Here is a 113727-nt window from a genome sequence, read left to right on the forward strand (position 1 = left end):
GTAAAATACGATCCCCGCGTCGACAAAGCGATTGAGCGGATAATTGAGATTGATCCCGATCTGGTGATTTCGACGGGCGACATGGTCGCGGGACAGCGCATTCCCAACTTGTCAGACAAACAGGTCAGGGAGATGTGGAAGGCGTTTCACGAGGCCGTATCAGATCCGATAGCGGGTGCCGGAATTCCATTTGCTGTCACGCCCGGAAACCACGACGCATCTGCCTATCGCGCGTTTGAGCGTGAAAGAAGAATTTATGCGAAGGAATGGACACCAAGAAAGCCAGATGTCGATTTCCTGGTTTCAGATGACTATCCTTTCTTCTACGCGTTTGAGATGCAGGGCGTAACGTTTGCATCTTTGGATGCTACGACCTTAGGGCCGCTATCCGGTGATCAGCAGGACCGACTTGTGGAACTGGGTGCAAATGGAAATCCGGTTGTCACTTTCAGTCACCTCCCACTTTGGCCCTTCGCGATCCAGCGAGAACGCGAAATCATTGGTGACCCAACACTTGAAAAAGTCTATCTGGAAAGCGGTGTCGTTCTGCATCTGTCAGGCCACCATCATGCCTTCTTCCCAGGCTGGAAAGACGGTGTGGCCTATGTTTCCCAAGCTTGTTTGGGGGGTGGCACGCGGCGGCTTATTGGCGATAGCGCCAGATCACCTCACAGCTTCACTCATGTTACGTTCCAGCCGAACGGAGAGTTTGGGATAGCGGTATATCGAGGGCCTGATTTCGAAAGGTCGGTAAACTTCAAGTCGCTCCCGAAAGAGATCAGATCCCCAAATGCGGTTTTGAAGCGCTTAGACCTTGTGAAATGACTAGAGGTTGAGTTTCAACTCAACTTTTTCAGGGACCAGATCGTTTACCATCTCTTCGATCCGGGCTTCTGAAAGTCCGCCCGAGGTAATGAAAAGCAAAGAAACGCGAGATTTGCCGGGAACGTGGTGTTTTCTGAGCAGCTTCCAACCAGCGTCTGCTGCCATGGCTTCGATAGCTCCGCTGACTTTCAGTGAATGCTCTTCGTCTGAAGCCTTGAGCGAAATTTCAACACCCTTGTTTCGCCCACCGAGCCAAATGAAACACCAACATACAACCGCCACCAGTGTGGCCATCAAGGGCAAGCCCAACCCTACTGCGAGCCCAAGCACGGTCACTATAATCATTTCCACCGTGTCGACCGGGTCATCCATATTTGATCGGAACCTCAACAGGGCTCCGATTCCAAATATGACAAAACCGATCATTGATCCGTGCTGTACGACCAGAAACCCAACCGCCATACCGACAAGCGCGTACAGGAAGAACAGTCGCGGCATGACGATGTCGCTGACACTTCTGCGGGCTCTCCGCCTCACAGGGTGATAGACGATCAGTCCAGTCAATATGACCGTTACGATGACGTCGAGAGTAAAAAAATACAGTTCCTGTTTGCCCCGAAACTGTATCCAACGTCGTTCGATAACAATTTCCGATCCCGAAGCCCCGGCCAGCATCGTCGCAGGGTCGACTTGTGACACCGCAGTACCCGGCAACAGCAGCATCAACAACACGGTCACAAATGTGAGGGTCGTATTCAACTTGTTTTCCTTCCTGCATACGCCAAAGGCTTACACTTCGCCAAAGGCACGTCATGCCCCATTCAATTCAATCGCAACAGGCGGGATCAGGTAAAGAGATTACAGTGCATTCTTCGGACATCGCATCCGGACTGTGATACGAACGCTGACACAGGGATGTGGTCCAAGCGCGAGAGAATTCAATGACAGAAAACAGAGTGTTTTCGTCAAAAGCTCAAATTTCATGGTGTTTCTGCAAACTTAGACGACTCGCTTTTGCGGCCAGCTTGGTTGCGGCAGCCTTCATGCCTTGGACCGATTTTGCCTGCGCCGAAAGTGCTGGTTTGGTTCTGGTCGATAAATTCAAGGTGGCAGACAAATCAGAGGGATTTTCAGAGCCTTCTGGTTTGGCAATGTCTAACGCTGAAGGCTTCTTGTGGTCTGTAAGTGATGCCGAACCTAAACTGCACCTACTCGGAGTCGACGGGGTATTAGAAAACTCTTTCAAGTTGCCAGCATTGGCAGGATCAGATTTGGAGGGTGTTGCATCTCGAAAAGATGGGTCTGTTTTGGTGCTTCAAGAAACTGACCGATCAATCCTAGTCGTTCACCCAACTGACCCCATTCAACTGACTAAAATACCTCTCGCATCTCTTAAAGGTTTCCCGACCGCCGCTGAATTACTCGTCGGCAACCCTTTGAACAAGGGACCCGAAGGCATCGCCGTTGACCCGGATTCCGGGCGGGTCTTCGTTGGCATTGAGGGAGAACCAAGGTTGTTGATGGTGTTATCGCCAGAGCTAGACGAAATTATTGAGATCATTCCTTTAGCCCGCGATGCAGGTTTTATCTCCGAGCGTGTAGATGATGATGAACTGGATTTGAGTGGCTTGGCATGGTCCCGGTACTCACGTTCTCTCTGGATTTTGAGTGACAAAGGCCGTCAGATCTTCGTCTACAATCCAGAATCCAAGTCAGTAAAGTCTATCAGTTTGACGTTCACAGTAGATGGAAAACAAAAAGAAGTTAAACATCCCGAAGGGATCGCTCTCGATGAGACGAGAGGGCTTCTCTATATTCTGACAGACGATGCCAAGAAATCGCGGCTTTATGTTTTTGAGCAGCCGGAGTTGTGAGGACTGTCCTACTAGCTCTCTACTTTAAATGCTAAAATAGCGGGGTTGTGTAATTGAGCGCCGTCGTATGTGCGGCGTATTAAGTAAATCTGCGCTCTGTTCGCTGTGTTTCTCAAAAACATCACCCATCAATACATTCGAGTAGCGTCAGGTTCACACATGCGAACCACATAATAGGATTGGACTTCAACATGCCAATCACCTTAAGGTTGTCAAAAATGCGCGTACTCAGCTCGGTTGTTTCTGCGATCATTTGCACTCTTGTGGCAACTGCATCAGTTCCAAAAAGTAGCATTGCCCAAACCTGGGACGTCGCATCCCGGCACTCTGTCAGCGGCGTAACCGTGTATGATTCTGATGAGTTGTTAACTTTTGCCGGTCAGTTGGCCTTTGATCGGTCAGGCCGCATCACAGCGGTGGAGGTCGCATCAACGATCACGCAGATCTACCGAGAAGACGGCTATTTTTTGGCTGAGGCCTGGCCTGGCCCCGATGGGCAGAGCATTGTTGTTGATGAAGGGCGTATTCAAACCATCGAAATTGAAGGCGTAGATACTCGCACGTTCCAAAGCTTAGAAAAGATCTTTCGCCCCCTCACTACCGCATATCCAATAACTCTCAAACGATTTGAGCGGGCGGTTATGCTAGCCGAGGACATACCCGATTTGGACGTATCGACCGAACTTGATTACCCGGATCAGGCTGGTGCTCGGCTGAGAGTCTTGGGAGAACCTCTGAGCAAACAAGCCGGTAGTGCGACACTAGACAATCCTCCGCGTGAGCTTGGAGAAGCGCTCAGTTTCTATGTCGTACAAGAATTTTATTCGACGCTGACCGTTGGGGATTTGCTGCGATTTGAGGGTTCAGGCAATTACAATTGGAACAAAGACGATGAACACTCATTATGGGGCGCTCTTACCTATCGCACGCCTCTTAACAGTAATGGTTTGTACGGTGAGATCTTCTACGGCAATGTAAACGCCAAGCGTGATATCTCTGGCGATTTCGCAAGAACTGATGTCGACGGGGAAAACTTCACCGTCGCATTGGGTTACCCCGTTATCCGCGATGTAGCCCGATATGGATACCTGCTGCTGGACTACCGTCTTTCAGAAGCGGATTCAGTCAGCGGAGGGGTTCCACTATCGAGTGACGCCAGTGTCGTTGGCCTCACTTACCTTTACGGCCAGAATTATCCAAAGGGGCAAGCGCTTGAAGCAGGGTTAACTCTGTCATTTGGTGACAATGACAACGACACGACCGACGCAAGCTTTGATGACGGGGACTCTTCGTTCTGGCATTTGAGGGGCGGCATTGGATACGAAAGCCCCCTACCGGGCTTATCGCCCAACACAGCTTGGCGGACAGAGATCTGGGGTCAGTATACATCAGACCGGCTACCCTCTGTCGAAGAGTACTTCCTTGGTGATCGTTATGCGTTGCGTGGATACCGCTTTGACGAAGTGGATGGTGACTCAGGGATTTCAGCAATCTTCGAAGTATCTCACTCCTATTTCCCAAGCTCGCAGAGCGTAAATCGTCTTACGCCCTTCGCTTTTCTCGACGTTGGTTACATCTCGAATAATGATCCCGCCAGTTTCGAAGTGGGAAGTGCTACACTGGCATCGACCGGGTTGGGGCTGGACATCGAGTTTAAGCGAAACTTATTCCTATCCGGATACGTTGGCGTCCCTTTGAGAGACGGTCCTCTGACCGACTCGGGCGACCCAGGCGCGTATCTTGCTCTGACAACAAGTTGGTGAGGATGTTATGAAACTGAACAGAATTGCGTTACTTACGACAGCTTGTTTGATTGCAGAACTGGCCGCTACACAGGTCGTTGCCGGCGGAAATCACTACGGGTGGTGCCGTGGCGTAGGGAATCCTCACCAGTCAAGCCAAGGCTGCGGGCAGGCCGGTGGGCAAGTAACAGGTAATCAAATTACCGGCCCAACTCAGCCGGTAGCAAATCAGTTGCCGCCTAAGGGAACGCAGCAAACGCCCACGTCCGTTACTGTTCCAGTCCTTGCGCCGGGCGCGATTCCGAACGCAATTCCCGGTCAGGTTCCTATCGCGACACCAATAGCGGTTCCCGGTCAGGTTCCCACGCCGGTAGTAGCGCCGACCCTAGCTCCGCCTTTGACTCCAAATGCGACTCCAAACCGGGTTCCGACAGCCGTTCCAAATCAGGTTCCGCCATTGGCTACCGGGCCTACCGCGGTGCCGCCGCAAGTTCCGACTGCAACTCCCAATCAAGTTCCGATAGCTATCCCTGGCCAGGTTCCGCCTCAACCTACCGGCCCAACAGCGGTGCCGCCAGTTGTGCCCACCGCGACACCAAACCAAATACCAGTCGCAGTTCCTGGTCAGGTCCCGCCTCAGCCCACCGGTCAAACTGCTGTGCCACCGCTCGTCCCGACTGCAACACCAAACCAAATTCCGGTCGCAGTGCCCGGCCGTGTTCCGCAACCCAGCGGTACTACGGCTGCACCAACGCTTGTGCCAACAGGAACCCCCAATCAGGTTCCCACGGCGGTTCCTGGCCAGGTTCCACAGTTGACACCAAAACCTACGGCAACTCACGTGGCCGTCCCAGGACATCCGAAACCACAAGGCGTCGTGACGATCATGCGTCCAAAGCCGAGGCCGACAACCGGTACTGTCCAACAACCTGGCACAACACAAGTGTCCCATCATTTAACCCACCAAATCAATGCGAAGAAACACGATCACGTCGCAGCAACACCCGGACGGCATGACCCGCACGACCTGCCGAGGTTCCGCAACGCGGCAGACAAGGAAGACTGGGAATGCGTTGCCAGCGGATTTGGACAGCGTCGGTATGATGCCGGGCGCGGCGTGTTGCTGAACAGCGGGGCACTACGACACCTTGGAAATGTGGATGCGATGGCTCGTGATGTACCAGCACGGCACCCGAAGCATTCCGGATGCATTATCTCGGTCAAACGAAAGCAGCGCTGAAGCTCGCTGGGTAGGTTTTGCTCGGACAATGAGATTAATCGACCAGTAGTTCGTCAATTGTCATCTGGTTAACTGGATTTCGTATTGCCCTTATCCTCTGGCGTTTACGTCGGCTGAAGTATCCCGATAATGCTCGGTACCTAAATTTACTTCAACTGGGCCAATAATCTAAAGTGCCGCACTTCCTCGCAGAGCCTCCGACCATCTGGGCCGGTCGGACCAGGCGGTGGTGGTGTCAGAAGGAATTTGGTTGAGGCGGGCAGGGCGGTTTCGTAGCCTCTGGCCATGCCCAAGTGTGATCCATTCCAATACTTTCATAGCAGCCCGGAAATTATCCGCTTTGCGGTCATGATGTACGTTCGTTTCCCTTTGTCGCTGCGGAATGTCGAAGATCTGCTGCACGAGCGCGGTATTGATGTAAGTCACGAGACGATCCGTTTCTGGTGGAACAGATTTGGTCCGATGTTCGCGTCAGAAATCCGGCGTCGGCGGGCGGAAAGACTGCGATCCGGGCGGCAATGGCAGTGGCATGTCGACGAGGTTTTCGTGAAGATCAACGGCGAACGTCACTACATGTGGCGCGCTGTTGATCACGAAGGCGAAGTTCTGGAAGCCGTGGTCACGAAACGTCGAAACAAGCGAGCCGCTCTGAAATTCCTCAGAAAATTGATGCGGCGCTACGGTCGGCCGGAAGTTCTGGTGACGGACCGCCTCCCTTTGTACCGTGCGGCGTTGCGGGAGGTTGGAGCGGCCGATCTGCAGCATACAGGCCGTTGGTTGAACAATCGGGTTGAGAATTCGCACCTGCCATTCCGACGAAGAGAACGGGCCATGCAGCGCTTCCGGCGCATGCGAAGTTTGCAGAAGTTCGCCGCCGTTCATTCCTCCGTTTACAACCATTTCAACCAGGAGCGCCACCTCTACACCCGCGAAAACTTCAAGCTGATCCGCAACGCCGCTCTTGCCGAGTGGCGTCAGCTCTGTTCCGCCTAAGTTCCCGTGGTTATTGGGAAACTGAGACTGGTTAGAATCTGTCTGACAGCACCGCCACCCAGTCCCGTCTTACTCCATTGATACTTTCTGTCCCGGATTTATGTAGAGATTTCAGTGGTTTACCATACCCGTTTTCTATCAGAGGCGATCTAGCAAGCACAACTAAGGCACGGTTCTGACGCCAGTCTCAGTTCCGTATTTTCGCGGGGTCGCTTCGGGCGGATTTTCCCTGGTCTTGTCAGAAGAACTTTGCTTGAACGGGGCAGGGCGGTTGCATAGCATTTAGGAATGACCAAACCTGCCTCCTTCAAATACTTCAAAACCAGCCCCGAAATCATCCGCCTGGCGGTGATGCTGTACATCCGAGTTGCACTCTCGCTTCGGAATGTCGAAGATCTCCTACATGAACGTGGGATCGATGTAAGCCATGAGACAGTCCGCTATTGGTGGAATAGGTTCGGCCCGATGTTCGCCGCTGAGATCAGACGGAAGCGTGTGCAGCAACTCCGAACCTTTTCAAAACGGAAGTGGCACGTGGACGAGGTCTTTGTGAAAGTGAATGGCAAACGGCATTATCTTTGGCGCGCTGTGGATGACGAAGGCGAGGTGCTGGAAGCGGTTGTAACGAAGCGCCGTAACAAAGCTGCAGCACTGAAATTTCTCAAGAAATTGATGAAGCGGCACGGCTGCGCCGAAGAGATCGTCACAGATCGCTTCGCTTCCTACAAGGCTGCCCTTAGAGATTTGGGTGCTCTCGAAAAACAACAGACGGGCAGGTGGCTAAACAACCGCGTCGAGAATTCGCACCTGCCGTTTCGACGACGCGAACGCGCGATGCAGCGTTTCAAGCGCATGCGAAGTCTACAGAAATTCGCCTCCGTCCATTCCTCCGTGTACAACCACTTCAACCAGGAAAGATCGCTAGCCAGCCGAGACTCCTTCAAGCAGACACGCACCGCCGCTCTTAGCGAGTGGCGTCAACTTTGTTCCGGATAGGTTCGCGGTTTTCGCGGCAAACTGAGACTGGTTAGAATCTGTCTGACAGCACCTCCGTGAATACGTTGACAGGTCGCAGCAGCGTGCATGTTTTCTACATTATTCTAAAGGACGAATCCGGGCGCCAGAATCACTGGTGAGAGAAAAGCTGCTTTCGTCGCCACCTCTATTATCGTCCATTTAAACGGCAGCCACTGCCAGAAATTGAACCTGGCGTGGCTGCCCCCACTACGTCAAGTTATCACCTGAACAACTTCCAGCAGTGTTCATAGCCTTGCCTGAAAAAAGGCTCGAACCTGCGGTCATACATGTCCGAGTGCCGCTCGTATGCCATGCTCATGCTCATATGTGCGTCACCGGTACCCTCATGGCATCCGTCGTCGTAATATGCCCGTTCGTTGGAGCCCGGCGTGGGAGCGTTTTCATGCGAGGGTCGCGAGGGCTTTTTTCGCGCATCGGCAGCAGCATTCCGATATCCTACATCGTAACCCTCGCGATAACAGTTTCCGCGCTCATTCCATTTTCTGGCAACCTTCCGACCATGGTGCATCGGGTCATATTCACGCAAATGAGAACCATCGCCCCGACCATCGCGAACGCCCTTTTCATAGGCATGCTGAAAGTCGGTTCCGCAGTTTGCGGCCAGAGCGTCTGCCGCTTGCATGACCCAAAAAGCTGTGCAGGAAACCAAAAAAACAGTGAGAGACTTCATTGCTCTTCCTCCTCATGCGACTGGTTAAAAAAAACCAGGACTGGAAAAACATTATACGCATTCGGGTTTTTGTCTATGTGCAAGGCAAGCTTTGAGGATACGATCCGCGTCGACCGGGGCAGCGAGTTCATCTCTCGCGACATGGACCTCCGGGCCTACCAGCGGTATCACGCTCGGCTTCTTGCTGCCGGGCAACCGCGCCCGCCATCGCCGTTGCTCAAGCACAGATACTGAAACCGGTTAATGGGAGAACGACAGCTTCGTCCGCACACCAGTCATCTGATAAAAAGCCTCAGATGACTGAGACGAGCCCAAGGCGGAAGTTCGTTCCGGAAGTTTCTTGCCCAGAAATAATTGATCCGCATTCTCGGGTCCGGCGGACTGCTATCGGCTCGCTCTGATGGCTACGCCCGGAAAGATATCCTCGACAAGTTGTCCTTCGGTCACGACAGGTTGCCCGTTGACGATAACATGCACAAAGCCTTCCGATGGCAGGCTGTTGGTTCCGGGCGTGTATCCTGCAACTCCCTTTACAGTGTCCGGGTCGAAGATCGTGATATCGGCAAATGCACCGGCTTGCAGTCGTCCGCGTTTGTGCATCTCCGGAGCAAATGGCTCCAGAAACTTCGCTTGTATGAAACCGGTCTTGGCGATGATTTGCGGCATTGTCAGACTGCCGTCGTCAATTGCTATCCGCAAATAGGCACCAAAAGTCCCAGCACTGCGCGGATGGCCGTTACCGACGCCGAAAGGGGCTGCAAAAGGCAGCGAGGCACCTGCGTCATCAACCAGTGGCATGCCGTCGCTTGCAATGATGATGTCGGGGTGAAGAACTGCAGCTAGCATGTCCTTTCGCATGATGTGCTCCATCAGAAAGAACCCATCGGGCCGTTCGCTGCGATACTTTTCAAAGGTCTCTTCCGTCAACGTTTCGCCGGTCTCGACCCAGATCAGATCGTCGTAATCCATGCCTGTGCGCTCCTGCCAGCCTTCGGCGAGAATTTCCGCTGCGATGAAACTTGATCCTCTGACGTAAGGAAACGCCTCTCCGAGAATATTGCCGCCGTTGCGGTTGGCCGCTTCGATGATATCCAGCGCCTGCTCCGTCGCGGACAAGGCGTTCGTGGGCACATGGTGCAGCAAAATCGGCACGTCATAGGCCATGCCGAGCGCCACAAACTCTTCCTGACCAAGCACGCCACTGGGCGAGATGATGCTCAGATATCTGGGATGCGTCGTGAGGAAGCTGCCCTCCGCAGCGGCAAGTTGCGCCATACGCGTGACACCCTCGCTTTGCGCATTCGGGTAGTACCCCACCATCACTCCGATGCCGATCCCCCCTTCTTCCACGCCCTGTCTCACCAGATCGTCAATCTGGTCCAGTTGCGCGTCGGTGGCCCGTTGGACAGCCCACAAGTTCCCCGTAGCGCCTGCTTTCTGAAGGGCGTGGGTCATCATCGGGCTGCCTTGCGCATCGATACCGTCCATCACCATCAGGCGTGCCGCGGCATGAGACACCGAAACACCGTAGTTGGACAGGGACACGCCAGCCTTGGCGGCGAAGTAGTCAGACACCGGCAACGCCCCCGCTTCGAGGTCCATTTGTGTGGTGCGGCCATCGAAAATCGAGACTTTCTCGCTATACCGGTCTTGCCCATGCGCATGCAGGTCGATGAAGCCCGGCGCTGCGATGAGGCCCGTTGCATCGATCACCGAAGCGCCGGTAATCGGCTCTGGTGTCACAATCGCGATTTCATCGCCGGTGATGCCAATATTTCTGACCTGATCAAGTGCGGTCTCGGGATCGACAACGCGCGCGCCTTCGATGACAAGGTCATAAGTTTGCGCATGGGCCAGACCGACCGACAACGACAGAACAGCGGCGGCAATAAAGTAGCGCATGCAGAGTACTCCCCAAATCGAACCAAGGTCTGTTTATCCGCTTCCGCAAAAAATGTGGATGAAAGAATGTAATGTCGGGTTCGTCCGCATAGCGGAACTCGGGGTGTTTTTCAAAAATGACCGCTTTCGACAGAAACAGACATTCAAGCCGACGAAATCGGGGCGACGTTGTGCGATGTCTGCTTTCACCGAGACCGGACGTCCAGCAAACTAGGGTCTATGTCCGAGTTGCGGACGAAGCGGGCATTGACGAGGCGCGCCCAAAACGATCCCTCTTGCTGTTCGCAAATATCAGGTGCCGGGCTTCAGCTTGTCCGAAATCCAGCGAAACTCGGGCGGCAGAACTGGCAGCTTGGTTGTCATCATCGGTTCCGGGGAGAGCTTGCGGGCGGCCGTCAAGCAAGCTTTGGCCATTTTTCCCATCTGCATTTCATTGAGGGCCATTGCGCGGAGTTTCAGGTGACCCGCTTCGTTCGGGCGCAGGTCAGAAGCCGCGGCAGCATCTTGGGCGGCTCCTTCGAAGTCTCCCGCGCAGAACCTTGCTACACCTCTCATGAACAGCCGGTAAGGCTGAAGCGGGTTCTGAGCGCCTCGTTCGATCAACCGGGAAAAGGCGGCATCGGCACCCTCGAAATCGGACTCTCGAAGGAGGATCTGCCCTCTGAGCTCGTAGTTCTCGAGATACGCCGGATTGATTTCTGCACTTCGCTTCAGATCAGCTCGGGCGCCTGGGACGTCGTCATCAACGGCAAGCCGGAAATACGCTCGGGTCCAGAACACGTAGTCACTCTGCGGCGACTGGATGACCGCCGTGTTAAGGTCCTCGGCATAGATTTGTCGTAGGTCTGCTGGCAGGTCTTGGTAGCGTGCTCCATGCAGCATGATCTGGGCTTCTACCCGCATGCAAAGCGATACCGCATCATACGGATTCAGTGAAATCGCACGTTCCATGAGAGCGAGACCATACGTCCAGCTCTCCATCGTCACTTTGTAGTATTCGTTGGCCGCCCGTGCCCTGAGTTCCGAGACACTCAAATCCTCGAGTGGGATTTCGACCAGGCGATCCCCGTCGAATGCATTGGTTTGCAGACGCAGATCACCCTCCGCCAGTTCGAGCACTTCGTCACAGAAGGCAAAGATATCCTCTGTCGGCGCCTCGTATGTTTGCGACCAGACAGGCCGGGCATCTGCCCGTGAGGTCAAGGTCACAGTCAACCGGCCCCTTCCCCCGGCTATGCGCAACCGTCCGCGCAAGTCATAAGTCGCCTTTTCCACGTTCTTGTCGGAAGCGTCGAATATCAACACGCCCTTGCGACGCGAGACACGAACGATCAACTGGTCGCGCAAGTCGCCGGCCACAGCACCAGTTTCTGGATCGATCGGAGCGAATTCGAAGGCCTGCACTGCGATTGAAGGAACATCGTCCAGCTTCCGTTTTAGACCGGGAGCCGGGCGCCACTGATACAGCCTGACCGGTTGCGAAATGTTCTTCAGGTTGAACGTGCCTGCGTCGCTAAGAAGCTTGGCGCGGTCGCTGGACAATTGCCGAAACAGATCTTCCGACACCATCACACCTCCCGGCGGTGCTTCAGTCTGGATACGCTGCGTAATATTCACACCGGCACCGTAGAAATCATCTTCATCTTCAACGATCTCACCCAGGTGACACCCGATCCTCAGCTTCAGTTTCCGGTGATCGTAAAGGTTCGTCTGCACCTGAATTGCGCTGTCTAGAGCCGCACTGATGGACGAAAAGGCGATGATCCAGCCATCGCCCATACGTTTGAGAATCTCGCCGCCGAAATCAGAAAGGACGGGCTCTAGCTGCTTGTTCTTCAGCTCACGAACCGCCTCGATCGCAGCGTCTTGATCGGCGCTCATCATTCGCGAGTATCCGACCATATCGACAAACATCAATGTCGTGATCCGTGAACGCATCCAGTTCCTCCGCCGTCCAGCCTAGCAAGAACGATCGGATCGGCAAACTGACAACATGTGGGGACGACTTCTTCGGATAGCTGACCTTGGTTTGATCATCGTCTACTTCCGCTATACGGACAAAGCAGAAATCGCTCCATCACTAAAATACTGCAGGTGGCTTAGCCAAAGGTCCCCAAGTCTCAGGGTCTGGTAGACCGACACTTGACCACGCTTCTTGCAAAACTCTGGAGTCTGAAGATCTTGTCCGCGGCAAATCATCCAAAATATCAAACCAAGGCATTTTGCTTTCTATTCCGGAGTGGACCGAGGGAGCAAAGTTTTCTGGTTGGTCGAGGCTCGAAGTATGCAGGACCAGATAGGCCGTTTCTCGTGGCTTCACGAGCTTATAAGTTAGGCTTGCCCCGCATTTGGCACAAAAGCCACGATTTGCTATCGGCGTAGTTGCGAAGTACCGAGGTTCCTCGGTGAGAAATCGAACAGCAGAAGCGGGAAAGGCCGCCCATGCATTAACTGCTGAGCCAGAAAATTTTCTGCAACAACTACAATGGCAATACCCTGTGCTTATGGCAGGCGCGTTTATTTCATATCGGACCAACCCACAGATGCAGCCACCAGTTATTAAGGTTTTGGCCAATTCATCTTCATCAAAATCCAGAAAACCTCCTTCTTTCCCGGGTTCTGAAATGGTCATGTAGACATGTATTGGACTATCAGTTCTCTTGAGTTTTTTGTGACCGCAATCCGCCAGCGGAAGATCTATCTTGCCAGCTATTTGCGCCATCACTTCCCCTGAAACCGCGATTCCGCCTGGTTCCGCTATTGCCTCAAGCCGTGCGGCAGTATTTACGCCCTCGCCGAGTATATCATCGCCGTGCACAACAACATCACCGAGCGAAACTCCGACGCGTAAAATGAGTGGGTCGTCACTATTCGATTGGCGTGCTTCGCGCGCGCACGCTCTTTGAATGTTGATTGCACAATTGACCGCCTCAAAGACACTCGAGAACTCAGCCAAAAAGCCATCGCCAGTAGACTTAAAAACACGACCGCGGTTTGCTTCCACCTGCATGCCGATGATTTCACGTTCTAGTCGAACCAACTTAGCTAATGTTCCGCTTTCATCTCGTGATACCAATCCCGCGAAACCGACTATATCGGTCGCCAGAATGGCCGCTAATTTGCGTTCCATCTCCGTTGCTCCGAGCCAACAATCTCCAATTTGTTCCTGCTTACTGTAGCATAAAATCGGTCGCATCGAGCTACGGTAGCTGAGGTGTTAATTTCCAGTTTTGAAAGACCGTTCAGGGCTCTCTGCCGCCTTGCGGCGATGCAACATGCAACGCAACCTCGAATCCGGAACCGGCCATTCACGGTCTGGGCTAGAATCACCCCGTCTACACAGTGTCGACGCCGGGAGCGGGAGGGACGGATTGAGGAAATCTCATGTCCAAAGTCCAACTTCCCGCTGTCAAACCGAAACGCCGCCCGTCGAACAAAGGGCGGCTTGTGGGCCAGAAACTCCCGCTGCTCCCAAAGCAGGTATGGGCGATTCGTGCCCGCCTCAAACTGGCGCGGAATCTCAGGGACCTCGCCCTGTTCAACCTCGCGATCGACAGCAAGTTGCGTGGCTGCGATCTCGTCCGGTTGAAGGTCGCCGAATTCGTGATTGGGGGCAGTGTCCGCGATCGTGTCTCTGTCATCCAAAGCAAGACACAACGACCAGTCCAGTTCGAGGTCTCTGAAAACACGCGTGAGTCCATCTGGAACTGGGTTCCGTCTCCCGAGATGGTCGGGGGTGTGTTTCTGTTTCCCAGCAGGATCCACGATCGACCGCATGTATCGACCCGGCAGTACGCGCGGCTTGTCCAGGACTGGGTGTCGGCGATCGGCTTGGACCCGAGCGGATACGGCACGCATTCGCTGAGGCGCGCCAAAGCCGCTCAAATCTATCGAAAGACCGGCAACCTTCGTGCGGTCCAGCTCCTGCTCGGACACACCAAAGTAGACAGCACGGTTCGATACCTTGGGGTCGAGCTCGAAGATGCGTTGGCAATCGCCGAGAAGATCGACATGTAAACGATCGGCGAACGGCATAAGATGCCGTTCGCTTTCCTAGACCGGACGGACAGCCAAGGCCCCGCCAACGACTGCTTCGAGCCCAAAACAGACATGGTCAAACCGCCCGAATAAAGACCCGTTACTTTATCTGCCTTTCTTCAATTCGCGAGCCGTCAATCAGATTGGCTGATGGAAAAAGAACCACCGTATCACCCGGCTCCAATCCACTTAGCACTTGAGCTTCGACACCATTGTTTTGGCCGATGTCCACCTTCTTTAGAACTGCGCGGCCGCCAGCATTGGCAAAGACGGCCCAATTCGCTTCCTGTCGAAACAGCGCAGCTGAAGGAACGATGGTGACGTCTTCTTGTTCCCAGACGACTATGCGGACTTCGATACGATATCCGTGTCCCAAAGTCCCTCGAACCTCGCTTGGACCGTCGAATTGTATCGTGGTTTCAACCCGCTGTTCCTCTACTCCCAGTGCTGAGTACTTCGTGTATCCATAGGGGTCAATCCGGCTAACTGAACCACTCAGATCGCCAAGGCCGCCCCAATTGGTGATAATTACACGATCCCCTTCGCTGACCTGCACCGCTTCTGACGACAAGAGTTCGGCCACTACTTCGAGGTCGCCTTCGATGTTTCCGATTTCCAATATCGGCTCACCAGCCGGGAGTGTTGTTTCACTTTTCTGGATAACTTTCAAAATAGTTCCGTCGATGGGTGCGCGCAGCGGAATACTGTAGGAGGGCGCCCCGCTATCCTCAAGCGCTTCGGCTAGACCTGCGTCATCAAATCCAATCAATCGCGCGCGCGCATTGGCCAGTTCTGCCTCTCGCATCGCGATTGCAGCCTGGACTGTATCGAGGTTGGCTTTAGCGATTCTGGCGGCCTGCTCGGACCTTTCCATCGTGACTTTGCTTGCTATGCCTTTAGCAACAAGCTTTTGTGTGCGCTCAAGTTCGCTTTGCGCGAAGTCGTCCGTAGCCAATGCCGCGTTTAAATCCGCGCGGGCAACCCTGAGCGCTGCTTCGGCGGCGCTGACCGCAGCAAGTGCTTGCTCGCGGGTACGTACATCCAGAGCCGATGGATTGGCCGGCGTCATGCGGGCAACGATCGTTTCACCACCGACGACACGGTCACCGGGCAGAACCGTAACACGTTGCAGTTCACCGGCAATAGGGGAAGAAACGACATAGGGTTCCTTAACCCTCGTTTTGCCTTCTTCGTTGATGGTAACAATCATATTGCCGCGTTCTACCGTCGCAGTATCGACCAGTATCGGGCGCGGCCAGAAAGCGGCAAGGAGAGTAACCGCAACCACAATCGCTGAAACAATTGTTAAGATCGACCGAGAGTACCTTTTTCGCGCGCTCACGAATGCTACTCCCTTGATTTGAGTGCCAGAACCAGATCCGACCGATCCACATTGCGTTTAACCAACCACCCTGAAAGCAATGCTGCAATGACCACAACCACAGTAGCTTGCCCAAAACTCCTGAAACTAAAGTAGGGGGGGATTTGGTACAGGTCCGTACTGAAACCTTGAGAGACCGCGATGGTCAAACCATAGCCTGCTAACGCCCCTAAAGGCAGCGCCAGCAACGTGACGACGGCCAATTCACCTAGCAAGACGAAGGCTACTTCTGTTCTTGTGAACCCCAAAACTCGCAGCGCTGCCAGATCCCGGACGCGTTCGGCTTGAGCGACACGAGCTGCATTGTATATTACACCAAACGTTATAACCCCGGCAATCAAGGCCATAATGTAGCGCATGGCGCCTGCTCCTTCGTCCATCACTTTCTGAAACGCACCTCTAGTATCAGATTTTAGCGCCACACCCGCCACCATTGGCATGTCCTTGAGCTGTTTGTAAGTCTCCTCCTCAAGATACTTGTCAGTTCGTATGAATGCTCCGGATACTCGATCCGGTTCGCGGAGAACACGGTTCAGTGCGGTTATCTCCATGTATGCCGGCGATCCCATGAGGCTTTCGGAAATGGCGACTACGGGCAGTTGCAACACAGGACGACGACCTTCGCGTACGTCAACGGAAAGCCAGTCACCCGCTCGGATGTCGAGAATTCTAGCGAGGCCTGATGAAAGAATGACACCATCCTGGCGCATCGGGATCGATCGTTCAGCACGGTCTATTGCGCGGTTCAACCTTGGAAATTCAGTCAATCCGGTAATCGCACCGCGATAGGAAAGACGACCGTGCTTAAAGATTGCGGGCACGATGCGAACAGGCTCAACTTCAATTACTCCTTCGATTGACTGTACGTCGAACAGGCTTTGGCGAGAAATGGGGTTGATAAAACTGACGGACACGTTGCTCCGATCCATGATATCGAAGGTCAGCTCAGCCATTCTGTCGAAACTTGCTAGAATTGATGCCATTGCTGCTGACAGAGCGATGCCGGCGCTGACGCCTGTTATCGCGCCTATCATTCGCACGGGCTGGCGCGTAAGCCGGCGCAACACCATTCGAGTTGGTTGGTCCAGATACCCGGCTAAGGCTTTTCCGATTTGCCCGCTTCTGCTGTAATCGGCTGGCGCCGCGGCCCGCATCGCCACTGCAGGTGTCAAGACAAATACCCTACGCAACACCACCATCCCCCCGACCGAAGATGTCAGAATACTCGCTAAAAATCCAAGCGTAACGCTCAGAGGTTCCAGTCGAAAAACTAAAAACGGGAATTTGTAATAAACGAGGTAGACATCTATCAGCGCGCGTCCGGCAACTATTCCCAATATTCCACCTACAATGGCTCCACCCCCAGCAATTATCAGGACCATTTTTAGATAGTGGCTTCCAACCTCCCAATTCGTGTAACCGAATGCTTTCATCAATCCGATTTCTTCCCTTTCAGAAGCCACCAAACGGGAAATGACAATGTAAAGAAGAAACGCAGCGACGGCCAAGAAGATCGGGGGGACTGTAGCAGACGTACGGCGCAAGCCGTCAATTTCTTCTAAAACAAACTTGTTCGAGGCAAGATCACTAAGCGGGAACGCGCCAAGTCCCCCGAACTTGTCCAAGACCCTATCGGTTGCACGAAGGATCGCAGGTGTTTCCGCTCCGCGGCTCAACGAAAAGAGGGCTTCGTTGAAAGCTCCGTTCAAGTCAAATGCCGCCTCCATAGCTGGACGACTGAGCCAAAGAACTGCAAATCGACTATCGTCAGGCACCATTTCTCCCGGCGCTGCGGCAAAAAGAAACTCAGGCGACATTGCAAGTCCGACGACCTCGAAGTTTCGCCGCGCCCCGTTCATGGTTGCAGAGATCTGATCTCCGGGTCTTAAGCCGTGAGCCTGCGCAAAGCTTTGCAAAACAATTATTTCATCAGGCCGCTCGCGAGAGAGGTGTCGACCATCGGTCAAATAGATCAAATTCAATTTGGCTTCGCCGATTTCGGGAAGCGAAATGGCCAGAGCGCGAATGGGCAGTTCTATATTCGGTAAGTCCACCAAAGCCTGCCCGACCACTCGGGTGTCGACCGATGAAACTCCAGGTAAATTCCGTAAGTCTTCGGCAATATGTTCTGGAGCTCCGACAACCGGCGCAAAAACGTCTGCAAGACGATATCTTTCGTAATACGCCGTACGGGTCTCATCCAAGCTGACAACCAATCCGGACTGCATGACTTGCATCAGGACGCCGAGTGCAACAACTAAACCGATCGCCGTAGCCTGACTTTTGATGTGCCACAGATCTCTAGCGAGCTTTTTTGCCATTGCAGACATTCTGCATCTACCACTCGATATCTTCTGGCGCGACTTTGGAGGTGTTTTGCGTAACTTCGATTACGGCGCCATCACCAAAGCGGATGACCCGGTCAGCCATGGCTGCCTGAGACGTCGCGTGGGTCACAATCAGAACAGTTGCACCCAGCCGCTCATTCACATCTTTCAGGACCTGTAAAACAGTCCTTCCCGTCTTACTGTCTAAGGCACCTGTTGGTTCATCGCAAAACAGCACGTCTGGCTGTTTCGCAACCGCACGTGCAATCGCGACGCGTTGTTGTTCGCCACCAGACAACTGGGCGGGGAAGTGATCAACGCGATCGGTCAATCCGACCAGCGCAAGCGCGTGATCAGGGTCCATTGGGTTTCGTGCGATCTCCGTGACAAGCTCAACATTCTCTCGAGCGGTTAGGCTAGGCATCAGATTATAGAATTGAAAAACAAACCCCACGTGATCTCTGCGATACCGGGTAAGTTCTTTGTCTGACATCAAAGTCAGATCTTGGTCGCGAAAGTGAATGCTGCCGTCGGACGCTCGATCTAGGCCTCCGAGAATGTTCAGCAAGGTCGATTTTCCGCTGCCTGAAGCGCCAAGTAGCACAACGATTTCTCGTTCCGGAATGTCCAGATTTACTCCGCGCAATGCGTGCACGGCCGCAGGCCCTTCGCCGTAGACTCGCTTTAGGTTTCTTATTGTATATGCATTCTTTTCCACGTCTGTAACGTAGCGCATTGTAGGTTTAAGGTACATTTGAAAGCGTTTCCGCTTGACACGGAAGGGAGTGCCGCTTCGAATTTCCAAAAAATGGAGACTCTGCTGTGTAATGGATACCATTTTTGGTATTCCACGACACCATAGCGGTTCGTGGCTGCATAGCTATGGCCAGCAGCGCCAATGTGCTGACTTTCAAAAAAAATGTAGCGGGGCGCAGGAAATTAGACCCCAACAGCCCTCGGCGGATAGTATTTGGCGTTACTCAGGTTGCCATCTACACGCGCCGGTAGCCTTGAATTAAGTCAATGATAACTTGTTCCGTTGAAGGCTTCGCCTAAGCCGTTGATTGCTGAATACAAGCGACCGGCAGTTTTGTTCGCAACTCGGACGTAGAGCATGATGCCATGAGCGTCTGCTGTCGGCGGGAAGCTGCTGTTTCCGCTGAAGATCGCGGTTCAGCGACTGCCAACGACCGCATTCAAATAGACCGGACGTTCATCGAAATCCGGGCTATGGCAGCAACGCGGGACTTAGCCGCCATTCGTTATGGCGCGCGAACGACGGCTTGTGTACTACGCGGGAAAATTCATACTGTCTTTGTATTGGCGAATGCCGCGCTCTTTTTGTAGGGGAATGCCCATGAAATTCGTTTTGTCGATGGCGGTTGTTCTATCTGCGATGCCTTTGTCGGCGTTATCACAGGATGATGGGCACAAGCATGGTGGTACACCGTACGCCGGTTTCGAGACACGTGAGATCAAAAGCCTATCCAATCAAGATATAGCTGAGCTTCGCCGGGGCGGCGGTTGGGGACTGGCTCTTCCTGCGGAGTTGAACGGCCTTCCTGGCCCCGCTCATCTGCTGGAGCTTCAAGAAGAGCTTGCGCTTTCAAATGATCAAGTTGCTGAAATTACGGCGTTGTTTGAAGAAATGAGAACCGAAGCCATCGCGGCAGGAGAAAAATTCATCGCTGCTGAAGCTGCGGTGAGCGCAGCTTTTGAAGACACCGAAGTTTCAGAAGATGAACTCGCAATTCTTTTGGCTAAAGCTGCTGAAGCCCAAGCCGCTTTGCGTATGGTTCATTTGTCGAGACATCTCGCGACACCAGCTCTTCTGAGCGATGATCAGATCCGAAGATATAGCGTACTGCGCGGCTACTCAGATGATCCATGCGCCAATGTCCCAGAAGGGCATGACCCAACCATGTGGCGACGCCACAACGGTTGCGATGGGTAGGCCGATCTTCGTTCGTCTTGCAGATACGGAACTCTGGGCCGACGGCCCTTGTTAGCTGGTTGGTCGAACTAAAGGATATTCAATCCGCCAATGACCGTATGCTTTGAAGGGCGTGGGTTTTGCTTACGTTCTAAGGATGGTCATTCTGTTTCTGACGACCGCGCCCACAAATTGATATCTTCTTCCGAACTGATTTCATCGATCTTTTTGAGCTCGTCAGCACTGAAGTCGAGATTATCGACGACGCGTGCGCAATCGACGATTTGTTCCGGCCGGGACGCACCAATAAGTGCGGTCGTTACACGCCCACTTCTGAGCACCCAGGCCAGGGCCATTTGCGCCAGAGTCTGCCCGCGTTCCTCGGCCATGTTGTTCAGAGCACGGACACTTGCCAGAGACCGCTCGTTGATCATGCCATCGAGCAATGACTTCCCTTGCGTGGCACGGCTACCACTCGGAATACCGGTTAGATACTTGGAAGTCAGAATGCCTTGTGCCAGCGGCGTGAATGCAATCGATCCTACCCCCAGGTCGTCCAGTGTATCGAGCAAACCGTCCCGCTCTACCCAACGGTTGAGCAGGTTGTAGGAAGGCTGATGAATCAAACAGGGCGTCCCAAGGTCGTTGAGAATTTTCACCGCCTCGCGCGTGCGTTGGGAGTTGTAGCTCGAGATGCCTGCGTAGAGCGCGCGACCCGACCGTACGATATAATCCAACGCGCCCATTGTTTCTTCGAGAGGGGTATCGGGGTCAAAGCGGTGGGAATAAAAGATGTCGACATAATCAAGCCCCATGCGCGCGAGTGATTGGTCACAGGACGCAATCATGTACTTGCGTGACCCCCATTCCCCATAGGGACCCGGCCACATGTCGTAGCCTGCTTTGGAGGAAATGATCAGTTCATCCCTGTAACCCGCGAAATCCGTTTTGAGGATCTCGCCAAATGCCTCTTCGGCTGAACCGGGTGGTGGACCGTAGTTGTTCGCCAGATCAAAGTGAGTGATCCCATGATCAAACGCGGTTCGACACATGGCGCGCTTGTTTTCGTGCGTCGAGTCCGCACCGAAATTATGCCACAGGCCTAGGCTGACAACCGGAAGCTTCACACCGGATCGCCCACATCGCCGATACACCATCCGCTCATAGCGGTTCAGCGCCGGGGTGTAAGGAATGGGTTTTGGCTTTGGCGGTCTTTGAGCTTTGGTCATGCGCACATAATCAATGGATTGTCGGGCCTGTCAAACGGATCACCTCCAGCAAGATCGACGCGACTCATTTTCGTCCTATTGGTTAGCCTTGCTCCACGTGTGAAAGATTCCACAATCCGATCATTCGCATTCATCGCCAACTCTCAAACGCAGCCAATGAATCCTATGGCGAACTACACTGCGGCGATGAGAAAAACACAGGGGAAGATTTTGAGGCGTGAACCGGAAATTGCCGGTCTGTCGCTTAGGGTCAGGACTCATAGCCAGTAAATGACGAGTGCTGCGAGGGCGATGGCTGACAGGAAGACCTTCGGGCATCTGTCGTATCGCATTGCGACACGCCGCCAATCCTTCAGCCTGCCGAACATGATCTCGATCCGGTTGCGCCTCTTGTAGCGGCGCTTGTCGTACTTGACAGGTTTCTGCCGCTGCTTCCGGCCAGGGATGCAGGCGCCTATCCCTTTGTCTTTCAACGCTTCCCGGAACCAGTCGGCATCATATCCGCGGTCCCCGGGCAGCCAGTCGACATCGGGTGGGCTGCTCAGCAATGCGCGTGCGCCGATGTAGTCGCTGACCTGACCGGCGGTGACGAACAGGTTGAGTGGACGTCCCCGGCTGTCGCAGATGGCATGCTACTTGGTGTTCATGCCGCCCTTGGTGCGGCCAATCAGGCGTCCACGCCCCCTTTTTTGACGCCCAAACTGGTCGCGGTAAGGTAGGCCTTCAGGTAGGTGGCGTCGATCATTATGGTCTTCTCTTCGCCGTGAGCGGCAGCCAGACCTGCCATCATCTGGGCGAAGATGCCTTTGTCGCTCCACCGCTTCCAACGGTTTTGGAGGGTCTTGTGTGGGCTATAGGCAGAAGGGGCATCGCGCCATCTCAACCCATTGCGATTAATGAAGATAATTTCACTCAACACGCGCCGGTCATCGACGCGGGGTTTGCCGTGGGACTTCGGAAAGAAGGGCTCGAGACGCGCCATCTGCGCGTCGGTAAGCCAGAAAAGATCAGACATGTTCACCGCTCGTTTTCGAGCCGTGAATCACGCTGCTGGACGAAAATCAATGGGTCCTGACCCTAGAGAAAAGTCTCCTATTTCGGCAGACAGTTTCACCTTGTCTCGGAGCCGCAGCCGGACCAGGCCCGTTGCCAGCAACCGGCACAGCTCGGCGCGGCGTTCGGTCGGGGCCATCCGGTCGGGCGGCAGCGGGTTGGACCCAAGTCGCGATGTGTTGATCGCGTTTCGCATGGGGCAACGCTACCCGCGCGCCCGTCGAAAACAATGCAGTTCAATGGTTTGCGGGGATTAAGCGGAGGGAGGCGGACGCATGCGTAACGACCGCCGCCGGATTTTGTGGTCTGGAAAGCCAAGGCGGGCCGCCTAGGTTCTGCTCATGCGCCTACTCACATTCATCCTGCTTCTCCTGCCCGCATCGCTTTTTGCCAACGACTGGGACGCCCTGGAACAACCCGGCGCGATTGCGATCATGCGGCATGCTCTCGCCCCCGGAACAGGCGATCCCGCCAATTTCGAACTTGGGAATTGCGAAACCCAGCGGAACCTTGACGCGCGCGGCCGCAACCAGGCCCGCGCGATCGGTGCGGCCTTTCGGGAGCGTGGGATAGAGTTTGACCGGGTGCTGACGAGCCAATGGTGCCGGACCCGCGAAACCGCCGAACTTCTCGATCTCGGGCCCGTGGTGGACGCGCCCGCGTTGAATTCGTTCTTTGGCAGATACGAGCGAAGAGACAGTCAGACCCGCGACTTGCGGGCCTTGTTACGGGAACAGGATGGCCGGGTGATGCTGGTGTCGCACCAGGTCAATATTTCTGCGCTCGCGGGGCAAGCAACGCGATCCGGTGAGGTCCTGATCATCCGGCAGCACGAGGGCGACATCGAGGTTTTGGGCAGCATCCTGTTGGATCCCTGACGGACCCTTCGCGCCTTCGTTACCTTGATCCGTTTCGACGCAGCCTATCATGGTCTGTTCATGACCAACCGGCGGCAGTACAACGACTATCCCCGGTTCACCGACTACGTCACGCGGATGCTTTACTTGCCCGGCGTGCGGGGAAACGGTGAACATGGATCACATCCTGCAGGGCCACTATTCGATTAAGGCGCTCAACCCCAATGGGATCGTGCCGAAGGCACCCGATCATATCGCGGGGCGGTGTCAGAGGGAATCTGGTTGAGCGGAGCAGGGCGGTCTAATAGCGTCTTGGGATGACGAAAGACGACCCATTCAAGTATTTCCCAACCAGCCGCGAGATCATCCGCCTGGCGGTCATGATGTACGTGCGTTTCCCGCTGTCGCTCCGCAATGTCGAGGATCTGCTGCACGAGCGCGGTATCGACATCAGTCACGAATCCGTCCGGTTCTGGTGGAACAGGTTCGGCCCGATGTTCGCTTCCGAGATCCGGAAACGTCGGATCGAAGGGATGAAATCGAGCCGTAGGCGTTGGCATCTCGACGAGATGTTCGTGAAGATCAATGGGGAGCGGCACTATCTTTGGCGGGCGGTCGATCACGAGGGCGAGGTGCTGGAAAGCTACGTCACAAAGACCCGGGACAAGAAGGCCGCATTGAAATTCCTCAAGAAAGCAATGCGTAAACATGGTCGGCCCAAGGTTATCGTGACCGACAAGCTCCGGTCCTACGGTGCCGTTCTGCAAGAACTCGGCGCTGACGAGCGGCAGGAGACGGCCCGCTGGGTGAATAACAGAGCTGAGAACTCGCACCTACCATTCCGACGACGAGAACGGGCAATGCAACGTTTCCGCCGGATGCGAAGCTTGCAGCTGTTCGTTTCCGTCCACGCCTCTGTCTGCAACCATTTCAATTCGGAGCGCAGCCTCTACTCAAGAGCCAACTTCAAGAAGAACCGCGCCGACGCTCTTACAGAGTGGCGTCAACTCGGCGCGGCATAAGGGACAACGATCCTGCCCTTGTAGAGACCAGTTCGAATCTGTCTGACAGCACCGAGGAAGGTTCTGTCGTAAACATAGGGCTCGCCGACGGGATCGAGTTCATAGAGACCTCGTGGTACGCGCAAAGGAAACGGGAAATTTTCAAACCCTCGCACAATTGGTGTCGGGTCTCGCGCCTAGGTCCGTCGTTCTTGGTCTTATTCAGCGTCAACCAGTGGGGAAAACAAGAGGAATCCAAGGGAAACAAGCCGCCCCCAAATCCTCAAGTTACTGCACATTACAGAGCCACACTAAAAACGGGCTTTTACACCAAAGACCGGACCATGCTGACTGACATCATAGGCAAACGGGCCTGTTGCCAGAGTCGTCGAGTAGTCCATACTGAAATAGCGGTAGCCGAAGAAGATAGACGTGCGGTGTGAAACGGCATGCAAAATTGACCCCTGTATTGGGGTTATAGGCGTCCAAAAGTGACCCCCCTGATATTTCTGTTCAGAAGCTTCCTCGACGGATTTGAGGGAGCGAGTTGGGGATGTTGGTTGTGGAGACGATTGCGAAGATCAGGCGGGCGTATTTTACCCAGGGAAAGTCGATCAAGCAGATCTGCCGTGAGCTTTGGGTTTCACGGAACACAGTTCGCAAGGTAGTGCGCTCCGGTGCGACGGAGTTCAGCTATGACCGGTCCGCGCAGCCCCGGCCCAAGATTGATCCCTGGCGGGCGGATCTGGATGAGATGCTGGCCGAAAATGCCCGACAGCCCAAACGTCAACGGCTGACCCTTGTCCGGATTTACGAAGAGTTGCGCAACCGAGGCTATGATGGCAGCTATGACGCAGTGCGGCGTTATGCGTCCAGTTGGTCACAAGCGACACGGGAAGCGTCCGCAGCGGCTTATGTGCCACTGAGCTTTGATCCGGGTGAGGCCTACCAATTCGACTGGAGCCATGAGCTCGTGATCCTCGATGGTGCCGCTGTCACGGTGAAGGTCGCGCATGTTCGCCTTTGTCGCAGCCGGATGCCATTTGTTCGGGCCTATCCGCGTGAAACGCAGGAGATGGTGTTCGACGCCCATGACAAGGCGTTCGCTTTCTTCGGTAGGGCGTGTGCTCGGGGCATCTATGACAACATGAAGACCGCGGTGGACGCGATCTTTGTCGGCAAAGACCGCGCCTACAATCGCCGGTTCCAGCAGATGTGCGGCCATTACCTGGTCGCGCCCGTCGCTTGCACCCCGGCATCCGGGTGGGAGAAGGGTCAGGTCGAGAACCAGGTGGGCGTGATCCGTCGGCGCTTCTTCGTGCCGCGTCCCAAGTTCAAATCCTATGCCGACCTGAATGCGTGGCTGGAAGATCGGTGCTTGGCCTATGCGAGGGCCAACAAGCACCCTGAGATGCGCGACAAGACCATCTGGGAGGTGTTCAAAGAGGAGCGTCCCAGCCTCGTTCCTTATGTCGGCCCGTTCGATGGATTCCACGCGGTTCCGGCCTCCGTCTCCAAGACCTGCCTCGTGCGGTTCGACAAGAACAGATACTCGGTCGATGCGCGAGCGGTCGGCCGACCTGTCGAGATCCGCGCCTATGCCGACCGGCTGGAATGCTGGCAGGATGGACGGATTGTCGGCCAACACGAGCGTACCTTCGGGCGCGACCACACAGTCTACGATCCCTTGCATTACATACCAGTTCTCGCCCGCAAGCCGGGGGCATTGCGCAATGGTGCACCGTTCAAGGAGTGGGACCTGCCGATTGCGATCCGCCGCGTGCGGCGCAAGCTCGAACGCCAGCCTGGCGGGGATCTGCAGATGGTCGATATCCTGAGTGCTGTGCTGACAGATGGGATCGAAGCGGTAGAGGCGGCCTGCGCCGAGGCGTTTTCGCACAACGTTCATTCCGCCGGTGTTGTTCTGAACATCCTGGCTCGACACCGCGAACCGCCACCGCCCCTGACAATTGCGACGCCAGATGCGTTGAAGCTGGCCAGCGAGCCAATTGCCGACTGCAACCGATATGACAGCTTGAGGAGACAGACAAATGGAACGATCAGACGTGATCGACGCGATGGGAAAGCTAAAGCGCTACGGAATGAGAGCCGCCTATGACGAGGTTCTGACCACCGCCGTCAAACGGCAGCACGAACCGCAGCAGATCATCGGTGACCTGCTGACCGCCGAGATCCGGGAGAAGCAGGCGCGGTCTGTCAAATACCAGATGACTATCGCCAAACTGCCCCTGGCAAAGGAACTGGAAGAGTTCGACTTCGAGACCGCCGAGGCGAACGAAACCCTGGTCCGCGACCTGGCCACCGGAGACTTCCTGGATCACCAGCGTAACCTCGTGTTGATCGGCGGCACCGGAACTGGCAAAACCCATCTCGCCGTCAGCATCGCCAGGGCGTGCATCCGGGCCGGGCGCCGGGGCCGGTTCTTCAACGTGGTCGATCTGGTGAACAAATTGGACGCTGAGGCCCGCGCAGAACGCCAGGGCCGAACCGCCGATCTGATCTCCCGGCTCGACTTCCTGATCTTGGATGAACTGGGCTATCTCCCCTTCGCCCAGACCGGTGGTCAGCTCCTGTTCCACCTCATCAGCAAGCTCTACGAACGCACCTCGATCATTGTCACAACAAACCTGGCATTCGGCGAATGGCCCAGTGTCTTCGGTGATGCCAAGATGACCACCGCGCTCCTCGACAGGCTCACGCACCATTGCGAGATCGTCGAAACCGGAAACGAAAGCTGGCGCTTCAAGAACCGCGCATAACGCCAATCCGAAACCCCGCAGGCCCGCCGCCGCTGCGTTAAATGGAGACTACGCAGCGCCGGGCCTGCTCATCACAAAAGGGGTCAAAATTGGATGCCGATAGGGGGTTAAGGTTCAATGCCGATTGACAGAAAGCCACGTTGAAATTTCTAAAAAAAAGCAATGCAAAAGCACGGTCGCCCCGAAGTGATCGTGACTGATGGGCTCAGGTCGTTTGGCGCTGCTCCAAGAGAGATTGGTGCGGAGCAGCGTCTGGAAACGGGGCGCTTGTTGAGCAACCGCGCTGAGAATTCGCGTCTGCCGTTTCGACGAAGAGAACGGGCGATGTTGCGTTTCAGGCGGATGCGCAGTTTAGAGAAATTCGCCGCCGTTCACGCCTCAGTTCTAAACTTGTTCAACTCAGAGCGCAGCCTGTCTTCTAGAACAAATTTCAATCTTAACAGCGCTGCCGCTATCGCAGAGTGGCGCGGTCTCTGCGCCGAATAAAGTGTAGGCATCCTGCCCTTTGTGAGACTGGTTCGCACTAGTCTGCCAGCACCGCCATGGCAGCTCGTTGAGGCCTTTGGGTTGTTTTGTCTAGTTAGAGAAATCCAGATCCAAAAAGCAATGCACTGGTGATCACCCCCAGGATCGGTACCACAAGAGGAACGCGAAAATGCTTGGGGGCCTCGTCCGGCTGCATCTTCAGCAGGATAAGCGAAATGTTGACGAGCACAAAGACGCCCAGAACGATCTGGGATGTGCGCTGTGCCAAAGTACCAATCGGTGTAGTTTGAGTCAGCAGAACGATGATCGCTACAACCAGCAAAGTAGCTACAACCGGTGTCTGCGTTGCCTTAGGGACTATCGCCAGAACCTTCGGCAAATGATCACGGTCTGCTAGTCCGTAGATCACCCGCGAGGCCATAATCATCTGGATCAGTACTCCATTGACTGTCGCCACAATCGCGACCGCGGAAAAGCCCTGTTTAATCACCTCGGGGGCGTTTGAAAACACAAGCGAGAGGGGTGCTGCGGATGTCGAGAGAACATCGATCGGAACAACAAGTAGAACCGTCATTGAGGTTCCCAGATACAACACCGTCGCCAGAACGAGGGTCAGTAAAATCGCTTTTGGGATGGTGCGCACGGGGTCTTTGACCTCTTCCGCAACATTGGCCATGTCTTCGAAGCCAACAAATGCAAAGAAGGCTAGAAGTGATGCCGCGAAAATGCCTCTCCACGCGTCGAGTTCAAGTGGCGGAAGCATCGAACTGATCCCGTATCCCTGCGGATCCTGAACCGACATGCCCCAGCCAATCACAAAGAGAAGGCCTGCGATCTCGATGATCGTGATGACAGCCGCAACAAAGACAGATTCAGTGATCCCCCAAAGCGCGATTAGACCCATGATCAGAACGACGCTGATGGTCAAAACAGGAATCGCAAAACCGGTCAAAGCATGAAGGTATGATGCTGCGCCAATTGCAACGGCAGAAGCGGAGATAACGCCCGAGGCTGCCACCGCAAACCCAACGAAAACCGCCATCCATCTTTTCTGAAATCCCGCCTCAACATAGGCTGCTTCACCTGCGCTGACAGGAAATCGAGTTGCGAGTTCTGCATAGGAAAGCGCGGTGAGTGATACGACGAGCGCGGCTACAACGAACGACAACGCCGCAAACGGTCCGGCAATGTCTGCTGTTGCACCGACTAATACGTAAATGCCCGCTCCGACCGTTACCCCAAGGCCATAAAGCGTGAGCAACGGGGTAGTAAGGGCCCGTCTGAGTTTCTGTTCGCTTGGATCAACAGAGCTCATAGGTGGTTTCCGCCAACTGCCCATTCCGAACGTCGTCAGTGGCGTCCTTCTCTTTTTATCTCGATTGGCGCAGCGGCTTAATCCTATGGTCAAAGCCGCACCGAATGCCTTGTGTCTCAACGTTTGGGCGCATTGGGCGCCAATCGACTAACTGGGGGCTCGCCATCACTCTTGCCGAACCCCCGTGGGTGGAACCTCCACTTCTTCAAAATTCCGTTCACCTTTGTGTTTACTTGGGGACAGGACGGTGAGCGTAGAATATGTTGAAACATTCGAATTTCACTATGCAATTCGTGTTGGTGCTTTGATCTATGTCAATCAACTCGCGGCGTCGGGTCTGCGAGGCTGAACGCAAACCAACTGACTTTTGTCGTCGGATTTAAAGGCAAAGCAAACATGCTAGGCGGTGTGAGACTTAGGGTGGAAAGCAATTCGTGATGTTCTGGAACCTGTTACCGGCCTTAGGCGGCATCGGCCTGTTCCTTGTCGGCATGCTGTTGATGACCGACGGTTTGAAGGCTTTGGCAGGGGCGAAATTGCGAGACGTTTTGGGCCGGTTCACGTCGACACCGTTTACCGGGGCCGTAACAGGCGCGGTCACGACAGCTGCAATCCAGTCTTCCAGTGCGACCACCGTTGCGGCCGTCGGGTTTGTCGCGTCTGGTCTGCTCACATTTCCCCAAGCGCTTGGGATCATATTTGGGGCCAATATCGGAACGACCATGACAGGTTGGCTCGTCGCGCTCTTGGGGTTCAGGCTAGACCTGGGACAAGTGATGTTGCCAGTTGTTTTTATTGGGGCTTTGCTGGCGCTTTCGGGAAGAAAAGCGGTTTTCGGCCTTGGGCTGGCGTTGGCCGGGTTCAGTTTGATTTTCATTGGTATCGAGCAGCTCAAGTCCGGGCTTGAGGCGTTTCGCGGCGTAGTGACACCTGCCGATTTTCCGCCAGATACACTGCTAGGCAGGCTGAAGCTTGTATTGATCGGCATCCTGATAACGATGGTGACGCAGTCTTCGAGCGCTGGCGTTGCGACAGCATTGGCTGCGTTGAGCGCTGGTGCAGTGAACTTCCCTCAAGCGGCGGCGCTCGTCATTGGAATGGACGTGGGGACAACTTTCACCGCTGTTCTAGCCACCTTTGGTGGGGGCACGATGGCTCGTCGAACCGGTTTTGCTCATGTGATCTACAACGTGATGACAGGAGTAATGGCATTTTTTTTGCTGGCGCCATTTACTTCGGTCTTTGTTAGCGGGGTGGGGGCAGGAAATTCTCTGACTGCGCTTGTCGCGTTCCATAGTTTCTTCAACGCCATAGGCGTGGCGCTGATCTTGCCCTTCGCCAAACCCTTTGCCAGATTTGTCGAGGCGCTCGTACCCGACCGAGGTGCTGAGTTAACGAGATCTCTGGATCCGCTTGTCCTTGGGACGCCGGAAATAGCTGTGGATGCAGCAAAAGCTGCAGTCGAACAAATTGTTAGGGCCGAAGTAGCGCACCTTCGGTTATGTATGGGGGCATCGCAGCCAAACGGAATCAACTTTGGGCGGGACAGCATTGAGACTGCTATATCCGAAGCGCGCTCGTATCTAGATAAGATAGAACTGTCCAGCAGGTCCGACGTAGAGTTGTCCAGCATCAAGGGTATGTACCATATCCTCGATCATCTTGATCGGTTGCTTTACCGGTGTAGCCAAGATGATCGGATAAGCGAGTTGCCGAAAGACCCGCGCTTGAAACGGCTTGCTTCAGTGGTGATTGCGGCGACTGATGGCTATTTGGAAATCGACAATCCAGCGCAGTGTGAAATCACGCTGAATCGCGTTCGCCGTTTTCTGCGACGACAGAGGAAACTTCGCAGAGACTTGCTCATCGCCGATGCTGCGACTGACAGTCTGCCGGACGACGTGGTCTGGGCTCGTTTGGATGCCCTCAGATGGTTACATCGCGTGTCTTATCACCTTTGGCGAATTCGTTGGCATTTGAACGCATTGGAAGGAGTGCCGTCTGGGCGCGAGGGTGGTAAGGTCAATGACGAAGTGGCGTAGTTGGAGGCCTGCCTGGATTAGATTGGGCGTGTGCTCAAACGCTATTCGACTGAAACGCCAATGTTCGTGCTGGTGCGGACAACATGAGCAAGGTCAAAGACGTTCCTTAGCTATACTGTTTAATGAGATCTTCATTAGTGGCAGCGATTTGGAGGAGAATATGCAGGATTATCGAGGGATTTTACTGGCACTGTTAGTCACCGGGCCTGCACTAGCACAGGAGGTCAGCGTCAGTGCGGGAAGTGATTTGTACCGGACGTATTGCTGGCAATGTCACGGTTTCGAAGCGACCGGAGACGGGCCAATGGCCGAAATGTTGGCTATTCGAACACCCGACCTTACCAAATTGGCGGGCGAAAACGACGGTGTGTTTCCGATAGTTCGCATAGCTGAACAGATTGATGGTCGTTCACAATTGCTCGCCCATGGGGGCGAAATGCCAATCTTTGGCGCGGTGTTTGAGACAGACCAAAAAATCGCGGTGGCTATACCTAATGGGCAATCTATGATGGTAGGCCTGCCGTTGGCGAATTTGCTCGCCTTTCTTGAATCGATCCAGTCTGAATAGTCACTGACCAATCTGCTCATCCGCGTCAGCCGTTCGTCTGATTGACATGAGAGTCAACGGCGGCCCCAACACCTCGAAGGCCACAGTACTGGCTAGAGTAAAGGCCATGATCAACGCGGCCCAATGCGGAAATTGCTCTCCGGCTACAAGGGCCATTCCTACCGCGACACCGGCCTGTGGTAACAAGGCGGTACCGTACCAGCGGGTTTGACGGCGAGGCAGGCCGCCCAGTATTGCTCCGCAGTAACCTCCGACAAGTCGGGCCACGGCACGCAAGAATAGGAAAAGAGCACCAGCCCAGCCCATCAAGCCGAAGGCTTCAATTTCCAACGTGGCGCCAGCCAACAGGAAGAACAGAATCATGAACGGCCACTGAATGTGCTCGATCTCATGAAAAGCATGGTCGTGATGGCGGGCAAGATTCCCGATAACTGCGCCCGCAACCATGCCTGCTACCAAGAAGGAAACCTCCAGCCAAAGCGCGAGGCCTGCTGTAAGAAAGACTATGCCCACTGCTTCTGCTTGCGTTGGCTCCCCCGGTTTCAAGCGGCCGGTCAGGTAAGCGGATGGCACGCCTAGTGCGCAACCCAGCAAAATAGCCCCTCCGAAATCCCACATCGCTGTGGTCGTGACAGTGGCCCAACCGTCCGAATGACCGGCCAGAACCAAGGCGATGCTGAAAACAATCAGACCCCAAGCGTCATCAATTGCGACAACGCCCTTTAATGTCTCGGTGAAGCTGTTGGACACCCCAGATTGTTTGATCACGTCTGTCATGGCGGCCGGAGCTGTAGCCGTAGCAATCGCCGCCAACACTAACGCCAACCCGAAGGGTACGCCGATTGCGGTCAGTCCAGCAGGCACAATAACAAGGGTTGCAACCACGATTGAAATCGAAATCGTCAGAATGGCTCGGCCATGCCGTACCAGGTTCTCGTATGTCAAAGATCCTCCCAGAAGGAACGCGACCATCGTCAAGGCCACAATCGATATCTCGTCGAACCACATTGCGACGTCGAGTGGGATCAACCCCATTCCGGCGTTCCCGGCGATCAGACCGAGGAAAAGTAAGGTTGTAACACGAGGAAAATGCTTGGCCCGGCCAAGTTGGTCGGCCGCCAATCCGGCAAGGAAGAGGATACCAAGGGTAATCAGAAAGCCGGCAATGTGCATAGAAAACCAAGCGTTAAGTTCTTGTCTAGACTACTCTAACTCCAACACTGCCCTCTAGGAACCGATGTCGGAGAGAATGTGAGTGCCCTGTCGCGGTCTAAGCCGAGAGTTCTAAAGATAAGCGTAATTGATCTGTATTAAGGCGAAAGCATGCCGCAGGTGGCACAATAGCTTATTCAGGAAATGAGGAGGAATTTTCGATGCCGAGAAAGAAATCTAGCACAAATAGCCCGACCTCGCTTGTGGATGTTTTCAAGCAAATGCAGCCGCCCATGTCTGGCAATCCGGCCTTCGGTGCCCAGATCGAACAGTTTTGGGACGCACAAGAAAAATTGCTCGAAGAAACAGAGGCCTTTGCACAGCATTGGTTCGAACGGCGTCATGAGGCGGTCCGGACGGCTCTAAAAGCTGCACGAAATGTGTCTTCCGCGAACCCGTCCGATCCCACCAAAGCCCTTCAGAGCATGGCGGAGTGGCAGCGCCATTCGGCGGAGCGGTTGGTTGCTGACATTCAGGAATGGTTCGAAACCGTGTCGCGTTGTGCATCTTATGTCGCTGAAACCGAAGCTGAAGCCGTTGAGAAAACAGTTGATGAGGTTGTAGCCGCTACAAAGAGCGCGGGGAAATCGTCAAAGTCTGAGCCTGTTTAGGTTTCCTGCTGCCGAGGAACCAAACTGGAATCACCGGAGCAGTAGGTAGGCGGTCAAATGTACAAGAATATCCTGATCCCGGTTGCTCTGGACCAAGAACACGACACACAAGCGTCGTTTGAAGCCGCGCGCCAATTGGCTGATGCGGACGCTGTATTCACCGTGATACACGTCCAAGAACCAATTCCGGCGTATGTAGCGTCTCAGATTCCCAGCGAAGTACTTGCCAATACGCGGCATGAAATCTTGGAAAACCTGCATCAAACTGCTTCTGAAATTCCAGGCGCGAAGGTTCGGCTCATCTCTGGTCACGCGGGTAGGGCTATTGTCGACTGCGCAAATGAGAGCGACGCGGATTGCATCATCTTGGCTTCGCACAAGCCTGGTTTTGAGGACGTTTTCTTAGGTTCCACTGCGTACAGAGTCGTGCATCACGCCAAGTGCTCGGTTCATGTAATTCGTTGAGCGGTCTTGTCAGAAGAACTTTGCTTGAGTGGGGCGGGGGTGTTGCGTAGCTTTTGCCCAGGACCAGATTTGCCTCCTTCGAATACTTTAAAACCAGTCCCGAGATCATCCACCTTGCAGTGATGCTGTACATTCGTTTCACGCTCTCGCTTCGGAATGTCGAAGATTTGTTGCACGAGCGAGGCATCGACGTGAGCCACGAAACTGTCCGGTATTGGTGGAACAGGTTTGGCCTTATGTTTGCTGCTGAGATCGGAAGAAAGCGTGTTCAGCAATTGAGAGCCTACACCAAATGGAAGTGGCACGTGGACGAGGTTTTCGTGAAGGTGAATGGCAAGCAACACTACCTCTGGCGGGCCGTTGATCATGAGGGCGAAGTGCTGGAAGCAATCGTTACCAAACGCCGAAACAAGGCTGCAGCACTGAAATTCCTCAAGAAATTGATGAAGCGGCACGGTTGCGCCGAGGAGGTCGTCACAGATCGATGCGCTTCCTACAAGGCTGCGTTCAGAGAAATGGGCGCGCTCGAAAAGCAACAGACGGGCAGGTGGATTAACAACCGCGTCGAGAATTCACACCTTCCTTTTCGACGGCGTGAACGCGCCATGCAACCTTTCAGGCGCATGCGAAGTTCACAGAAATTCGCCGCCGTCCACGCCTCAATTGACAACCTGTTCAATTTGGAAAGAAGCCTTCACCCACGACCCAATTTTAAACTCAACCGTGCCGCTGCTCTTTCTGAGTGGCGCAGTCTCGGCACGGCATAACGGGCAGTGTCGCTGTCGTTGTGGAGACTGGTTCGAATTCGTCTGGCAGCATCTTCAGACCGCCAGCACTCACTCAAAGGGCTGGAAGTGCTCGGCAAAGCGAGCAGCAACAACAACGGAGGCAAATGAAAATTGTGCCGAATTCGCATGTTTGAACCTAATTTTTCGTAAATCAACACTTTTTCCGCGCGTAGATTTCTCTACGCTCTCGTATGATAGACTTCTGGTTTTAAACAAAAAGGTAGTTGGGAACACCCATAGGTGCGAGTGTGTTCTCCTGAGCGGCGAAGCGATTTGAGGCTGCTTGGAAACGAAGAAAGGAGTGAAAAATGGGATTTGGTGAAGCCGTTAAAACGTGTTTCTCGAAATACTTCCAGTTCTCCGGTCGGGCTATACGCTCAGAATACTGGTGGTTCTTCTTGTTTGTGGTTCTCGTGAGTGCTGCTTTGGCTGTGTTGGATACGATCCTATTCGGGACCGACCCCGAAACAGGGCAGGGATCTCGGGTTCTGTCCTCTGTTTTCCAACTGGCCGTTCTCATACCTATGCTGGCCGCCGGTTGGAGAAGGCTGCATGATACAGGACGACCTGGCTGGTACTTGCTGCTGCCGATGGCGCTCAGCATTGCATCGCTATTTGTTATGCTGGGTGGGGTGGCGTTCTTCTCGGTATTGGAGCAAGGGACGGAAAACCCCGATGCATTGCGGGGACCCGCGGCAGTCTTGGGTGCGACCGGTATTGTTGTTGTCTCAATTCTTCAATTGGTTCTGTCCATCCTGATGATCTGGTGGCTGTCGCGACCTTCCCAAGAAGGCGCAAACGACTACGGCGAACCTGCTTCCTGATCTGGTTGCCCAGGTAACGGGCCGGATCCCTGCTGAATGACTGCGCGAAACGTAACACCATGGAGAGAAAAAATGAGGTTCAAAACGATTTCCATTGGAGCGTTGATGATGGCAATGGCGACCACAGCATCGGCGGAGTGGTCGTTCAACTCCGGGCCTAATCCCAATGCGTTTATTCAGACCGGAAACATGACGCTGGAGCTTCAGTGTGACCGTATCCGTTTTGCTCCGGCTGGATATGAAGACAGCCAGGACATTGTGCAGAAGCAAGGGCTTTCCATTCGGTTTTTGAAGAACGGCACCACCGAAGTTGGGGCATTCCAGGTTGGCGCAGAAAACGCGGCTTTGCAGATCGTAGACAACTATCCCGTCGAGGTCAGTTTCAAGAGTCAGCAGGACTACGGTTTTGTATTGGACCAGCTTGCAGCCAATGCATCGGTTAACCTGTCTATGATTGATCAAGATATCAGCTATGGAATCTTTGACTTGAAAGGTTCCGGTGCGGCAATTCGGTCCCTTCGTTCCGTGTGCGACTCAGATACTAGCCAGGGGGGTTCCTACGAAGCACCCGAAGGCATCGTCTATTGTGGTGGCGGAGCGATAAAACGCCAGATCGAATATGTAATTCTGGACAATCCGGAGGGGGAGTGGGACGCGCGAGTAACAGTAAACGGCGAGTCGATCAGAGCCATGACGGCCTACAGTTACTTCGGAAACTCTGTGCCGCCCGCCGGATTTGTCGTCGCCCTGCTTGGGGAGGACAGGTCCGAGTTTCTGATTTTTAACGAAGGCTCGGCAAACTGGCTGGAATATGGGGACTACAAGTATGATCAGTGCAATTGATACCTCCTTCCAACCAGCTTCCCAAATAGCGCGTCAGATGAAATGTTTGGTCGCCGGGATTGTGCTCGCTTCGGGCCTTGTTTGGGCCTCACCATCTGTCGCGGCTGATGTTTCGCAACTTCCGCCCGGTTTGCAGACGAAGGTTGATCTGGCGGCACAAGCCTGCGCGGAGTTCAATGACGGTCAGTTTGACATAGCTTGGGGCGCCGTTGAAAGGGTCGATCTCGACGGAGATCTACAACGCGACTGGGTTCTAAATGAGTCTGGTTTTGCGTGTTCGAGCGCCGCATCTCTTTACTGCGGAACAGGCGGATGCATGTCGCACTTTTGGGTTGGCGAAACGGTGCACTCCTTGCTCAACCAAGGCTGGACGGTCGTTGACTTCGGGCGTCAACGCATTGTTATTGCGGATGTCCACGGAACCAATTGTGACGGAATAAACCCGACGCCTTGCGCAACAGCCAGTGTTTGGGATGGCGAAGCCAAGACTTGGCGCTCGTCTGCTGGCGATTGGGAGTAAAATGCATTTTGGACACCGCAAAAAAGCCTGAGAGCCTGTTTGTTCGATGGACACTGTCAGACAAATCAGCTTGAGACGGGCAGGGCGGGTTTGTAGCTTCCGTCAATGACTAAACGCTTTCCTTTCAAGTACTTTAAGACCAGCCCCGAGATAATCCGCCTGGCGGTCATGCTGTACGTTCGGTTTCTTCTTTCGTTGCGCAACGTCGAGGATCTGCTGCATGAACGCGGCATCGACGTGAGCCACGAAGCTGTGCGGTTCTGGTGGCATCGGTTCGGGCCATTGTTCGCTGCCGAAATCCGGAAGCGCCGGATCGAGGGCATGTGTTCAAGCAAGTGGCGCTGGCATCTTGACGGGATGTTAGTGAAGATTAAAGGCGAAGGGCACTACCTTTGGCGGGCCGTAGATCATGAGGGCGAGGTTCGGGAAAGCTTCGTTTCGAAGAGGCGTGACAAAAAGGCAGCGCTGAAATTTCTCAAGAAAGCAATGCGCAAGCACGGCCGACCCGAGACCATCGTTACCGATCGGCTCAGATCCTACGGCGCTGCCTTGAAGGAAATCGGTGCTGGCCTTCTCCAAAAAAACCGGTCGTTGGTTGAACAACCGTGCCGAGCATTCACACCTGCCCTTCCGACGGCGAGAGCGGGCGATGTTGCGCTTCCGGCGGATGCGAAGTTTGCAGAAATTCGCATCTGTCTACGCTTCGGTCTACAACCTGTTCAACTTGGAGCGCAGCCTCTACTCCAGAACAAATTTCAAGCTGAACCGCGCCGCCGCAATTGCCGAATGGCGCGGTCTCTGTGCCGAATAAGGGGCAGCGATCCTGCCCTTGTAGAAACGAGTTAGAATTTTTCTGACACCACCCAAGACCAAATTTCAGGCTGACCCGCGCTGCTGCCCTCGCCGAGCGGCGCGGTCTCTGCGTTGAACAAGGAACAGCCATCCTGCCCTCGTAGATACGAGTTCGAATTGGTCTGGCAGCACCCCTCATGCGGCTTCATCAAGTTTGGTGGTTTCAGTTGATCCGATCAAGTTGGAATGAAGCGCCTTGATCGTATCTTCGACGGCATCCCGGGGCACGACGAACTGAATGTCGACATTGCGCGTTGTCTGGTGCGCGGCGATCACTTCGATGCCTGCGTCCTCCAGCGCCCGCAACCCGGCGCAGAAACAGCCAAGCCCACAAAGATCTCGCCCGATCGCCGAAACGATCGCGACGGAGCGGGCATTGACGTCGGCCGACGGGAAGGCGCGTTCCAAGTCGGTGATCACCCGCCGCACAGTCTTCAGCGAGGCTGCGACATAGTGCGTGATCGTGTTGGCGTTCGAGGTTTTCGACGCAATGCGCACCTTGTGGCGTTTCAACGCCTCGAGTGCGGCGCTGTCATAGCCTTTGACGCCCACCATGTCCTGCTCGAACAGCTCCAGCGCCACAACATCTAGGCCGGTGATGATCTCGACCGCCGGTCGCTGGGCGGGCTGATCGTCGATCAGCGTGCCGGGATCGGACGGGTCGAACGCGTTGGTGACGCGCAAGGCGACATTGGATTGGCGCAGGATCTTTGCAGCGTTGGGGTGGATGGCTTCCATACCCATATTCGACAGCTGGTCGGCGACATCGTAGTTCGTGTGCCCCAGCTTGCGCACGGCGTCCGCCCCCACGAGGGCCGGGTCGGCCGAGGACAGGTGGAACTCCTTGTGGATGATCGCCTCGGTCGCCATGGTCAGGGCCGCGATGTTCGAGAACGTGACCTCGGAATACCCCCGGTCATATTCGCGCATCAACCCTTCGCGGCACTGCGCGTAACCGGTGACGATGGGCAGTTCGCGGGTCAGGTCCACATCGGCCAGGGCGCACGAAATCCGCTCTTCCAGCGAATATTCGGTTTCGTCGCGCCAGCCGCTGAGATCGACGAACCGCGCATTCACCCCGGCGCGCCGCAGCATCAGCGTGGTGACGAAGGCGGAATGCGCCTCGCCCAGCCCGGCCAGCAACTCGCGCACGATCATCATCTGGCTGGACAGGCGGAAATGTCCGTACGAGCACAGGCGCCGCAGGTCGAACAGGCAGCTGCGGGCGCCCTCAATACGGTCGCGCACGAAATCTTCGGCCAAGGCGCGGTCGCCTTGATTGTCCAGAACCGCGTTGTGGGCCTGGGACATCGCGTCGGCCACGCGGGTCAGCGCGCCCAGCCAGCCGTGATCGCTGTCGTCATTGGCAAACAGGGCGTAGACGCCCGGCTCGCCCGATTTTTTGTGTTCGAGCAGCATGTTAGTGATGCCGCCAAAGGCCGAGACCACAAGGACTCGGCGGTACAAGTCCGCGCCCTTGCGGTCGCCGATGATCAGCGTATCGCGCAGTTCGCGGACACGGCTCATCGATGTTCCGCCGATCTTCTCGACGGTGTGTTCAGGAAAAGTCACGGATGTTTCACCCGGCGCACGCCGGGGCCTCTTTAGGTGGATTCCAATGCGTAAGAGCCGTCTTCGCGGTGCACTTCCTTGCCGGTGACCGGCGGGTTGAATACGCAGGCCATGACCAACTCTTCGTCGGCGCGCAGGATGTGACGGTCATGTTTGTCCAGCGCATACATGACGCCAGGCCGGATGTGGTGGGTCTCGCCGGTAGCGACGTCCGTGATCGAGCCGGATCCCTGCATGCAATAGACGCTTTCAAAATGGTTCTTGTATTCGAACGTGTGCTCGGAGCCTTCCTCGAGAAAAGTGATGTGGAAGGAAAATCCCATCCCGTCCTGGGCCAGCAGCATCCGCACCGATGACCACTGCGCATCCGAGACGACCCGATCGGGGTCATTTTGGATGATGTCGTTGAAATCGCGTATAATCATGATCTTACTCCGCCGCCATTTTCTTGGTTTCCATCGCGTCCCGCGTGGCATCCAGCAGGATCGTAAGCCCGCGCCGGAAGGTCTCGTCGGGGGTTGTCAGCGGTGCCAGCACCTTGACCACCTGATCTTCGCTGCCCGAAGTTTCAATTATCAGGCCACGGTCGAACGCGCGGCTGCAGATATCGGCCGCCAGATCGCCGGACTGGACATCGACGCCCTGCATCATGCCGCGCCCCTTGAGCCGGGCGCCCGGCACCAGCGCGGCCACTTCGGCCAGGGCCGAGGTCAGGATCCGCGCCTTGGCGTCGGTCTGTTTGCGGAACGTGTCATCCGACCAGAATTTCTCGATCGCCACGCGGGCGGTGACGAAGGCATGGGTGTTTCCACGGAACGTGCCGTTGTGTTCGGCCGGGCCGAACAGGTCGTATTCCGGTCGCACCAGCATCAGGGCCATCGGCAGGCCAAAGCCCGACACCGATTTTGCCAGCGTCACGATATCGGGGGTGATGCCCATGTCCTCGAACGAGAAGAACCCGCCGGTCCGGCCGCAGCCGGCCTGGATATCGTCGATGATCAGCAAGGTACCATGTTCCCGGGCCAGCGCCGCCACGCGTTTCACCCATTCAGGGCTGGCCGCGTTCAGGCCGCCTTCGCCCTGAACGGTTTCCAGCAGAATGGCCGCCGGGGCGTCGATCCCGCTGGAGCTGTCTTTCAGCATGGCCTCGAGGAAATCGGCGGCATCGTGATCGCCCGGAAAAAATCCGTCATAGGGCATCCGGGTCACGCCGTTCAGCGTGGTGCCTGCGCCTTCGCGGTGATACGCGTTTCCGGTGGTGGCCAAGGCGCCCAGCGTCACGCCGTGAAAGCCGTTGGTGAATGCGATGATATTGTTCCGGCCCGTCGCCTTGCGCGCCAGTTTCAACGCCGCCTCAACCGCGTTTGCGCCGGTCGGGCCGGTAAACATCACCTTGTGATCCATGCCGCGCGGCTTGAGGATATGGCGCTCGAACGCCTCCAGAAACTCGGCCTTGGCATCGGTGTGCAGGTCCAAGCCGTGGGCCAGACCGTCCGAGGTGATATGCTCGATCAGCGCGACTTTCATATCTGTGTCGTTATGGCCGTAGTTCAGCGACGAACAGCCGGACAGGAAATCGATATAAGTGTTGCCTTCGGCATCGGTTAGCTCGGACCCCTGCGCCCGGGTAAAGATGGTGTCAAAGCTGCGGCAATAGCTGCGCGCCTTGGATTCACGACGTTTGAATACAGTTGCTTCGGCTGACGTATCAGTCGGCATATCAAGTCCTTTTGGGATTGGAAGGGGATAAAGGGGCAGGCGCCACATCTGGTCGCGCCCCGGTCAGGCCGCCAGTTTCGCGGCCTGAGGCAGGTCAATCGTGACCATGAATTCGGTGCTGTGAAGATCTCTGAAATGCTGGGCCTGAGTGAAATAGGGCTGGCTTTTCAGGATCGCATCGCGAGATTTCGAGAACTTGCGGAACAGCGCCCACGAGGCCGCGTTGTCGCGGGTGATGGTGGTCTGCAGGCTGGTCACATCGCGGCAGGCATCGCGCTGCAGCAGTGCGCTCAGCATCACCGTGCCCAAACCGAGTCCGCGCGCCCTTTCGGCCACGGCGACCTGCCAGACGAACACCGTTTCGAGGTCGTAGGGCAGGATATAAGCGGACACCCAGCCGACGATCTCACCGTCCAGCTCGGCCACCACGCATGTGTCCTTGAAGTGATCGCATTGAAGCAGGTTGCAGTACATCGAGTTCTCATCGAGCGGCTTGCACGCCCGCACCAGTTCCCAGATGGCCACGCCGTCTTCGGCGGCGGGCTGACGGATCTGAGGGGTTGGCTTCTTGAACAACTCTCTTGCGTGCTTCATGGGTCTCACTGCCTTTCTATTACTTTGAAAAGCTAAGTAACAGTGCGCATCGCAAAATTCAACCCAGCCTTAAATTTTTACAAGTATGGCAAAAAAGCAGAATTTCTTTAGCTAATATCAGGTCGAGTGGCGAAATGTGTTTCGATCTTCGAATAAAAATTGCTCAGGCCGGATATTGAAAATTCATGCCGGCTCTGCCAGTAATCAGCGATGGACCGTATCGATGCCAGCCTTGTTGCCTTGCGCCGCATTCTGCGCGCCACCGACCTGTTCGGGCGGGAACTGGCCCAATCCGTGGGGCTGACCGCCGCCCAGTTCCGAGTTCTGCAGATCGTGGCCGAGACCGGCCAATGCACGGCTACCGCCATCTCGCAGCGCATGCGCATTTCGCAAGCGACCGTGACCTCGCTGGTCGACAAGCTGGTCCGTCATGACATGGTGCAGCGAGTAAAGTCGCAGACCGACCGGCGGCAGACCAACATCGTGATTACCGAGAAGGGCAAGCAGGCAATCGCTCAGGCACCGGACCCGCTGCAGCAACGGTTCGTGAGAAAGTTCGACGCCCTAGAGGATTGGGAGCAAGCCGCATTGATCGCCGCGCTTGAACGTGTCGCTGCGATGTTGGATGCCGAGGATATTGACGCGGCGCCCGTTCTGGACACCGGTGAATCGCTGACTTTATCATAGCGCCAGACTGTCAAATGCACCCGACGCGTGGAGCCTGAACTCCGGTTCGGCGCACGGCTTTCGGTGCCGACAGCAACGTCGTCAGTCGGCCCCACCTGTCGCGAAGGCCTGATTTACCTTTTCCAAAAGCTCCAGACATTTCGACAACTGATCGACGAAAAGAAACTCATCTGCCTTGTGGGCCTGCTCGATGCTGCCGGGGCCGCAGACCACCACGTCCATTCCAAGCTGTTGAAAGATTCCTGCTTCGGTTCCGAAGGGCACAAGATCTGCCGAATTGGCTACGGTCAGCCTTGACAAGAGGCGCCTCGCCTCGTTGCCCTCAACCGGGACCAACCCGGCAACCTCGCCGATGATTTCGGTTTCGATGCGGGCTTACGGGTACACCGCCCGCATGGCAGGCAGCAGCGTATCGCTGCAATACGCGGCCATCGCCTGTTTGACGAAATCCGCATCCGAGGGCTGAACCGGCCGCATTTCCCACGCGACCTGTGCCTTTGGCGGGATGACATTGTGCGTGCTGCCACCATGCAGCGCGCCGACATTCAAAGTCGTCCAAGGCGGATCAAAGCGACTGTCTTCAGGCGCCATGGATTTCAGTTGCTCGCGCAACTCCAGAAGTCGCGCCACATAGCGCACGACATATTCCACGGCATTCACGCCAAGATCCGGGGCCGATCCGTGCCCTTCGAGCCCCTGAAACCGGGTCGTGTATTCGTAGCAGCCCTTGTGCCTTCGATCACTCGCATCATCGTCGGCTCACCGATGATGGCTATCGCTGGACGCCGTCCACGCCTGGCCAGAAGGCGCATCAGGTGCTGCGCGCCGACGCAGCCGGTTTCCACGTCGTAGGTAAAGGCAAAGTGGATCGGCGCCTTGCGGGGCGTCCGGGCGAATTGCGGCGCCATGGCAAGGGTTGCGGCGACGAAACCCTTCATGTCAGAGGTTCCGCGCCCGTACAGACGCCCATCGCGTTCAACCAGTTCAAAGGGGTTCGAAGACCAGTCCTGGTCCGTGACAGGAACCACATCGCAGTGTCCGGACATGACCAGCCCGCCATCGAAATCCGGGCCAAGCGTGGCGACAGATTGGCCTTCAGGCTGGTGGGGTCGTGAAAGATCTCAACCTGCGCACCGCACCCTTCCAGATAATTCGCGATGTATCCGATCATCGCCAGATTGCTGTCGACCGAAACCGTGGGAAAGGCGATCAGGTCGCTCAGAATGCGCTTGGTTTCTTCAAGCATGGATCAGGTCTTTACGAATAGCTTGCGGTCGATGCTGCACAGCGGTTCAGCCGCGCCGGTGTCCCGGATCAGGATGGTTTCGGTCGTCTCCAACCCCCAACTCTCCATCCAGAGCGCCGGCATGAAATGAAACACCATGCCCGGCTCCAGAACCGTTTCATCTTCGCTGCGGATCGAAGCCGTGCGTTCGCCCCAGTCGGGCGGATAGCTAAGGCCGACGGGATAGCCCATGCGCCCCGACCGTTCGATGCCGTGTTTTTCCAGAACACTCATGAAGGCATTGGCGATGTCACAGGTGCGGTTTCCCGCGCGCGCGACCTCCAAGCCCGCGGTAATACCTTCAAGCTGCGCTTCTTCGGTGCGCAGCATGTCATCGGATGGCTGGCCCAGAAACACCGTCCGCGACAGCGGGGCATGATAGCGGCGGTAGCACCCCGAGAGTTCGAAAAAGGTTGCCTCACCCTCGCACATAGGGGCGCCGTTCCAGGTCAGATGGGCTGCGGTTGCGTCAAGGCTGGATGGTGTCAGCGGAACGATGGCCGGATAGTCGCCCCAGTCCTCGCCGATCCCGGTGATGCCGGCATGCATGATGTCCGCCACAAGGTCGTTCTTGCGCACACCGGGCGCGGCGCGGTCGATCGCGGTCTGGATCACCTTGTCGGTGATCCGCGCCGCCTTGCGGATAAAGGCGATTTCATCGTCGGACTTGACCAACCTTTGCCAGTTCACAAGCGCAGTGGCGTCCTGAAACTCGGCGTCTGGCAGTTCTGCGACCAGAACCGAATGCGCCTTGGCCGAGTAATAGTAGTTCTCCATCTCGACGCCGATCCGGGCTTTGTCCAAACCGCGCGCTCTGAAATGGACCGCGAGATCCTGCATCGGGTGGACGTCGGTCGATTGAACGAAATAGTCGGCATATCCAAGGATGTTGTCATGCTGCATCCAGCAGGTGCGGCGCCCACCCATCATGTCCATGTAGCGCCCCCACCAGATCGGTTCGTCCTCCATCGTCAGAACTACGCCCTGATGGACATAGAAGGACCAGCCGTCATAGCCCGTGAGCCAGGCCTGGTTGGACGGATCGGTGACAAAGATTGCATCCAATCCCGCCCGCGCCATGGCGGCGCGGGTTTTGGCCAAGCGGCGCTGATATTCCGCTTGGCTGAATGGTGCGTTGGCAAGCGACATGGACGCCTCCTCAACCCAGAACCGCTCGGACCGCGCGCGCGGTCGCTGCGACGATCCGGTCCGCCTCGTCCCGTGTCAGGCAGAAGGGTGGCGCAAAGCCCAGAATGTCACCCTGCGGCATGGCGCGGGCAATGATGCTGTCCTGCTCCAGCAATTTGGCGGCAATCTGGGGGCCGATCTTTGCATCAGCATCAAAGAAGGTACGGCTTGCCTTGTCGGCCACGAACTCGACCGCACACAGCATGCCCTCGCCGCGCACCTCGCCGGCGTTGGGATGATCCCCCAACGCGTCCTGAATGGCCGCATTCAGGTATGCCCCTACGGTTCCGGCGTTTTCGACCAGACCGAGGTCCTCCAGCAGCTTCAGGTTGGCAACCCCGGCCGCCGCGCCAATCGGATGGGCAGAGTAGGTCCAGCCGTGGCCGATCGGGCCGTTTTCGTCAGTGCCCTGTTCCAGAACTTTCCACATTTTGTCGGATACGATGGAACCCGATAGCGGTGCATAGGCCGAAGTCAGCCCTTTGGCGATCGTGATCAGATCCGGGCGCAGTCCGTAATGCTCGGAGCCGAACATCGTGCCCAGCCGGCCAAATCCCGTGACGACCTCATCTGCGACCAGCAGAATGTCGTGCTTTTCAAGCACCGCCTGAATGGCTTCCCAGTACCTGGCAGGAGGTGGAACGATCCCGCCCGTGCCCAGTACCGGCTCGCCGACAAAGGCGGCGATCGTGTCAGGGCCTTCGCGATCGATCAGCGCCTCCAGCTCGGCTACGCAATAGGCAACGAACCCGGCTTCGTCCTGCGCCGGGTCGGGGCGGCGGAAATAGTAGGGCGCCTCGGTATGAATCACCTGGGCCAGCGGCAGATCGAACTTGTTGTGAAACAGCTCTAGCCCGGTAAGCGAACCGGTCATGAGACCCGACCCATGATAGCCCCGCCAGCGCGAGATGATCTTCTTTTTCTCGGGCCGCCCAAGGATGTTGTTGTAGTACCAGATCAGCTTGATGTTGGTTTCATTTGCGTCCGAACCGGACAGGCCGAAATACACTTTCGACATATGCGCGGGCGCGCGGTCGAGGATCATTTTGGACAGGGTGATCGAGGCCTCGGTCCCGTGGCCGACATAGGCATGGAAATAGGCAAGCTCCTGAGCTTGATCGGCAATGGCCTCGACGATCTCGGGTCTGCCATAGCCCACATTCACGCAATACAACCCGGCAAAGGCATCCAGCAGACGGTTGCCGTCGCGGTCCTCGATATGGCAGCCTGTGCCGCCGGTCACCACCCGATGAGGCAGGTTGCCCCGTGCGAATTCCGCCAGATGCGTCGATGGGTGGAAAAAGTTCTCGCGGTCCCACTGTTCAAGTTGGTCATTGTGAAGCATGGCTTACCCTACGTGTTCAGGCGGCGCGCCGCCGGTTGTCATGAAAGGAGCCGTTTGCACGCATTGAACCGAAACGGTTCAACCTGAGCAGACTGGCTCCGCTCACCCCAACAGCAGCGCGCAATGCCTTTATTGCCAGGGCGACGCGATGGAAGCACGAAACAGCGCAAGCCGCAATTGAAATTGGCATCCCCTTCAGTGTCTGCTCGGTCGCCTTTGAGACGCCTCTTTCACCGCTGTAGTTCGAACCGGGATCTTGTCAGAGCAAATCGTTCTGAAAGCCTGATGTCGGTTCGGTTGTGGATCTCGGCGGCGCTATGGTAATCCTTTCTACTTGCAGAAAAATTATTGTGTCCTCCGGTTGCCCAAGAGGGTGGGCAAGGGGGGCGGTTGCGAGTCGTCTGGCAATGCCTCAATCAGGACGATGGCACATTTCTTTTACCATGACTTGACACGACGGCCCTTGCAGACGTGCAAGCCGATGAAGCCCGGCGTCACATTACCTATTGCGGAGGCGGAATCTTCGCCACTGTTGATGCTTTCGGACTGTTTCAATTGGGGCACGACCATGTGGCTGTCTATGAGAACTCGATGAGCGAATGGGGCCCGACGAAAATCTGCCGATGGAGACAGGTCAACACCGTGCAATGCCGTGATGTTCCTGATAGGTGACGCCATCCCCAACTCCGCGACAGCCGTTGTCTCGGACCGGTCAGGATACATTCAGCACATCGATGTCGGAATGCTGGAAGAATGTGCCGCTGCCAAGAATGGCCGTGTCTAGGTCATGGTGCTCCCGGGCACATACGTTTCTGAAAACCAGGCACTGGCTAGCACTTCCGGCAAGCTGGATGAGGAACGGGTAAAGAATGCTTTTCTGGTCGGAGAAGAGCGCAGCTTCGATCAGGACCCGCGTTTCAGTCTCCAGGTCCTTTCGGAAATTGCCCAACGGGCGCTGTCACCAGGGATCAACGATCCGACGACCGCAATTTCCAGCATGGGACGGCTGCTGCGGTTGTTGTTGCCCTTGACCTCCGAAACATCCTCGCCAGGAAATTGAGTTGCACTCACGTTGGCGTTTCGCCGATCGCGGCAGCGAGTTTGTTGAAAGACGCATTCGACGCCATCGCACTGAATGCCGGCGACAAGTTCGAAGTTCATCTGTTCCAGCAATCGGCTTTGGGACGACTGGCGCATAGCCAAGACACCGAAGTGGCAGTGGCTGCCCGCGTGGCATCTGCTCGCGCACTGGCCTTCTCGGATCGTGACTTGGCATTTTAAGAAGACCGGGACCGCGTTCTTGCCGCGGCCCCGGATATGGCTTCGAGGATTAGCTCCAATCGTTGAACGCCTGAACCGTTCCGGCTCTATCAGAAGCGGGTTGCCGCCTTCTGGATCGCCTCTTGAATTTCTTTCCATGCCTTCTCTGATCCGAGCCGGACATTATCCCAAGCGTTGTCGCTGGATTTTTGAACCTTGTCGATTTGCTCTTTCGCCTCGCCACGCTTGCTGCGGATCTTCTTCAATTGATCCTCGTATTCCATCTTGGCGTCGGCCTCTGCCTTCTTCCAGCGCGCTTCGAGTTCCTCGATCTGCGCATCCCAACGGTCCAGTTGTGCTTTTGCTGCTTGAATGAATTCTTTGCGTGTGGTCATTGCTTTCTCCTTCACCTTAAAAAAAATTTACACTTACTTCTTTTAGGCAGTCGCGATGGCCTTCAGCATCCATACCGCCTCTTCGTGTTTTGCCATCCTAGTGTTCATGAGATCTTCCGTGGCCCCGTCGCCGTGACGTGATGCAAGAGCAGCAGTCTCTCTCAACCTGCGCGCCAGCGACTCATTATCGTAGATCAATTGTTCCATCATTCCATGCGCGTCCCTGATCGTTTCTTCTTCGGTCAAATGCGCTTGGCTGACCATGTCCGTGACGGACAAGGGAGCGATCTGACCCAGGGCTCGAATACGCTCGGCCAATGCGTCGATGGCCTCGAACAAGTCGCGGTACAGTCTCTCGGTCAATTCGTGGATCGGTACGAACAAGGGGCCGACCACGTTCCAATGGTACCCTTGCGTCTTGATCATCAACAGAACGCTGTCACACAGAACCTCGGTAACTGCGTTTGATATCCACTCATTCTTGTCGATACCGGTATCATGCATTTCGTTCTGGGGTTCGGTTTTCAGAACTTGCTGTGTCATTCTTTTCCCTTTCCCTATTTCGGTCATTCACGAAAACTAGGGTTGCGACAGAAAAAAATCAAATAAAAACATATATTTAAGGTATGTATTTTGCGCTGCCTGTGTTTGTTGCTGATCTAGATTGACTAGCGCTGGAGGCGGAAATTCACCTAAAAGCTGATGCCAAGGAGGTTCATTGCCTTACGTATGTGGAGTAAGTGATGTGATACATAAGCGAGCGAGGAACGATGCCCAATCAAGATCGACCACCGAAGCGCACCGAAAAGCTGCAGCTGATGCTGGATGTTGAAGAGCTGAAGGTCATTGATGACTGGCGATTTGAAAACCGACTTCCATCGCGCGCAGCTGCCATTCGCGAGCTGATCCGAAGAGGACTGAACACGGATGAATTCGAAGAGCCGCCGACGGAGATTCCTTCAGGCGAATTTCGCGTTGTCGACGATTCCGATTGACCTGCCAGTGATGGTAGAGGGGCATTTTCAGAGGGACTTGTCAGAGGGATACAGGTTGAGGCAGGCAGGGCGGTTGCGTGGCCTCGCGACATGATCAGAAGTACTGTCAAAGGAAACCGGCTTGAGGCGGGGAAGGCGGTTTTGTAGCGTCCAGCCATGACCAAACGCTCGCCGTTTCGCTGTTTCAAGATCTAGCCCGAGATCATCTGCCTCGCAGTGATGCTGTACATTCGTTTCCCGCTCTCGCTTCGGAATGTCGAAGATTTGTTGCACGAGCGAGGCATCGACGTGAGCCACGAAACTGTCCGGTATTGGTGGAACAGGTTTGGCCCAAAGTTTGCTGCTGAGATCGGAAGAAAGCGTGTTCAGAAATTGAGAGCCTACACCAAATGGAAGTGGCACGTGGACGAGGTTTTCGTGAAGGTGAATGGCAAGAGAAACTACCTCTGGCGGGCCGTTGATCGTGAGGGCGAAGTGCTGGAAGCAATCGTTACCAAACGCCGAAACAAGGCTGCAGCACTGAAATTCCTCAAGAAATTGATGAAGCGGCACGGTTGCGCCGAGGAGGTCGTCATAGATCGATGCGCTTCCTACAAGGTTGCGTTCAGAGAAATGGTCGCACTCGAAAAACAACAGACGGGCAGGTGGATTAACAACCGCGTCGAAAATTCACACCTTCCTTTTCGACGGCGCGAATGCGCCATGCAACGTTTCAGGCGCATGCGAAGTTTACAGAAATTCGCCGTCGTCCATTCGTCCGTCTACAACCACTTCAACCAAGAAAGATCGCTCACCAGCAGAGACTCCTTCAAGCTGAACTGGGCCGCTGCTCTTAGCGAGTGGCGTGAACTTAGTTCCGGATAGGTTCGCGGTTTCCGTGGCAAACTGAGACTGGTTCGCATTCGTCTGACAGCACCTTCGGGGCTAGGTTCAAGACTATTCGACGTACGAAACCTACAACCCAAAGCCCACGTTTCCCGTTGCTTGAGCATAATATTTGCCAAACATACCAGCGTCGCGAGCTGGGCTCTGGAGGCTATGTGTCAGTTTCCGGCTTTGCGACGCGTGACGCTTGATCAAGTGTGCTCTTTAGCCATCACATCCGCAAAGGACTTGAAGAACTTTGCCGCCAGTTTCTTGGCAGTGCTTTGGATAAGTCGGCTGCCCAGTTGGGCGAGTTTCCCGCCAACATCGGCTTTGGCAGCGTATTTGAGAAGGGTCGCGCCGTCTTGGTCTTCCAAAGTCACGTCTGCGCCGCCCTTGGCATGACCCGCCGCTCCGCCATTGCCCTGACCGGTGAGCGAAAACGCATCCGGCGCGCCGTCGGTATTCAACGTAACATTGCCGCTGAACCGCGCCTTGACGGGTCCGACCTTCAACACAACCTTGGCTTCAAGTTCGGTGTCTGAATGCTTTATTAATTCTTCGCAGCCTGGAATGCACTGTTTAAGGATTTCCGGGTTGTTCAACGCAGCGTAGACCTCGGCCTTGGGAGCGTCAATTCTGATTTCGTCAGCAAGTTCCATGTGTCTTCTTCCTTAGCAGCAGGGAAATTTGATGCGGGCCAGTTGGTCGGCCTTCACGGGGGTGAGTTCGACGGATCGAGTCATTTTTGCCCAAAGACGGCTTAGAGTGTTCATGCTGCAACCTCCTTCATGGGCAGGCAGTGGGTCTGGTAAGCTTCGGGCGTGTCGATATCGATAAAGAGCCCGGGCGTACGCAGGGGCAGTTCCTGAACCAGATCGGCATTGGCGCGCGTGAACTTTTGGCAGCCTGGGCTCTTTGGATCCTCCAACAGCCTTGCGCGCAAAGATCGCGGCACAACCAAGGGGTTGCCGCGGTTACCCTGATGAACAGGAAAAGAGATCTTGTCGGGGTCGGCACAGTAATGCGCCGTGAGCAATGCGAGGATATCGGTGCTGGACAACAGAGGTTGATCCCCCAGCCCGATCAGCAGCGTCTGAGCATCAACAGCATTCCGCAAGCCCGCCGCGACCGAGGTAAACTGGCCAGCGGCGAAGTCTGCATTGAAAACGGTGTCCACTCCGGTGCCGTCCAGCGCCTCTTTAACCAAGTTCGCATCGTGTCCGAGAACGACCAGAATGGGGCCATCAATCGCCGCCTGATATTGTTGGGTGACATGGCGGATCATCGGGACGCCATCAACTGGCAACAATAGCTTGTTTTGCGCACCCATGCGCCGCGACAGACCTGCGGCCAGCAATATTGCCGTCGTTTCAGTCATCGTCGTCCCGTTTCACGTTCGAGCGCCGAACCTTGACGAGTTCCGCCAGAATGGAGAGTGCAATTTCTTCGGGCGTGACAGCTCCGATGTCCAAACCGGCGGGAGCTTTGACCGCGCGGATGTCGGCCTGATCTATGCCTTTCGCGATTAACTTGTCTGACAGCGCGCCGTATTTTCGTTTGCTCCCGACAAAGGCGATATACGCAGGTTTGGACAGCAATGCGCGTTCCAGAGCGGCCAGATCACCCTGGCCTTGTGTGGCGATGATGATGACGTTCTGGCCGGCGACAGGGCTGTCGGGAATGTCCGAGCCCACTGACCAGTGAAACTCGGGCGCGAGCGCTGACAGGGCTTCGGCAACGGGCGAGGCACCGATGACAGTCAGCAAAGGCATGGGCAGGCAGGGTTCGATAAAGATGTCGATGCTGCCGCGTGATGGACAACCATTGCGGGCAAATCGGGTGCCATCAATGGTCTCTCCGGAACTGACGCCCTTTTCCGCCAAAAGCTCTTCGGGCGCGACCGAAACCAACTGCGGTGCGCCACTGCGCAGAGCCTCGATCGCGGCCTTTTTGACTGCACCGCGTGTGCAACCGCCGCCCAACCAGCCCTGCACGATGGTACCGTCCGCGCTCAGAAGCGCCTTTGCGCCGGGCTTGGCAGCGGTTGACCCGGCTGTGCGCACAATCGTGGCAAACGCGAACGGTTGCTGGCGGTCGCGCAGGTCCTTTGCGGTTTGTGCAAGATCTCCGTCAAGGATTTCAGCAGGTGTCATAGTCGGCTCAGTTCCCCTTCCAAAGCGGCCAGATCCCCGAGCGTGTTCGCGGGGGCAAACACGTCCAGATGCGGCAGTGCAGCCGCCATTCCGCTGGCAACGGGGGCATAGTCCGCCCATCCCTTCAGTGGGTTCAGCCAGATGACCTTGCAGCCCCGTTTCTTCAGCTTGGCCAGCGCGGCGTCGATCTGGTCCGGCGGAGCGGTGTCGTAGCCATCGGACAGGATCATCACGACGCTGCGCCCGTCGACAAAGCGCTTTGCATAGGTATCGGCAAAGCGCAAAAGCGATGGCCCGATCTTGGACCCGCCACCAAAACCGTCCGCCATCAGTGACATCCGGCCAATGGCGCGCATCGCGTCCTTGTCCCGCAAGGCCTCGGTAATGCGCACAAGCCGCGTGTGAAAGAGATACGCATCCGCAGACGTATCGGCGCGCATAAGCCCTGACAGAAAGGCCAGAAACACCTGTGAATAGACGGTCATTGACCCTGACACGTCGCACAGCGCGACGATCTTGCGGGTCCGGTCGGGGCGGCGCTTGCGCAACAGCTTCAGCGGCTCGCCCCCGGTCGATAGACTGCGGCGGATTGTCTTGCGGAAATGCAGACGATCGCCCTTGCGCGCGGCAATGCGGCGGCGGGACCGGCGATCGCGCAGCGCCGCACCCAGGCGGCGTGCCACGCCTTCGGCCTCGGCCACGTCTTCGGGGCGGACGATGTCTCGCAGTTCCTTGCGCATCAGGTTGCGCACCTCGGTGGCGATCAATTTGCCTTCGCCGTCGCTTTCCGCTTCGCCCTCGCCATCGCTGGTGTCCGGCGTGGTCGAGGATCCGGCGCTGCCGGTTTCCTCGCCCTGTGCATCTCTGGACGAATGCACGCCCTCACCGCTGGGGGCCGAGAGGGTTGGCATGACCTTTGTCCGGACGCGTCCGGCGTCCATCCAATAGCTGTCGAAAAGCGCATCAAACGCGTCAACGTCGACTTTGCACCCGGTACAGACAGCTTTTAGAGCCCGCCGCGCATTTTCTGGACAGGCGGCTTCGACTTCGTTCAGCGCGGCAAGCGCCGTATCCGTTTCGGCCACGCCTAGGCGCAGTCCGTTTTCGCGCAGATGCGCCATGAACCCGGCGACGCGTGCTGCCGGCCCAGGATCGCGCCCGGCGAATTTGGTGACCCGGCTCACGCCGCGCGTCCCGCGATGCGCTGGGCCACTTCGGTAGTGATGTTGGCCTGATCGCTCTGGGTTTTCAGAAGCGTGGTCAGCGTCGATTGCAAAATCACCGGGTCCGCCGTCAGATCGGCAAGGCCAAGCCCCATAAGTGCCGCGGCAAAATCCAGTGTTTCTGCGATGCCCGGGGTCTTTTCCAGTTCTTCCTTGCGCAGGGATTGCACAAAGCCCACGATCTGGTTGGCCAGATGCGCTTCGATGTCGGGGCAGCGGGCCTTCAAAATCGCCAGCTCCGTGGCGCGATCGGGATAATCCACATGGGTATAGAGGCACCGACGACGCAACGCATCAGACAGATCGCGCGTTCCGTTCGACGTCAGGATCACAATAGGCCGTGTCGTGGCCGTAACGGTCCCCAACTCGGGGATCGAGACCTGATAGTCTGCCAGAATTTCCAGCAGGTAGGCTTCGAATTCTTCGTCGGCCCGGTCGATCTCGTCGATCAGCAGAACCGGCGCAACATCCTGAGTCAGCGCCGCCAGCAGCGGGCGTTCCAGCAGAAAGTCGCGGGAAAAGATGCGCGCTTCGACGTCTTTGCCGGTTTGGCCATCTTCGGCAGCCGCGCGGATGCTCAGCAACTGGCGCTGGTAATTCCATTCATAGATCGCCTGCGCCGCGTCCAAGCCTTCATAGCATTGTAGCCGGATCAGGCGGGTGTCGCGAGACGCAGCCAGAGTGCGCGCAACCTCAGTTTTGCCAACGCCCGCCGCGCCTTCCAGAAGAAGCGGACGGCCCAGTGTCAGTGCTAGATGCAGCGCAACGGCCAGATCGTCGGAAGCGACATAGCCTTCACCTGCAAGGGCACCCTGTAAATCGGTCCAAGTCATAGTTGGATGTGGAGGTGCGCGTGACCACGCACCTCCTCCCTCTTGTTAGCCGTGCAGGCCCAGATCATTGGCGGTCTTCCAGATCCGCCAGTGATCGTGGGGCATATGACTCTGACGCAGACCAAAGGCCCGGAAGGCATCATGCACCGCGTTCGAAAACGCCGGCACGCCGCCCACATTGGGGCTTTCGCCCACACCCTTGGCGCCAATCGGGTGATGCGGGCTGGGGGTGACGGTGTGGTCGGTGGTGTAGTGGGGCGTCTCCCATGCAGTGGGCAGGAAGAAGTCCATCAGCGTTCCGGTTTTCACATTGCCCATGTCATCATAGGCGATTTCCTGACCCATCGCGATGGCCAGCGCCTCGGTCAGGCCGCCATGGACCTGGCCTTCGATGATCATCGGGTTGATCCGTGTCCCGCAATCGTCCAGCGCATAGAACTGCCGGATCTCGTGCTCGCCTGTATCGACGTCGATTTCCATCACGCAGATATAGGCACCGAACGGATAGGTCATGTTGGGCGGGTCGTAATAGCTGACCGCCTCCAGACCCGGCTCGATCCCCGGGATCGCCTGATTGTAGGCGGCAAAGGCGATTTCTTTCATCGTCTTGAACCGCTCAGGCGCGCCTTTGACAACGAACCGATCCACGTCGAATTCCACGTCATCGTCGTGAACTTCCAGCAGATAGGCTGCGATCATCTGGGCCTTGGCCCGGATTTTTCGGCCCGCCATCGCGGTTGCCGCACCAGCCACAGGCGTCGACCGAGACCCATAGGTCCCCAAACCATATGGTGCGGTGTCTGTGTCGCCTTCCTCGACCGTGATGCTGTCGGCAGGAAGTCCAATCTCGCTGGCCAGGATTTGGGCGAAAGTGGTGGCATGCCCCTGACCTTGTGAGATGGTGCCCAACCGCGCGATGGCAGAGCCCGTCGGGTGGATCCGGATTTCACAACTGTCGAACATTCCGAGACCCAGAATATCGCAGTTCTTGACCGGACCGGCGCCGACGATTTCCGTGAAGTGTGTCAGGCCAATGCCCAACAGCTTGCGGGTTTTTCCGGCCTTGAAGTCCTCGACCCGCTGTGCCTGTTCGGCACGCAGATCCTCGTACCCAACTGCAGCCAGCGCCTTGTCCCAGGCGGTGTGATAATCGCCCGAGTCGTATTCCCATCCCAGCGCAGACTGATAGGGGAACTGATCGGCCTTGATAAAGTTGATCCGCCGCAACTCGGCCGCGTCCATGTTCAACTCAATCGCCAGAACTTCGATCATGCGCTCAATGAAATAGGCCGCCTCGGTCACCCGGAACGAGCAACGATAGGCCACACCGCCCGGTGCCTTGTTGGTGTAGACACCGTCAACCGCCAGGTAAGCCGTCGGGATGTCGTAGGACCCGGTGCAGATGTTCATGAACCCGGCGGGGAACTTGGTGGGGTCCGCGCAGGCGTCAAACCCACCGTGGTCCGCCGTGGTGTGGCACCACAGACCGGTGATCTTGCCCTCTTTGGTGGCCGAGATCTTGCCGTGCATCCAGTAATCCCGGGCAAAAGCAGTGGTCATCAGGTTGTCCATTCGGTCTTCGATCCACTTGACCGGCTTGCCGGTCACGATTGAGGCCACGACCGAGCAGACATAGCCCGGATAAGCACCCACCTTGTTGCCAAAACCGCCGCCAATGTCGGGCGAGATGACACGGATGTTGTGCTCTTCAATGCCGGAAATCAGGCTGACCACTGTCCGGATGGCGTGCGGTGCTTGGAAGGTCCCCCACAGCGTCAGCTTGCCATTGACCTTGTCCATGGAGGCCACACAGCCGCAGGTTTCAAGCGGACACGGGTGTGTCCGGTGATAGTACACCATCTCTTCGGCCACGACGTCTGCTTCGCCGATGACCTGCTCGGTCGCTTCTTTCTGCCCGGCTTCCCATGTGAAGATATGGTTGGGATGCTTACGGGGACCGTGCGCGCCATCTGCCGTCGGGTCGAGGTCTTCGCGCAGAACCACATCGGTTTTCAGCGACTCGAACGGATCGACAATAACGGGCAGCTCTTCGTATTCGACCTCAACTGCTTCGATGCCATCGGCTGCGGCATAGCGGTCTTCGGCTACGACAAAGGCCACTTCCTGGCCCTGGTACAGAACCTTGCCGTCGGCCAGCACCATTTGTTTGTCACCAGCCAGCGTAGGCATCCAATGCAGGCCTAGCGGCTCGAGATCAGCAGCGGTCAGAACCGCCAGAACGCCCTTAACCTTAAGGGCTTCTTCGGTGTTAATCGATTTGACGCGCGCATGTGCGAAAGGTGAACGTACAAAATCGCCGAACAGCATTCCGTCCAGCTTGATGTCGTCGACATAGTTGCCTTTGCCCTGCGTAAAGCGTGCATCCTCGACGCGCTTGCGCGAGCAGCCCATCCCTTTGAGATTGGCGACGCGGTCTTCGCGGGTTTCTACTTCGTCCTTCATTCTGCGGCCTCCTTGGCTGCATTCATCACGGCCGCGGCGGCTTGGATGGATTTGACAATGTTCTGGTACCCTGTGCAGCGGCAGAGATTGCCGGCCATGCCGAACCGAATTTCCTCTTCGGTCGGGTTCGGGTTTTCTTCCAGAAGTTTGGTGGCGCGTGTGATCATGCCCGGGGTGCAGTATCCGCACTGCAGACCGTGGTGTTCCTTGAAGGCCTCCTGCAGTGGATGCAGGCTGTCTGGTGTGCCGATGCCTTCGATAGTGGTAACATCCTTGCCGTCGGCCTGGGCCACGAACATTGTGCAGGATTTCACCGATTTACCGTCAATGGTCACTGTGCATGCACCGCAATGCGAGGTTTCGCATCCAATATGCGGGCCTGTGATCCCCAGGCGTTCGCGCAAGGTGTAAATCAGCAGTTCACGCGGCTCGGCCAGAAACTCCTCTTCCTTGCCGTTGACCGTGAGTGTGATGTGCATTTTCTTTGACATTCTGGTTCCCCCCTCAGGCCCGCGACCAAGCGCGTTCGATGGCACGGGTCAGGATGACGCCGGCCACATGTTTCTTGAAAGCCACGGGACCGCGGTTGTCTTCGGTCGGGTCGATGTCTTCCATCATGGCGGCGACGGCGGCCTTGATGGCGTCCGCGTCCACGGATGTGCCGACCAGCGCCTCTGCGGCGGCCGCGGAATAGATCGGTGTGTCGCTCAGGTTCGTCATCGCAATCGCAGCGGACGCACATGTGCCGCCCGATTTCACGATCTGCACGGCCGCAGCGGCGGTCGCGTAGTCACCGATTTTCCGTTTTTGCTTTTCGTAGGCATATCCGCCTTGCGGCACCGGGATCGAAATGCTGGTCAACACCTCTGCGTCTTCCCGAGCGGTCATGTAGGCAGCCTCATAGAATTCACGGGCCGCAACGGTGCGTTCGCCATCGGAACCGACCAAAGTGAATTGTGCATCGACGCATTGCATTAGGCCGGGCATATCATTGCCGGGATCGCCGTTGGCAACATTGCCACCGACCGTGCCCATATAACGGACTTGCGGGTCTGCGATCTGCAACGCCGCTTCGCGCAGGATGGGTGCTGCGCTTGCAAGATCTGTATGGTCGATGATTTCGGCTTGGGTCACCATCGCGCCGATGGTGATGGTGTCTGTGCCGACCGTGATTCCACCCAATCCGGCAACGTCTTGCAGATCGATCAGATGGGGCACGTCCGCCATCCGAAGTTTCATCATCGGGATCAGGCTGTGTCCGCCTGCCATGACGCGTGCGTCATCCCCGTGTTCTTCCAGAAGAGCAATTACCCCATCCAAATCTTTCGGGCGGTAATACTCAAACGCCGCTGGAATCATCTCGCTCCTCCCTGCTTGATATTCTAGCTGGAGCGAAGCCTGCATCCATCGGTATACGCAGACTTTAGAAAACCACTGATTTTCGCAGTTTTTGCACGAAATGCGCCTTAAGCTGCACCAGTTGCACCCAGTTCACCCGAGAGGATCGACTGAATATCCTTCAGCTTGGACCGGCTGACCGGGACGGGCGGGAGTTCCGGTTCGTTGAAGGTACAGCGACCCTTGTCTTTGGTGCGTTCAAACCGGGCAACCTTTTCGGGGTTTACCAGATAGCTGCGGTGCGTCTGCACAAATCCGGCATTCAGAAGGCGCTTTGTTGCCTCTGTGATCGGCCAGACGCAGAACAGGCGATCCTTGCACGTGTAGACCTGTGTGTAATGACCGTCTGCCCGGACGAATGCGACATCCTGAGGTGCGACGTAGATTTTCGCTCCCTCCCTTTCGCAGGGAATTTGCAAAGTCGCCTCGGGCGGCAGCATGGCTTCCGGCGTCGTTTCATTTGCTGCCTCGGATTGCTGCGCGGGCCCGTCTAGATAGGTCGTGCTCACCCAAAGAAACGCACCAAAAATCACGAAGCCTGACAATACTACGCCAATGGCCAACGTTTCGTTGCTCATACCCGGGCCAAAATCTCCAGGAACGGGTACCGCAACAAAATTTGTTCCTGCCATGGCTAGGAAGTGCACGGAACTGACCGCCAGCCCAAAACAGACGGTAGCAAGAAAGATGTGTAAATTGGTGCGTCGTTGATAGGCCACCCAGACCGCGAGCATGCACAAGGCAATCGCCATGGCAGAGGACAACGCGACACCGGGAACTGTGTATACCGCTTTGCACAGTTGCAGCCCGGCCATCCCGACATAGTGCATCACCAAGACGCCCAGCCCAACAATTCCGCCAGCTGCCAATATCATTGGCGTCGTACGTTCCGTGAAATGCAGCAAAATCAGTGCACAGCCGACGATCAATATGGCAATCAGCGCCGAGGCGAGCGTTATGGCCGCATCATAGTAATATGGGATCGGCATTTGCAGACCGAGCATGGCCACGAAATGCATCGACCAGATGCCTCCACCGAGCGCGACAGAAGCAAGAGAAATCGCGATCTTGCGTTGCGATGTCGATTTGGCCGCCATGTTTCGAGTCAGCGACAAGCCCGTGAACCCCGCGACAATTGCCATCGCGCAGGACATCACCACCAGAATTGGGTCTTGGCTGAACTCCAGCATCTGCATTCACTAAGAATGACCAAGAAATCCCGATTTGGCAAACGCCGTTCGCCACAGAGCGATCACGTTCCACGGAACTGCAAATCGGCACCCATAGGCGCCGAGGCGGTTGCATTGATCCTGCTGGAGCATAAAGAGGACGCAACATGCCGGAGTTTAGGATTATGAGGTGTACCCGGCGCGAAACAACCGCCGCAACGTGCGCCCACGGATGGATACCCTGGTGCCAACGGCTGGATGTACCGATGCTCGACCGCTTTGGGCTCCGTGCCGACGGTCAGCCCGAATTGCGCGAGAGACCGCTTCCTAATGTCGAATGTCGGCGCATCAGGCTACGCCACTGAAACCGAAAGGCTGTCTCGATTTTGTCAATGTATGCTTGCGGGGCTGGGCTGCAGTTCGGACCGTCGCAGCGCCGAAAGACAGTTCTGAGCCCAAAGCAGACGCCCTTGACTCGGCGTGAGCTAGGCTTTTCTTATCCATCATGACTGACCTTTCGACCCTATTGCTAGATGAACTCAGCCTCGACGAAGCTGCCCGACCGAAAGCGCCGCCGGTGGCGGACGCGACAGAAATACACCGTCAACGAGGCCAACAACTAGCCGCGATCCACCGACATTATCTGATGGAGATGGCCCAAATCGGCGCCGTCCTGACCCGGATCGAAGCGGGGGACACGCCGCCTGAGCACCTGAAGCAGATCGTGCTTTCACTCGAAATGGCTGAGAATTTTCGAGTATTCGGATCGCTTTGCGGGCGCGAATGCCAGGTGCTCAAGTTCCACCACGACATTGAAAGCGCTGATATGTTTCCACGTATCGAGGCAGCCAGCGGAGACAGGTTCCGCGAGATTGTGGCCAAATTGAAGGCAGAACATGAGGTGGTCCACGAGTTAATCATTCGCCTCGGTCGTGCGGCTGAATCTTTGGCGGAAGACCCTTCCGATGCAAATTTCAAAAAGACTGCCGCCACATTTCGGAAATTGGAAGAGGTTGTACGCTCCCATTTCGGCTACGAAGAAACCGAATTGGCGGAGGCCATTGGGTACTATCTCGGGTCAATCTAAAGGTGCCTTTTAGACGCCGAACCATCGTCGTCATCAAGAACTCTTTAGACCGAAAAGCGGTCTCCGGCCCAAAAAAGCGTTTAAAAATCAGTGAGCTAACGTTGCGAGTGCAGAGCGGACCCTGCCCAGAAACGCTCGGCGGCATCCTGCCAAAAGCAAAAAAACGCATTTCTCGCCGCAGCAACGTTTAGCGGTCCAACGAACCGGCAAATTGGAACCAAGGGCTTGTTCCTAAGGCGTTGCGCTTGACGCAGGTCAAAGAACTTTAAGGTCAAACGTAGATATTGGCTTGTCAATGGAACGAGGGGATAGTTGCGATGCGAGTAAGTCTAACTGCCTTGGCTTTGGCAGTGATGGTCGGAACAACGGGGCAGGCGCAGACGACGAACACCCTCGAGGGCCTGATCGAGAGTGCGGAGGTGCCGATCACCTCGGACAATTTCATTCGGGCCGCCACTGACCTTGAGCTTCAAAAATACGTGTCGCTCGCGGGTGGCATCAATCGGTTTTTCCACTTCCGGGAACCGACCCCGGTCGAAAACCAACCGACGATCCGGATGAACCGCGACACGCTCTACAGCACCGCGGTTGTCGACATAAGCGAGGGCGCGACGTTGATCCTTCCAGACGTTGCGGATCGCTACATGACGGCAATGGTTGTCAATCAGGATCACTTCATAAACGAGGTGTTCTTCGGTGGCGGCACCTATACCCTCGACATGGAAACGTTCGACACCCCTTACGTGATTGTCTATCTCCGCGTGCTTGTCGACGCCGCAGACCAAGAGGATGTGGCGGCTGTCAATGCGATCCAGGACGCAATGACAATCGAGGCCAACGCTTCGAACGCGTTCGTGGCCCCAAACTACGATGAAGACGCCTTTGAGGCGGTAGTCGAACAGCTGCTGCCGCTCGGTGCTCTTGGTTTCGTTCCAGACAGTTCCCGCATGTTCGGCAAAAAGGAAAACGTCCACCCCATACGTCACATGCTTGGCACGATAGCCGGTTGGGGCGGGCTTCCGGAAGAGGAAGCATTCTACCCGGCGTTTTTCCCAGGTCTGCCCGTCGGTGCATACAAGATCGAAGTGCCGCAGAACGTGCCGGTGGATGCTTTCTGGTCGGTGAGCATGTATAACGCCGACGGCTTCTATGAACCGAACGCTCTGAACGCCTACAGCATCAACTCCGTCACCGGCGCGCGGAATACTGACGGAAGCATGACCATCCATCTTGGAGCCTGCGACGACGGGCGGGTGAATTGCTTACCTATCACAGAGGGCTGGAACTATGTGGTGCGCCTGTATCGCCCCCGCCCGGAAGTCCTAGGTGGAAGCTGGACCTTCCCCGTTGCGCAACCTGTGAATTGAGAAGGGCGCCCATAATGTTGAAGAAATTGATTCCGATTGCGCTGCTGGCCCCATCTCTGGCTGTCGCAGAGCCAGTAACGCTGGACACCTTTGTCCGGGCCGAGACGGATCATATGTTCCGTGCCAATATGGCCGCTTTTGACGTGGGCGTTGGAGAATTGATCCACGTTCGCAAACCGACGACCCCTGACAACCAACCGGTTATTCGGATGAACCAGGACACGCTCTACTCCGGGATTGTCCTGGACCTGTCCGATCCGGTTGAATTCACTCTGCCCGATTTGGGCGAGCGATACATCTCGATGCATGTGGTCAACCAGGATCACTACATGTACGTCGAAACCGCGCCTGGGACATACACGCTGACCGAAGAAAACGTTGGTACTCGTTTTGCCTATGTGACTGTACGAATATTCATGGATGCCAACGATCCTGACGATGTGTTAGAGGCACATGCCGCTCAGGACAGCCTTGTCGTGGCTGGGGGTGGAGCAGGTCCGTTCGAGGCACCGGATTGGGATCTGGATGATTTGGCAACTGCACGCACGGCCCTAAGCAACCTTGCCGAACTCGGTTTCAGCAGCTTTTACTCGTTCGGTACCGAGGGAGAAACAAAGCCCATCGATCACCTGGTTGGTACCGCCGCCGGCTGGGGCGGTCTGCCACGCACTGCGGCGCTCTATGAGATCGACAGCGTCGATGCAAATGATGGCGTAACACCACATTCGGTCACGTTGAATGCAGTACCGGTTGACGCGTTCTGGTCAATCACTGTCTACAACGCCGACGGCTACCTGGAAGCAAACGATCTCGGCCGCAACAGCCTCAATAACGTAACAGCCGAACCCAATTCCGACGGCAGCATTACCATCAATTTTGGCGCCTGCGAGGATGGGCGCGTGAATTGCATTCCTATTACGCCAGGTTGGAACTACACCGTTCGGCTATATGAACCTCGTGAAGAAATCTTGAACGGGAACTGGTCGTTCCCTGCAATCGAGCCGTTGGAGTAAGGGGCACTTAAGCTGGTTTCCAGGTGACCGCATCGTCCGCATCTCGGACATCGCGACCCCAAATCTCGCTGAGCCGGCCACCAATGACCGCTTTTTCCGCTGCATCGCAGCAGCCAAATGTAGGGGGCCATGCTGCATTTGCAGGGGACCCTGCGAGGCCACGTCCGGAGTGGGCTCAGAGCGGTCTCGCGGCGCTGCGACGGTCCGAGCTACAGCTCAGCCCCGAAAGCCGCCATTGAAGAAATCGAGACAGCCTTTCGGTTTTAATGGCGTAGCCTGATGCGCCGACATTCGACATTAGGAAGCTTTCTATCGCGCAATTCGGGCTGACCGTCGGCACGGCGCCCAAAGCGGACGTTCAGATGCAGCACAAAACATTGAATGTGACTTCAACTGGAAACGCGAATAACGCCATGTTGTTAAGATCATCACATTATCCAGTTCGCCTGAAAATTAGACGCTCCTTCCGAAGACAGCTTCCAACCAAGCCTGAATGACTTGAAAAATCTGATCTATGCGTAAAACTTAAAGTATGAGTGAGTATTTTGATGAAATGTTCAACGGCGATGGATCACTCAGAGGTCCATACGAAGAGATCGGTCGCTGGTTCAACGCGGAAGACGTGTCACGACTGAGGGCGAAACAGCGCGAAGCCGAAAAAGTTTTTAGGCTGACGGGCATCACTTTTAACGTATACGGCAAAGCCGAGGCCGAAGAGCGTCTGATACCGTTTGATATCGTGCCACGAGTTATTTCAGCGCGGGAATGGCAGCGGTTGGAACGCGGTATCGAACAGCGGGTGCGCGCAATCAACGCATTTCTACATGACATTTACCACCGTCAAGAAATTGTCCGGGCCGGGCGTGTGCCGGCTGAGATGATTGCCGGAAACGAGGCCTTCCTGCCACAGATGCTTGGTGTCTCACCGCCCGGTCAGGTCTATACGCACATTGTCGGCGTCGATCTGGTGCGAACCGGACCAGACGAGTTTTTCGTTCTGGAAGACAATGCTCGTACGCCATCCGGGGTCAGCTATATGTTGGAGAACCGGGAAACGATGCTAAAGATGTTCCCCGAACTCTTTAGCGCAACCAATGTTCGGAATGTTTCAGACTATCCCCGTAATCTGAGACGTTCTCTTGCTGCCTGCGCACCAGCTGTAGCAGACGGAGAACCCACTGTCGCGGTGTTAACCCCCGGCATCTATAATTCAGCCTACTACGAACATGCGTTTCTTGCTGATCAAATGGGCGTGGAATTGGTCGAAGGCCACGATCTGCGGGTTGTCGACGGACGAGTCTGCATGCGCACCACCAGAGGTTATACTCCCATCGACGTACTTTATCGCAGGGTGGATGACGAGTTCCTGGATCCGCTGAATTTCAACCCCAAGAGCGCATTGGGCGTGCCGGGTATTCTGGATGTCTATCGTGCTGGCGGCATCACAATTGCGAACGCGCCGGGAACAGGTATAGCCGATGACAAGGCGATCTATTCCTACATGCCGGAAATCGTTGAGTTCTACACGGGCGAGAAGCCCCTGCTAAAAAACGTTCCTACGTGGCGCTGCAGCGACCCCGAGTCGCTGTCCTACGTATTGGACAACCTGTCGGATCTTGTTGTCAAAGAGGTGCACGGGTCGGGCGGCTATGGGATGCTGATCGGTCCGACCGCCAGCAAGAAAGAGATCGCGGCGTTCCGTGACAAGCTCAAGTCGCGGCCGTCGAACTACATCGCTCAGCCCACATTGTCTCTCTCGACGGTGCCCATCTTCGCCCGTTCGGGGCTTGCCCCCAGGCATGTCGATCTGCGGCCGTTTGTTCTGGTGTCCCCGCAAGGGATCGAGATCACCCCCGGCGGCCTGACGCGCGTTGCGCTGAAAAAAGGGTCCTTGGTCGTTAATTCAAGCCAAGGCGGCGGGACCAAAGACACCTGGGTTCTGGAGGACTGACCATGCTGGGAAAAACTGCTGGCGGGTTGTTCTGGATGTCCCGGTATCTTGAGAGGGCGGAAAATACGGCCAGATTGCTGGAAACAGGCCAGAGGATGGCGCTGACCCGGACCAAGAATTCCGATGCGGAATGGGGCTCGGTTCTGAAAACTGCCGGCGTTTTCAGCGGGTACAGCGCCAAATATGATGAGATTTCGAAAGACAATGCCGTGGATTGGATGTTGCGTGATGCCGACAATCCATCCTCGATCAAGTCGGTCATCAAACAGGCGCGGGACAACGCGCGCCTTGTTCGAACCGCATTGACCAATGATGTCTGGAGTGCGGTGAACGCCACGTGGATGCAGATTGATCAAGCCATGAAGCGCCGCGTGAATGAGAGGGACCTGCCGGCAACGCTGGAACTTATTCGTCAACAGGCCGCTCTGGTTCGTGGCGCAACTCTTGGGACCATGCTGCGCAACGATATTTTCGATTTCACCCGGATCGGCACCTTTGTCGAGCGGGCCGACAATACCGGGCGTATCCTGGACGTGAAGTACTATGTCCTTCTGCCCACGGCCTTCTCGGTCGGCTCGTCGCTGGACAACATCCAGTGGGAAAGTATCCTGCGATCCGTTGGGGCAGGCGGTGGCTATCGCATGACCCACGGCCAGAACACCCGGCCGTCGGAAATTGCGCAGTTTCTGATCCTTGATCAGAGGATGCCCCGCAGCCTGCATTTCTGCTGTAGGAAGATTCAAGAGAACCTGTCCTACCTCAGCAAAGACTATGGCTTTGCGGGTCCGTCCGTTACGGCGGCCAACGCGCTTTCCGAGAAGTATCTCGACCGGCAGATTACCGATATCTTTGATCTCGGGCTGCACGAATACATTCAGGACTTTTTGAAGGATCTCGGGGACCTGAGCCGCCAGATCGAAATTGATTACCGGTTCTATGAGTGACCAATGAAACTGCATATACGCCACGAGACACGATACGATTTCGACGCGCCGGTTCCCTTCGGTTTGCAACAGCTGAGGAAGACACCAAAGTCTTTTCGCAATCAAAGCATTGAAAGTTGGAACACCGAAATCACCGGCGGGCGCAAAGAGCTGGCGTTTGAAGACTACCATCGTAACACCGTGGAATTGATCAGTTTCGACGCAAACACCCAAAGTATCTCGTTGATCTCCGAGGGTGTGGTCGAGGTTGAAGACACCCACGGCGTCTTGGGGCCTCACGAAGGGTCGACTCCTTTGTGGCTGTTCAAAAGGCGCACCGCTCTGACAACGCCGGGGAAAGGGGTTGCCGAACTGATAGGCGCGTTGCCCAAAGGTGAACCGCTGGAACAGCTACATGCTCTGTCCGAAACAATTCGAGCTCAGGTCGCGTACGAAATTGGAGGTTCGCACCCGGGCTGGAGCGCAGAAGATGCACTCAAAGCTGGGCGCGGTGTGTGTCAGGACCATGCGCATATCTTCATTACATGCGCACGACAGATTGGAGTGCCAGCACGCTATGTATCGGGTTACTTGATGATGAACGAAACAGAACTTCAGGACGCGACCCATGCTTGGGCCGAAGTGCATTTGGACGGGCTTGGCTGGGTAGGGTTTGACGTTTCAAATGGGATTTCACCTGACGATCGATACGTACGCGTCGCAACCGGGCTGGACTATGCCCAAGCCGCACCGGTAATAGGGAATAGAATTGGGACAGCGGGCGAGCAATTGACAGTGCAATTGAAAGTCGCACAGCAGTAACGGAGAACATGATGACCTATGCTGTGGGCATGCGGCTGAATAGCGGGCTGGTGTTCATGTCGGATACGCGCACGAACGCAGGCGTGGACAATGTTTCGACCTTCAACAAGATGTTCAACTGGACAGTCGAAGGGGACCGGTCGATCACAATCCTGACGGCCGGAAACCTGGCCACTACTCAGGCCACGATAAGCCTTCTGGAAGAACGAACAAAAGCGCCGGCAGATCGTTCACCATCGATCTTAGAGGCGCCCACAATGTTTCAAGTTGCGCAGCTGGTCGCGGCTACGCTGAACGACGTCATCGAGGGGCATGCCCGGTCTGGTCAGCAAGCGGACAGTGCTTTTCACGCGACACTCATTGTCGGAGGCCAGATCAAGGGCGGCCCGTCTCGTCTGTTTTTGATTTACCCGGAAGGCAATTTTATCGAGGCCGGCGACGACACCCCGTTCTTTCAGATCGGTGAGACAAAATATGGCCGCCCGATTCTGGTGCGTGCCTACGATCCGGAAATGAGTTTTCCGGAAACCGTGAAACTCTTGCTTGTCAGTTTTGACTCCACGATTAAGGCCAATCTGTCTGTCGGGGCTCCGCTTGACCTGCTTCTCTACGAGGAAGACAGCCTTACGGCCGGCACGCGGTCAAGATTCGAGTCCGACGACCAGTACTTGCGCGTTGTTTCTGACAGATGGGGTGACGCTTTGAAGTCGGCGTTGGCCAAACTGCCAGAATACAAATCGGGGCGAAAATCAAACGATTGAGCGTCCGCTTTGTGCGCATAGTTGCCATTCGCGATTTTTCGCTCAACGTCCGCACTCAGCCCGAAGCGGGCGTTCTTGTCGCTGCGCACATTTACCCTTTGGAGCTCTGTTATAGAAGACGGCTTGAGACGTGGAGGTCTGATTTGTAGCGTCAGATTATGACGACACGATTCCCGTTTCGCTGCTTCAAAACGAGCCCAGAGATCATCCGCCTGGCGGTGATGCTGTATGTCGGTTTCCACTTTCGTTGCGCAACGTCGAGGATCTTCTGCATGCACGCGGGATCGACGTCAGCCACGAGGCGGTGAGGTTCTGGTGACATCGGTTCGGACCGATGTTCGCCAGTGAGATCCGAAAACGTCGAACCGACGGCATGTGTTCCAGCAAGTGGCGCTGGCATCTCGACGAATTGTTCGTGAAGATCAACGGTGAACGCCATTACCTTTGGCGTGCGGTTGACCACGAAGGCGAGGTTTTGGAAAGCTTCGTCTCGAAGACGCGTGACAAGAAAACTGCGCTGAAATTCTTAAGGAAAGCAATGCGCAAGCACGGTCGCCCCGAAGTGATCGTGACCGATCGGCTCAGATCCGACGGTGCTGCCTTGAAGGAAATTGGCTCTGGCCACCGCCAGCAAACCGGTGGGTGGTTGAACAATCGCGCAGAGAATTCACACTTTTCACTTCTACGACGAGAACGGGCGATGTTGCGCTTCCGGCGGATGCGAAGTCTGCAGAAATTCGCGGCCGTCCACGCATCGGTCTACAACCTGTTCAATTCGGAGCGCAGCCTCTACTCCAGACCAAGTTTCAAGCTGACCCGCGCCGCTGCTCACGCCGAGTGGCGCGGTCTCTGCGCCGAATAGGGGGCAAGCATCCTGTCCTTGTAGAGATTGGTTAGAATTTGTCTGACAGCACCCTTAATCCTGATCGTCGCCACTACGAAGAACCGTTCGGGCGGCGCGACGGGTTATCATCATGAGCACGCGCAGCGTTTGGGCAAGCTCAATCCGCAGGCGTAAATCTTCGGCCCTTACCTTGTCATCGGTCGTCAAAACCTGTGCCGTAGCAAGCGATGCGAAGGCCCGTTCTCCGGCATCCTTGTATCCGAGCACGCGCATAGCTGCGTTTTTGTCTCTGTCGCGAACGGCGCTGACGGCGTCCCGAACCGACATTTCCATCAACTTATACATATCGGAGAGTCCTAATTCTTCGTCATTAGAACGTATCGTACGGAGAACGGGCAAAATCCGAACATTGAGGATCTCCGAAACCATGTTGAGTTCGGTGGCTGCAATGGCGAGATTGACCCGTTCGTCTGCATCCGCTTCACGCAGTTCGCTTTCACCAACGCGCGCCAAAAAACGCGTAATTTGCGGCAGCAGGGCCGCACCCGTTTTTGCCTGGCTTTCGGCTTCGTCGAGTCTGGCTTTGTCCCCCGATTGTACAACTGCCCAAATCTCGTCGAGCATGTTTTGGGCGAGACCTCCTAGCCGTGCCGTCTCTTCACGCGCTGCTTGCAGCGCCATGACTGGCGTGCTCAGGAGCGCGTCGTCAAGAAACTCCGGAACGACAGAAACGGTTGCCTCTGTAGACTTTGACTCTGGCACCAGGCGGATGGCAAGGGCGGCGATCTGCTGAGTGAAGAACAGGAATATCACCGTGTTGATAACGTTGAAAAGCGTGTTCGCATTCGCAATCTGCCGTGGGGTTTCAACGGCCAAGCGCTCCGCACCGACAAGATCCGGGTAGCTAGGCGAAACAGAGACTGTCAGCGAGGCGAGGAACGAAATCAGGGGCAACCAAAGCAAAACACCCGCGACGTTGAATATGACGTGTACTGCCGCTGCACGACGCGCATCCAGCGGTTTACCGATCGAGGACAAAGCGGCTGTCACGCATGTCCCGATATTGGCGCCGAGCGCCATGGCGATTCCAGCCTCTAGGGAAACCAAACCCTCGCTGGACATAACCACGATTATGCTTGTAGTGGCCGAAGAGGATTGCACTAGCGCAGTGAAGAGCGCCGCAATAAGTACGGCAAGAAACGGGCTTTCCGCAATCGACTGCATCAGGCGGAGAAATGGCTCGTAGCCACGCAGCGGCACCATTGCGGCACTCATCATGCCCATCCCGAAAAAGACGAGGCCGAGACCCAAAAGGATAGAGCCAAGATGCCTGGTTCGGTCCTTTTTGGCGATGAAGTTGGTGAAGAAACCCAGCGTTATCATCGCCGGAGCGTACTCTTCAACGCTAAAAGCCACAATTTGAGCGGTCATGGTGGACCCTACGTTGGCGCCCATGATCACACCAACAGACTGTTGCAGTGACATGACACCGGCGGACACGAACCCTACCACAAGCACTGTGGTGACGGACGAAGACTGGACCACGGCTGTCACGCCGGCACCAGTGATGGCGGCCATCACCCTGTTCTTGGTGAACTTCTGGAGCACAACACGCATCTGGTCGCCGGCAGCGTTCTTGAGACCATCTGACAGGAAGTTCATTCCCAGAAGAAATAGCGCCAATCCACCGAAAAGTCCCATCGACATCCCGCCAAAATCGAGCGAAAGGACGGCGCCGGTTGCATAATCCGTTGTCGCGGCAAGCAATACTGAGGTGAAGGCGACAGCGGCAATCAAGCTCATTTTCGCAGATTACCTCAGCGCTTCGACAAGCGGCTGGCCCAGCGCACCTGAGGGCGGCTTTGTGCCCAAATAGGCTGCGAGGGTAGGGGCAACGTCAACCGTTTCAACCCGTCGAAAGACCCGGGTAGGTTGTATGCCAGGGCCTGTGACAATTATTGGTACGTGCGTGTCGTAAGTCCAGGGCGATCCGTGGGCTGAGGCCACATGCAGCCCGTCGAAATCGGCGATGAACCAGTGCGGTTCGAAGACGAGGTAAATGTCGCCCGAGCGGTCGGGGTGGAAGTTGGCCAGAACTGCGTCCTGGATCTTGCCTCGAGGCACTGCTCCCACGCGAAGGTCTGAGCTGGCGATGGCATGGGCGATGCCTGGCAGCCGCTCCAGTTCCTCTGCCACTGCGCGCTCCACCAAGACGGGGTCTAAGCCGCGGGCCGCGATTTCTTCCGTGTCGAGATACAAGTAAGGGTTGGAAAAATTGAGGATCAGGTCGCGACTCTCGCCGAATTCGGCAGTCAGGCGCACGAAACCCGGCTCGGTGTCGATGCGCTCGAAGTCGAAGGTCCCAGCTTCGATGCCGAGTGTGGCCAGGTAGTCTGGATGCTCTGGCGCGCCGTGGTCGGCAGACAGAACCACGAGCGTCCGGTCCAGCCCGACACGGTCGTCGATATGTGCCAGCAAGTCGGCCAGCGTCCGGTCGAGCCGCAGAATGTTATCCTCTGACTCTAGGCTGGAGGGGCCGAAAATGTGGCCGACATAGTCGGTGGAAGACAGGCTGACGGCGAGGTAGTCGGGCACATCGTCCTGCCCGAGCCCCTCGTTGTCAATCAGCGCCTTGGCGAAGTCGGCAGTGATCTCGTCGCCGGCGGGGCTCAGCGTCAGACGCGTGGTGAAATACTTGTCGTCCGCCGCGCCGAATGCGTGCGGGAACGTTCGTCCGAAGCCAGGGAAATCGGTTTCCCATGGCTGATCGTCGCGGGTGCCGAACATGTAGGCGTCTGGCGTGGCGGACAGCTCCCACGCGGTGTCGGCGTAGCGCGCCACGACGCCCTTTGCCTCCCACTCGGTAATCCAATCCGGGTAGGCTTCCCGGTAGAACGTGCTGGTGACGAACCGTCCTTCCGACTTCGAGAACCAGTAGGCGGTGCCCGCGTGCCCTGCCATCGAGATAGCACCGCGATCCTTGATAGAGACGCCAAAGACCTTCGCCTCGGGGCCGAAATGCAGCGCGATCTCGTCTGAGATCGTGGACGTCAGGATGTTGCGGGGCGACCGGCCATCCGTCGTCGCAGCCCGCTGGGTGGGGTCGATCTCGGCGTCGGTATCGACGCCTTCGGCGCCTACGAGCGGAAAGTCGGGATCCTGTACGTTGTAAAACTGCGAGCCTCCGATCCGGTCGAACCACAGGTTCGCGACCATGCCGTGGATCGCCGGATCCGTGCCGGTGGCGAGTGTCGTGTGTCCGACGATAGTTTCAGTGTTCGCATGTCGGTGATGGGCATCGACGAAATGCACGCCGCTTTCGATCAGGCGGCTAAACCCGTCCTCTCCCAGGTGCTGGCCGTAGCGATCGATCAGGTCGCCACGCAGCTGATCGACGGTGATCTGCAAGACCAAGCGCGGCTTCTCTTGCGCGCTTGATGTACTGGAGAGAAGCGTTAAGAGGCCCGCAACCAAATACAGCGTCTTCATTTGCCTCTCCTCGTATTCGATGGTTTTTTGATCACGGCATCCCAATGAGGCACGCCGCAATCAGTCTTTTTGGGCCTAATCACTGGTATGCGGGTGCAATAATACCCTTTTCAGTGATCTCCTTCAAAACCTGATACGCTCGCAGTGACTGGTAATTGATGCCGCTGGCATTCAAGACCTGCCCCTCTCGGAAAGGGTAACCGTCCATAGACGCAATGAAATCACGGATTTCTTCTTGGATCGGCACGAAGAGCCACATCTGATCCGCCATCCATCGCAGGTACATTTCCGATTCCAGCCACATTTCTTCGAGAGGGTCGGATCGCAAGTGAACGATCTTGGGCCAGTTCGAAGCGAAGCGCACGGCGTCAGTGATATTCCCCTCCAGCGTTGCGAAATGCACCTTCCAGTCATTCCACCTCACCGCATTCAGTTCACCGTTGGCTGAGAAGTAGAAGATCCGGTCGCGTGGGCTCTCGTCGACCTCGCCCGAGAGATACGGCATCATATTGTAGCCGTCGAGATGCACCCGGAAATCCTTGCCGTTCGCCGTGTGGCCCTGCAGCAGCTTCTCCTTGATATCCTGCTCGCCGGCCGCTGCGAGAAGTGTCGGCATCCAGTCTTCATGGCTGATGATGTCGTTAAACTTCGTTCCCGGTTTCACAGTGCCAGGCCAACGAATTAACTGTGGAACGCGAAAACCGCCCTCGAAGGTTGTGCCTTTTTCGCCATGGAAAGGGGTGATGCCGCCGTCTGGCCATGAAACCTTCTCGGCGCCGTTATCGGTAGAGTAGATAACGATTGTGTTATCCGCAATTCCCAGTTCGTCAAGCTTGTCGAGCAATTGTCCGACATGGCCGTCGTGCTCGGCCATGCCATCCGGATAGAGACCCATTCCGGTCAATCCGACGCTTTCCGGCTTCAAGCGAGTCCAGACATGCATTCGCGTTGTGTTCATCCAAACGAAGAAGGGTTTGTCCTGTTCCACCGAGCGATCGATGAAGTCCAGGGCGCCTGCGAGGAATTCCTCGTCGGCCGTTTCCATGCGCTTACGGGTCATCGGGCCAGTATCCTCAATCTGACCGTCCGCCGATGCCTTGATCACGCCACGCGGGCCATACCGCTCGCGAAACTCGGGGTCTTTCGGGTAGAAGTAGCCCTCAGGCTCCTCTTCTGCGTTGAGATGATAGAGGTTGCCAAAGAATTCATCGAACCCATGGTTGGTTGGAAGGTGTTCATTCTGATCACCGAGGTGGTTCTTGCCGAACTGTGCCGTGGCGTAGCCATGGTTCTTGAGCAGCGAGGCGATCGTGGGTGACCATTCGGGCATTCCATGCTTGGACCCGGGCATGCCAATTGTCAAAAGACCGGTACGGAACGGATGTTGGCCTAGAATGAATGAGGCCCGACCAGCTGTGCAGGATTGTTGAGCATATGCGTCGGTGAACATTCCGCCTTCGGCCGCCAGACGGTCGATATTTGGCGTCTGATAACCCATCATTCCGTGGTTATAGGCGCTGATGTTGAACATGCCGACATCGTCGCCCCAGATCACGAGAATATTGGGTTTTTCCGTGTTTTGCGCCGTAGCGGCCGCGGACGTTAGTCCCAGAGCTGTCGCCGCTATGGCGCACATTCTGGTTATCTTGATGAATAACATGATTTCCTCCTGTGTCTCGGGCGATGCCCGAAAGTGCTTTCCGACAGTTACGCCTAATTGCCTTGCTGTTGCGCGATCTCGCCGGAACGGACAGTCACGGCGGCGTTCATGCTCTCTCCGGCGGAGTTATCCATGGACTGCCCGATGATGACGAAATTACTATCGTCCGATATGAAGCGGTCCCTTTAAGTTGCCGCTGCTTTTGTCTTGTCCTTGCTAAACGCCAAGGCGAACGAAGACACACCGTCGGCGACAAGCTCTACCCCGAGGAGTATGCCGAGAGTCGAGACAGCGGAAACCGGCCAATCCATGAAGATAATGACGCCAAGCGCAAGCGAGGCGACACCGGAGATCAAGACCATCCAGAAAGCTTTTCGATCCTCCAGAGCAAACGCATACGCGATCTTGGCCGCGCCGCCAAACAGGAACGCAATTGCTATCAAAGTGGTTAGAACCACCATGCCCATCAAAGGCCGACCCAAGATCATCAAGCCGATGAGAAACCACATGATCCCGAGAAGGATAGTCCAGAACTTTACGGTGTTTGTTTCATCACGAAAGGCGGCGATCACCTGAGCGACGCCGAAGGCCACAAAGACAAAAGCTATCACTAAGGTCGCGAAACCGCTGGCCAATACCGGATTTGCAAGGGCAAATAACCCACCCAGCAGAGATACAATCCCCATGAGAACCCAAAGAAACCTGTTTTGCATGTCTGTACCTCCTGAGTTGATTGGGTGGGCTTTCCAGAAGATCTGATAGGATTGACCGAAAAGCCCAGCCTGTCTTGGTTCTTGCCTGTCTCCCGACTTTTATGCTCCCGACAGATACTCTACCCAATGGAATAGAAAGGATTTGCGGTTTTGGACCTGTCCGGGAGCCACCACGAAATCAGGGTTTCAACGCCTCGCGCGCCAATTCGGCAGAGTTTTTCAGCTTTTCCTTGCGGACCTGGTACTCTTCCTTGATCTCGGCCTTGCGCTCTTCAAATTTTGCCCTGCGTTCAGCAGAGGCTTTGGCGATCTGCTCGTCAAGAGCATCCAGACGCGCGTCCATTTCGGCATCCATTGCGTCAAGGCGCTCATTGATCTTCTTGTTGTTTTCCGCGATCCGCGCCTTCACGGTATCAACTTTGGCCATGATCGCGGCCTTGTTTTCTTCGTGGGAAGCCCGCAACTCTTCGTCCAGTTCAGCAAGTTCGCGGTCCATGGCACGCATTTCCGCTTCCCACTGCTCATCGACCGCATCGACGCGGGGTTTGCGGAAAATTGTGCCCCCGATTTCAGCCATCTTGGTGTCGAGGGGTGCCGTCCATATCTCGTCGACGGACGCAACGATGCAAGATTTGCCCGGAAGCAACTCAATGGAAACCTGATCGAGCATCGTCATGTCTACGCCGGAAACCATAAGGTCGCGATAAACGCCAAAAAGACCACCGGTCATACTTCCCATGGCCATGCCGCCAAGCGCGGCCTGGCTGGCAGCGGCTGTCCCCGCGACGGCCGCGCCAGACGCGATGGCGGCGGGTCCGGCCAAAACACCGACCATGGCGCCGATCATCATTCCGAAGGCCGTGCCGATCGGGCCTTCGTCCTGGGCTTTCTTGACCGCGACCTGTCCGTCTTCGTCTTTACCGATCACGGCAGCTGCGTATACCGCCAGTTCACCGTTCCGGTGTAGATCCCGTAACGCCTCCGCCCCTTTGAAAGCGGCTTCTTCTGAGTCGAACACGACTGCTACAAACTTTTCCATAAAATTGCTCCTCTTTTGGTTCATATGTGGATGGAAACGGGGGAACCCGGCTATTTGAGAAACTGCATGTTCAAAGCCAGGTAGATCTGCCATTCCGGCACGCCGGCCCCGCGCCTGGCAACGGAGTACTGGGGTTCGACAAAAACGTTGAAGATAGTCTTGTCTTGCCGGGTCACTTTACCCAGCCTCAGCCCCAGCGGGACTGCATAGTTGTCGTTCTCGAAATTGTAGCTCCAAATCGGGGCGCCACCTGAATACCAACCTTTGCCCAGCTGATAAAAAACAAAGGGTTGGAATGCGGCCACGCTGGCACGGGGTTTGCCATTCGTATCACCGACGCCTCCGCGGTAGGTCAGCAGGTAACCGTACTGAACCAATGGCGAAATCGCGTTGAAGTAAACGTTGGCAAGACCCAATTGCCACTGGTCCGCCCCAAGACCGTTCTTTCCTGTAGGCGCCACGATCTGAGGCCCGATGGCAAAACTGGTTGCAGGGTTTCCGGTGTCGAACTGATAGGCAGCAAAAATATCCAGATCGCCGATGCCGGAGACGGTTGAGAAACCCGGACCGACGGGTAGAGAGTTCATCGGAAGCGAGGCTCGTATTAGCCAGTTCGAAGCCCCGATCTGCAAAGGCTGCGCATAACGCAGAACGAATTGGTTTCCTGAGCCGTTCGGAACGCCATTGAACGCGCCAACATAGTAGTTTTGGAGGTTGAGCGCACGGATGTCCGCCAGGGGATTGTTGGCTTGGGCAGCGGCCTGGTTTTCGCTGTCCGGCGACGCCAGGGCGACACCCGCAGTCAGGGACAAACAGATCGAAGCGAACAATATGAACGCTTTGATCGGAACGTTCGCAGACGCCGCTCCGGTTATGCCTGCCGCCTGCCCCGGCGACACTGCACGGGCCCTGTAAGAAATCCGTCGAAGCATCTTTTGGGAAGCGTCCCCAAGGGTCATCTGGCCAATCCTTCCCGGATCACTTGAAGGTGTTCACGCAGAGCCCGATCGAGCCTCCGCATTCCAACCCCAACAGGCAATGCCCATTAGGCCAACCGCCGGAAACAAGGCGAAACGCTTTGATACCGCGTTGCCGCACTCTAAACTCGAACTCACGCTATCTGCTTTTCTGCATGCGGTGATTCTGTAGAACATATTAGATCACAAGGGCTTGAGACATGTCGGCGAACGCGCAAAAATCGAACGCTAAGCTCTCGGAGGTGGAGGAATCTCCTAAGGTCCGGTTGGCGCTCGTGCGCGCGCCCCTTGAGCTCTTTTCAAAGACGCATCCCTCTAAGGCGGCGCGGATCAGGCGGGACCTGAGAGACAGTGTTGGTCAATGGTTTGCCGAGGCCCGGTTGCCTTATTTCGACTATCTGCACGTCTTGGCGCGTGTCGGTTCCGATGACGAGGATGGAAATCTGCTCTTACGGGCCGGAATGGCACCAGATTTGGGAACACTAGGTTTATTCGGAAAGGCCTGCATCCACTCCGACACTTTATGGACAGCGTTGAAAACAGCACAGCGGCTAATGGACGGCCTTGTCAGCGCAGGGAAAATAAACATCCGCTTGCAACGAAACCGGTGTCGAGTATCGGTGTCTACTGCGCCGCTTTTCCCCGATGGCTTTGACGAGAGCTCCAAGTATTTGATTGCATTGCTTTGCTATCTGGTTTGTCTATCGGATAGAACCTCGAACGCTGATCTGAAAATTTTTTTCCCGGGTGCTTCGTGCGCACATCTGGGCGTGTTTCCAAAAGTAAAGCGGTTCGTATCTGCTTCGGAATATGCTTTGGAGTTCGATGAACATTTGCTGAAAAGCTCCCTGAAATTCTCGAACCCGGAACTAAACGCTTTCCTGCCCTTGATCGTTGAAGAATTGAAACAACTTGAAAACGACGCGGACTTAGCCCTGCTGCTCAACAAGATGAACGCCGCGGCTTTGAACACGCGCTTTCGCCCGCTTCGACTGTCCGAGGCAGCTTATCTGCTCGACACCAACGCGCGCACCCTTCAGTTGCGCCTAAAAAATAGGGGAACGACATTCAGCGATCTTAGAAAAACTGCTGTGCACCAAAAAGCACGGATAGAACTTGCTGCTGGACGATCGATCAACGAGACGAGTGACCTATTGGGGTTTGAACATAGGCAGAGTTTTTCAGAGGCGTTTCATCGTTGGGAGGGGACGGCACCTTCTGTTTTCGCGTCACTTGCGAAATGTTAAAGACAGTAAGTCCGAAACGACCGCAGGGAAAGATGCGGTGGCGCGGCACAAAGCCCCTGTCGCAGCTCAGAATAGTCCCGGTTCATCTTTCTTTGTGTCGAAAGACAGCGCGGGGTTGGACGCAAGCAGACCTTCGAGACTGACTGGCGCTCTCCGGCTCACTTGGCACGGTTCTTTTCATACTCTTCCTTAAGCCGATTGGCCTCGATCTCCAGATCCGTCTGTGAGCCATTCTCAGCATCGTTGATTGTGGGCCTAACGGACGTTGTCTCCTGATCGGGTGTCGAGAGCCTTCCGTCGCCAGACATCAAGATCGCCGCCCATCTCAGGCCGGGAACATGGGCAAAAATTATCATTACGCAAACCGTAATGGGAACGCTGAGAAAAGCGCCAGGCAAACCCCAGATCGTCGTCCATGTCGTCAAGGCGACAATGACCATCATCGGGGATAAGTTGAGAGATTTCCCGGTAAGAGCAGGCTCCAAAATGTTGCCGATGACGAATTGGACTGCTCCGCAGCCCAGAACGATGATCAATAATGCGGAATAGCCATCGAACTGGACCAGCGCCACAACCGCCGGGAAAATGAGGGCCAGCACCGAACCAATGGACGGAATGAAGTTCAGGGCGAACGTCAGGACGCCCCACGTTTCGGCAAAGTCCAGGCCGACGGATTTCATGATCGCATAGCACAAAAGCCCGGTTAGAGCGCTCACAAATGTTTTGATGCCCACATACCGTTGCAGGGACTCTGAGATGTGAATGACGGTCCTGCCTATTTCCGCACCCAGCTCTGGATCATTGGCAGAGATTGCCAGCTTTTCCCGCATTGGGCGGCGTTCAATCAACATGAACGGCAAGTACAGGAGAACCAAGAAAGCGCCGGACAAGAACGTCTTGGCCGAGCTGACCGTTTCCACTGCAAACCCCGAGGCATCCAAGTCCTGGATGACGTTGACAACCGCGTTTGCATTATCGTCCCCAATGATCTCGACGATATTCGCAAGGATGCCGGCGAACCGGTCTTGATATCGTGGGACCGCGGCTGCCACTTCCTTTGCCTGAGCCGACAGTACACTCAAGATAGCGAGGATACCGGCCACGATAAGAAAGAAGCCCAAAACATATGACAGCCAAATCGGAACCGAACGGCCACCGATCCGAATTGCTGCGATACGATCAATGACAGATACAATGAGTACGAATAGCAGGCCAGAAATGGCCAGAGGTATCAGCAGCTCTTTAAGAACAAAAAGCCCTGTAACGGTAGTTCCCACAACAATTGAAGAGTAAGCCTAAAACGCCAAGGTCGCAGCTGGTCGGGCAGGCGTGTTTTGGTCCATGTTGCGTGGTCCTATCCTTGGTTCGCGAGCGCAGGCTGACCTCAGCGTAATTCGTCAGCGTGAGTCTGGCCTTTTCCTTGTGGAGCAAATGGCCTCTGGCGAAAGATCCTAGCTGCATTCGGCTGGTTGCTCCATACGCAAAAATCTTCTGCTCGTGCGTGACACGGCGATCATGGCGCAGCGAGGTTCGCAGATCGCCAAAAGTAAAGGTTTGATGTATTTTCAAGACGGCACTACGCTATCAGCATGTGATGACACAGGAGGAATGGATATGGAAATCAAGGATCTAATGGAGGACCTGCAGCGGCGTCGAGACGAGCTGCGGCTCCAACTGCACCTGGCGACGAAGGAAGCCGAGGACGAATGGAAAGAGTTGACCGCTCAGTGGGACAAGTTCCTGACACGCGACGAGTTCGAAAAAAGCGCCGAGGAAGTGGGCGAGGCGGCGCGGGCGATTGGCCTGCAGATGAAGGCGGCCTACGACAAGTTCAAGAAGTCTTAGGTCCGGGCTGCCCGACCGCGCGCAGCGAAAGGGGCCGTGGGCATGGTTCCCGGCAAGAGTGGCGATGGAAACGTCCTGCGCTGAATGAGCAGAAGTGTCTCTGCCTTGTAAAGTGTCCGGTTTCACGTGCCTCGACCTCGGACAACGCAACCAAATGGGAGATCGCCCCATGGCGACAAAAGCTGAGCTCGAAGCTGAACTGGCTGTTCTTCGCGAGAAGCTCAAGGAAAATGGCGGTTCATCAGCGCAAACGCAGAAAGTGCCCGACAACATCGATGAAAAGCGGGAGCCGGGGGGGTGGGACAGCGAGCTTTCTGAGCTTTTGGCACAAATCGAAGAATTGCCGAGCAAACATCCCCTGCTTCTTACATTGGGGGTATTCGCTCTGGGATATTTGATCGGTCGCTCAAAGTAGGGAACTTGTCATGAACCGCATCTCCAGAAACGTTTCTATCGTCCTTCGTTCCGAGCGACTGATCGCTCAGCGGCACTTGGCCGTATTGCGGCGACAAACCGGTCTGATGGCAGCGGCGGGTATCGCTGCGGCAGTCGGTTTGATCATGTTGAACGCGTCGGCATACTTGGCGCTTTCGCAAAGTGTTTCGGCGCCAATTGCGGCTTTGGTTGTGTCGCTGGCGAATTTGATCGTCGCCGCGATCTTGATTTCGATTGCAGGTAAGTCCAGCGCGGAACAGGAAACAGCACCGGTTGCAGAGGTGCGGGACATGGCCCTTGAAGACATCGAGGCCGAGATCCGAGCCTTTTCCGAAGAAGCCAAGGCCACGGCGGAAGCCGTCAAGAAAATGGCGAATGACCCGTTGGGTTCCATCGCCCCCAAAGTTGCAAGCAGCGTGGTCAGCGCAGTGATCCGGAACACCACGGAGAGCTCAAAAAAGGACAAAAGCTAGCGCATGCTCCTGCCTTCAATCTACCAGCTGCTCTGCACTTTTTGGCGCCGATTATCGATACTGCGAGCGTAACACTTGCCCCAAAAACAGGGCGGGCAAAATAGGCTTAGAACTTGTAGTTTTTCGGACAGTGATCAGCCAAGGATCATGAAATCAGGCTGCTTGGCGAGTGTAATTTATGGGAAGTCTTTTGCTGTGACCACTCATCTGGACAACACTTTTGGGAAATCAAGCATAGAGAGAACAGCAGAAAACATATCCATTTGGGTTGAGAGCATCGATCCAGTTCTTGCGATCAGTTTACTGGCTTTCGTTGTTTTGGTGTACGTTTTTAGAAAGCCATTGGCAAATTGTGTGCTGCAGCTTCTGAGTTTTCTCATGCGGCGCCTTGAAAGCGCAATATCAGAGGAAATACGCGGCAAGCTGCGTGAAGCCGTTCAAGTGCTTCTCGTCACCTTTGCTATGTTTATAGTTCTAGAGATTATCCAGCCTCCGGAACTACTCTCCCGATTTTTGCGTCGAGTGTTGACATCGATATGCATCATTGCGGTGTTTTCTGGCTGGTATCGATTGGCAGCCGTATTCGTTTCCATGTTGAGCAGTGAAGAACACGCGAAGTCTATCCGTCTCGAACAGGACTGGACTGTTAGAGTGACACAGTTCTCAGTTGTTCTTTTTGGTTTAGCTGCATTGCTCGAGGTCTGGGAGATCGACATTTCTGGTGCGCTGACGGGTGTCGGCGTGCTTGGCGCGGGGCTGGCAATCGCCTCACAAGACCTAGTAAGAAACTTGCTTGCCGGCATGACCAACAGCAGCGAAGAGCGCTTCGTGTCCGGAGATACGATTGATGTTGAGGGTTTGGTCGCCGGTGTTGTGGAGCGGGTGGACCTGCGCTCGACTCTGGTTGTTGGATTTGACCAGATCCCACGCTTCGTTCCGAACGCGGAACTGGCCAACAGCGTTGTGCTGAATTATTCCCGGATGAAGCATCGTCGGATCATGATGACCTTCGGCTTGGTGCTCTCTGCCAGCGAAAGTCAGGTGATCGCCGTTCGCGACGGGCTGCAGCGCTACATGCACGAAAGCGGCGATTTTGATACCTCGGATGACGCCCCGTGCTACGTGCGCGTCACGGGGCTGAGCGACCATTCGATAGATATTTTGTTCTACGGGCGTAGCCGATCGCCGACTTATTCAGACTTTCTGCGCGTCAGCGAAAACCTCAGCCTGAAAATCCTGTCTCTGGTCGCAGAAGTGGGAACCCAACTGGCCCATCCGACCCAAACGATAAAAACGGTTTCCCCGGCGCCTCATCAGACGCCCGGCCCGGACAAGGAGGACCTCAATGACTGAGTTTATCCTGGCCTTTCTGGTTGTCCTCGAGGGGATTGCCATCTTCTTCGCTTGGCGCGCCGTTCAAACCGCACGCACGCCGCAAGGGGCGGTGGGCTGGGCCATCCTGCTGATCGCCGCGCCTTACCTGGGCGTGCCACTCTACCTATTCTTGGGCCATCACAAATACCGGGGATTCATCCTTTCGCGCAAGGGCAGCGAACGCGTGATGGAAGGCCTGCGCGTCCATGCTGAAACGTATAGGCCCGTGGCACCGCTGCCGGTGTCGCCCCGGCTGCTGGAGGCGATTTCCGGGTTTCCGGCAGTGCGCGGCAATTCCATGCGGCTGCTTGTCGATGGCGAGGAAACATTCGCAGACATCTTCAATGCTATCGATGAGGCCGAGAATTATGTGCTGGTGCAATCCTATATCGTCAAGGACGACGGTGTGGGGCGCGCACTGGCCGAGCGAATGATCGCGGCGGCAGGCCGGGGCGTTAGCGTTAGGTTCCTCGTCGATGCGGTCGGCTCGATTGCGCTGCCCGCAACCTACTTCGATCGATTACGTGCGGGCGGCGTAGAATTCGTCGACCCCAAAAAAATGCCCGGGCCCCGGACGCGCTTTCACCTCAACTTCCGCAACCACCGCAAGACAATCATCGTGGATGGTAAGACCGGCTTTACCGGCGGGCTGAATTTCGGCGACGAGTACAAAGGACTGGACCCGAAATTTGGCGACTGGCGCGACACCCATGCCCGGCTGCAAGGGCCGATTGTGTCACAGCTGCAGCTGATCTTTGCCGAGGACTGGCACTGGGCCACCGAAGAGGTGCTGCTTGACGATCTGCTCTGGGATGCCCCCCTGGCCGGGGATGACATGGCCGCGATGCTGATGGCGACCGGCCCGGCGGACGAGATGGAAACCGGGGCGTTGTTTTTCTTTGCCTGCATTTCCATGGCCAAAGACCGCATCTGGATTGCCTCGCCCTATTTCGTGCCGGACACCGACGTGATCGCGGCCTTGAAATTCGCCGCGCTGCGTGGCGTTGATGTTCGGATACTTGTTCCCGAAGTCGTCGATCACAAAGTGCCCTGGCTTGCAGCCTTTGCGTATTTCGACGAAATTCGCGACGCGGGGGTCAAGGTCTTTCGATACGATGCGGGCTTCATGCATCAGAAAGTCGTCCTGGTCGATGATGCCGTGGCGGCAGTGGGCACAACGAACATGGACAACCGCTCATTCCGTTTGAACTTCGAGGCCATGGCAATGCTTTTCGACACTCGCGCTGCTTCCCAGTTGCACGCGATGCTCGAAGCTGACTTTACGCGGTCGTTTGAACTCACAAAGACACTGATGGAGCAACCTTGGAGAGTTCGCGTTGGCGCTCCAATTTCGCGGCTGTTTTCCCCATTACTCTGACTGCTTTGCTGGTGCGATCTTTGAAGTTTCATTCCTTCTTCAGAGTTTTTCGTAGAGTTGTGATTTTGACTGGGGGTAAGCATGTGGCGTATCAATCGCGCCTAGTTTACCGGAAAACCTGCCGCTGTAGTCGCCGATCGTGATCGTGCAGGGCTCGCGGTGGACGACGAGGCGCCCGATCACTTCGGGCGCAAGCCAGGCGAGGCGTTTGAGGTGGCCGAAGTAGCGGTCGGACAGGCCCTCGTCGGCGGCGAGATCCGTGAGTGTGGCGACCTAGCCGGCCTCCAGAATCTTCCGCTAGCGCCATGCCCGGCCGATGGCGCGCAAGAGGCGGAGACCTTGTGCCGAGGCAGTGCGAACACCGCCTCTTTGCCATGCATGATACCGAAGGCGATGCGTCTTTAACGCTCAAGCTACCTGCCTTGGAACGGTTTGTGTCCGCCATTCTCCACCTGGCCGATAGCGAGCGGCGACGCGTCCAGATTCGAGTTGCAGCAGGTGGAGCCAGCCGTTGTTGAACAGCGCCGCAACCTCGCTGTGGCGGGCGAGGATGTCCGAGATCGCTTCGCGCGGGGCCTCGATGAGCACGGTCAGGCGCTGCGGCTCATGCATCTGACGCATGCCGTCATGCACTGCCTGCCAGGGCAGTCCTGCCCGCAGCCGCCCGCCGTTTCCCTCGACCACGCCGATGCCGCCTGCGACATTGTGGATGAGTTTGTTGCCGGCCCCGAAGACTTCGGGCGCGAGGCTTGAGCCGTAGTATTGCAGGGAGATCCAGCTTGCCACCACGACAGGTGCGGTCAGGATCAACTCGAGCGTGGCAAAGCCCTCGTCCGCCTTCCAGTCGTAACTGTGCAGAAAGGCACGCCCGCCGAGATCCTTGCCAGCGGTCGCCGCGCGCGGGGCGGCGATAAACACGGAACAGCCCGCAAGCCCCCATTCGGGGCGGATTTCGGACCAGTCGCGCGCCCGCGTCGCCACGGTTTGGGGCGTTGCGCCGGGAAGCTTGAGAGCGCGCTCCATCCGCGCCTGATTGCTCGCCGCTGCAAGCCACGCGCGGGTCTGTGCAAGCTCCGGCGCATGCGTGGCGGGGGCTTCGGCATCGAACAAACTCACTTCCTCGGTTGTGGTGTCGTGCAGCGCGGCCACGAAGTGCGTGTCCTCGGGCAGCGCGATCCCGAGCCCCGGAAGATGCGCACGGGTTTCTGGATCGTTCAGTAGTGCGGCCAGAAGCCGCGCCGAAACCGCACCTGTGTGACCTCCGCAGGCGCCGCAGTGATAGGCGCTTTCGTGGGGGTTGTTGGTGGCCTGTGCGCCATGGCCGACGAGTAACATCAGCCGTGCGAATCCTTCACGAAGGCCCATTGCCTTGAGCACGTCGGCCACGATTTCCGCCCGGCGTTCCGGCGAGAGCGTATCTGCAAGGCGAGGGGCGGGTTCTGGCGTCGCTGCTGCGGCGGCCTTGCCGAATGTGCCGGCCAGAAGCTTGCAGCCATAGACGAGCCCCGCCGCCTCCACAAAGGCAAAAGACGAGACTGCCGCCTGCCGGAAACGCCCCCAGGCGCGCACTGCCCGCGCGTCAATGCGTGTCGCCTTCTCGGCGGTCCCGGGCTGCTGGCTCGAGCTGCGCAGGGCGGGCGTCAGCAGCACCGGCAGATGCGCCTCGACCGCATCGGAGCCATGTGGAGAATGCGCGACCGGCAGGCCGAAGAAACCTGCGAAACCAAGGGTCTCGATCCCCGGTGCCTGCGCCTCGAGAGCGCGGCGAAACGGCTCGGAGCGCACGTCGATGCAAAAGGCCGCCTGCAGCGTCGAGCGTGCCGAGGGCAGGGCGGCGGGCCCATCGAGCCGCTCGTCGAGGCGCCGCTGGAGGGCACGTTCGGCGGCATCCTGAAGGATTGCGTCAATCACGAGGTCCGGGGTTGGCGCGACGGGTTCGGCATGCGCCCGAACCACCTCGGCCCAGCGGGGCGCGAGTTCGGGGTACTGCGCAAAAAGAGCCTCCTCCCAGGTCAGACGGATCGCTAGCAGCGCCGGAAGGGTGCGGTCGGTCCCTCTCTCTTGCTCGGCCTTCCACAGCAACCAGCGAGCGTGCTGCTCCCAGCCACCGAGATCCAAAAGCAGCCGGTGAAAGGCCGTTTCGGCCGCGTCTGCCTCGATGCCCAGCGACTCGGCCGCTCTGGCGATCGCTCGCTCGGGGGTGTCTGGGACGGCTGCGACATGCGCGCAGAAGCCATGGAGTCCGGCGATCTCGGGGGTCAGGTCGCGCGCGGCCCAGGCCCTCCAGGCGGCCCAGGCGGGGGCATCCGTCGCAGGTAACCAAAACGCTTGCCCCCGGTCGAAGTGACCGGCCGCCCAGAGGCCGACGCAGCGTTCGATCACGGCGGGCCAGTCGGTCCCGCTCAACTCGGCAGCAAGATCGGCAACGGTTGGCAGAGCGCGGGGCGCTGGTGTCGGCGCATGCATCTTGGCCTTTAGAAGCGCCAAGTTGGCCGGTTTAAGCGGTGAGGTGCAGGCAATCAGCGCCGCTGCGAGATCGTCATCGGTGATACGCCCTGCTGCAACATCGGCTGCAAGCTCAGTGCGCGGCCGGAAGAGCGCCGCACCGGATACGCGCGCAAGACGTGCCGCCGCTACGGTCATGTTTTCTCCCGCCTGTCCAAGAAAGGGGTTGACTGCCACCGTGGCATCAAGCGGGAAGGCGGGCGGGATCGCCCGCACGGCGGCCTCGGCGGCCTTCAGGATCGCCGACAGCCGGGCTGGCGCTATGTCGATTTCTTGCATGAACATTTCGTAAGATCCTTATTTCGCGTTTATTTGGACTTCACAGTGCGGAAGCCGCCGATCGCCTGGTCAATGAGCGCATTTAGGTACAGGCCGTTGGTGACATGCACGCGCAGCCCTGCAGCGGCTGGGTGGTTCGCCCAGAGCGGAAACAGAGCCTGAGCAAGCGCCACCAACCCGAAGGACGTAACCGCCAGCACGATCAGCGCCCATTCCAGCGGGCCCGGAACAGGCGGTGCGGGCAGATGAGCGCCCCAGAGCGCTTGCGCGCCGAGTTGGAAGGCAAAATAGGCAACCGTGGCGGCGAGCGCGGCGCGCGCGGTGCGGCGCGTCAGGGCCCGCGGCGCGGCATCGGCCAGCCCCTGCGCCACGAGGTAGGCGACGCCGAAGACAAGAATCGCGCCCAGCGCCAACGCCTGCGGTGACTTCGGCCCGGCGATGGCCATGAAAGCCCCCGCCATAGCCGCATAAAGTGCCAGCGCCAGGGCAAAGGCCCGAAACACTGCCCCCCATCCCGGCACCGCCACAGGCCCCGGACGGCGCGCGGCGTTGACCTCGGCCACGGCCATACCGGCAGTCAGGAAGGCATGGCTCTTGTAGAGCCCATGGGCGACGATGTGCAGGAGCGCAATCGGCCACAAGCCCAGCCCGCATTGCATCAGCATGAAGCCCATCTGCCCGACCGTCGACCAGGCCAGTGCCGTCTTGACCGCGCTTTGTGTCAGCATCACCACCGCCCCAAAGAGAGCAGTGAGCCCGCCCATCAGGACCAGAACCGCCATCGCCGCAGGGCTGGCCTGCACCAGCTCTGGGAGCCGGATCAGCAGGACTCCGCCTGCATTGATGATCCCTGCATGCAGTAGCGCCGAAACCGGGGTAGGCGCCTCCATCACCTCAGTCAGCCAGCCGTGCACGGGGAAGGCTGCCGTCTTCAAGAGCGCTGCCAGCACAATGAGCGCCACGGCTGCCTGTCCCGCAGCGCCCAGGCCTTGCGCTTGCACAGACTCGCGCAGTGCGGTCAGATCGGCGGTGCCGAAAGACACCCAAAGCAGACCTGCTGCAAGCACCAGCGCTATATCGCCGGCGTGCCAGACCAGCGAGAACTTCGTTGCCGCTCTCCGCGCCGCCGGCCGATCCGAATAGAAAAGCAAGAGTTGACGCAACACTATCCCGGTTGCCAGAAAAGCAGCGACCAAAACGGCAATATGGCCGGCTTGGACCAACGCCAGAACAATGGCCAGCGTGGTCAGCATCAATGCGTGAAACCGCCCCTCCTGCGCTTCGCCGTCCATGTAGCGCTTTGAATAGCGTGTCACGATCCAGCCGATAAAGGCGACAAGCAGCGACATTGTCGCGCCGATCACGTCGAGCATGAGCAGCTGCCCGAATCCGCTGACGCCGGTCTTTGGCGCGGAACCTGTCGCGAGCATGGCGGCCCCGGAAAGGGCCAGCACTAGCGCGACAAGGCTTGCGCTTTCCGGCAGCCAGCGCGCACGGGGCGGACGACGGCCCGGTGTGACCATCATTGTGGCAGCGCCGATCAGCAAAACCAGAGGCGCGAATTGGCCCGGGAAGGCAAGAAGGGCATCCATTGTCAATCTCCACGTTCAAGGAACTGTGGAGCGGACATAAACTCTTGGCGTTATCCAGAAAATTACATAATTTTAGTGTAAACGTTCGATCTGATGGAACAATGGCCAAGCTCAACCTTCACCATCTTCACCTGTTCCGTGCAGTCGCGCGCGAAGGCACGCTCACCGGCGCGGCGCAGCGGCTGAACCTGTCGCAGTCGGCGATGTCGACACAGATCAAGACGCTCGAAAGCACGCTTGGCCATCAGTTGTTCGAGCGCCGCGGACGCGGGCTGGTGCTGACCGAGGCAGGACGGATTGCGCTCGACCATGCCGAGTCGATCTTCCGGACCGCAGACGATCTCGTGGCCACTCTGCGCGACCGCCACGCCGGTCGGAGAGCTCTGCGCGTCGGCGCATTGTCCACGTTGTCGCGCAACTTTCAGATTGGTTTCATCGCGCCCTTTCTTGTGCAAGAAGATGTCGAAGTTATTCTGCGCTCCGGTCCGCAGTCTCAGCTCATCGCCGGTCTAGAGGCACTAACGCTTGACGTGGTGCTTACCAACCACCCCCCCGCGCAAGACGCAGCTAGCCGTCACCTGATCCACAGCATTGCCGAGCAACCAGTCAGTCTGATCGGTCCGCCCGATCTTGCTGGGCAGCCGCTGCACGACTTGCTGGAAAGCCGGCCACTGATCCTGCCTGCCTCCGGAAGCGCGCTGCGGGCGGCCATCGACGCTATGTTCGACGGGTTCTCAATCCTGCCCCGCATCGTCGCCGAAGCCGATGACATGGCCATGCTGCGGCTTCTGGCGCGTTCGGGTGCAGGGCTAGCTGTAATCCCACCCATCGTTGTACAGGACGAGCTTGCGTCAGGCCGGCTGGTCGAGCTTGCCAAGCTCGACGGGCTGTCGGAGACTTTCTTTGCTGTGACTCTGCGTCGCCGCTTCCCCAACCCTCTCATCCGCGACGCGCTGGAGGCGGCCATGGCCGCGGAGTTCGGCTGAGGCTGATCTGTGTAGCGTCAAGAAAACTTCCGTGCTGTCCAGCCGAATATTCCTTGCGTAAGCTTATGCAGCCACAGGCAGTGCTGGAGTCTTGGTTTTGTCAAAATGCTCGCGCGATTTTTTGCGAACCGCAATCTCGGTTCTGGCATCCGGTTTTGGACCCTGAGTCATCCTTGACCACTGATGAAACGAAACCCGCGCAATTTGGAGCGGTGCCATTTTTTCACAGGGATTTTCGATGGACTGAAAGTCAGCCCCGCCAAAATTTCGGCACCGGTTTCGAACGCGTGCAAGCTGGGCAACGGGGCAAGCCGACAGGAGGCAAAGCGGGCATCGCCGTTGATCGACTGGCGGTCAAGGATGATGAAATATGTCGTTCGTGCGGCTGAGACGGCCGGACCCAATCCAAAGGCCGTCTATTGCAGCGCCAGCTGCCTGTGTCGGCGTACTCTTTTTTGGTTTTCTGGAGGGACTCGTCGCAGAGGTCCTTGCCACAGAGCCGGATGGTCTGCGGCAAGAAATAGCAATTGACCCTTTGGGAGCGAGCGTGGATATTTTGCCAAGGAAAAATGGTGGCACATTCACCCGGAGCGCAGATATGAACCTCACCCGCCGCATGTTCGGGGCAGCGACTCTCGCCTGCGGAATTGCCGCCATTGCGCAACCCGCAGCGGCCCGGGCGCAGGAACCGCCCGTTATTGCCGCGGCATCGGATCTGCGCTTTGCGGTTCAGGATATCGCCGCCGCTTTCGCCATGGAAACCGGCCACGAACTGCGGCTTGCGTTCGGGTCCACCGGCAATTTCGCGCGGCAGATCCGCGAAGGCGCGCCTTTTGAAATGTTCATGGCGGCCGATGAAAGCTTTGTTCTCGATCTGGCCCGCGATGGGTTCTTGCGGGACGAGGGCGCTCTCTACGCCCAGGGGCGCGTGGCCATCGCCGTTCCGAACCAAGGGTCGACGCTGGCAGCCGACGGGACGCTGGAAGACCTGCACCGCGCGCTTGGCGCCGGGCAGGTGTCGCGCTTTGCAATCGCCAATCCCCAGCACGCGCCCTATGGCATGCGGGCGATGGAGGTCCTGCAGCATGTGGGCATCTGGACGGCAATCGAACCGTCGCTGGTGTTGGGTGAAAATGTCAGCCAGGCCGCGCAGTTCGCGCTGTCGGGCAGCGCCGATGGCGGCATCATCGCTTGGTCCCTGGCCCAGTCGCCGCAGCTCCAGCCGCTGGGGGAATTTGCGCTCATTCCCGCCGATTGGCACCAGCCACTGATGCAGCGCATGGCCTTGGTGCGGAATGCGGGGCCCGTGGCAGAGGCGTTCTATCGCTACATGAAAATGCCTGTTGCGCTTGAAATCTTGGCGCGCCACGGCTTTAGCGTGCCGGGTTAGACGCATGGATTGGCAGGCGCTCTGGCTTTCGCTTTCGCTCGCTGCGTGGACGGTGGCCTTGCTTCTACCGGTATCGATCCTGTTCGGGCGGTTTCTGGCGACCCGTAAGTTCCGGGGAAAGGGTGTGGTCGAGGGGCTTGTGATGCTGCCGCTGGTCCTGCCGCCGACCGTGTTCGGCTTCTACCTTCTGGGCACGCTCGGGCGGAACTCTCCGATCGGTGCGGCCTGGCAGGGGCTGTTCGGCCACCAATTGGTCTTCAGCTTCGAGGGATTGGTCGTGGCCTCGGTCATCTTCAACCTGCCATTTGCCATCCAACCGGCGCAGCGCGCCTTCGAGGCGATCCCGACGTCCCTGCGCGAAGCGGCGGCGGCCAGCGGGTTGCGCCCCCTAAGCGCGTTGCTGCGCATAGAACTTCCCCTGGCATGGCCGGGGGTGATGACGGCCATGGTGCTGACCTTCGCGCATACGCTGGGTGAATTCGGCATCGTCCTCATGGTGGGGGGCTCGATCCCCGGCGAGACCAAGACCATCGCCATCGCGATCTATGACCGCGTGCAGGCCTTCGACATGCAGTCGGCAGCGACGATGTCTTCGGTTCTGGTCGCCATTTCGCTGTTCACCATCGCCGCCACCTTCGCCCTGTCGGCCCGCATGGGGCGAAAGCTCGACTGATGACGCTCAGGGTTACGCTCCGGGCCAAGGCGCCAATTCCGCTTGATCTGACCTTCGCGGTAGGACCTGGAGAGTTGCTTGCACTGGTCGGACCCTCGGGATCGGGCAAGACCACGACCTTGCGGACCATCGCTGGGTTCTGGCGGCCCGAAGCGGCGCGGGTCGAGGCCGCCGGGATCACATGGCTCGATACCGAGGCGGGGGTCTGCTTGCCGACGCACCGCCGCCGCGTGGGCTTTGTGTTTCAAGACTATGCGCTGTTTCCGCATTTGACGGCGGCGCAGAACGTGGCCACGTCCCTGGGGGATCTGCCCCGCCGAGCACGGGTGCGCGAGGCCGAACACCTGTTGCAGCGCGTCCATCTGGATGGGCTCGGCCATCGCCGGCCGGCGGACCTGTCGGGCGGGCAGAAGCAGCGCGTGGCGCTGGCTCGGGCCTTGGCGCGGCGCCCCGACGTGCTGCTTCTGGACGAGCCGTTCTCGGCCGTGGATCGTGCCACGCGTGAGCGGCTGTACGGCGAGATCATCGCTTTGCGGTCCGATCTGGAAATGCCGGTGGTTCTGGTGACCCATGACGTGAACGAGGCGCAGTTGCTTGCGGATCGGATGTTGGTGATCGACCGCGGCCGGGTCGTGCGCGACGGCACCACGGCCGAAGTGATGGCCGACGCCGACGCGCTGCGGGCCATGGGAATCCGCGAAGCGGCTGTCATGCTGCCCGCGATGGTGGCCGAGCATCTCGACGACGGTCTAACCCGACTTGACGCAGCGACCGGTCCGCTGTTCTTGCCCAGGATCGACGGGGCGCCCGGCACCGGTGTCCGGGTGCGGATCATGGCGCATGACGTGATCCTGTCGCGCGCCCGGCCTCAGGGGCTGTCGGCGCAGAACATCCTTGGCGGAACAGTGACGCAGATCGTACCCGGAGCAGGACCGGGCGTGCTGGTCCATGTCGCGGTCGGCGAACACGAGATCCTCGCCCGGATCACCCGCCGCGCGGCCGCCGACCTTGGCTTGCAGCCAGGCGATCCGGTCCACGCCATCCTCAAATCCATGTCCGTTGCCCGCGATCATGTTGCGCGTGCCACGGACGACGGGCGCTTGGGCTGATCGGACCGGGCAAGGGTCCGTTGCTGCGCAGGCCGGGGTCATGCCTGGGCGTCCTGTCGGTTTGCGGCACTGCGAGAGTACGCGTTGTCATCAAACCGTCACTTTCACAGTGCTTTTATATTCGAATATTCATGAAATATGGAAAAAATGATTCCCGAACGCCTGTCCACCCTGGGACATCCACAGCGGCTTGCCGTATTTCGGCTGCTGATGCGGCGCTATCCCGACCGCGTCCCGGCCTCGGAGATCGCGGGCGCGCTGGGGCTAAAGCCCAACACGCTGTCGAATTATCTGAGTGCATTGCTGCAGGTGGGCCTGGTTTCGCAGGAGCGGGCAGGGACTTCGCTGCGCTATGCCATCGAGATGGCGGCAGTGCGCGGGACGATCGACTATTTGCTGCTGGACTGCTGCCGCGGCCGCCCCGAGATCTGCGCGCCCGCTTCCTGCACCACGTCTGACAAGACCGATCGGGACCGGAAGCTGAATGTGCTGTTCATCTGCACCGGCAATTCGGCGCGGTCGATCTTTGCCGAGGCGATCCTGCGGGACGAGGCGGGCGACCGGTTCAACGTGTATTCGGCCGGCACCCGGGCCCGGGCTGCGTTGAACCCGGTTGCTTTGCAGGTGCTGAAGCTCAATGGCCATGACATTTCGGATTTGCGCGCCAAGACCATCACCGAGCTTCAAACCCCGGGCGCGCCGGATTTCGATTTCGTGTTCACGGTCTGCGATCAGGCCGCGAACGAAGACTGTCCCGCCTGGCCCGGCCAGCCCATCAACGCGCATTGGGGCGTGCCCGATCCGGTCGGAGCCGACGGGACGCAAGAGCAGAAAACTTGTGCCTTTCAAGATGCTTACGACGCGATCCGCAACCGAATCCTGACCTTTTCATCGCTGCCGCTTGAAACCCTGGATCGCATATCTCTTCAGAACGCCGTGGATGACATCGGCCGGATCCATACCGAAGAAACCTCATGACCGTTTATGCTCTCAACGGCTTGGGCCGCATCGGCAAGCTGGCCCTGAAACCTCTGCTTGAGAAAGGCGCGCAGATCGCCTGGATCAATGATGCGGTGGGGGACCCCGCGATGCACGCGCATCTTCTGGAGTTCGACACCGTGCATGGCCGCTGGGCCGCCGACTTCAGTCATGACGAAAACTCGGTCACCATTGACGGCGTGCGGCTGCCCTTCATCGGAACCCGCAACCTGTCGGAGCTGCCGCTTGAGGGCGTCGACGTCATCATCGACTGCACCGGAGTTTTCAAGACCGAGGCAAAGCTGGCCCCTTACTTCGACGCCGGCCTGAAAAAGGTGGTGGTCTCGGCTCCGGTCAAGGATGGTGATACGGCCAATATCGTCTTTGGCGTGAACGAAGGCACCTATGACCCGGCCCGCCACCGCATCGTGACCGCGGCCAGCTGCACCACGAACTGCATGGCCCCGGTGGTCAAGGTGATCCACGAGAGCCTGGGCATCCGGCACGGCTCGATCACCACGATTCATGACGTGACCAACACGCAGACGATCGTGGACCGTCCGGCCAAGGACCTGCGCCGTGCCCGGTCGGCGCTGAACTCGCTGATCCCCACGACCACCGGCAGCGCCACGGCGATCACCCTGATCTATCCCGAGCTGACGGGGCGGCTGAACGGGCATGCGGTGCGGGTGCCGCTGCTGAATGCCTCGCTGACCGATTGCGTGTTCGAGGTTGAACGCGAAACGACGGCCGAAGAGGTGAACGCCCTGTTCAAGGCCGCGGCCGAGGGGCCTCTGGCCGGCATTCTGGGCTATGAGGAGCGTCCGCTGGTCTCGACCGACTATACCAATGACACCCGGTCCAGCATCGTGGATGCACCGTCGACCATGGTGGTGAACGGAACGCAAGTAAAGGTCTATGCCTGGTACGACAACGAGATGGGCTATGCGCATCGGCTGGTGGATGTGGCGATGATGGTCGGGGCATCGCTTTGACCAGCGCTTCCCAACGTCCGGACGGGCTGTCGGCCTATATGGCCGTCACGGCAGCCTATTGGGCCTTCATGCTGACCGACGGCGCCCTGCGGATGCTGGTGCTGCTGCATTTTCACACTCTGGGCTTTTCACCGGTCCAGCTGGCCTATTTGTTCGTGCTGTACGAGATCGCCGGGATGGCCACCAACCTGGCCGCCGGGTGGATCGCCGCGCGGTTCGGGCTGACCGCGACCCTGTACGCAGGGCTGACGATACAGGTGCTGGCGTTGCTGGCGCTGGCGCAATTGGATCCGGGCTGGACCATCGGTGTGTCCGTCGCCTTCGTGATGGTCGTGCAGGGCGCCAGCGGAGTGGCCAAGGACCTGACCAAGATGTCGTCGAAATCGGCAGTCAAGCTGTTGGCCCCCACAGAAGGCGGCGGACTGTTTCGCTGGGTGGCGGTGCTGACAGGGTCGAAGAACGCGGTCAAGGGGCTGGGCTTCCTGCTGGGGGCGGCCTTGTTGGCCGGGCTCGGCTTCACGGGTGCCGTGCTGGGCATGGCGGGGGTTTTGTTCCTTATCTTGGTGGCGGTGCTGCTGGCGATGCCGCCGGGGCTGCCTAAAGGGCGCAAGGGCGCGAAGTTTTCCGAGGTCTTTTCGAAATCGGCCAATGTGAACTGGCTGTCCGCGGCGCGGGTCTTCCTGTTCGGGGCGCGCGACGTCTGGTTCGTCGTCGGCATCCCGATCTATTTTTATGCTGTGCTGTCGGATGGCAGCGCAGCAGGCAACCGCGCGGCTTTTTTTCTGATCGGCGGGTTCATGGCCATGTGGGTCATTCTGTATGGCATCTTTCAGGCCGCCGCCCCGCGCCTGCTGCGGGCAGGGGCGCGGGATGAGGCCGATCTGGTCGCAGCGGCGCGCAGCTGGGCCTGGGGGCTGGCCTGTGTGCCGGCCCTATTGACGGTGGCCGCGCTGCTGTCCTCTGGTCCGACGCCATGGCTGACGCTGACGCTGGTGGGTGGTCTGCTGGCCTTTGGCGCGGTCTTTGCGGTGAATTCCTCGCTGCATTCTTACCTGATCCTGGCCTTCACCCAGGCCGAGCGGGTGACGATGGATGTGGGGTTCTACTACATGGCTAACGCGGGCGGGCGGCTGTTGGGTACGCTGCTGTCTGGGCTGACCTATCAATGGGGCGGGTTGCCCTTAATGCTGGGGACGGCGGCCGCCATGGTCTCGCTGTCCGCTGTGGCGGCGGGGCGCTTGCAGCCCCAAACAACTTCGGAGATCTCGGCATGAGCGTATTTGAACGGTATCTGTCCCTGTGGATCGCGCTGGCCATGGCCGCTGGGATCGCCATCGGCTCGTTCGCGCCGGGTTTAGTTCAGGCCATCGCGGTGGCCGAGGTGGCCAATGTCAACCTGGTGGTGGCGGTGCTGATCTGGGCCATGGTCTATCCGATGATGGTAGGGGTGGACCCGGGCAGCCTGCGCGACGTGGTAAAACAGCCCAAAGGGCTGGCGATCACTCTGGTGGTCAACTGGCTGATCAAGCCCTTTACCATGGCGGCGCTGGGCGTGCTGTTCTTCGAATACGTCTTCGCCGACCTGATCGCGCCCGCCGATGCCCAGCAATATATCGCGGGGCTGATCCTGCTGGGTGCGGCACCCTGCACGGCAATGGTGTTCGTCTGGTCGCATCTGACCAAGGGGGACGAGAACTATACCCTGCTGCAGGTGTCGGTGAATGACATTGTCATGGTCTTTGCCTTCGCTCCGATCGTGGCCTTCCTGCTGGGCGTGACCGACATTTCCGTTCCGTGGCAGACGCTGGTCCTGTCGGTTGTCCTGTTCGTGGCACTGCCACTGGCGGCGGGTGTCTGGACGCGCAACCGGCTGGGCTCGGCTGAGCGGATCGCGGCGTTCCGCGACCGGGTCAAGCCGTGGGGTGTTGTCGGCCTGATCGCGACGGTCGTCATCCTGTTCGGACTGCAGGGGCAGGTGATCCTAGACCGGCCAGCGGTCATTGCATTGATCGCCGTGCCGATCCTGATCCAGTCCTACGGGATCTTTGCGGTGGCCTACGCGGCGGCCTTTGCCCTGCGCGTGCCGCACCGGATCGCGGCGCCCTGCGCGCTGATCGGCACGTCGAACTTCTTTGAACTGGCGGTGGCCGTCGCCATCAGCCTGTTCGGCCTGAACTCGGGTGCGGCTCTGGCCACGGTAGTGGGTGTGTTGGTCGAGGTGCCGGTGATGCTGTCGCTGGTGACTTTCGCCAACCGGACACGCGGCAGGTTCCAGCAACGCGAAACAGGTGCCGTGGAACGTGCCGGCATCTGACTGTCGGTTTAACATGCTGAAAGAAAGCACGTCTTGCCCATCTCGGAGGGCGCGAAAAATTCTATCGGCGCCCACTTGAAATCTGGTTTCAACGAAACTTTGGCCGGTTGTGAGACGCCCGATTGAGGTTTCGTGGTTACGTGACAGGTTCGGCTGAAACAGCGGACCGCCAGCCGTTCGCCAGGACGGGAACAGATGACTGACGCGACTACACTACGCTGCCCTCGGGGCGGCCCGACTTGCCGCATGTCCGATCTCCGTCGGGGGGGGTGCGCGGCGCGATACGTCACAGGTGGCGCCCGGGAAACGACACCAGAGGAGGACGCGCATGCTTGCACCTGCATTCAACCGACGCAACGATCCGTTTGCAATCATGCGGTCGATGATGCGTGACTTTGACCGCCTGTCCGGTGATGGTCCGGCCCGCTGTTCTGGGCCGGCGCGGATCGCCGCGCCGCGCTTTGGTCCGTGGGGCGTGTATAGGTGACGGCGGCGGTCAGTTCCCGTTGTTGCGCGCTTCCAGCCGTTCAAGATTGACCACCGTCGACAGCATCAGCCTGTCGTGGCTCCAATCCTGGGTCTGGCGGAACGATGCCGCCGCGAATGCCACCAGAACGGCAAAGATCAGCGTCGTCGCAAGAAAGAAGGCGGGCACGGGCGCGTTAAGTCGGGGCGCGTCGGCCAGGGCGATCACCCGCTGCCGCAGGACCCGCTTGGCCTTGCCACCGGGAACCAGGGCCACGTTCAGAACACGCGGGCGGCCCTGCGAGACCGTTCTGGCGCAGTAATCCAGCAGACATTTGGTATAGTCGCGGGCGTCGATTCCGCGGCGCATGACCACGGATTGGTCGCAGGACAGTTCGCGCAGACGGCTGAACTGATATTTCAGCAGCCAGAAGGCCGGGTTCCAGAACAACAGCGGACGCAGCAGTTCGATTCCAAGCTCCCATTCGACGTCCCGGGCGCGGACATGCTCGAGTTCATGTGCCAGCGCAAAGCGTAGCTCGCGCGGGGTGTCCAGCAGATGGCTGGGCAGCACCACATGGCGGCGGCGCAGACCGCGCACAGCGAAGGGAACGGTGATCCGGTCCGAGAGGCGCACGTCCACGCGGGTCGAGCGGCGCCAGAGGAAGCTGTTCTGAACGGTTTCGCGAATGGCCAGCGCATCCCGAACCGTCCGTGCCAGAATGCGCAGCGCGGCAAGGATCAGCGCCGCGACAAGCCCGGTCAGAACCGGGCTTTGACCGGACAGCACAAGATCGACCCAGCGCTGGCGTGTGTTCAGCAAGGCCTCGAACTGGGTCGCCGGCATGGCGATGTCGCCCCGCAGATAGGCCGCGACGGCGATGTCCCCGATGGCCACGGCGCGTCCGGGCCACATTTGCGCAGACAGTGCGGTCACCGTCAGCGCCAGAACCGGGCTGAGCAGAACACACAGGCAAAGCGCCTTGAGCACACGCAATTGAACGATGAAATTGTGCCGCTGCACCGTTGGGCGCAACGCCGCCCGGGCGGCCAGCCAGATCAGCGCGGACAAGGCCAGCACGACATTCAGGTCCAAATAGGCGTCGAGTACCGGTTTAACCGCTGTCATTTTGCAGTCTCCTCTCTACCAGTGCTCGAATTTCCTCCAGATCAGCTTCGGTCAGGCCGGCGTCATCGACAAGACGTGCCACCAGCGAGGCCGGGGTGTCATCGAACAACGTGCGAGACAGGTTCTGCAGCGACCGCGCCTGATAGGTGTCCTTCTCAAGCAGCGGGCGATAGATCAGGGTTTTGCCATCCTTGCGGCTTTGGACAAATCCCTTTTCATCCAGGATACGCAGGATCGTCGCGCCCGAGGTGTAGGCCAGGTTCCGCTCGGGCGGCAGCCGGTCCAGCACGTCGCGTACCGAGCCTTCGCCAAGTGCCCAAAGCTCGTTCATGAACTCCAGTTCAACCTCGGTCAGCAGATTTCCTGTCTTTCTCTTTCGCATCGGTTTCGGTGTCACCATTTTGCCTGTTATGCTTGCCAGACAAGCATCCTTTCGCGGTTGCGCAAAGCCTAAACTTTCCAGAAAACGAAAATGCCCCAGCCGATCGACAGGAAAAGCGGGGTCCAGACCGGTTGGCCGACCAGCCCCAGCCAGGCCAGAAAGATATAGGCCGAGCCCAGCAGGGTGATGAACAGTCGGTCGCCCAATGTGGTGGTCAGGCCCAGCACGCCCCGGCGTTCGATCCCGTCGCGAAACTTGACCACCTCGAGTACCCCGATCAGGGCGATGGCCGAGAAGATGCCCACGAAAACCGCCAGCGTTGCCGGGGTCCAGGCCATCCAGAAATCGGGCCACAGCGGGTCGGTCCACGAAAAGCCCTTGGGTTCTTCCTGGCCGACATTACCCCAGCCAGCCTTGGCTTGCGCCAGCGCCGGGGAAGGGGCGAACAGGGAGAGGGAGAGAAGGAGTTTGCGCATGTCGAACCTCATACACGTCCCATCGCGAAACCGCGCGCGATGTAGTTGCGGACAAACCAGATGACGATGGCGCCGGGGATGATGGTCAGGGTGCCGGCGGCAGCCAGCAGGCCCAACTCGTAGCCTGCGCTGGACGCGGTGCGGGTCATCACGGCGGCGATCGGTTTGGCCTCAACCGCCGTCAGGGTCTTGGCCAGCAGCATTTCCACCCACGAGAACATGAAACAGAAGAATGCCGCCACGCCCACGCCCGCCTTGATGTTGGGCAGGAAGATCGTGACGAAGAACCGGGGGAAGGAATAGCCGTCGACATAGGCGGTTTCATCCAGCTCTTTCGGGATGCCGCGCATGAAACCTTCCAGGATCCACACTGCCAGCGGCACGTTGAACAGCGTGTGCGCCAGTGCCACCGCCAGGTAGGTGTCGAAGAGGTGGATCGACGAATACAGCTGAAAGAAGGGCAGGGCGAACACGGCCGCCGGGGCCATGCGGTTGGTCAGCAGCCAGAAGAACAGCTGCTTGTCGCCTAGGAACCGATAGCGCGAGAACGCGTAGGCCGCAGGCAACGCCACGCAGACCGACAGGATCGTGTTGATCGTCACATAGGTGATTGAGTTGATATAGCCCCAATACCACGTCGGATCGGTGAAGATGGCCTTGTAGTTCTCCAGCGTAAAGGTCTGGGGAAAAAGGGAGAAGCCTGACAGGATCTCGTTCGTGGTCTTGAAGGACATCGCCACCAGCCAATAGATCGGCAACATCAGGAACGCGATATACAGGATCGGGATGAGGGACCGCTTCTTCATTGCGCGTCATCCTTTGTCATGAGGGTGTAGAAGACCCAGGAAACCAGCAGCGTGATGGCGAAATAGATCAGGCTCATCGCGGCCGCGGGGCCAAGGTCGAACTGTCCCAGCGCGATCTTCACCAGGTCGATCGACAGCAGGGTGGTCGAGTTGCCGGGACCGCCCCCGGTCAGAACGAAGGGTTCGGTGTAGATGTTGAAACTGTCCATGAACCGCAGCAGAACCGCGATGGTCAGAACCGTCTTCATCTTGGGCAGCTGAATATAGCGGAACACCGACCAGGGGCTTGCCCCGTCGATCTTGGCTGCCTGGTAATAGGCGTCGGGGATGGACACCAGACCGGCATAGCACAGCAGCACAACCAGCGAGGTCCAGTGCCAGACATCCATCACCACGATGGTGATCCAGGCCGACAGCGGTTGTTGGGTCATGTCATAGTTGATGCCCAGCACGTCGTTCAGGAAATACCCCAGCAGGCCGATCTTGGGCAGGGTGAAGATGTTCCACATCGAGCCGACCACGTTCCACGGGATCAGCATCGGCAGGGCCATCAGTACCAGGCAGACCGGCACCCAGAAGCCCTTGCGCGGCATCGACAGGGCCACGATGATGCCCAGCGGCACCTCGATCATCAGGATCAGCGCGGTGAACAGGAACTGTCGCCCCAGCGCCGCCTGGAAGCGGTCAGACCGCAGGATCTGTTCGAACCAGCCCAGCCCTTCCCAGAAGAACTGGTTGTTGCCGAAGGTTTCCTGGACCGAGTAGTTGACCACCGTCATCATGGGCACCAGTGCGTTGAACGCCACCAGCGCCAGCACCGGCAGGACAAAGAACCACGCTTTCTGATTTTCCGTTCTCATCGGGCGCGCTCCTCGGTTGCGATCCAGCCGTCACGATAGACGCGCGTCTGTTCAGGTTTGAATTGAAGAAAGACTTGCGATCCGGGCTCGGGGGGCGTGTGTTCGGTCACCGCCTTCACTGGGCTGGTGCCGACCATGGCGCTAACCACATAGTGCCGCCCGATATCGGCCACCTTGGTGATATGGGCCGGGATGCCATCGGGGCCAAAGCCCACATATTCGGGCCGGATTCCCAGATCGGTGCGACCGCTGGTGCCGCTGACCGGACCTTCCAGCATCACCTCGTGCCCTTCGAACAGGGCACGGTCGCCCCGCGCCTCGCAGGGCAGCACGTTCATGCCGGGCGAGCCGATGAAATGGCCCACGAATGTGTGTTGCGGGCGCTCGAACAGCTCGACCGGAGTTCCGATCTGGACCACTTCGCCTTCCTGCATCACAACCACCTCGTCTGCGAAGGTGAGCGCTTCGGTCTGGTCGTGTGTGACATAGATCATCGTCGCCTTGACGCGCTGGTGAAGCTCTTTCAGCTTGGACCGCAGCTTCCATTTCAGATGCGGGTCGATCACGGTCAGCGGCTCGTCGAACATCACTGCGTTCACGTCGTCGCGGACCAGACCGCGGCCCATCGAGATCTTCTGCTTGTTGTCCGGGCTGAGGCCGCTGGCGCGGGTGTTCAGCATGTCGGTGACATCCAGCATCTCGGCGATCTCGTCGACGCGCCGCTTAATCGTCGCCGGATCGACGCCGCGGTTCTTGAGCGGAAAGGCCAAGTTCTCGCCGACGGTCATCGTGTCGTAGATCACCGGAAACTGGAACACTTGCGCGATGTTGCGCTGATCAGGGGGCAGGGCGGTCACGTCGCGGTCGTCGAACAGGATCTGCCCCTCGGATGGGGTCAACAGACCCGAGATGATGTTCAGCAGCGTGGACTTGCCGCAGCCCGATGGCCCCAGCAGGGCATAGGCCCCGCCATCACGCCAGGTCACGTCGATTTCCTTCAGCGCATAGTCCTGCGTACCTTGCGGCGACGGCATGTAGCTGTGTTTGAGGTTTGAAAGCTTGATCTGTGCCATGTCAGGCCACCCTTTTGCCGTCTTGGCCGAAATACCGGCAATGGGCCGGGTTCATGTAGAATGTGTGGTCCTCGCCCACCTGATAGGGGTGGACCCCGGCGGCCAGCGACACCCAGGCGTCTTCGCCATGCTGGAAATGCGCGCTGGAATCCGATCCGGACAGTTCGGTCACGATCACGCGACCGGTCAGCTCGACGTCATCGGCCGAGGCGCGCACGGGGGTGACGCGGTGCGGGCGCACGGCGACCTTGTATTGCCCGTCGGACAGGCTGATGCCCTCGCTCAGCCGCCATGTGCCGCCGCCGGCCAACTGAACCTGGCCACCGGTGATCGTGACGCGGGCCACGTTGATGGGCGGGTCGGAAAACACCCGCGCGGCGGCGAGGTTTTCGGGATTGCGATAGATGTCCGCCGTCGGGCCGAACTGAGTCACGCGGCCGTCCTCCATCAAGGCGGTGTAGCCGCCCAGCAGCAGCGCCTCCTCGGGTTCGGACGTGGCATAGACCACCACGGCGCCGCGCCCGGCGAACAGCTCGGGCAATTGCTCGCGCAATTCCTCGCGCAGCTTGTAGTCCAGATTGGCCAGCGGCTCGTCCAGGAATACCGCGCGGCTGTCCTTGGCGATGGCACGGGCCAGAGCGGTGCGCTGCTGTTGGCCACCCGACAGTTCATGCGGGCGACGGTGCAGCATCGGGCGCAGTTGCAGCAGGTCGGCGGCATCTTCCACGCGGCCTTCGATCTCGGATTGCGCCATTCCGGCCACGCGCAGCGGCGAGGCGATGTTGTCGAATACAGTCATATGCGGGTAGTTCACGAAGAACTGATGCACGAGGCTGATTTTGCGTTTCTGAGTGCTCAGCCGTGTCACGTCCTGCCCGTCCATCAGAACCTTGCCCGAGGCAATCGGATCCAGGCCGGCCATCATCTTGATCAGAGATGTCTTGCCCGACCCGGTCGCGCCCAGAAGCACGTTGAAATGGCCGGTCTGCAGCGTCAGGGACGTGGGTTTGATATGGGTAACGGTGCCGACCCGCTTGGTCGCGTCTTGTAATTCGATCATGTCCGTGGGTTCCGATCCCGCAGCGCGTGGCAACGCTGTTTGGTCTTGGTTGGCAAGGGGCGCCGGTACCGGCGCCCCCCGGGGAGTAGTGGCTTACTGGGACTGCCAGCGTGCCACCAGTTCGTCATAGTTGACGGTCTGGCCTTGCGGCTTCTCGTTTTCCAGCTTCGGCTTCGGCGCGCCCGGCTGGCTCAGCCAATATTCGGGGTCGCGCGGCTCGTTCAGGCGCGGACCACAGCCGCCGTAAACGCCAGCGCTTTCATCCGCGGCCTGCATACGGGCCATGGTGATGTCCATCTCTTCGGCCAGACGGTCCATCGCCTCTTGCGGGGTGAAGGCGCCCGAGTTCACGTCGCCGATCTGCTGCCACCAGATCTGGGCCAGCTTGGGGTAGTCGGGAACGTTGATGCCGGTCGGCGACCATGCCACGCGGTCGGGCGAGCGGTAGAACTCGACCAGGCCACCCAGCTTGGGTGCGCGTTCGGTAAATGACTCATGATTGACCGAGCTGTCGCGGATGAAAGTCAGACCCACATGGGACTTTTTCACATCGACGGTCTTGGACGTCACGAACTGAGCGTACAGCCACGCGGCCTGTGCCCGATCCGACGGGGTGGATTTCAGGAAGGTCCACGATCCCACGTCCTGATAGCCAACCTTCTGACCTTCTTCCCAATAGGGACCATGCGGGCTGGGCGCCATCCGCCACAGCGGGTTGCCCTCGTCGTCGACGGTGTTGTTGCCTTCGGACTTGGGCTTGACCATGTCGGCGGTAAAGGCCGTGTACCAGAAGATCTGCTGAGCCACGTTGCCTTGCGACAGAGCGGGCAGCGACTGGTAGAAGTCATAGGACGCCGCACCCGGAGGCGCGTATTTGCGCAGCCATTCGTCCCATTTGCGGATCGCATAGACCGCCGCCGGGCCGTTCGCGGCACCGCCACGCGACACCGAAGCGCCGACCGGGTTGCAGGTGCCCGCTTCCATGCGGATGCCCCATTCATCGACAGGTATACCGTTGGGCTCGCCCTTGTCGCCGGCGCCAGCCATCGACAGCCAGGCATCGGTCATGCGCCAGCCAAGGTCGGGCGCGCGCTTGCCGTAATCCATGTGGCCATAGATCGCGACCCCGTCGACTTCCTTGACGTCCTCGGTGAAGAACTCGGCGATATCCTCGTAGGCCGACCAGTTGACCGGAACGCCCAAATCATAGCCATATTTTTCCTTGAATGCGGCCTTGTTGGCTTCATCATCGAACCAGTCCTTGCGGAACCAGTACAGGTTGGCGAATTGTTGGTCGGGCAGCTGGTACAGCTTGCCGTCCGGCCCGGTAGTGAACTGGATGCCCATGAAGTCGTCCAGATCCAGCGTTGGAGAGGTCGTAGCCGCCCATTCGCCTTCCATCATGTCCGAGAGGGGATAGGCCAGTTGCAGGCGCGAATGCGTCCCGATCAGGTCGCTGTCGTTGACATAGCCGTCATACAGGTTCCGACCGGTCTGCATCTGGGTTTGAACGGCCTGGACGACCTCGCCTTCACCCAGGATCTGGTGGTTGACCTTGATGCCGGTGATTTCCTCGAATGCCTTGGTCAGAACCTCGGATTCATAGGAATGGGTCGGGATGCCTTCCGACAGGACATTGATTTCCATTCCGGCAAAGGGTTCAGCAGCCTTAATGAACCACTGCATCTCCGCCATCTGCTCGTCTTTTGACAAGGCGGATGGCTGAAATTCGTCGTCGATCCAGCGTTTGGCTGCGGCTTCGTCGGCCCAAACCGGACCGTGCCCCGCAATGACGGCAGCCGCCGCCACTGCGGACAAAAGATGTTTCCGCATCTTTCTCCTCCCAAGATTTATGGTTCTCCGGTGCGACCCGGATGAAAGGCAGCATCGGCGATTTTCCGCGAGTCTGTCAAACTAAAAAATTAGTAATTGAGGCGGCACCCGGTTTCGATCTCTCAGAGATATGAGGTAAGATCTTGAATTAATGAGACATTAAATGGGTTCGACGTAGCGTCTCGGGCGATGAGGACGCGTCGGGACTGTGTTGCCCAGCCACCCAAAAGGTGTCGACGCCGACCCCCAGACCCAGCCGGACCCGGGCTGTGAACAGTTCACCAGCGACGGAACGCCATGGATTTGGTGGAAAGTAAGAGTGGCAGCCCGTAGGGGAATCGAACCCCTCTTTCCAGGTTGAAAACCTGGCGTCCTAACCGATAGACGAACGGGCCACGCAAGCCTTGCACAAGCACAAGTGGCAGCCCGTAGGGGAATCGAACCCCTCTTTCCAGGTTGAAAACCTGGCGTCCTAACCGATAGACGAACGGGCCACGCTGGCTTGTGGAGGGCCTTTTACGGATTACGTTCCGCCCCCGCAAGACGAAAAATGCAGCCATGTGAAACTTTTTTGCGCCCCGGTTCCGGCAGGCTCGAAAGGGGTCATTTCGCCTCGGCCGCGTCTTTCAGGCGCAGCTGAACGCTCTGCCGTCCGCCCCAGGTATTGATCTCGAGCCGGCCTGCGAAATGGAACCGGGCACCGCCGTGATTTGACAGCCGATCGCCCATCGGGCCATCAAAGGCGCCAAAGGCGATGGCGTCGATCCCTGCGCCCATACCGTCGGACAGGGACAACTTCAGATGGGTCTCGCCCACGCGTTTGGCAAAGCGCACCTGCAGGTCGGGCAGGGCAAAGCGCGGGGCAGGCGCGCCGGCCCCGAACGGACCCGCCTGCTCAATCTGCTCGATCAATGCCACCGTGGCGGCGCCAGGCATCAGAACACCGTCAAGTTTCAGGTCGGCGGGGCCGCCTTCGCCCGCCCCCTGTTTAGCCAGCAACTCGCTCAGGCGCGCCATGGCGGGTTCCAGCTGATCGCGCATCACGGTCAGACCTGCGGCCATCTTGTGCCCGCCTCCCTTGACCAGCAGCCCTTCGGACGCCAGCCGGTGAATCGCGGCCCCCAGATCGACACCCGAAACCGAGCGGCCCGACCCTTTGCCCTCGTCGCCGTCAAAGCCGATGACGATGGCCGGGCGGTTGGCTGTCTCTTTCAGGCGCGAGGCCACGATGCCCACGACGCCCGGATGCCAACCGTCGCCCGCCGCCCAGACCAGCGGTGCGTCCAGCCCACGATTTTCGGCCTGGGCTAGCGCGGCGGCGCGCACGGCGTTTTCGATGTCGCGCCGTTCGGTATTCAACGCGTCCAACCGCTTGGCCAAGGCTTCTGCTTCGACGGGAGAGTCGGTGCTCAGCAAGCGCGCACCCAGATCGGCTTGACCGATGCGCCCCCCGGCGTTGACCCGTGGCCCCAGCAGGAACCCCAGGTGATAGCTGTTGGGCGCGGTATCCATGCGCGCCACGTCGGACAGAGCCACCAGGCCGGGCCGCAGGCGCTGCGCCATGACCTTCAACCCTTGCTGCACCAACGCGCGGTTGACCCCGACCAGAGGCGCAACATCGGCAACCGTGGCCAGAGCCACGAGATCCAGCATCGCCATCAGGTCAGGGCCCTTGGCGCCCGCCGCACGCAGCTGCCGGCCGGCCTCAACCAGCATCAGGAACACGACGGCGGCGGCGCACAGATAGGCGAGGTCTCCGCTTTCGTCCTGGCGGTTCGGGTTCACGACGGCCACGCAGTCGGGCAGGGTCTCTCCGCCTAGGTGGTGGTCCAGGACGATCACGTCCGCCCCTTGGGCCGCCGCGATGGCATCATGGCTGAGCGTCCCGCAATCGACGCAGATGATCAGGTCATGCGTCGCGGCCAGCTGGGCCATCGCGGGTGCGTTCGGGCCATAGCCCTCGTCGATCCGGTCGGGAACGTACAGCGTGGCGTTCAGCCCCATCTGACGCAGCCACACGATCAGCAGGGCGGCCGAACTGCCACCGTCCACGTCGTAATCGGCAAAGATCGCGATGCGCTGTTTGTGCCGCACGGCTTGCAGGAAACGGGCGGCGGCGGTTTCCACGTCCTTCAGCTCGCGCGGGTCGGGCAGCAGGTCGCGCAGCTTGGGCGCCAGAAAGCTCTCGGCCTCGGCTGGGGCCACGCCGCGGCGGGCCAGCACCTGGCACAACGGGCGGGGCAGGTCGGTCTGCTGTGCCAGCATTTCGGCGGCGCGGTCCATCTCGGGCGGTGGGCCGACCCACCTACGGCCGGTCAGAGAGTGCTCGACACCCAGAAAGCTCAACCTATCCCTCCTGACGGGCAAGGCCGAGCCCGGGCGGGCACGGCCTGTGAGTTGGTTTTGACGATGCCGGTCGGGCAATCACCCGTTCAGGTGCGGCCAGATCGGCGTACGGTAGGTCATGCGCCGGACCGAGCCGGTTTTCGACCGCATCAGCAGCGTGGTGGTTTCCACCCAGCCCGGCTGACGTTTGATGCGCGGCAGCAGCGACCCGCCGGTCACGCCGGTTGCAGCAAAGATCACGTCGGCCGTCACCATTTCGTCGCGCGAATAGACGCGGTCCAGATCGGTGATGCCCGCCTTGGCGGCGCGGCCGCGTTCGTCATCGTTCCGGAACAGCAGCCGGCCGAAGATCTGGCCGCCCATGCATTTCAGCGCCGCGGCCGCCAGCACGCCCTCGGGGGCGCCGCCCTGGCCCATATACATGTCGATCCCGGTTTCCTCTGCCTCGGCGCAGTGCATCACACCGGCCACGTCCCCATCGGTGATAAGCCGGATCGACGCGCCAGTTTCACGCACTTCGGCGATCATCGCCTCGTGCCGGGGACGTTCCAAAATGCAGACGGTGATGTCGCTGGGCTCGCAGCCCTTGGCCTTGGCCAGGGCCTCGACCCGCTCGCGCGGGCTCATGTCAAGCGACACAACCTTTTCCGGATAGCCCGGGCCCACGGCCAGCTTGTCCATGTACACGTCGGGCGCGTGCAGCATCGACCCGCGCGGCCCCATGGCGATGACGGTCAGCGCGTTGGGCATGTCCTTGGCGGTCAGGGTAGTGCCTTCCAGCGGGTCCAGCGCGATGTCCACGCCGGGGCCGTTGCCGGTGCCGACCTCTTCGCCGATATACAGCATCGGCGCCTCGTCGCGCTCGCCCTCGCCAATGACGACCACGCCGGCGATGTCCAGCAAGTTCAGCTGTTCGCGCATGGCGTTGACGGCGGCCTGGTCGGCTGCCTTCTCGTCACCGCGCCCGACCAACGAGGCCGAGGCCAGGGCGGCCTGTTCGGCGACCCGGGCCAGGCCGAGGGACAACATGCGGTCATTGAAATCGATCTTGGCAGCGCTCATGTGTGGGTATCCTTTGGCAATCTTGGACGTTGTTGACTGGCATAGCCTGCCCGTGGCGCAGGCCGCAAGGGTTCAGACCTGCTCAATGCGCAGCGCGACCGGTTCACCGGAAACCACGTCAGTCTTGCGCAGTTCCTCCAGCGCGATGTCCAGGGTGGCGCGGGTGGTCTTGTGGGTGACGATCAAAACCGGGGCGGTGTCCTCGGCATGGGCGTATTGGCGCATCCGGTCGATCGAGACGCCGGCATTGCCCAGAATGGCTGCCACCTTTGCCAGCGCACCGGGTTTGTCCAGCAGAGCCAGTCGCAGGTAATACGGGGCGGGCAGGCCGGTGATGGCGGGTTTGGCATCGACCAGAGTGGTGGCCGGACGCCCGAAGGTCGCGATGCGCAGCCCGCGCGCCAGGTCGCAGACATCGCCCATGACTGCGCTGGCCGTGGGGCCTTCGCCCGCGCCGGGGCCGCGCAGAACGACCTGTTCCACCGCGTCGCCCTCGATCACCACCATGTTGGTGCCGCCTTCCAACTGTCCCAACGGCGAGTCGCTGGGCACCAGGCAAGGCTGCATCCGCTGTTCCAGCCCGCGCGGTGTGCGTTGCGCCACGCCCAGCAACTTGATGCGGTAGCCCATGTCGTCTGCCTGGTGGATGTCGTCCAGGCTGATGTGTTGAATCCCCTCGATCTCGATCCCGTCGAAATTGGGTTTTGTGCCGAAGGCGATCGACGCCAGCAGCGCCAGCTTGTGCGCCGCGTCGATGCCGCCTACGTCCAGGTTCGGATCGGCCTCGAGGTAGCCCAGCTGCGCGCATTCCTCAAACAGGGCGTTGTAGCCCAGACCCTGCGACTGCATGCGGGTCAGAATATAGTTGCAGGTGCCGTTCATTACGCCCATCACGCGGGTAATCTCGTTCCCGGCCAGACCTTCGGTCAGCGATTTGATGACCGGGATGCCGCCCGCGACGGCCGCCTCGAACCGGATCACGCGGCCCGCGGCCTCGGCCATTTCGGCCAGCGCCTGACCGTGGATCGCCAGCAGCGCCTTGTTGGCCGTCACCACATCCTTGCCGGTGACCAAGGCCGCCTCGACCGAGGCCTTGGCCGGCCCGTTCTCACCGCCCATCAGCTCGACGAACACGTCGATGTCGTCACGCCGGGCCAAGGCGACCGGGTCGGTCTCCCAAGCGTAGCCCGACAGGTTGACGCCGCGGTCCTTGGTGGAATCACGCGCTGAAACGGCCACGATCTCGATGGGTCGGCCGGTGCGGGACTGCAGCAGATCGGCGTGGCGCCGGATGATCTTGACCACGCCCACACCCACGGTTCCCAAGCCAGCAATTCCAAGCCGCAGCGCCTGTGTCATTCCGTGGGTTCCTTTCTGCTCGGGTTTCGGCTGTTCGGGGCATTCCGCCCGTTCTTCGCTGCCTTAGCGGGTTCGGACCGGCGGTGCAATCGGTCAGCGTCCCAGCAACCGTCTGCACCGGTCGATGGCCGGTCTTCCTTTAGTCGATTGGGGTGTTCTGCAACCTGTTGGCGCGCTTGCGCAGGGACTTCTTGCGCTCGGTCAGATCCTTTCTCAGATCAGCGGCCTCGCTGGCCACGTCAACCGGTGGCCCCAAGGCCTCGTCCAGCGGGATCAGTTTGGGGTAGGGGGCATCCACGACGGTTGCTGCCTCGCGGCCTCGGAGCTCGGGGAAGTCCGTGCATCCGGCGGACAGTGCCACAAGAAAAAGGACAGGCAGCGGCTTCATCGCGGATCCCGTAGAGTTGCGTACCCTGTCGTGATGCACCTTCCGACGCCCGGGATCAAGCGGGGTTCTATTTGAACGTTTGTTCATATAAACTGCCGATCATGGCACGCACACAAGGTTCTCACTCGGATATCACAGGCCCGCGCATACGCAAAGCGGCGTTGCATCTGTTCGCGCGATATGGATATGCCGCTGTTTCCATGCGGCAAATCGCGGCCGAGGTCGGCGTACAGGCCGGTGCGCTGTACAATTATACGCCCGACAAGCAAAGCCTTCTGTACCGGTTGATGCGCGACCACATGGAGGAGTTGCTGGCCGCCCAGAAGGGTTTGCCGCCGCAGGATTGCGCGCTTGATGCGCTGCGTCAGTTCGTCGGGTTCCACATCCGGTTCCACATGCAGCGGCCCGAAGAGGTTTTCATCGCCTACATGGAGCTGCGAAACCTCACCCCCGAGAACTTTGCCGAGATCGAAGCCCTGCGGCGCGATTACGAGGACGCGCTGCAGGGAATCCTGGTCGCCGGACAGGCCGAGGGGGTGTTCGCGCTTCAGGATGCCAAGATTGCCACGCTTGCGGTGATTGCGATGCTGAACGGCGTCATGACCTGGTATCGGGCCGGCGGGCGCCTGTCGCTGGATCAGGTCGAACAGATCTATTGGGACATGGTGCGTAAGGCCGTGTCCGCCTGACCCGTCTCTCCGCCTGGGCCGTCAATGGGCAGGTCGGATGAAGGTGCCGTTGCGCAACTCTCGAAAGGCCTGTTCAAGCTCGGCGCGGGTGTTCATGACGATCGGTCCGTGCCAGGCCACGGGCTCGTTGATCGGAGCCCCTGAAATCAGCAGGAACCGTACCCCGTCCGGTCCCGCTTGGACGGTTACTTCGTCACCCGTTCCAAAGCGCACAAGGGTTCGGTTTCCGGACATGTCCCGGATGTTCACTTCCTGCCCGGCGACTTCTTTCTCCAACAGGACCCCTCTGGGCTTGGAGGCATCCGCAAAGGCGGCCTGCCCTTCGAACACATAGGCAAAGGCGCGGCGGTAGGTGTCGATCTTAAAGGTCTTTCGAACACCGGCGGGAACCGAGATATCCAAGTATTGAGGGTCGGCCGCGATTCCGTCCACCGGGCCGGTCTTTCCCCAGAACGTGCCGACGATGACCCGAACCCGGGTGCCGTCGTCATCTACGATTTCGGGAATGTCCTTGCCTTGCACGTCCTGATACCGGGGCGCAGTCATTTTCTGGGCCGAGGGCAGGTTGCCCCACAACTGAAACCCATGCATCTGCCCTGACGCGTTCCCCTTGGGCATCTCTTGATGCAGGATTCCCGATCCGGCGGTCATCCATTGCACGTCGCCAGCGCCGAGGGTCCCGGTGTTGCCCAGCGAATCCTTGTGTTCGACCGTACCGGACAGCACATAGGTGATCGTCTCGATTCCGCGATGGGGGTGCCAGGGAAACCCAGCCAGATAGTCCCGAGGGACCTCGTTCCGGAAATCATCAAACAGAAGGAACGGATCCAGCTCGGACGGATCCTGAAAACCAAATGCGCGGTGCAGCTTAACGCCGGCGCCTTCAAGAGTCGGAACGGCTTTGCGGGTTTCGAGGGTGGGTCTAAGGGACATAGGGCCTCCTGCGGTTGTGATTGTGAATATGGGCGGCGACGCGCTGCGGTCAATTCAACGAAAACTCACCGCGCCTGTGCGTGTTTCAACAAATCCGTCAATGGTCTGTTGTTGTCGCGGAATTTCAGGTACGGGGTCTGAAACGAATGGAGGTTCGGATGCAGGACGAGATTCTGGCGACGGTGCAGGCCTCGGCGGCACGTCGGTGGATGGGGGTGGCGATGCTGCTGTCGGTTGGGGCGCTGGTGATCTATGTCGCCTTGGCCAGACCGCCCGCGCCGCTGTGGCAGGTTTTTCTGTTCGCCGTCGGCGGCTCGGCCCTTTGGTTGGCGCATCGGGTCTGGCACGCGACTGCCGACCGGATCGAGCTGACGCGCACGGAACTGCGCACGGGCAGCGGCATCAGGATTCTGGACGTGGCGGATATCGAAGGCGTGGACCGCGGTGTGTTTGCGTTCAAACCGTCAAACGGTTTTCTGGTCACGACCAAAAGCAGGGCCGAGCGCGCCTGGGCGCCCGGCCTGTGGTGGCGCATCGGGCGACGGGTTGGTGTCGGCGGCATGACGGCCGCCGCCGAGACCAAGTTCATGTCTGAGATGCTGTCCGCGTTGTTGGCGGGCGAATCCGACGGCTAAACTGCGCCCGCAACTTCGTTGGTGAATCGAGGTCGCGTAAACACGAAGTTATCAAATGTAATTCCTGTTCCGATGCCCCATCCTGGAGTGCGAAACGGAACATAGTCGTTGGATGTTTCCACGAGGATCAACGTGTCCTGATCAGGCATTGGCGGAAGGCTGTTTTCTATTTCCTTGATGTTGGCGTTGGTCCATTCAAAATCGTACCCACGCACCGTGGACCAACGTACTTCGTGACGCTTTTCTTCCTCATCATAGACGATCAGAGAAATGCGCATCCTCATTTCCGATCGATTGTTTACCATCGCTTCCATAAGTTCATGAAGCGTGTCGACATATGTCTCTGTGATCGTACGGGTTTCTCGCGAGATTAGGTCGCCAATCGTGTATGCGGCTTTCAAATTCGATGCGCTCTGGCGAAATCCCTCAAACACGACATAGGTCGCGGTCACCGCCCAAAACAGAAGCGGAAAGATCATTATCGCTTCGACGGTCAGAATTCCACTTTCGTCTCGCTTGAACTGGCTGATACGGGTTCCTATGCGCCTTAGACTAGTCCACATTTTACGAAGGCTCCTGTACAAACGCAGTCGTCGCGGTCAAGGCGTATTGCCCGGTTTCATCCACCAACGCTCGTCCCATTGCCGACGTGGGGAATACCGGATCAATTTTCGCGCAGACCCGCAATATCATCAGTTCGTTCTCGAGGCCGTTTTCAAAGTTGCGAACGGGGTTTACTTGCTCCGAGTTGTCGGTGCAGTCTGGCGTTTCTGGAAGAGCCAAAACCTGAAATGGGTCTTGTTTGATCATCTCCAGGCGAAGGTTTTCCGAGCAGTTCTTGATAAACTGGGCACGCTCACAAACGACGTCCTTGATATCGTCATGTTGCAGGTTGTTGCCGGTTCCAAGACGAATGTCCCTAACTGTTATGTCGACGGCCCTTTCCAGCATGCCCTGCTGCGTCGTCAGCAAGGCGAGTTCGACACCCGACAACACGAAGAACATGAAGGCAGGGAAGATGAAGATGAACTCGATTGTTGCGTTGCCATCTTCCGAGCGTCGGAACCGACGCATTCTGGACTCGAGCAACTTAATCATTGGGTCAACCGAAGTTTTCTGATCGAGGATGCAATCGACGCGAAGGCTTTTTCCAGGTCCAGCCCTTCGACGTCATACACATGGCTGTCCGAACTCGCGCAGTTTTTGATCGTTCTGTATCCGGAGCGGGGCGCTTCGAAAGCGATGCCATAAACGATGATGCCCTGATCCTTGGCCGCATCGCAAATGTGCTTGGTGTGCTGGTTCTTGGCGGATGTTTCCACCTTGGAATATGCCTTGGAATACCATTCGGCCCAGCCGCTGGACTGCCAATAGTAGTTGTACTTGGCATTCCAGGCCAGCGAGACGCGGTTGAACAGTTCCGGATAGCTCAACCGAACAGCCGTCCCGACCTCTTCATTGGCTGGCGTTTCGGGGTCGGGGCTGCCAAATGGATGATCAGCCCACATGTCTTGCTGTGGCCAGAAGTAATTGGGTTTGCCCTGAGAATGGTAAATCGTGTATTCTTCTGCTTCTTCGTTGTACCACACATCAGACATTCCTTCGCGCAGCGATGGGTTCAGCATGTACTGATCCGTGTTCTGACCATCGGTCATAACGATCGCAATCTTTAGAACGTCGCCGCCGTAATCCGTCGGGCGGTTGGCAAACTTGGCTGGCACCAGACCTTCTGCGGAAAGATCGGCCACGATACCACGCATACTGGGGTCCAAGAGGGCGGTGCCCCATTTCATGCCCACATCGATTGATGTGTTCCCCTGAGCGGTCAAGGCCTTGATCTGGTTCTCCAATGCGACCAGATTATCGGTCACCGGGGTGATCGCGCTGCCGGCACGAACCGGGCACACCGGCATCCGGATGGTGCCCTCGGAATAGGTGAATGGATCGAAATGAGCGGTCCGTTCGAGCGTGTCATCCCGATGCAGGTCTGAATCGCTGTATTGCTCGGGAATAAAGTTCACGCAGTGAGAGTAGCTATGCTCTTGCGTTACATTTGTGAACTTGCTCAGGATCGGCTCTCCAGCGTTGACTTGGGTGGCATAAGGAATAATCGAAATCGATATGCCGTCCGAACCACCGTCTTCCCTGTCCAGCATAAGTCGAACGAAATCGACAGCAGCGTCCTGCAAAACCTGCAGTTTCGTTTTTCCGGCAGTGGCCGAAGCATTGCCCATTGATCCAGAAATATCCAGCACCAGCGAAATTTCGACGGCACCGATCGATTCCTCAGCGGCGCTTGCTGCAGGAGCCGTCATGGTTTTGATACCGGAGAGGCGCATGAAGTTCGTTTCCACCACTGCTTCTGCCGTTGCCGACACTTTGCGGGTTCCGAATGACTCCTGAACCTCTACTGTTTTCAGTTGCTCCAGCAGACCGGCTTTTTCGAGATAGGCTTCGACCACCTTTTGGGGAGGTTCTTTCTGGTCCAGATCGGCGGCAGCAAGTACCGCCCGGTCAAGAGTCGACTGCAAGTTGGCTCTGTCGCGCTCGTAATTCATCAAGTCCGCGCCGATCCCGGCTGCGGCAAGAAGTGCCAGAAACAGGAAAACGACCAAAATAGTGAAGGTGCCGTCTTCGTTCGCGGCAAATTGACGGACGCGACAAAAAACACTGTTGGCACGGACCTTTTTGAAATAGTTATTCGGCGTTGCCATTTTGGATACCTCGCGGAGCAGAGAGCGGACGCGTAAAAATTTCGTGTACAAAATTACCCACAGAACGTGGCGAGAATTGGGCGGATTTGCCCCTAGAGCGCTCTTTTTGAATGAGAATCGTCCGCATTCCGGGTGATGGCTGGGCTTTGTTTCCGGTAAGTTGACAATTTGACCAAATGGTTAACCTGCGGCGACTCAGGTCTGCGCGCGCAAACCTGCCGTTCACAAGCTGATGAAAAAAAGTGCAGATCGTGATTGCAGCCACCTGCCAAGGGTGCGACAAAACGCCATTGCTTCGTCGTCTACCGTCATGGAGGATTTTATGACGACCATCAAGGAACCCAGCTTTCGGGAAAGCGTGGATCTGATGTTCAACAGGGCGGCCGCCCTGATGGATCTTCCGCCGGGGCTGGAGGAGAAGATCCGGGTGTGCAACGCCACCTACACCGTCCGTTTCGGGGTTCGGTTGCGAGGGCAGATCCATACCTTCACCGGATATCGCTCGGTTCATTCCGAACACATGGAGCCGGTAAAGGGTGGTATCCGCTATGCCATGGCCGTGAACCAGGACGAGGTCGAGGCGCTTGCCGCGCTGATGACCTACAAGTGTGCCCTGGTCGAGGCGCCTTTCGGCGGGTCCAAGGGCGGTTTGCGCATCGACCCGCGCAAATATGAAGAGCATGAACTGGAGCAGATCACCCGCCGTTTCGCCTATGAACTGGCCAAGCGCGACCTGATCAACC

The 113727-nt window shown here is 57.8% G+C and carries 104 protein-coding genes, 2 tRNA genes and 5 pseudogenes (2 of these 111 running past the window's edge); 54 read left to right on the forward strand and 57 right to left on the reverse strand.

Annotated features, from left to right (window positions below):
• On the forward strand, window positions 1-825 hold the 3' portion of the coding sequence (locus AC2FMM_RS03600) for a metallophosphoesterase family protein (RefSeq protein WP_496682727.1). Its footprint begins 117 nt before the window's first position; only the last 825 of its 942 coding nucleotides appear in the window; the start codon falls outside the window, past its left edge; its stop codon occupies window positions 823-825.
• On the opposite strand, the gene AC2FMM_RS03605 is transcribed toward AC2FMM_RS03600, so the two are convergent.
• The gene (locus AC2FMM_RS03605) at window positions 826-1584 is read right to left on the reverse strand and encodes a hypothetical protein (protein ID WP_496712536.1); all 759 of its coding nucleotides are present in this window, start codon (window positions 1582-1584) and stop codon (window positions 826-828) included.
• A 182-nt stretch (window positions 1585-1766) separates the two neighbouring features.
• On the opposite strand from AC2FMM_RS03605, the gene AC2FMM_RS03610 reads away from it, so the two are divergent.
• The 4 genes from AC2FMM_RS03610 (at window position 1767) to AC2FMM_RS03625 (ending at window position 7670) form a co-directional block, all read left to right on the forward strand.
• The gene (locus tag AC2FMM_RS03610; RefSeq protein ID WP_496795801.1) at window positions 1767-2699 is read left to right on the forward strand and encodes an SdiA-regulated domain-containing protein; all 933 of its coding nucleotides are present in this window, start codon (window positions 1767-1769) and stop codon (window positions 2697-2699) included.
• A 179-nt stretch (window positions 2700-2878) separates the two neighbouring features.
• Window positions 2879-4462, forward strand: coding sequence for a ShlB/FhaC/HecB family hemolysin secretion/activation protein (locus tag AC2FMM_RS03615; RefSeq protein WP_496795802.1), 1584 nt, complete (start codon window positions 2879-2881; stop codon window positions 4460-4462).
• A gap of 1504 nt (window positions 4463-5966) precedes the next feature.
• Complete coding sequence (locus AC2FMM_RS03620; protein WP_496795803.1) at window positions 5967-6674, forward strand: IS6 family transposase; 708 nt, start codon at window positions 5967-5969, stop codon at window positions 6672-6674.
• 288 nt (window positions 6675-6962) lie between these two features.
• Entirely contained in the window at window positions 6963-7670 is a 708-nt protein-coding gene (locus tag AC2FMM_RS03625) for an IS6 family transposase (RefSeq protein WP_496795804.1), read from the forward strand.
• A 241-nt stretch (window positions 7671-7911) separates the two neighbouring features.
• On the opposite strand, the gene AC2FMM_RS03630 is transcribed toward AC2FMM_RS03625, so the two are convergent.
• The 4 genes from AC2FMM_RS03630 to AC2FMM_RS03645 form a co-directional block, all read right to left on the reverse strand.
• On the reverse strand, window positions 7912-8382 hold the full coding sequence (locus AC2FMM_RS03630) for a hypothetical protein (protein WP_496713380.1): 471 nt from the start codon (window positions 8380-8382) through the stop codon (window positions 7912-7914).
• Window positions 8383-8766: 384 nt separating this feature from the next.
• Entirely contained in the window at window positions 8767-10284 is a 1518-nt protein-coding gene (locus tag AC2FMM_RS03635) for an amidohydrolase family protein (protein WP_496795805.1), read from the reverse strand.
• A gap of 291 nt (window positions 10285-10575) precedes the next feature.
• Window positions 10576-12222, reverse strand: coding sequence for an adenylate/guanylate cyclase domain-containing protein (locus AC2FMM_RS03640; RefSeq protein WP_093964034.1), 1647 nt, complete (start codon window positions 12220-12222; stop codon window positions 10576-10578).
• A 142-nt stretch (window positions 12223-12364) separates the two neighbouring features.
• Complete coding sequence (locus AC2FMM_RS03645; RefSeq protein WP_496795806.1) at window positions 12365-13414, reverse strand: GFA family protein; 1050 nt, start codon at window positions 13412-13414, stop codon at window positions 12365-12367.
• 254 nt (window positions 13415-13668) lie between these two features.
• Between AC2FMM_RS03645 and AC2FMM_RS03650 the strand changes: the two genes are divergently transcribed.
• Entirely contained in the window at window positions 13669-14301 is a 633-nt protein-coding gene (locus AC2FMM_RS03650; RefSeq protein ID WP_496795807.1) for a tyrosine-type recombinase/integrase, read from the forward strand.
• A 121-nt stretch (window positions 14302-14422) separates the two neighbouring features.
• On the opposite strand, the gene AC2FMM_RS03655 is transcribed toward AC2FMM_RS03650, so the two are convergent.
• The 3 genes from AC2FMM_RS03655 to AC2FMM_RS03665 are packed head-to-tail and all read right to left on the reverse strand — an operon-like array spanning window position 14423 to window position 18766.
• A complete protein-coding gene (locus tag AC2FMM_RS03655; RefSeq protein WP_496795808.1) occupies window positions 14423-15664 on the reverse strand; it encodes an efflux RND transporter periplasmic adaptor subunit in 1242 nt (413 codons plus the stop codon).
• A gap of 5 nt (window positions 15665-15669) precedes the next feature.
• The gene (locus tag AC2FMM_RS03660) at window positions 15670-18024 is read right to left on the reverse strand and encodes an ABC transporter permease (protein ID WP_496795809.1); all 2355 of its coding nucleotides are present in this window, start codon (window positions 18022-18024) and stop codon (window positions 15670-15672) included.
• A gap of 16 nt (window positions 18025-18040) precedes the next feature.
• Entirely contained in the window at window positions 18041-18766 is a 726-nt protein-coding gene (locus AC2FMM_RS03665; protein WP_496682649.1) for an ABC transporter ATP-binding protein, read from the reverse strand.
• 621 nt (window positions 18767-19387) lie between these two features.
• On the opposite strand from AC2FMM_RS03665, the gene AC2FMM_RS03670 reads away from it, so the two are divergent.
• Window positions 19388-19984, forward strand: coding sequence for a Spy/CpxP family protein refolding chaperone (locus AC2FMM_RS03670; protein WP_496682619.1), 597 nt, complete (start codon window positions 19388-19390; stop codon window positions 19982-19984).
• A 140-nt stretch (window positions 19985-20124) separates the two neighbouring features.
• Here the strand turns inward: AC2FMM_RS03670 and mgrA are convergent, their stop codons facing one another.
• Both mgrA and AC2FMM_RS03680 read right to left on the reverse strand, forming a co-directional pair.
• Complete coding sequence (gene mgrA, locus AC2FMM_RS03675; protein ID WP_496795959.1) at window positions 20125-21156, reverse strand: L-glyceraldehyde 3-phosphate reductase; 1032 nt, start codon at window positions 21154-21156, stop codon at window positions 20125-20127.
• Window positions 21157-21449: 293 nt separating this feature from the next.
• Window positions 21450-22207 (reverse strand): annotated as a pseudogene (locus tag AC2FMM_RS03680) (IS5 family transposase).
• A 379-nt stretch (window positions 22208-22586) separates the two neighbouring features.
• Here AC2FMM_RS03680 and AC2FMM_RS03685 point away from each other — a divergent pair.
• The 6 genes and pseudogenes from AC2FMM_RS03685 to AC2FMM_RS03710 all read left to right on the forward strand — a co-directional run.
• Window positions 22587-23123 (forward strand): histidine phosphatase family protein, encoded by a 537-nt coding sequence (locus tag AC2FMM_RS03685; RefSeq protein WP_496795810.1) that lies wholly within the window; start codon window positions 22587-22589, stop codon window positions 23121-23123.
• A 24-nt stretch (window positions 23124-23147) separates the two neighbouring features.
• Window positions 23148-23312: a hypothetical protein gene (locus tag AC2FMM_RS03690; protein ID WP_496795811.1), complete on the forward strand. Its 165-nt coding sequence runs from the start codon at window positions 23148-23150 to the stop codon at window positions 23310-23312.
• A gap of 107 nt (window positions 23313-23419) precedes the next feature.
• The gene (locus AC2FMM_RS03695; RefSeq protein WP_496795812.1) at window positions 23420-24124 is read left to right on the forward strand and encodes an IS6 family transposase; all 705 of its coding nucleotides are present in this window, start codon (window positions 23420-23422) and stop codon (window positions 24122-24124) included.
• 532 nt (window positions 24125-24656) lie between these two features.
• Window positions 24657-26222 (forward strand): IS21 family transposase, encoded by a 1566-nt coding sequence (gene istA, locus AC2FMM_RS03700; protein ID WP_496795813.1) that lies wholly within the window; start codon window positions 24657-24659, stop codon window positions 26220-26222.
• Entirely contained in the window at window positions 26155-26883 is a 729-nt protein-coding gene (gene istB, locus AC2FMM_RS03705) for an IS21-like element helper ATPase IstB (protein ID WP_496795814.1), read from the forward strand. The genes istA and istB overlap by 68 nt, the downstream gene beginning before the upstream one ends.
• Window positions 26884-27011: 128 nt before the next feature.
• Window positions 27012-27369, forward strand: a pseudogene (locus AC2FMM_RS03710) (DDE-type integrase/transposase/recombinase); the annotation flags it as partial.
• Between the two features lie 94 nt (window positions 27370-27463).
• Here AC2FMM_RS03710 and AC2FMM_RS03715 read toward each other — a convergent pair.
• Window positions 27464-28684, reverse strand: coding sequence for an APC family permease (locus AC2FMM_RS03715; protein ID WP_496795815.1), 1221 nt, complete (start codon window positions 28682-28684; stop codon window positions 27464-27466).
• Window positions 28685-29121: 437 nt separating this feature from the next.
• Here AC2FMM_RS03715 and AC2FMM_RS03720 point away from each other — a divergent pair, with 437 nt between their 5' ends.
• Both AC2FMM_RS03720 and AC2FMM_RS03725 read left to right on the forward strand, forming a co-directional pair.
• Window positions 29122-30726 carry a Na/Pi cotransporter family protein gene (locus tag AC2FMM_RS03720; RefSeq protein ID WP_496795816.1) on the forward strand — a complete coding sequence of 535 codons (1605 nt, stop codon included), beginning with the start codon at window positions 29122-29124 and terminating at the stop codon, window positions 30724-30726.
• Between the two features lie 160 nt (window positions 30727-30886).
• Complete coding sequence (locus tag AC2FMM_RS03725; protein ID WP_496795817.1) at window positions 30887-31294, forward strand: c-type cytochrome; 408 nt, start codon at window positions 30887-30889, stop codon at window positions 31292-31294.
• On the opposite strand, the gene AC2FMM_RS03730 is transcribed toward AC2FMM_RS03725, so the two are convergent.
• Window positions 31295-32467 (reverse strand): cation:proton antiporter, encoded by a 1173-nt coding sequence (locus AC2FMM_RS03730; RefSeq protein ID WP_496795818.1) that lies wholly within the window; start codon window positions 32465-32467, stop codon window positions 31295-31297.
• A gap of 200 nt (window positions 32468-32667) precedes the next feature.
• Here AC2FMM_RS03730 and AC2FMM_RS03735 point away from each other — a divergent pair, with 200 nt between their 5' ends.
• From AC2FMM_RS03735 to AC2FMM_RS03765, 7 genes and pseudogenes are all read left to right on the forward strand, one after another.
• A complete protein-coding gene (locus tag AC2FMM_RS03735; RefSeq protein ID WP_496795819.1) occupies window positions 32668-33117 on the forward strand; it encodes a phasin family protein in 450 nt (149 codons plus the stop codon).
• A 57-nt stretch (window positions 33118-33174) separates the two neighbouring features.
• Window positions 33175-33582, forward strand: coding sequence for a universal stress protein (locus AC2FMM_RS03740; protein WP_496710970.1), 408 nt, complete (start codon window positions 33175-33177; stop codon window positions 33580-33582).
• A gap of 53 nt (window positions 33583-33635) precedes the next feature.
• Window positions 33636-34349 (forward strand): IS6 family transposase, encoded by a 714-nt coding sequence (locus AC2FMM_RS03745; RefSeq protein ID WP_496795820.1) that lies wholly within the window; start codon window positions 33636-33638, stop codon window positions 34347-34349.
• 329 nt (window positions 34350-34678) lie between these two features.
• The gene (locus AC2FMM_RS03750; protein WP_496795821.1) at window positions 34679-35194 is read left to right on the forward strand and encodes a DUF805 domain-containing protein; all 516 of its coding nucleotides are present in this window, start codon (window positions 34679-34681) and stop codon (window positions 35192-35194) included.
• Between the two features lie 72 nt (window positions 35195-35266).
• On the forward strand, window positions 35267-36037 hold the full coding sequence (locus AC2FMM_RS03755; protein ID WP_496795822.1) for a hypothetical protein: 771 nt from the start codon (window positions 35267-35269) through the stop codon (window positions 36035-36037).
• Window positions 36021-36557, forward strand: a complete 537-nt coding sequence (locus AC2FMM_RS03760) for a hypothetical protein (protein WP_496795823.1) — start codon at window positions 36021-36023, stop codon at window positions 36555-36557. Before AC2FMM_RS03755 ends, AC2FMM_RS03760 begins: the two co-directional genes overlap by 17 nt.
• A 105-nt stretch (window positions 36558-36662) precedes the next feature.
• Window positions 36663-37368: pseudogene (locus tag AC2FMM_RS03765) on the forward strand (IS6 family transposase).
• A gap of 176 nt (window positions 37369-37544) precedes the next feature.
• Here AC2FMM_RS03765 and AC2FMM_RS03770 read toward each other — a convergent pair.
• The 4 genes from AC2FMM_RS03770 to ectA form a co-directional block, all read right to left on the reverse strand.
• Window positions 37545-38981: an aspartate kinase gene (locus tag AC2FMM_RS03770; RefSeq protein ID WP_496795824.1), complete on the reverse strand. Its 1437-nt coding sequence runs from the start codon at window positions 38979-38981 to the stop codon at window positions 37545-37547.
• A gap of 32 nt (window positions 38982-39013) precedes the next feature.
• Window positions 39014-39406, reverse strand: a complete 393-nt coding sequence (locus AC2FMM_RS03775; RefSeq protein ID WP_496683493.1) for an ectoine synthase — start codon at window positions 39404-39406, stop codon at window positions 39014-39016.
• A gap of 4 nt (window positions 39407-39410) precedes the next feature.
• On the reverse strand, window positions 39411-40700 hold the full coding sequence (gene ectB, locus AC2FMM_RS03780) for a diaminobutyrate--2-oxoglutarate transaminase (protein ID WP_496795825.1): 1290 nt from the start codon (window positions 40698-40700) through the stop codon (window positions 39411-39413).
• 63 nt (window positions 40701-40763) lie between these two features.
• Window positions 40764-41294: a diaminobutyrate acetyltransferase gene (gene ectA / locus AC2FMM_RS03785; protein WP_496742700.1), complete on the reverse strand. Its 531-nt coding sequence runs from the start codon at window positions 41292-41294 to the stop codon at window positions 40764-40766.
• 210 nt (window positions 41295-41504) lie between these two features.
• Here ectA and AC2FMM_RS03790 point away from each other — a divergent pair, with 210 nt between their 5' ends.
• A complete protein-coding gene (locus tag AC2FMM_RS03790) occupies window positions 41505-41981 on the forward strand; it encodes a MarR family winged helix-turn-helix transcriptional regulator (protein WP_496742701.1) in 477 nt (158 codons plus the stop codon).
• 81 nt (window positions 41982-42062) lie between these two features.
• On the opposite strand, the pseudogene argE reads toward AC2FMM_RS03790, so the two are convergent.
• From argE to AC2FMM_RS03805, 3 genes and pseudogenes are all read right to left on the reverse strand, one after another.
• Window positions 42063-43227, reverse strand: a pseudogene (gene argE / locus AC2FMM_RS03795) (acetylornithine deacetylase).
• A gap of 3 nt (window positions 43228-43230) precedes the next feature.
• Window positions 43231-44415, reverse strand: coding sequence for a M24 family metallopeptidase (locus AC2FMM_RS03800; protein WP_496795826.1), 1185 nt, complete (start codon window positions 44413-44415; stop codon window positions 43231-43233).
• A gap of 10 nt (window positions 44416-44425) precedes the next feature.
• On the reverse strand, window positions 44426-45799 hold the full coding sequence (locus AC2FMM_RS03805; protein WP_496795827.1) for an aspartate aminotransferase family protein: 1374 nt from the start codon (window positions 45797-45799) through the stop codon (window positions 44426-44428).
• Window positions 45800-46586: 787 nt separating this feature from the next.
• Between AC2FMM_RS03805 and AC2FMM_RS03810 the strand changes: the two genes are divergently transcribed.
• Window positions 46587-46859: a DUF2254 family protein gene (locus AC2FMM_RS03810; RefSeq protein ID WP_496795828.1), complete on the forward strand. Its 273-nt coding sequence runs from the start codon at window positions 46587-46589 to the stop codon at window positions 46857-46859.
• Window positions 46860-46903: 44 nt separating this feature from the next.
• Window positions 46904-47080, forward strand: coding sequence for a hypothetical protein (locus AC2FMM_RS03815; protein ID WP_496795829.1), 177 nt, complete (start codon window positions 46904-46906; stop codon window positions 47078-47080).
• 89 nt (window positions 47081-47169) lie between these two features.
• Here the strand turns inward: AC2FMM_RS03815 and AC2FMM_RS03820 are convergent, their stop codons facing one another.
• Window positions 47170-47454, reverse strand: coding sequence for a sll1863 family stress response protein (locus AC2FMM_RS03820; protein WP_496795830.1), 285 nt, complete (start codon window positions 47452-47454; stop codon window positions 47170-47172).
• A 42-nt stretch (window positions 47455-47496) separates the two neighbouring features.
• Window positions 47497-47997, reverse strand: a complete 501-nt coding sequence (locus AC2FMM_RS03825; protein WP_496710960.1) for a Dps family protein — start codon at window positions 47995-47997, stop codon at window positions 47497-47499.
• 227 nt (window positions 47998-48224) lie between these two features.
• Between AC2FMM_RS03825 and AC2FMM_RS03830 the strand changes: the two genes are divergently transcribed.
• Complete coding sequence (locus tag AC2FMM_RS03830; RefSeq protein WP_496683478.1) at window positions 48225-48449, forward strand: hypothetical protein; 225 nt, start codon at window positions 48225-48227, stop codon at window positions 48447-48449.
• A gap of 201 nt (window positions 48450-48650) precedes the next feature.
• Window positions 48651-49313: an IS6 family transposase gene (locus AC2FMM_RS03835; protein ID WP_496795960.1), complete on the forward strand. Its 663-nt coding sequence runs from the start codon at window positions 48651-48653 to the stop codon at window positions 49311-49313.
• Window positions 49314-49525: 212 nt separating this feature from the next.
• On the opposite strand, the gene AC2FMM_RS03840 is transcribed toward AC2FMM_RS03835, so the two are convergent.
• The 9 genes from AC2FMM_RS03840 to AC2FMM_RS03880 form a co-directional block, all read right to left on the reverse strand.
• Window positions 49526-49975, reverse strand: a complete 450-nt coding sequence (locus tag AC2FMM_RS03840; RefSeq protein ID WP_496795831.1) for an SRPBCC family protein — start codon at window positions 49973-49975, stop codon at window positions 49526-49528.
• 110 nt (window positions 49976-50085) lie between these two features.
• On the reverse strand, window positions 50086-50694 hold the full coding sequence (locus tag AC2FMM_RS03845; protein WP_496795832.1) for a nucleotidyltransferase family protein: 609 nt from the start codon (window positions 50692-50694) through the stop codon (window positions 50086-50088).
• Window positions 50687-51469: an XdhC family protein gene (locus AC2FMM_RS03850; RefSeq protein WP_496686992.1), complete on the reverse strand. Its 783-nt coding sequence runs from the start codon at window positions 51467-51469 to the stop codon at window positions 50687-50689. The genes AC2FMM_RS03845 and AC2FMM_RS03850 overlap by 8 nt, the downstream gene beginning before the upstream one ends.
• Window positions 51466-52653, reverse strand: a complete 1188-nt coding sequence (locus AC2FMM_RS03855; RefSeq protein WP_496795833.1) for a vWA domain-containing protein — start codon at window positions 52651-52653, stop codon at window positions 51466-51468. The genes AC2FMM_RS03850 and AC2FMM_RS03855 overlap by 4 nt, the downstream gene beginning before the upstream one ends.
• Window positions 52650-53525, reverse strand: coding sequence for an AAA family ATPase (locus tag AC2FMM_RS03860; RefSeq protein ID WP_496795834.1), 876 nt, complete (start codon window positions 53523-53525; stop codon window positions 52650-52652). The genes AC2FMM_RS03855 and AC2FMM_RS03860 overlap by 4 nt, the downstream gene beginning before the upstream one ends.
• 45 nt (window positions 53526-53570) lie before the next feature.
• Complete coding sequence (locus tag AC2FMM_RS03865) at window positions 53571-55988, reverse strand: aerobic carbon-monoxide dehydrogenase large subunit (protein WP_496684424.1); 2418 nt, start codon at window positions 55986-55988, stop codon at window positions 53571-53573.
• Complete coding sequence (locus AC2FMM_RS03870; protein WP_490361285.1) at window positions 55985-56479, reverse strand: 2Fe-2S iron-sulfur cluster-binding protein; 495 nt, start codon at window positions 56477-56479, stop codon at window positions 55985-55987. Before AC2FMM_RS03870 ends, AC2FMM_RS03865 begins: the two co-directional genes overlap by 4 nt.
• A 13-nt stretch (window positions 56480-56492) precedes the next feature.
• Window positions 56493-57347, reverse strand: coding sequence for an FAD binding domain-containing protein (locus AC2FMM_RS03875; RefSeq protein WP_496710954.1), 855 nt, complete (start codon window positions 57345-57347; stop codon window positions 56493-56495).
• Window positions 57348-57454: 107 nt separating this feature from the next.
• Window positions 57455-58582 (reverse strand): MHYT domain-containing protein, encoded by a 1128-nt coding sequence (locus tag AC2FMM_RS03880; RefSeq protein WP_496795835.1) that lies wholly within the window; start codon window positions 58580-58582, stop codon window positions 57455-57457.
• A gap of 478 nt (window positions 58583-59060) precedes the next feature.
• Between AC2FMM_RS03880 and AC2FMM_RS03885 the strand changes: the two genes are divergently transcribed.
• From AC2FMM_RS03885 to AC2FMM_RS03920, 8 genes and pseudogenes are all read left to right on the forward strand, one after another.
• Entirely contained in the window at window positions 59061-59642 is a 582-nt protein-coding gene (locus tag AC2FMM_RS03885) for a hemerythrin domain-containing protein (protein ID WP_496795836.1), read from the forward strand.
• Between the two features lie 353 nt (window positions 59643-59995).
• Window positions 59996-61009, forward strand: coding sequence for a DUF1214 domain-containing protein (locus AC2FMM_RS03890; protein WP_496795837.1), 1014 nt, complete (start codon window positions 59996-59998; stop codon window positions 61007-61009).
• 14 nt (window positions 61010-61023) lie between these two features.
• Window positions 61024-62022, forward strand: a complete 999-nt coding sequence (locus AC2FMM_RS03895; protein ID WP_496795838.1) for a DUF1214 domain-containing protein — start codon at window positions 61024-61026, stop codon at window positions 62020-62022.
• Window positions 62023-62554: 532 nt separating this feature from the next.
• On the forward strand, window positions 62555-63973 hold the full coding sequence (locus AC2FMM_RS03900) for a circularly permuted type 2 ATP-grasp protein (RefSeq protein ID WP_496795839.1): 1419 nt from the start codon (window positions 62555-62557) through the stop codon (window positions 63971-63973).
• Window positions 63974-63975: 2 nt separating this feature from the next.
• The gene (locus AC2FMM_RS03905; protein WP_496687001.1) at window positions 63976-64917 is read left to right on the forward strand and encodes an alpha-E domain-containing protein; all 942 of its coding nucleotides are present in this window, start codon (window positions 63976-63978) and stop codon (window positions 64915-64917) included.
• A gap of 3 nt (window positions 64918-64920) precedes the next feature.
• Window positions 64921-65718, forward strand: coding sequence for a transglutaminase family protein (locus tag AC2FMM_RS03910; RefSeq protein WP_496795840.1), 798 nt, complete (start codon window positions 64921-64923; stop codon window positions 65716-65718).
• Between the two features lie 11 nt (window positions 65719-65729).
• The gene (locus tag AC2FMM_RS03915; RefSeq protein WP_496710978.1) at window positions 65730-66479 is read left to right on the forward strand and encodes a proteasome-type protease; all 750 of its coding nucleotides are present in this window, start codon (window positions 65730-65732) and stop codon (window positions 66477-66479) included.
• A gap of 158 nt (window positions 66480-66637) precedes the next feature.
• Window positions 66638-67341, forward strand: a pseudogene (locus tag AC2FMM_RS03920) (IS6 family transposase).
• 54 nt (window positions 67342-67395) lie between these two features.
• On the opposite strand, the gene AC2FMM_RS03925 reads toward AC2FMM_RS03920, so the two are convergent.
• The 6 genes from AC2FMM_RS03925 to AC2FMM_RS03950 form a co-directional block, all read right to left on the reverse strand.
• Window positions 67396-69126: a Na/Pi cotransporter family protein gene (locus AC2FMM_RS03925; protein ID WP_496795841.1), complete on the reverse strand. Its 1731-nt coding sequence runs from the start codon at window positions 69124-69126 to the stop codon at window positions 67396-67398.
• 9 nt (window positions 69127-69135) lie between these two features.
• Window positions 69136-70812, reverse strand: a complete 1677-nt coding sequence (locus AC2FMM_RS03930) for an alkaline phosphatase family protein (RefSeq protein ID WP_496795842.1) — start codon at window positions 70810-70812, stop codon at window positions 69136-69138.
• Between the two features lie 79 nt (window positions 70813-70891).
• Window positions 70892-72472, reverse strand: coding sequence for an arylsulfatase (locus tag AC2FMM_RS03935; RefSeq protein ID WP_496795843.1), 1581 nt, complete (start codon window positions 72470-72472; stop codon window positions 70892-70894).
• Window positions 72473-72657: 185 nt separating this feature from the next.
• Window positions 72658-73185: an HdeD family acid-resistance protein gene (locus AC2FMM_RS03940; RefSeq protein ID WP_496710944.1), complete on the reverse strand. Its 528-nt coding sequence runs from the start codon at window positions 73183-73185 to the stop codon at window positions 72658-72660.
• Window positions 73186-73363: 178 nt separating this feature from the next.
• The gene (locus AC2FMM_RS03945; protein WP_496795844.1) at window positions 73364-74224 is read right to left on the reverse strand and encodes a hypothetical protein; all 861 of its coding nucleotides are present in this window, start codon (window positions 74222-74224) and stop codon (window positions 73364-73366) included.
• Window positions 74225-74274: 50 nt separating this feature from the next.
• Window positions 74275-75183, reverse strand: coding sequence for a hypothetical protein (locus AC2FMM_RS03950; RefSeq protein ID WP_496795845.1), 909 nt, complete (start codon window positions 75181-75183; stop codon window positions 74275-74277).
• A 218-nt stretch (window positions 75184-75401) separates the two neighbouring features.
• Between AC2FMM_RS03950 and AC2FMM_RS03955 the strand changes: the two genes are divergently transcribed.
• Window positions 75402-76448, forward strand: a complete 1047-nt coding sequence (locus AC2FMM_RS03955) for a helix-turn-helix domain-containing protein (RefSeq protein ID WP_496795846.1) — start codon at window positions 75402-75404, stop codon at window positions 76446-76448.
• A 158-nt stretch (window positions 76449-76606) separates the two neighbouring features.
• Here the strand turns inward: AC2FMM_RS03955 and AC2FMM_RS03960 are convergent, their stop codons facing one another.
• On the reverse strand, window positions 76607-77725 hold the full coding sequence (locus AC2FMM_RS03960; protein WP_496795847.1) for an AI-2E family transporter: 1119 nt from the start codon (window positions 77723-77725) through the stop codon (window positions 76607-76609).
• Between the two features lie 337 nt (window positions 77726-78062).
• On the opposite strand from AC2FMM_RS03960, the gene AC2FMM_RS03965 reads away from it, so the two are divergent.
• The 5 genes from AC2FMM_RS03965 to cls all read left to right on the forward strand — a co-directional run bounded on the left by AC2FMM_RS03965 (window position 78063) and on the right by cls (window position 81953).
• Complete coding sequence (locus AC2FMM_RS03965) at window positions 78063-78293, forward strand: hypothetical protein (RefSeq protein ID WP_496682463.1); 231 nt, start codon at window positions 78063-78065, stop codon at window positions 78291-78293.
• A 169-nt stretch (window positions 78294-78462) separates the two neighbouring features.
• Entirely contained in the window at window positions 78463-78708 is a 246-nt protein-coding gene (locus AC2FMM_RS03970) for a hypothetical protein (protein ID WP_496687015.1), read from the forward strand.
• 10 nt (window positions 78709-78718) lie between these two features.
• Window positions 78719-79201: a hypothetical protein gene (locus AC2FMM_RS03975; protein WP_496682466.1), complete on the forward strand. Its 483-nt coding sequence runs from the start codon at window positions 78719-78721 to the stop codon at window positions 79199-79201.
• Between the two features lie 195 nt (window positions 79202-79396).
• Window positions 79397-80554 (forward strand): mechanosensitive ion channel family protein, encoded by a 1158-nt coding sequence (locus AC2FMM_RS03980; protein ID WP_496682468.1) that lies wholly within the window; start codon window positions 79397-79399, stop codon window positions 80552-80554.
• Entirely contained in the window at window positions 80547-81953 is a 1407-nt protein-coding gene (gene cls, locus AC2FMM_RS03985; RefSeq protein ID WP_496795848.1) for a cardiolipin synthase, read from the forward strand. The genes AC2FMM_RS03980 and cls overlap by 8 nt, the downstream gene beginning before the upstream one ends.
• Before the next feature lie 408 nt (window positions 81954-82361).
• Here cls and AC2FMM_RS03990 read toward each other — a convergent pair whose 3' ends face one another.
• Together AC2FMM_RS03990 and AC2FMM_RS03995 are read right to left on the reverse strand one after the other, a co-directional pair.
• Window positions 82362-84743 (reverse strand): YbcC family protein, encoded by a 2382-nt coding sequence (locus tag AC2FMM_RS03990; protein WP_496795849.1) that lies wholly within the window; start codon window positions 84741-84743, stop codon window positions 82362-82364.
• 23 nt (window positions 84744-84766) lie between these two features.
• Window positions 84767-86329: a proton-conducting transporter transmembrane domain-containing protein gene (locus AC2FMM_RS03995; RefSeq protein WP_496795850.1), complete on the reverse strand. Its 1563-nt coding sequence runs from the start codon at window positions 86327-86329 to the stop codon at window positions 84767-84769.
• Between the two features lie 101 nt (window positions 86330-86430).
• Between AC2FMM_RS03995 and AC2FMM_RS04000 the strand changes: the two genes are divergently transcribed.
• The 10 genes from AC2FMM_RS04000 to AC2FMM_RS04045 all read left to right on the forward strand — a co-directional run bounded on the left by AC2FMM_RS04000 (window position 86431) and on the right by AC2FMM_RS04045 (window position 95261).
• Window positions 86431-87315 carry a LysR family transcriptional regulator gene (locus AC2FMM_RS04000; protein ID WP_496682480.1) on the forward strand — a complete coding sequence of 295 codons (885 nt, stop codon included), beginning with the start codon at window positions 86431-86433 and terminating at the stop codon, window positions 87313-87315.
• A gap of 173 nt (window positions 87316-87488) precedes the next feature.
• A complete protein-coding gene (locus AC2FMM_RS04005) occupies window positions 87489-87704 on the forward strand; it encodes a hypothetical protein (protein WP_496795851.1) in 216 nt (71 codons plus the stop codon).
• Window positions 87686-88705: a molybdate ABC transporter substrate-binding protein gene (gene modA / locus AC2FMM_RS04010; protein ID WP_496795852.1), complete on the forward strand. Its 1020-nt coding sequence runs from the start codon at window positions 87686-87688 to the stop codon at window positions 88703-88705. Before AC2FMM_RS04005 ends, modA begins: the two co-directional genes overlap by 19 nt.
• Before the next feature lie 4 nt (window positions 88706-88709).
• The gene (gene modB / locus AC2FMM_RS04015; protein ID WP_496795853.1) at window positions 88710-89378 is read left to right on the forward strand and encodes a molybdate ABC transporter permease subunit; all 669 of its coding nucleotides are present in this window, start codon (window positions 88710-88712) and stop codon (window positions 89376-89378) included.
• A complete protein-coding gene (gene modC, locus AC2FMM_RS04020) occupies window positions 89378-90487 on the forward strand; it encodes a molybdenum ABC transporter ATP-binding protein (RefSeq protein ID WP_496795854.1) in 1110 nt (369 codons plus the stop codon). Before modB ends, modC begins: the two co-directional genes overlap by 1 nt.
• Window positions 90488-90625: 138 nt before the next feature.
• Window positions 90626-91465, forward strand: coding sequence for an arsenate reductase/protein-tyrosine-phosphatase family protein (locus AC2FMM_RS04025; protein WP_496795855.1), 840 nt, complete (start codon window positions 90626-90628; stop codon window positions 91463-91465).
• Complete coding sequence (locus AC2FMM_RS04030; RefSeq protein WP_496795856.1) at window positions 91462-92460, forward strand: ArsJ-associated glyceraldehyde-3-phosphate dehydrogenase; 999 nt, start codon at window positions 91462-91464, stop codon at window positions 92458-92460. The genes AC2FMM_RS04025 and AC2FMM_RS04030 overlap by 4 nt, the downstream gene beginning before the upstream one ends.
• Complete coding sequence (gene arsJ, locus AC2FMM_RS04035; RefSeq protein WP_496795857.1) at window positions 92457-93734, forward strand: organoarsenical effux MFS transporter ArsJ; 1278 nt, start codon at window positions 92457-92459, stop codon at window positions 93732-93734. The genes AC2FMM_RS04030 and arsJ overlap by 4 nt, the downstream gene beginning before the upstream one ends.
• Window positions 93731-94774 (forward strand): ACR3 family arsenite efflux transporter, encoded by a 1044-nt coding sequence (gene arsB, locus AC2FMM_RS04040; protein ID WP_496795858.1) that lies wholly within the window; start codon window positions 93731-93733, stop codon window positions 94772-94774. Before arsJ ends, arsB begins: the two co-directional genes overlap by 4 nt.
• 328 nt (window positions 94775-95102) lie before the next feature.
• On the forward strand, window positions 95103-95261 hold the full coding sequence (locus AC2FMM_RS04045; protein WP_496687030.1) for a hypothetical protein: 159 nt from the start codon (window positions 95103-95105) through the stop codon (window positions 95259-95261).
• A gap of 9 nt (window positions 95262-95270) precedes the next feature.
• Here AC2FMM_RS04045 and AC2FMM_RS04050 read toward each other — a convergent pair whose 3' ends face one another.
• The 14 genes from AC2FMM_RS04050 to AC2FMM_RS04115 form a co-directional block, all read right to left on the reverse strand.
• A complete protein-coding gene (locus tag AC2FMM_RS04050) occupies window positions 95271-96368 on the reverse strand; it encodes a M56 family metallopeptidase (protein WP_496795859.1) in 1098 nt (365 codons plus the stop codon).
• Window positions 96355-96750, reverse strand: a complete 396-nt coding sequence (locus AC2FMM_RS04055; protein WP_005983946.1) for a BlaI/MecI/CopY family transcriptional regulator — start codon at window positions 96748-96750, stop codon at window positions 96355-96357. Before AC2FMM_RS04055 ends, AC2FMM_RS04050 begins: the two co-directional genes overlap by 14 nt.
• A 68-nt stretch (window positions 96751-96818) precedes the next feature.
• A complete protein-coding gene (locus AC2FMM_RS04060) occupies window positions 96819-97088 on the reverse strand; it encodes a DUF2160 domain-containing protein (RefSeq protein WP_370797609.1) in 270 nt (89 codons plus the stop codon).
• A 146-nt stretch (window positions 97089-97234) separates the two neighbouring features.
• The gene (locus AC2FMM_RS04065) at window positions 97235-98032 is read right to left on the reverse strand and encodes a carbohydrate ABC transporter permease (protein ID WP_496741792.1); all 798 of its coding nucleotides are present in this window, start codon (window positions 98030-98032) and stop codon (window positions 97235-97237) included.
• Window positions 98029-98892 carry a carbohydrate ABC transporter permease gene (locus AC2FMM_RS04070; RefSeq protein ID WP_005983941.1) on the reverse strand — a complete coding sequence of 288 codons (864 nt, stop codon included), beginning with the start codon at window positions 98890-98892 and terminating at the stop codon, window positions 98029-98031. Before AC2FMM_RS04070 ends, AC2FMM_RS04065 begins: the two co-directional genes overlap by 4 nt.
• A complete protein-coding gene (locus AC2FMM_RS04075; protein ID WP_496795860.1) occupies window positions 98889-99965 on the reverse strand; it encodes an ABC transporter ATP-binding protein in 1077 nt (358 codons plus the stop codon). The genes AC2FMM_RS04070 and AC2FMM_RS04075 overlap by 4 nt, the downstream gene beginning before the upstream one ends.
• Before the next feature lies 1 nt (window position 99966).
• Window positions 99967-101025, reverse strand: a complete 1059-nt coding sequence (locus AC2FMM_RS04080) for an ABC transporter ATP-binding protein (RefSeq protein WP_496795861.1) — start codon at window positions 101023-101025, stop codon at window positions 99967-99969.
• Between the two features lie 93 nt (window positions 101026-101118).
• Complete coding sequence (locus tag AC2FMM_RS04085) at window positions 101119-102858, reverse strand: ABC transporter substrate-binding protein (RefSeq protein WP_496679539.1); 1740 nt, start codon at window positions 102856-102858, stop codon at window positions 101119-101121.
• 320 nt (window positions 102859-103178) lie between these two features.
• A tRNA-Glu gene (locus AC2FMM_RS04090) sits at window positions 103179-103253 on the reverse strand.
• A 24-nt stretch (window positions 103254-103277) separates the two neighbouring features.
• Window positions 103278-103352, reverse strand: a tRNA-Glu gene (locus tag AC2FMM_RS04095).
• Window positions 103353-103461: 109 nt separating this feature from the next.
• Window positions 103462-105204: a single-stranded-DNA-specific exonuclease RecJ gene (recJ, locus tag AC2FMM_RS04100; RefSeq protein WP_496795862.1), complete on the reverse strand. Its 1743-nt coding sequence runs from the start codon at window positions 105202-105204 to the stop codon at window positions 103462-103464.
• Window positions 105205-105282: 78 nt separating this feature from the next.
• A complete protein-coding gene (gene glpX, locus AC2FMM_RS04105) occupies window positions 105283-106266 on the reverse strand; it encodes a class II fructose-bisphosphatase (protein ID WP_496679544.1) in 984 nt (327 codons plus the stop codon).
• A gap of 72 nt (window positions 106267-106338) precedes the next feature.
• Window positions 106339-107625 (reverse strand): homoserine dehydrogenase, encoded by a 1287-nt coding sequence (locus AC2FMM_RS04110; RefSeq protein ID WP_496795863.1) that lies wholly within the window; start codon window positions 107623-107625, stop codon window positions 106339-106341.
• 139 nt (window positions 107626-107764) lie between these two features.
• Complete coding sequence (locus tag AC2FMM_RS04115) at window positions 107765-108013, reverse strand: hypothetical protein (protein ID WP_496679548.1); 249 nt, start codon at window positions 108011-108013, stop codon at window positions 107765-107767.
• A gap of 101 nt (window positions 108014-108114) precedes the next feature.
• Between AC2FMM_RS04115 and AC2FMM_RS04120 the strand changes: the two genes are divergently transcribed.
• A complete protein-coding gene (locus AC2FMM_RS04120) occupies window positions 108115-108702 on the forward strand; it encodes a TetR-type transcription factor C-terminal domain-containing protein (protein WP_490360811.1) in 588 nt (195 codons plus the stop codon).
• Window positions 108703-108723: 21 nt separating this feature from the next.
• Here the strand turns inward: AC2FMM_RS04120 and AC2FMM_RS04125 are convergent, their stop codons facing one another.
• On the reverse strand, window positions 108724-109635 hold the full coding sequence (locus tag AC2FMM_RS04125) for a pirin family protein (RefSeq protein ID WP_496795864.1): 912 nt from the start codon (window positions 109633-109635) through the stop codon (window positions 108724-108726).
• Window positions 109636-109793: 158 nt separating this feature from the next.
• On the opposite strand from AC2FMM_RS04125, the gene AC2FMM_RS04130 reads away from it, so the two are divergent.
• On the forward strand, window positions 109794-110270 hold the full coding sequence (locus tag AC2FMM_RS04130; RefSeq protein ID WP_496710923.1) for a hypothetical protein: 477 nt from the start codon (window positions 109794-109796) through the stop codon (window positions 110268-110270).
• Here the strand turns inward: AC2FMM_RS04130 and AC2FMM_RS04135 are convergent.
• Genes AC2FMM_RS04135 through AC2FMM_RS04145 form a run of 3 tightly spaced genes read right to left on the reverse strand, consistent with a single transcriptional unit; the run spans window position 110267 to window position 112984 of the window.
• Window positions 110267-110833 (reverse strand): TadE/TadG family type IV pilus assembly protein, encoded by a 567-nt coding sequence (locus AC2FMM_RS04135; RefSeq protein ID WP_496710922.1) that lies wholly within the window; start codon window positions 110831-110833, stop codon window positions 110267-110269. The genes AC2FMM_RS04130 and AC2FMM_RS04135 overlap by 4 nt on opposite strands.
• A gap of 1 nt (window position 110834) precedes the next feature.
• Window positions 110835-111368 (reverse strand): TadE/TadG family type IV pilus assembly protein, encoded by a 534-nt coding sequence (locus AC2FMM_RS04140; protein ID WP_496710921.1) that lies wholly within the window; start codon window positions 111366-111368, stop codon window positions 110835-110837.
• On the reverse strand, window positions 111365-112984 hold the full coding sequence (locus AC2FMM_RS04145; RefSeq protein ID WP_496710920.1) for a pilus assembly protein TadG-related protein: 1620 nt from the start codon (window positions 112982-112984) through the stop codon (window positions 111365-111367). The genes AC2FMM_RS04140 and AC2FMM_RS04145 overlap by 4 nt, the downstream gene beginning before the upstream one ends.
• Before the next feature lie 322 nt (window positions 112985-113306).
• On the opposite strand from AC2FMM_RS04145, the gene AC2FMM_RS04150 reads away from it, so the two are divergent.
• Window positions 113307-113727, forward strand: partial view of a Glu/Leu/Phe/Val family dehydrogenase gene (locus AC2FMM_RS04150; protein ID WP_496679563.1) — the beginning only. The gene runs 1010 nt beyond the window's last position; the window shows 421 of its 1431 coding nt (coding positions 1-421); its start codon is at window positions 113307-113309; its stop codon lies off the right edge, out of view.

It is taken from the genome of Ruegeria sp. BHSC043, from assembly GCF_059612985.1.

What these genes read in the sequence shown, in the direction of transcription:
- AC2FMM_RS03610 (WP_496795801.1), top strand. Translation starts at nt 1,767, where the DNA reads ATGACAGAAAACAGAGTGTTTTCGTCAAAAGCTCAAATTTCATGGTGT.
- AC2FMM_RS03620 (WP_496795803.1), top strand. Translation starts at nt 5,967, where the DNA reads ATGCCCAAGTGTGATCCATTCCAATACTTTCATAGCAGCCCGGAAATT.
- AC2FMM_RS03625 (WP_496795804.1), top strand. Translation starts at nt 6,963, where the DNA reads ATGACCAAACCTGCCTCCTTCAAATACTTCAAAACCAGCCCCGAAATC.
- AC2FMM_RS03630 (WP_496713380.1), bottom strand. Translation starts at nt 8,382, where the DNA reads ATGAAGTCTCTCACTGTTTTTTTGGTTTCCTGCACAGCTTTTTGGGTC.
- AC2FMM_RS03635 (WP_496795805.1), bottom strand. Translation starts at nt 10,284, where the DNA reads ATGCGCTACTTTATTGCCGCCGCTGTTCTGTCGTTGTCGGTCGGTCTG.
- AC2FMM_RS03640 (WP_093964034.1), bottom strand. Translation starts at nt 12,222, where the DNA reads ATGCGTTCACGGATCACGACATTGATGTTTGTCGATATGGTCGGATAC.
- AC2FMM_RS03645 (WP_496795806.1), bottom strand. Translation starts at nt 13,414, where the DNA reads ATGGAACGCAAATTAGCGGCCATTCTGGCGACCGATATAGTCGGTTTC.
- AC2FMM_RS03650 (WP_496795807.1), top strand. Translation starts at nt 13,669, where the DNA reads ATGTCCAAAGTCCAACTTCCCGCTGTCAAACCGAAACGCCGCCCGTCG.
- AC2FMM_RS03660 (WP_496795809.1), bottom strand. Translation starts at nt 18,024, where the DNA reads ATGGCAAAAAAGCTCGCTAGAGATCTGTGGCACATCAAAAGTCAGGCT.
- AC2FMM_RS03665 (WP_496682649.1), bottom strand. Translation starts at nt 18,766, where the DNA reads ATGCGCTACGTTACAGACGTGGAAAAGAATGCATATACAATAAGAAAC.
- AC2FMM_RS03670 (WP_496682619.1), top strand. Translation starts at nt 19,388, where the DNA reads ATGAAATTCGTTTTGTCGATGGCGGTTGTTCTATCTGCGATGCCTTTG.
- AC2FMM_RS03685 (WP_496795810.1), top strand. Translation starts at nt 22,587, where the DNA reads ATGCGCCTACTCACATTCATCCTGCTTCTCCTGCCCGCATCGCTTTTT.
- AC2FMM_RS03695 (WP_496795812.1), top strand. Translation starts at nt 23,420, where the DNA reads ATGACGAAAGACGACCCATTCAAGTATTTCCCAACCAGCCGCGAGATC.
- istA (WP_496795813.1), top strand. Translation starts at nt 24,657, where the DNA reads ATGTTGGTTGTGGAGACGATTGCGAAGATCAGGCGGGCGTATTTTACC.
- istB (WP_496795814.1), top strand. Translation starts at nt 26,155, where the DNA reads ATGGAACGATCAGACGTGATCGACGCGATGGGAAAGCTAAAGCGCTAC.
- AC2FMM_RS03715 (WP_496795815.1), bottom strand. Translation starts at nt 28,684, where the DNA reads ATGAGCTCTGTTGATCCAAGCGAACAGAAACTCAGACGGGCCCTTACT.
- AC2FMM_RS03720 (WP_496795816.1), top strand. Translation starts at nt 29,122, where the DNA reads ATGTTCTGGAACCTGTTACCGGCCTTAGGCGGCATCGGCCTGTTCCTT.
- AC2FMM_RS03725 (WP_496795817.1), top strand. Translation starts at nt 30,887, where the DNA reads ATGCAGGATTATCGAGGGATTTTACTGGCACTGTTAGTCACCGGGCCT.
- AC2FMM_RS03730 (WP_496795818.1), bottom strand. Translation starts at nt 32,467, where the DNA reads ATGCACATTGCCGGCTTTCTGATTACCCTTGGTATCCTCTTCCTTGCC.
- AC2FMM_RS03735 (WP_496795819.1), top strand. Translation starts at nt 32,668, where the DNA reads ATGCCGAGAAAGAAATCTAGCACAAATAGCCCGACCTCGCTTGTGGAT.
- AC2FMM_RS03740 (WP_496710970.1), top strand. Translation starts at nt 33,175, where the DNA reads ATGTACAAGAATATCCTGATCCCGGTTGCTCTGGACCAAGAACACGAC.
- AC2FMM_RS03750 (WP_496795821.1), top strand. Translation starts at nt 34,679, where the DNA reads ATGGGATTTGGTGAAGCCGTTAAAACGTGTTTCTCGAAATACTTCCAG.
- AC2FMM_RS03755 (WP_496795822.1), top strand. Translation starts at nt 35,267, where the DNA reads ATGAGGTTCAAAACGATTTCCATTGGAGCGTTGATGATGGCAATGGCG.
- AC2FMM_RS03760 (WP_496795823.1), top strand. Translation starts at nt 36,021, where the DNA reads ATGATCAGTGCAATTGATACCTCCTTCCAACCAGCTTCCCAAATAGCG.
- AC2FMM_RS03775 (WP_496683493.1), bottom strand. Translation starts at nt 39,406, where the DNA reads ATGATTATACGCGATTTCAACGACATCATCCAAAATGACCCCGATCGG.
- ectB (WP_496795825.1), bottom strand. Translation starts at nt 40,700, where the DNA reads ATGCCGACTGATACGTCAGCCGAAGCAACTGTATTCAAACGTCGTGAA.
- ectA (WP_496742700.1), bottom strand. Translation starts at nt 41,294, where the DNA reads ATGAAGCACGCAAGAGAGTTGTTCAAGAAGCCAACCCCTCAGATCCGT.
- AC2FMM_RS03790 (WP_496742701.1), top strand. Translation starts at nt 41,505, where the DNA reads ATGGACCGTATCGATGCCAGCCTTGTTGCCTTGCGCCGCATTCTGCGC.
- AC2FMM_RS03800 (WP_496795826.1), bottom strand. Translation starts at nt 44,415, where the DNA reads ATGTCGCTTGCCAACGCACCATTCAGCCAAGCGGAATATCAGCGCCGC.
- AC2FMM_RS03805 (WP_496795827.1), bottom strand. Translation starts at nt 45,799, where the DNA reads ATGCTTCACAATGACCAACTTGAACAGTGGGACCGCGAGAACTTTTTC.
- AC2FMM_RS03810 (WP_496795828.1), top strand. Translation starts at nt 46,587, where the DNA reads ATGGTGCTCCCGGGCACATACGTTTCTGAAAACCAGGCACTGGCTAGC.
- AC2FMM_RS03820 (WP_496795830.1), bottom strand. Translation starts at nt 47,454, where the DNA reads ATGACCACACGCAAAGAATTCATTCAAGCAGCAAAAGCACAACTGGAC.
- AC2FMM_RS03825 (WP_496710960.1), bottom strand. Translation starts at nt 47,997, where the DNA reads ATGACACAGCAAGTTCTGAAAACCGAACCCCAGAACGAAATGCATGAT.
- AC2FMM_RS03830 (WP_496683478.1), top strand. Translation starts at nt 48,225, where the DNA reads ATGCCCAATCAAGATCGACCACCGAAGCGCACCGAAAAGCTGCAGCTG.
- AC2FMM_RS03840 (WP_496795831.1), bottom strand. Translation starts at nt 49,975, where the DNA reads ATGGAACTTGCTGACGAAATCAGAATTGACGCTCCCAAGGCCGAGGTC.
- AC2FMM_RS03845 (WP_496795832.1), bottom strand. Translation starts at nt 50,694, where the DNA reads ATGACTGAAACGACGGCAATATTGCTGGCCGCAGGTCTGTCGCGGCGC.
- AC2FMM_RS03850 (WP_496686992.1), bottom strand. Translation starts at nt 51,469, where the DNA reads ATGACACCTGCTGAAATCCTTGACGGAGATCTTGCACAAACCGCAAAG.
- AC2FMM_RS03860 (WP_496795834.1), bottom strand. Translation starts at nt 53,525, where the DNA reads ATGACTTGGACCGATTTACAGGGTGCCCTTGCAGGTGAAGGCTATGTC.
- AC2FMM_RS03865 (WP_496684424.1), bottom strand. Translation starts at nt 55,988, where the DNA reads ATGAAGGACGAAGTAGAAACCCGCGAAGACCGCGTCGCCAATCTCAAA.
- AC2FMM_RS03870 (WP_490361285.1), bottom strand. Translation starts at nt 56,479, where the DNA reads ATGTCAAAGAAAATGCACATCACACTCACGGTCAACGGCAAGGAAGAG.
- AC2FMM_RS03875 (WP_496710954.1), bottom strand. Translation starts at nt 57,347, where the DNA reads ATGATTCCAGCGGCGTTTGAGTATTACCGCCCGAAAGATTTGGATGGG.
- AC2FMM_RS03880 (WP_496795835.1), bottom strand. Translation starts at nt 58,582, where the DNA reads ATGCAGATGCTGGAGTTCAGCCAAGACCCAATTCTGGTGGTGATGTCC.
- AC2FMM_RS03885 (WP_496795836.1), top strand. Translation starts at nt 59,061, where the DNA reads ATGACTGACCTTTCGACCCTATTGCTAGATGAACTCAGCCTCGACGAA.
- AC2FMM_RS03890 (WP_496795837.1), top strand. Translation starts at nt 59,996, where the DNA reads ATGGTCGGAACAACGGGGCAGGCGCAGACGACGAACACCCTCGAGGGC.
- AC2FMM_RS03895 (WP_496795838.1), top strand. Translation starts at nt 61,024, where the DNA reads ATGTTGAAGAAATTGATTCCGATTGCGCTGCTGGCCCCATCTCTGGCT.
- AC2FMM_RS03900 (WP_496795839.1), top strand. Translation starts at nt 62,555, where the DNA reads ATGAGTGAGTATTTTGATGAAATGTTCAACGGCGATGGATCACTCAGA.
- AC2FMM_RS03905 (WP_496687001.1), top strand. Translation starts at nt 63,976, where the DNA reads ATGCTGGGAAAAACTGCTGGCGGGTTGTTCTGGATGTCCCGGTATCTT.
- AC2FMM_RS03910 (WP_496795840.1), top strand. Translation starts at nt 64,921, where the DNA reads ATGAAACTGCATATACGCCACGAGACACGATACGATTTCGACGCGCCG.
- AC2FMM_RS03915 (WP_496710978.1), top strand. Translation starts at nt 65,730, where the DNA reads ATGACCTATGCTGTGGGCATGCGGCTGAATAGCGGGCTGGTGTTCATG.
- AC2FMM_RS03925 (WP_496795841.1), bottom strand. Translation starts at nt 69,126, where the DNA reads ATGAGCTTGATTGCCGCTGTCGCCTTCACCTCAGTATTGCTTGCCGCG.
- AC2FMM_RS03930 (WP_496795842.1), bottom strand. Translation starts at nt 70,812, where the DNA reads ATGAAGACGCTGTATTTGGTTGCGGGCCTCTTAACGCTTCTCTCCAGT.
- AC2FMM_RS03935 (WP_496795843.1), bottom strand. Translation starts at nt 72,472, where the DNA reads ATGTTATTCATCAAGATAACCAGAATGTGCGCCATAGCGGCGACAGCT.
- AC2FMM_RS03940 (WP_496710944.1), bottom strand. Translation starts at nt 73,185, where the DNA reads ATGCAAAACAGGTTTCTTTGGGTTCTCATGGGGATTGTATCTCTGCTG.
- AC2FMM_RS03945 (WP_496795844.1), bottom strand. Translation starts at nt 74,224, where the DNA reads ATGGAAAAGTTTGTAGCAGTCGTGTTCGACTCAGAAGAAGCCGCTTTC.
- AC2FMM_RS03950 (WP_496795845.1), bottom strand. Translation starts at nt 75,183, where the DNA reads ATGACCCTTGGGGACGCTTCCCAAAAGATGCTTCGACGGATTTCTTAC.
- AC2FMM_RS03955 (WP_496795846.1), top strand. Translation starts at nt 75,402, where the DNA reads ATGTCGGCGAACGCGCAAAAATCGAACGCTAAGCTCTCGGAGGTGGAG.
- AC2FMM_RS03965 (WP_496682463.1), top strand. Translation starts at nt 78,063, where the DNA reads ATGGAAATCAAGGATCTAATGGAGGACCTGCAGCGGCGTCGAGACGAG.
- AC2FMM_RS03970 (WP_496687015.1), top strand. Translation starts at nt 78,463, where the DNA reads ATGGCGACAAAAGCTGAGCTCGAAGCTGAACTGGCTGTTCTTCGCGAG.
- AC2FMM_RS03975 (WP_496682466.1), top strand. Translation starts at nt 78,719, where the DNA reads ATGAACCGCATCTCCAGAAACGTTTCTATCGTCCTTCGTTCCGAGCGA.
- cls (WP_496795848.1), top strand. Translation starts at nt 80,547, where the DNA reads ATGACTGAGTTTATCCTGGCCTTTCTGGTTGTCCTCGAGGGGATTGCC.
- AC2FMM_RS03990 (WP_496795849.1), bottom strand. Translation starts at nt 84,743, where the DNA reads ATGTTCATGCAAGAAATCGACATAGCGCCAGCCCGGCTGTCGGCGATC.
- AC2FMM_RS03995 (WP_496795850.1), bottom strand. Translation starts at nt 86,329, where the DNA reads ATGGATGCCCTTCTTGCCTTCCCGGGCCAATTCGCGCCTCTGGTTTTG.
- AC2FMM_RS04000 (WP_496682480.1), top strand. Translation starts at nt 86,431, where the DNA reads ATGGCCAAGCTCAACCTTCACCATCTTCACCTGTTCCGTGCAGTCGCG.
- modA (WP_496795852.1), top strand. Translation starts at nt 87,686, where the DNA reads ATGTCGTTCGTGCGGCTGAGACGGCCGGACCCAATCCAAAGGCCGTCT.
- modB (WP_496795853.1), top strand. Translation starts at nt 88,710, where the DNA reads ATGGATTGGCAGGCGCTCTGGCTTTCGCTTTCGCTCGCTGCGTGGACG.
- modC (WP_496795854.1), top strand. Translation starts at nt 89,378, where the DNA reads ATGACGCTCAGGGTTACGCTCCGGGCCAAGGCGCCAATTCCGCTTGAT.
- AC2FMM_RS04025 (WP_496795855.1), top strand. Translation starts at nt 90,626, where the DNA reads ATGGAAAAAATGATTCCCGAACGCCTGTCCACCCTGGGACATCCACAG.
- AC2FMM_RS04030 (WP_496795856.1), top strand. Translation starts at nt 91,462, where the DNA reads ATGACCGTTTATGCTCTCAACGGCTTGGGCCGCATCGGCAAGCTGGCC.
- arsB (WP_496795858.1), top strand. Translation starts at nt 93,731, where the DNA reads ATGAGCGTATTTGAACGGTATCTGTCCCTGTGGATCGCGCTGGCCATG.
- AC2FMM_RS04045 (WP_496687030.1), top strand. Translation starts at nt 95,103, where the DNA reads ATGCTTGCACCTGCATTCAACCGACGCAACGATCCGTTTGCAATCATG.
- AC2FMM_RS04050 (WP_496795859.1), bottom strand. Translation starts at nt 96,368, where the DNA reads ATGACAGCGGTTAAACCGGTACTCGACGCCTATTTGGACCTGAATGTC.
- AC2FMM_RS04055 (WP_005983946.1), bottom strand. Translation starts at nt 96,750, where the DNA reads ATGCGAAAGAGAAAGACAGGAAATCTGCTGACCGAGGTTGAACTGGAG.
- AC2FMM_RS04060 (WP_370797609.1), bottom strand. Translation starts at nt 97,088, where the DNA reads ATGGCCTGGACCCCGGCAACGCTGGCGGTTTTCGTGGGCATCTTCTCG.
- AC2FMM_RS04065 (WP_496741792.1), bottom strand. Translation starts at nt 98,032, where the DNA reads ATGAAGAAGCGGTCCCTCATCCCGATCCTGTATATCGCGTTCCTGATG.
- AC2FMM_RS04070 (WP_005983941.1), bottom strand. Translation starts at nt 98,892, where the DNA reads ATGAGAACGGAAAATCAGAAAGCGTGGTTCTTTGTCCTGCCGGTGCTG.
- AC2FMM_RS04075 (WP_496795860.1), bottom strand. Translation starts at nt 99,965, where the DNA reads ATGGCACAGATCAAGCTTTCAAACCTCAAACACAGCTACATGCCGTCG.
- AC2FMM_RS04080 (WP_496795861.1), bottom strand. Translation starts at nt 101,025, where the DNA reads ATGATCGAATTACAAGACGCGACCAAGCGGGTCGGCACCGTTACCCAT.
- AC2FMM_RS04085 (WP_496679539.1), bottom strand. Translation starts at nt 102,858, where the DNA reads ATGCGGAAACATCTTTTGTCCGCAGTGGCGGCGGCTGCCGTCATTGCG.
- glpX (WP_496679544.1), bottom strand. Translation starts at nt 106,266, where the DNA reads ATGAGCGCTGCCAAGATCGATTTCAATGACCGCATGTTGTCCCTCGGC.
- AC2FMM_RS04110 (WP_496795863.1), bottom strand. Translation starts at nt 107,625, where the DNA reads ATGACACAGGCGCTGCGGCTTGGAATTGCTGGCTTGGGAACCGTGGGT.
- AC2FMM_RS04115 (WP_496679548.1), bottom strand. Translation starts at nt 108,013, where the DNA reads ATGAAGCCGCTGCCTGTCCTTTTTCTTGTGGCACTGTCCGCCGGATGC.
- AC2FMM_RS04120 (WP_490360811.1), top strand. Translation starts at nt 108,115, where the DNA reads ATGGCACGCACACAAGGTTCTCACTCGGATATCACAGGCCCGCGCATA.
- AC2FMM_RS04125 (WP_496795864.1), bottom strand. Translation starts at nt 109,635, where the DNA reads ATGTCCCTTAGACCCACCCTCGAAACCCGCAAAGCCGTTCCGACTCTT.
- AC2FMM_RS04130 (WP_496710923.1), top strand. Translation starts at nt 109,794, where the DNA reads ATGCAGGACGAGATTCTGGCGACGGTGCAGGCCTCGGCGGCACGTCGG.
- AC2FMM_RS04135 (WP_496710922.1), bottom strand. Translation starts at nt 110,833, where the DNA reads ATGTGGACTAGTCTAAGGCGCATAGGAACCCGTATCAGCCAGTTCAAG.
- AC2FMM_RS04140 (WP_496710921.1), bottom strand. Translation starts at nt 111,368, where the DNA reads ATGATTAAGTTGCTCGAGTCCAGAATGCGTCGGTTCCGACGCTCGGAA.
- AC2FMM_RS04145 (WP_496710920.1), bottom strand. Translation starts at nt 112,984, where the DNA reads ATGGCAACGCCGAATAACTATTTCAAAAAGGTCCGTGCCAACAGTGTT.